Annotated in this window: 100 protein-coding genes, 1 pseudogene and 1 riboswitch (2 of these 102 running past the window's edge); of the genes and pseudogenes, 35 read left to right on the top strand and 66 right to left on the bottom strand. The window is 70.2% G+C overall.

Features of this window, described 5'->3' with window-relative positions; translation table 11 throughout:
- The 3 genes from ACWZJV_RS22960 to ACWZJV_RS22950 form a co-directional block, all read right to left on the bottom strand.
- Positions 1-388 carry the start of a branched-chain amino acid aminotransferase gene (locus ACWZJV_RS22960; protein ID WP_442940982.1) on the bottom strand. The gene continues 692 nt to the left of window position 1, outside the view, so 388 of the gene's 1,080 nt are visible here — the first part of the coding sequence; the start codon lies at positions 386-388; the stop codon falls past the left edge of the window.
- A gap of 118 nt (positions 389-506) precedes the next feature.
- Positions 507-1,562: a 3-isopropylmalate dehydrogenase gene (locus ACWZJV_RS22955; protein ID WP_008358399.1), complete on the bottom strand. Its 1,056-nt coding sequence runs from the start codon at positions 1,560-1,562 to the stop codon at positions 507-509.
- Between the two features lie 9 nt (positions 1,563-1,571).
- Positions 1,572-1,727, bottom strand: coding sequence for a hypothetical protein (locus ACWZJV_RS22950; RefSeq protein WP_008358400.1), 156 nt, complete (start codon positions 1,725-1,727; stop codon positions 1,572-1,574).
- A gap of 267 nt (positions 1,728-1,994) precedes the next feature.
- On the opposite strand from ACWZJV_RS22950, the gene ACWZJV_RS22945 reads away from it, so the two are divergent.
- Complete coding sequence (locus tag ACWZJV_RS22945; RefSeq protein ID WP_008358402.1) at positions 1,995-2,564, top strand: O-methyltransferase; 570 nt, start codon at positions 1,995-1,997, stop codon at positions 2,562-2,564.
- A gap of 50 nt (positions 2,565-2,614) precedes the next feature.
- On the opposite strand, the gene efeB is transcribed toward ACWZJV_RS22945, so the two are convergent.
- The 4 genes from efeB to ACWZJV_RS22925 form a co-directional block, all read right to left on the bottom strand.
- Positions 2,615-3,865, bottom strand: coding sequence for an iron uptake transporter deferrochelatase/peroxidase subunit (efeB, locus tag ACWZJV_RS22940; protein ID WP_457178915.1), 1,251 nt, complete (start codon positions 3,863-3,865; stop codon positions 2,615-2,617).
- Positions 3,865-5,070: an iron uptake system protein EfeO gene (gene efeO, locus ACWZJV_RS22935; protein WP_457178913.1), complete on the bottom strand. Its 1,206-nt coding sequence runs from the start codon at positions 5,068-5,070 to the stop codon at positions 3,865-3,867. Before efeO ends, efeB begins: the two co-directional genes overlap by 1 nt.
- Positions 5,060-6,604, bottom strand: a complete 1,545-nt coding sequence (gene efeU, locus ACWZJV_RS22930; protein WP_457178911.1) for an iron uptake transporter permease EfeU — start codon at positions 6,602-6,604, stop codon at positions 5,060-5,062. The genes efeO and efeU overlap by 11 nt, the downstream gene beginning before the upstream one ends.
- 93 nt (positions 6,605-6,697) lie before the next feature.
- Positions 6,698-7,393: a DsbA family oxidoreductase gene (locus tag ACWZJV_RS22925; RefSeq protein WP_196874879.1), complete on the bottom strand. Its 696-nt coding sequence runs from the start codon at positions 7,391-7,393 to the stop codon at positions 6,698-6,700.
- A 173-nt stretch (positions 7,394-7,566) separates the two neighbouring features.
- Between ACWZJV_RS22925 and ACWZJV_RS22920 the strand changes: the two genes are divergently transcribed.
- Both ACWZJV_RS22920 and ACWZJV_RS22915 read left to right on the top strand, forming a co-directional pair.
- On the top strand, positions 7,567-8,484 hold the full coding sequence (locus tag ACWZJV_RS22920; protein WP_457178909.1) for an ABC transporter ATP-binding protein: 918 nt from the start codon (positions 7,567-7,569) through the stop codon (positions 8,482-8,484).
- Positions 8,481-9,299 carry an ABC transporter permease gene (locus tag ACWZJV_RS22915; protein WP_008358411.1) on the top strand — a complete coding sequence of 273 codons (819 nt, stop codon included), beginning with the start codon at positions 8,481-8,483 and terminating at the stop codon, positions 9,297-9,299. The genes ACWZJV_RS22920 and ACWZJV_RS22915 overlap by 4 nt, the downstream gene beginning before the upstream one ends.
- Before the next feature lie 130 nt (positions 9,300-9,429).
- Here the strand turns inward: ACWZJV_RS22915 and ilvC are convergent, their stop codons facing one another.
- Genes ilvC through ACWZJV_RS22900 form a run of 3 tightly spaced genes read right to left on the bottom strand, consistent with a single transcriptional unit; the run spans position 9,430 to position 12,804 of the window.
- On the bottom strand, positions 9,430-10,455 hold the full coding sequence (gene ilvC, locus ACWZJV_RS22910; RefSeq protein WP_008358413.1) for a ketol-acid reductoisomerase: 1,026 nt from the start codon (positions 10,453-10,455) through the stop codon (positions 9,430-9,432).
- A 34-nt stretch (positions 10,456-10,489) separates the two neighbouring features.
- Positions 10,490-11,053, bottom strand: a complete 564-nt coding sequence (gene ilvN, locus ACWZJV_RS22905) for an acetolactate synthase small subunit (RefSeq protein ID WP_008358415.1) — start codon at positions 11,051-11,053, stop codon at positions 10,490-10,492.
- A complete protein-coding gene (locus ACWZJV_RS22900) occupies positions 11,053-12,804 on the bottom strand; it encodes an acetolactate synthase large subunit (protein WP_008358417.1) in 1,752 nt (583 codons plus the stop codon). The genes ilvN and ACWZJV_RS22900 overlap by 1 nt, the downstream gene beginning before the upstream one ends.
- 388 nt (positions 12,805-13,192) lie before the next feature.
- On the opposite strand from ACWZJV_RS22900, the gene ACWZJV_RS22895 reads away from it, so the two are divergent.
- Positions 13,193-13,675, top strand: coding sequence for a nitroreductase/quinone reductase family protein (locus tag ACWZJV_RS22895; RefSeq protein ID WP_457178906.1), 483 nt, complete (start codon positions 13,193-13,195; stop codon positions 13,673-13,675).
- Between the two features lie 4 nt (positions 13,676-13,679).
- Here ACWZJV_RS22895 and ACWZJV_RS22890 read toward each other — a convergent pair whose 3' ends face one another.
- Positions 13,680-15,812, bottom strand: a complete 2,133-nt coding sequence (locus ACWZJV_RS22890; RefSeq protein WP_457178904.1) for a prolyl oligopeptidase family serine peptidase — start codon at positions 15,810-15,812, stop codon at positions 13,680-13,682.
- 54 nt (positions 15,813-15,866) lie between these two features.
- On the opposite strand from ACWZJV_RS22890, the gene ACWZJV_RS22885 reads away from it, so the two are divergent.
- Complete coding sequence (locus ACWZJV_RS22885) at positions 15,867-17,204, top strand: ABC1 kinase family protein (RefSeq protein ID WP_008358422.1); 1,338 nt, start codon at positions 15,867-15,869, stop codon at positions 17,202-17,204.
- Between the two features lie 4 nt (positions 17,205-17,208).
- On the opposite strand, the gene ACWZJV_RS22880 is transcribed toward ACWZJV_RS22885, so the two are convergent.
- The 7 genes from ACWZJV_RS22880 to ACWZJV_RS22850 all read right to left on the bottom strand — a co-directional run bounded on the left by ACWZJV_RS22880 (position 17,209) and on the right by ACWZJV_RS22850 (position 23,804).
- A complete protein-coding gene (locus ACWZJV_RS22880; RefSeq protein ID WP_457178901.1) occupies positions 17,209-17,619 on the bottom strand; it encodes a VOC family protein in 411 nt (136 codons plus the stop codon).
- Positions 17,620-17,651: 32 nt separating this feature from the next.
- Complete coding sequence (locus tag ACWZJV_RS22875; RefSeq protein ID WP_008358426.1) at positions 17,652-17,966, bottom strand: SHOCT domain-containing protein; 315 nt, start codon at positions 17,964-17,966, stop codon at positions 17,652-17,654.
- 114 nt (positions 17,967-18,080) lie between these two features.
- Positions 18,081-18,797, bottom strand: a complete 717-nt coding sequence (locus ACWZJV_RS22870; protein ID WP_457178899.1) for a GNAT family N-acetyltransferase — start codon at positions 18,795-18,797, stop codon at positions 18,081-18,083.
- Between the two features lie 25 nt (positions 18,798-18,822).
- Positions 18,823-20,082, bottom strand: coding sequence for an MFS transporter (locus tag ACWZJV_RS22865; protein WP_457178897.1), 1,260 nt, complete (start codon positions 20,080-20,082; stop codon positions 18,823-18,825).
- 91 nt (positions 20,083-20,173) lie between these two features.
- On the bottom strand, positions 20,174-20,737 hold the full coding sequence (locus tag ACWZJV_RS22860; RefSeq protein ID WP_457178895.1) for a pyridoxamine 5'-phosphate oxidase family protein: 564 nt from the start codon (positions 20,735-20,737) through the stop codon (positions 20,174-20,176).
- 73 nt (positions 20,738-20,810) lie between these two features.
- Positions 20,811-22,658, bottom strand: coding sequence for a dihydroxy-acid dehydratase (gene ilvD / locus ACWZJV_RS22855; protein WP_457178893.1), 1,848 nt, complete (start codon positions 22,656-22,658; stop codon positions 20,811-20,813).
- Between the two features lie 90 nt (positions 22,659-22,748).
- Positions 22,749-23,804: a hypothetical protein gene (locus ACWZJV_RS22850; protein WP_457178892.1), complete on the bottom strand. Its 1,056-nt coding sequence runs from the start codon at positions 23,802-23,804 to the stop codon at positions 22,749-22,751.
- 82 nt (positions 23,805-23,886) lie between these two features.
- Here ACWZJV_RS22850 and ACWZJV_RS22845 point away from each other — a divergent pair, with 82 nt between their 5' ends.
- Both ACWZJV_RS22845 and ACWZJV_RS22840 read left to right on the top strand, forming a co-directional pair.
- Positions 23,887-24,171 (top strand): type II toxin-antitoxin system Phd/YefM family antitoxin, encoded by a 285-nt coding sequence (locus ACWZJV_RS22845; RefSeq protein WP_457178890.1) that lies wholly within the window; start codon positions 23,887-23,889, stop codon positions 24,169-24,171.
- Complete coding sequence (locus ACWZJV_RS22840) at positions 24,155-24,568, top strand: type II toxin-antitoxin system VapC family toxin (protein WP_457178888.1); 414 nt, start codon at positions 24,155-24,157, stop codon at positions 24,566-24,568. Before ACWZJV_RS22845 ends, ACWZJV_RS22840 begins: the two co-directional genes overlap by 17 nt.
- Here ACWZJV_RS22840 and ACWZJV_RS22835 read toward each other — a convergent pair whose 3' ends face one another.
- On the bottom strand, positions 24,569-25,636 hold the full coding sequence (locus tag ACWZJV_RS22835) for a WD40/YVTN/BNR-like repeat-containing protein (RefSeq protein WP_008358439.1): 1,068 nt from the start codon (positions 25,634-25,636) through the stop codon (positions 24,569-24,571).
- A 137-nt stretch (positions 25,637-25,773) separates the two neighbouring features.
- Here ACWZJV_RS22835 and ACWZJV_RS22830 point away from each other — a divergent pair, with 137 nt between their 5' ends.
- The 5 genes from ACWZJV_RS22830 (at position 25,774) to ACWZJV_RS22810 (ending at position 31,416) form a co-directional block, all read left to right on the top strand.
- Positions 25,774-26,535, top strand: a complete 762-nt coding sequence (locus ACWZJV_RS22830; protein ID WP_457178885.1) for an HAD family hydrolase — start codon at positions 25,774-25,776, stop codon at positions 26,533-26,535.
- 23 nt (positions 26,536-26,558) lie between these two features.
- Positions 26,559-29,177, top strand: a complete 2,619-nt coding sequence (locus tag ACWZJV_RS22825) for a glycoside hydrolase family 65 protein (RefSeq protein WP_457181981.1) — start codon at positions 26,559-26,561, stop codon at positions 29,175-29,177.
- Between the two features lie 32 nt (positions 29,178-29,209).
- Positions 29,210-30,091, top strand: coding sequence for an EamA family transporter (locus ACWZJV_RS22820; protein WP_457178883.1), 882 nt, complete (start codon positions 29,210-29,212; stop codon positions 30,089-30,091).
- 147 nt (positions 30,092-30,238) lie between these two features.
- The gene (locus tag ACWZJV_RS22815; RefSeq protein WP_008358445.1) at positions 30,239-30,496 is read left to right on the top strand and encodes a hypothetical protein; all 258 of its coding nucleotides are present in this window, start codon (positions 30,239-30,241) and stop codon (positions 30,494-30,496) included.
- Positions 30,493-31,416 carry an alpha/beta fold hydrolase gene (locus ACWZJV_RS22810; protein ID WP_457178881.1) on the top strand — a complete coding sequence of 308 codons (924 nt, stop codon included), beginning with the start codon at positions 30,493-30,495 and terminating at the stop codon, positions 31,414-31,416. Before ACWZJV_RS22815 ends, ACWZJV_RS22810 begins: the two co-directional genes overlap by 4 nt.
- A 40-nt stretch (positions 31,417-31,456) precedes the next feature.
- Here ACWZJV_RS22810 and ACWZJV_RS22805 read toward each other — a convergent pair whose 3' ends face one another.
- From ACWZJV_RS22805 to ACWZJV_RS22785, 5 genes are read right to left on the bottom strand one after another with little or no spacing between them, the layout of a single operon-like run.
- Positions 31,457-32,251: an ECF transporter S component gene (locus ACWZJV_RS22805; protein ID WP_457178879.1), complete on the bottom strand. Its 795-nt coding sequence runs from the start codon at positions 32,249-32,251 to the stop codon at positions 31,457-31,459.
- On the bottom strand, positions 32,248-33,852 hold the full coding sequence (locus ACWZJV_RS22800) for an ABC transporter ATP-binding protein (protein ID WP_457178877.1): 1,605 nt from the start codon (positions 33,850-33,852) through the stop codon (positions 32,248-32,250). Before ACWZJV_RS22800 ends, ACWZJV_RS22805 begins: the two co-directional genes overlap by 4 nt.
- Positions 33,849-34,961, bottom strand: a complete 1,113-nt coding sequence (locus ACWZJV_RS22795) for a CbiQ family ECF transporter T component (RefSeq protein WP_457178875.1) — start codon at positions 34,959-34,961, stop codon at positions 33,849-33,851. Before ACWZJV_RS22795 ends, ACWZJV_RS22800 begins: the two co-directional genes overlap by 4 nt.
- Positions 34,958-35,578 (bottom strand): hypothetical protein, encoded by a 621-nt coding sequence (locus ACWZJV_RS22790; protein ID WP_457178873.1) that lies wholly within the window; start codon positions 35,576-35,578, stop codon positions 34,958-34,960. The genes ACWZJV_RS22795 and ACWZJV_RS22790 overlap by 4 nt, the downstream gene beginning before the upstream one ends.
- Entirely contained in the window at positions 35,572-36,645 is a 1,074-nt protein-coding gene (locus ACWZJV_RS22785; RefSeq protein WP_457178871.1) for a prenyltransferase/squalene oxidase repeat-containing protein, read from the bottom strand. The genes ACWZJV_RS22790 and ACWZJV_RS22785 overlap by 7 nt, the downstream gene beginning before the upstream one ends.
- 66 nt (positions 36,646-36,711) lie before the next feature.
- Positions 36,712-36,833: riboswitch (cobalamin riboswitch) on the bottom strand.
- An 80-nt stretch (positions 36,834-36,913) separates the two neighbouring features.
- On the opposite strand from ACWZJV_RS22785, the gene ACWZJV_RS22780 reads away from it, so the two are divergent.
- On the top strand, positions 36,914-37,579 hold the full coding sequence (locus tag ACWZJV_RS22780) for a glycoside hydrolase family 19 protein (RefSeq protein ID WP_457178869.1): 666 nt from the start codon (positions 36,914-36,916) through the stop codon (positions 37,577-37,579).
- Positions 37,580-37,648: 69 nt separating this feature from the next.
- Here the strand turns inward: ACWZJV_RS22780 and ACWZJV_RS22775 are convergent, their stop codons facing one another.
- The 4 genes from ACWZJV_RS22775 to gatC all read right to left on the bottom strand — a co-directional run bounded on the left by ACWZJV_RS22775 (position 37,649) and on the right by gatC (position 41,830).
- Complete coding sequence (locus tag ACWZJV_RS22775) at positions 37,649-38,407, bottom strand: NYN domain-containing protein (RefSeq protein ID WP_008358458.1); 759 nt, start codon at positions 38,405-38,407, stop codon at positions 37,649-37,651.
- A gap of 140 nt (positions 38,408-38,547) precedes the next feature.
- Positions 38,548-40,041, bottom strand: a complete 1,494-nt coding sequence (gene gatB, locus ACWZJV_RS22770) for an Asp-tRNA(Asn)/Glu-tRNA(Gln) amidotransferase subunit GatB (RefSeq protein WP_457178867.1) — start codon at positions 40,039-40,041, stop codon at positions 38,548-38,550.
- On the bottom strand, positions 40,038-41,534 hold the full coding sequence (gene gatA, locus ACWZJV_RS22765; RefSeq protein WP_457178865.1) for an Asp-tRNA(Asn)/Glu-tRNA(Gln) amidotransferase subunit GatA: 1,497 nt from the start codon (positions 41,532-41,534) through the stop codon (positions 40,038-40,040). The genes gatB and gatA overlap by 4 nt, the downstream gene beginning before the upstream one ends.
- Positions 41,531-41,830 (bottom strand): Asp-tRNA(Asn)/Glu-tRNA(Gln) amidotransferase subunit GatC, encoded by a 300-nt coding sequence (gatC, locus tag ACWZJV_RS22760; RefSeq protein WP_008358461.1) that lies wholly within the window; start codon positions 41,828-41,830, stop codon positions 41,531-41,533. Before gatC ends, gatA begins: the two co-directional genes overlap by 4 nt.
- Positions 41,831-41,972: 142 nt before the next feature.
- Here gatC and ACWZJV_RS22755 point away from each other — a divergent pair, with 142 nt between their 5' ends.
- Both ACWZJV_RS22755 and ACWZJV_RS22750 read left to right on the top strand, forming a co-directional pair.
- Positions 41,973-42,482 (top strand): SigE family RNA polymerase sigma factor, encoded by a 510-nt coding sequence (locus ACWZJV_RS22755; RefSeq protein ID WP_008358463.1) that lies wholly within the window; start codon positions 41,973-41,975, stop codon positions 42,480-42,482.
- The gene (locus ACWZJV_RS22750) at positions 42,479-43,597 is read left to right on the top strand and encodes a hypothetical protein (protein ID WP_457178863.1); all 1,119 of its coding nucleotides are present in this window, start codon (positions 42,479-42,481) and stop codon (positions 43,595-43,597) included. Before ACWZJV_RS22755 ends, ACWZJV_RS22750 begins: the two co-directional genes overlap by 4 nt.
- A gap of 22 nt (positions 43,598-43,619) precedes the next feature.
- Here ACWZJV_RS22750 and ACWZJV_RS22745 read toward each other — a convergent pair whose 3' ends face one another.
- Complete coding sequence (locus ACWZJV_RS22745) at positions 43,620-45,893, bottom strand: glycosyltransferase (RefSeq protein ID WP_457178861.1); 2,274 nt, start codon at positions 45,891-45,893, stop codon at positions 43,620-43,622.
- A 26-nt stretch (positions 45,894-45,919) separates the two neighbouring features.
- On the bottom strand, positions 45,920-48,037 hold the full coding sequence (gene ligA / locus ACWZJV_RS22740) for an NAD-dependent DNA ligase LigA (protein WP_457181980.1): 2,118 nt from the start codon (positions 48,035-48,037) through the stop codon (positions 45,920-45,922).
- A gap of 239 nt (positions 48,038-48,276) precedes the next feature.
- On the opposite strand from ligA, the gene ACWZJV_RS22735 reads away from it, so the two are divergent.
- Positions 48,277-49,770, top strand: coding sequence for a hypothetical protein (locus tag ACWZJV_RS22735; protein ID WP_457178859.1), 1,494 nt, complete (start codon positions 48,277-48,279; stop codon positions 49,768-49,770).
- On the opposite strand, the gene ACWZJV_RS22730 is transcribed toward ACWZJV_RS22735, so the two are convergent.
- From ACWZJV_RS22730 to ACWZJV_RS22715, 4 genes are read right to left on the bottom strand one after another with little or no spacing between them, the layout of a single operon-like run.
- Positions 49,767-50,861 carry a hypothetical protein gene (locus tag ACWZJV_RS22730; RefSeq protein WP_457178857.1) on the bottom strand — a complete coding sequence of 365 codons (1,095 nt, stop codon included), beginning with the start codon at positions 50,859-50,861 and terminating at the stop codon, positions 49,767-49,769. The genes ACWZJV_RS22735 and ACWZJV_RS22730 overlap by 4 nt on opposite strands.
- A gap of 9 nt (positions 50,862-50,870) precedes the next feature.
- The gene (locus ACWZJV_RS22725; RefSeq protein WP_457178855.1) at positions 50,871-51,869 is read right to left on the bottom strand and encodes a methionine synthase; all 999 of its coding nucleotides are present in this window, start codon (positions 51,867-51,869) and stop codon (positions 50,871-50,873) included.
- Positions 51,866-52,984, bottom strand: a complete 1,119-nt coding sequence (gene mnmA, locus ACWZJV_RS22720) for a tRNA 2-thiouridine(34) synthase MnmA (protein ID WP_457181978.1) — start codon at positions 52,982-52,984, stop codon at positions 51,866-51,868. The genes ACWZJV_RS22725 and mnmA overlap by 4 nt, the downstream gene beginning before the upstream one ends.
- Before the next feature lie 5 nt (positions 52,985-52,989).
- Positions 52,990-54,183, bottom strand: a complete 1,194-nt coding sequence (locus ACWZJV_RS22715) for a cysteine desulfurase family protein (RefSeq protein WP_457178853.1) — start codon at positions 54,181-54,183, stop codon at positions 52,990-52,992.
- 81 nt (positions 54,184-54,264) lie between these two features.
- On the opposite strand from ACWZJV_RS22715, the gene ppk2 reads away from it, so the two are divergent.
- Positions 54,265-55,155 (top strand): polyphosphate kinase 2, encoded by an 891-nt coding sequence (ppk2, locus tag ACWZJV_RS22710; RefSeq protein ID WP_008358481.1) that lies wholly within the window; start codon positions 54,265-54,267, stop codon positions 55,153-55,155.
- Between the two features lie 4 nt (positions 55,156-55,159).
- Here ppk2 and ACWZJV_RS22705 read toward each other — a convergent pair whose 3' ends face one another.
- Together ACWZJV_RS22705 and ACWZJV_RS22700 are read right to left on the bottom strand one after the other, a co-directional pair.
- Complete coding sequence (locus ACWZJV_RS22705) at positions 55,160-55,978, bottom strand: phosphotransferase enzyme family protein (RefSeq protein WP_457178851.1); 819 nt, start codon at positions 55,976-55,978, stop codon at positions 55,160-55,162.
- A 114-nt stretch (positions 55,979-56,092) separates the two neighbouring features.
- On the bottom strand, positions 56,093-57,355 hold the full coding sequence (locus tag ACWZJV_RS22700) for a DUF222 domain-containing protein (RefSeq protein WP_457178850.1): 1,263 nt from the start codon (positions 57,353-57,355) through the stop codon (positions 56,093-56,095).
- A gap of 489 nt (positions 57,356-57,844) precedes the next feature.
- On the opposite strand from ACWZJV_RS22700, the gene ACWZJV_RS22695 reads away from it, so the two are divergent.
- Positions 57,845-58,384 (top strand): GNAT family N-acetyltransferase, encoded by a 540-nt coding sequence (locus ACWZJV_RS22695; protein ID WP_457178848.1) that lies wholly within the window; start codon positions 57,845-57,847, stop codon positions 58,382-58,384.
- 12 nt (positions 58,385-58,396) lie between these two features.
- Here the strand turns inward: ACWZJV_RS22695 and ACWZJV_RS22690 are convergent, their stop codons facing one another.
- The 3 genes from ACWZJV_RS22690 to obgE form a co-directional block, all read right to left on the bottom strand.
- Positions 58,397-59,371 (bottom strand): endonuclease/exonuclease/phosphatase family protein, encoded by a 975-nt coding sequence (locus tag ACWZJV_RS22690; RefSeq protein ID WP_457178846.1) that lies wholly within the window; start codon positions 59,369-59,371, stop codon positions 58,397-58,399.
- Complete coding sequence (gene proB, locus ACWZJV_RS22685; protein WP_196874915.1) at positions 59,368-60,480, bottom strand: glutamate 5-kinase; 1,113 nt, start codon at positions 60,478-60,480, stop codon at positions 59,368-59,370. The genes ACWZJV_RS22690 and proB overlap by 4 nt, the downstream gene beginning before the upstream one ends.
- Before the next feature lie 71 nt (positions 60,481-60,551).
- Positions 60,552-62,114 carry a GTPase ObgE gene (gene obgE / locus ACWZJV_RS22680; RefSeq protein WP_008358493.1) on the bottom strand — a complete coding sequence of 521 codons (1,563 nt, stop codon included), beginning with the start codon at positions 62,112-62,114 and terminating at the stop codon, positions 60,552-60,554.
- 77 nt (positions 62,115-62,191) lie between these two features.
- Between obgE and ACWZJV_RS22675 the strand changes: the two genes are divergently transcribed.
- A complete protein-coding gene (locus tag ACWZJV_RS22675; RefSeq protein WP_457178843.1) occupies positions 62,192-63,046 on the top strand; it encodes an LLM class flavin-dependent oxidoreductase in 855 nt (284 codons plus the stop codon).
- A gap of 153 nt (positions 63,047-63,199) precedes the next feature.
- Here ACWZJV_RS22675 and rpmA read toward each other — a convergent pair whose 3' ends face one another.
- A complete protein-coding gene (rpmA, locus tag ACWZJV_RS22670) occupies positions 63,200-63,457 on the bottom strand; it encodes a 50S ribosomal protein L27 (RefSeq protein ID WP_008358497.1) in 258 nt (85 codons plus the stop codon).
- A 36-nt stretch (positions 63,458-63,493) separates the two neighbouring features.
- Entirely contained in the window at positions 63,494-63,796 is a 303-nt protein-coding gene (rplU, locus tag ACWZJV_RS22665) for a 50S ribosomal protein L21 (RefSeq protein ID WP_008358499.1), read from the bottom strand.
- Between the two features lie 319 nt (positions 63,797-64,115).
- Between rplU and ACWZJV_RS22660 the strand changes: the two genes are divergently transcribed.
- The 5 genes from ACWZJV_RS22660 to ACWZJV_RS22640 all read left to right on the top strand — a co-directional run bounded on the left by ACWZJV_RS22660 (position 64,116) and on the right by ACWZJV_RS22640 (position 69,660).
- Positions 64,116-64,898: a DeoR/GlpR family DNA-binding transcription regulator gene (locus ACWZJV_RS22660; RefSeq protein WP_457178841.1), complete on the top strand. Its 783-nt coding sequence runs from the start codon at positions 64,116-64,118 to the stop codon at positions 64,896-64,898.
- A gap of 178 nt (positions 64,899-65,076) precedes the next feature.
- Positions 65,077-66,396 carry an ABC transporter substrate-binding protein gene (locus ACWZJV_RS22655; protein ID WP_457178839.1) on the top strand — a complete coding sequence of 440 codons (1,320 nt, stop codon included), beginning with the start codon at positions 65,077-65,079 and terminating at the stop codon, positions 66,394-66,396.
- Positions 66,396-67,355 carry a carbohydrate ABC transporter permease gene (locus tag ACWZJV_RS22650; protein ID WP_008358506.1) on the top strand — a complete coding sequence of 320 codons (960 nt, stop codon included), beginning with the start codon at positions 66,396-66,398 and terminating at the stop codon, positions 67,353-67,355. The genes ACWZJV_RS22655 and ACWZJV_RS22650 overlap by 1 nt, the downstream gene beginning before the upstream one ends.
- Positions 67,352-68,188, top strand: a complete 837-nt coding sequence (locus ACWZJV_RS22645; RefSeq protein ID WP_008358508.1) for a carbohydrate ABC transporter permease — start codon at positions 67,352-67,354, stop codon at positions 68,186-68,188. The genes ACWZJV_RS22650 and ACWZJV_RS22645 overlap by 4 nt, the downstream gene beginning before the upstream one ends.
- Complete coding sequence (locus ACWZJV_RS22640) at positions 68,185-69,660, top strand: mannitol dehydrogenase family protein (RefSeq protein ID WP_457178836.1); 1,476 nt, start codon at positions 68,185-68,187, stop codon at positions 69,658-69,660. The genes ACWZJV_RS22645 and ACWZJV_RS22640 overlap by 4 nt, the downstream gene beginning before the upstream one ends.
- 970 nt (positions 69,661-70,630) lie before the next feature.
- Here the strand turns inward: ACWZJV_RS22640 and ACWZJV_RS22635 are convergent.
- From ACWZJV_RS22635 to ACWZJV_RS22625, 3 genes and pseudogenes are all read right to left on the bottom strand, one after another.
- Positions 70,631-73,264, bottom strand: a pseudogene (locus tag ACWZJV_RS22635) (Rne/Rng family ribonuclease); the annotation flags it as partial.
- 413 nt (positions 73,265-73,677) lie between these two features.
- A complete protein-coding gene (locus ACWZJV_RS22630; protein WP_457178834.1) occupies positions 73,678-74,874 on the bottom strand; it encodes a winged helix DNA-binding domain-containing protein in 1,197 nt (398 codons plus the stop codon).
- A gap of 24 nt (positions 74,875-74,898) precedes the next feature.
- The gene (locus ACWZJV_RS22625; protein WP_374221701.1) at positions 74,899-75,639 is read right to left on the bottom strand and encodes a TIGR03936 family radical SAM-associated protein; all 741 of its coding nucleotides are present in this window, start codon (positions 75,637-75,639) and stop codon (positions 74,899-74,901) included.
- Positions 75,640-75,727: 88 nt separating this feature from the next.
- On the opposite strand from ACWZJV_RS22625, the gene ACWZJV_RS22620 reads away from it, so the two are divergent.
- A complete protein-coding gene (locus tag ACWZJV_RS22620; protein WP_457178832.1) occupies positions 75,728-76,726 on the top strand; it encodes an endonuclease/exonuclease/phosphatase family protein in 999 nt (332 codons plus the stop codon).
- A 1-nt stretch (position 76,727) separates the two neighbouring features.
- Here the strand turns inward: ACWZJV_RS22620 and ACWZJV_RS22615 are convergent, their stop codons facing one another.
- Positions 76,728-77,096, bottom strand: a complete 369-nt coding sequence (locus ACWZJV_RS22615; protein WP_457178830.1) for a nuclear transport factor 2 family protein — start codon at positions 77,094-77,096, stop codon at positions 76,728-76,730.
- 48 nt (positions 77,097-77,144) lie between these two features.
- Here ACWZJV_RS22615 and ACWZJV_RS22610 point away from each other — a divergent pair, with 48 nt between their 5' ends.
- The 3 genes from ACWZJV_RS22610 to ACWZJV_RS22600 all read left to right on the top strand — a co-directional run bounded on the left by ACWZJV_RS22610 (position 77,145) and on the right by ACWZJV_RS22600 (position 78,594).
- On the top strand, positions 77,145-77,567 hold the full coding sequence (locus tag ACWZJV_RS22610) for a GNAT family N-acetyltransferase (RefSeq protein ID WP_457178828.1): 423 nt from the start codon (positions 77,145-77,147) through the stop codon (positions 77,565-77,567).
- A 46-nt stretch (positions 77,568-77,613) separates the two neighbouring features.
- On the top strand, positions 77,614-77,997 hold the full coding sequence (locus tag ACWZJV_RS22605; RefSeq protein ID WP_457178826.1) for a RidA family protein: 384 nt from the start codon (positions 77,614-77,616) through the stop codon (positions 77,995-77,997).
- 225 nt (positions 77,998-78,222) lie between these two features.
- On the top strand, positions 78,223-78,594 hold the full coding sequence (locus ACWZJV_RS22600; protein WP_457181976.1) for a GNAT family N-acetyltransferase: 372 nt from the start codon (positions 78,223-78,225) through the stop codon (positions 78,592-78,594).
- A gap of 4 nt (positions 78,595-78,598) precedes the next feature.
- Here ACWZJV_RS22600 and ACWZJV_RS22595 read toward each other — a convergent pair whose 3' ends face one another.
- Positions 78,599-80,569 carry a TIGR03960 family B12-binding radical SAM protein gene (locus tag ACWZJV_RS22595; protein WP_008358531.1) on the bottom strand — a complete coding sequence of 657 codons (1,971 nt, stop codon included), beginning with the start codon at positions 80,567-80,569 and terminating at the stop codon, positions 78,599-78,601.
- A gap of 97 nt (positions 80,570-80,666) precedes the next feature.
- On the opposite strand from ACWZJV_RS22595, the gene ACWZJV_RS22590 reads away from it, so the two are divergent.
- Positions 80,667-81,350, top strand: a complete 684-nt coding sequence (locus ACWZJV_RS22590; protein WP_457178824.1) for a class I SAM-dependent methyltransferase — start codon at positions 80,667-80,669, stop codon at positions 81,348-81,350.
- An 81-nt stretch (positions 81,351-81,431) separates the two neighbouring features.
- On the opposite strand, the gene ACWZJV_RS22585 is transcribed toward ACWZJV_RS22590, so the two are convergent.
- From ACWZJV_RS22585 to ACWZJV_RS22550, 8 genes are all read right to left on the bottom strand, one after another.
- Positions 81,432-82,649: a S8 family peptidase gene (locus ACWZJV_RS22585; protein ID WP_457178822.1), complete on the bottom strand. Its 1,218-nt coding sequence runs from the start codon at positions 82,647-82,649 to the stop codon at positions 81,432-81,434.
- Positions 82,650-82,923: 274 nt separating this feature from the next.
- A complete protein-coding gene (locus tag ACWZJV_RS22580) occupies positions 82,924-84,615 on the bottom strand; it encodes a S8 family peptidase (RefSeq protein ID WP_457178820.1) in 1,692 nt (563 codons plus the stop codon).
- Positions 84,616-84,708: 93 nt separating this feature from the next.
- Positions 84,709-85,932, bottom strand: coding sequence for a rod shape-determining protein RodA (gene rodA / locus ACWZJV_RS22575; RefSeq protein ID WP_008358535.1), 1,224 nt, complete (start codon positions 85,930-85,932; stop codon positions 84,709-84,711).
- Positions 85,933-85,947: 15 nt separating this feature from the next.
- Positions 85,948-88,050, bottom strand: coding sequence for a penicillin-binding protein 2 (gene mrdA / locus ACWZJV_RS22570; RefSeq protein ID WP_008358537.1), 2,103 nt, complete (start codon positions 88,048-88,050; stop codon positions 85,948-85,950).
- Position 88,051: 1 nt separating this feature from the next.
- Positions 88,052-88,591, bottom strand: coding sequence for a rod shape-determining protein MreD (mreD, locus tag ACWZJV_RS22565; RefSeq protein ID WP_457178817.1), 540 nt, complete (start codon positions 88,589-88,591; stop codon positions 88,052-88,054).
- Positions 88,588-89,541, bottom strand: coding sequence for a rod shape-determining protein MreC (gene mreC / locus ACWZJV_RS22560; RefSeq protein WP_231380360.1), 954 nt, complete (start codon positions 89,539-89,541; stop codon positions 88,588-88,590). Before mreC ends, mreD begins: the two co-directional genes overlap by 4 nt.
- 73 nt (positions 89,542-89,614) lie before the next feature.
- Entirely contained in the window at positions 89,615-90,640 is a 1,026-nt protein-coding gene (gene mreB / locus ACWZJV_RS22555) for a rod shape-determining protein (RefSeq protein ID WP_008358540.1), read from the bottom strand.
- 277 nt (positions 90,641-90,917) lie between these two features.
- Positions 90,918-92,123 carry an FAD-dependent monooxygenase gene (locus ACWZJV_RS22550; RefSeq protein ID WP_457178815.1) on the bottom strand — a complete coding sequence of 402 codons (1,206 nt, stop codon included), beginning with the start codon at positions 92,121-92,123 and terminating at the stop codon, positions 90,918-90,920.
- 82 nt (positions 92,124-92,205) lie between these two features.
- On the opposite strand from ACWZJV_RS22550, the gene ACWZJV_RS22545 reads away from it, so the two are divergent.
- The gene (locus ACWZJV_RS22545; RefSeq protein WP_457178813.1) at positions 92,206-92,916 is read left to right on the top strand and encodes a TetR/AcrR family transcriptional regulator; all 711 of its coding nucleotides are present in this window, start codon (positions 92,206-92,208) and stop codon (positions 92,914-92,916) included.
- Between the two features lie 126 nt (positions 92,917-93,042).
- Here ACWZJV_RS22545 and ndk read toward each other — a convergent pair whose 3' ends face one another.
- On the bottom strand, positions 93,043-93,447 hold the full coding sequence (gene ndk, locus ACWZJV_RS22540; RefSeq protein ID WP_008358543.1) for a nucleoside-diphosphate kinase: 405 nt from the start codon (positions 93,445-93,447) through the stop codon (positions 93,043-93,045).
- Between the two features lie 112 nt (positions 93,448-93,559).
- On the opposite strand from ndk, the gene ACWZJV_RS22535 reads away from it, so the two are divergent.
- Entirely contained in the window at positions 93,560-95,986 is a 2,427-nt protein-coding gene (locus ACWZJV_RS22535) for a Tex family protein (protein ID WP_457178811.1), read from the top strand.
- Positions 95,987-96,069: 83 nt separating this feature from the next.
- Here the strand turns inward: ACWZJV_RS22535 and ACWZJV_RS22530 are convergent, their stop codons facing one another.
- Entirely contained in the window at positions 96,070-96,774 is a 705-nt protein-coding gene (locus ACWZJV_RS22530) for a pyridoxamine 5'-phosphate oxidase family protein (protein ID WP_457178809.1), read from the bottom strand.
- A 71-nt stretch (positions 96,775-96,845) separates the two neighbouring features.
- Here ACWZJV_RS22530 and pdxR point away from each other — a divergent pair, with 71 nt between their 5' ends.
- Positions 96,846-98,195 carry a MocR-like pyridoxine biosynthesis transcription factor PdxR gene (pdxR, locus tag ACWZJV_RS22525; RefSeq protein ID WP_457178807.1) on the top strand — a complete coding sequence of 450 codons (1,350 nt, stop codon included), beginning with the start codon at positions 96,846-96,848 and terminating at the stop codon, positions 98,193-98,195.
- A gap of 6 nt (positions 98,196-98,201) precedes the next feature.
- Here the strand turns inward: pdxR and ACWZJV_RS22520 are convergent, their stop codons facing one another.
- From ACWZJV_RS22520 to ACWZJV_RS22510, 3 genes are read right to left on the bottom strand one after another with little or no spacing between them, the layout of a single operon-like run.
- Positions 98,202-98,468: a competence protein CoiA family protein gene (locus ACWZJV_RS22520; RefSeq protein WP_040755268.1), complete on the bottom strand. Its 267-nt coding sequence runs from the start codon at positions 98,466-98,468 to the stop codon at positions 98,202-98,204.
- An 11-nt stretch (positions 98,469-98,479) separates the two neighbouring features.
- A complete protein-coding gene (locus ACWZJV_RS22515) occupies positions 98,480-98,878 on the bottom strand; it encodes a DUF4233 domain-containing protein (protein WP_231380361.1) in 399 nt (132 codons plus the stop codon).
- Positions 98,868-100,310, bottom strand: a complete 1,443-nt coding sequence (locus ACWZJV_RS22510; protein ID WP_457178804.1) for a bifunctional folylpolyglutamate synthase/dihydrofolate synthase — start codon at positions 100,308-100,310, stop codon at positions 98,868-98,870. The genes ACWZJV_RS22515 and ACWZJV_RS22510 overlap by 11 nt, the downstream gene beginning before the upstream one ends.
- 103 nt (positions 100,311-100,413) lie before the next feature.
- Here ACWZJV_RS22510 and ACWZJV_RS22505 point away from each other — a divergent pair, with 103 nt between their 5' ends.
- Positions 100,414-102,282 (top strand): M48 family metallopeptidase, encoded by a 1,869-nt coding sequence (locus ACWZJV_RS22505; protein WP_457178802.1) that lies wholly within the window; start codon positions 100,414-100,416, stop codon positions 102,280-102,282.
- Here the strand turns inward: ACWZJV_RS22505 and ACWZJV_RS22500 are convergent.
- Positions 102,269-103,159, bottom strand: a complete 891-nt coding sequence (locus ACWZJV_RS22500) for a GNAT family N-acetyltransferase (RefSeq protein ID WP_457178800.1) — start codon at positions 103,157-103,159, stop codon at positions 102,269-102,271. The genes ACWZJV_RS22505 and ACWZJV_RS22500 overlap by 14 nt on opposite strands.
- 80 nt (positions 103,160-103,239) lie before the next feature.
- On the opposite strand from ACWZJV_RS22500, the gene valS reads away from it, so the two are divergent.
- Positions 103,240-105,870 carry a valine--tRNA ligase gene (gene valS, locus ACWZJV_RS22495; RefSeq protein ID WP_457178798.1) on the top strand — a complete coding sequence of 877 codons (2,631 nt, stop codon included), beginning with the start codon at positions 103,240-103,242 and terminating at the stop codon, positions 105,868-105,870.
- Between the two features lie 147 nt (positions 105,871-106,017).
- Here valS and ACWZJV_RS22490 read toward each other — a convergent pair whose 3' ends face one another.
- From ACWZJV_RS22490 to ACWZJV_RS22470, 5 genes are all read right to left on the bottom strand, one after another.
- Positions 106,018-106,926: a hypothetical protein gene (locus tag ACWZJV_RS22490; RefSeq protein ID WP_457178796.1), complete on the bottom strand. Its 909-nt coding sequence runs from the start codon at positions 106,924-106,926 to the stop codon at positions 106,018-106,020.
- A 116-nt stretch (positions 106,927-107,042) separates the two neighbouring features.
- The gene (gene clpX, locus ACWZJV_RS22485) at positions 107,043-108,335 is read right to left on the bottom strand and encodes an ATP-dependent Clp protease ATP-binding subunit ClpX (RefSeq protein WP_008358566.1); all 1,293 of its coding nucleotides are present in this window, start codon (positions 108,333-108,335) and stop codon (positions 107,043-107,045) included.
- Between the two features lie 100 nt (positions 108,336-108,435).
- Positions 108,436-109,041: an ATP-dependent Clp protease proteolytic subunit gene (locus tag ACWZJV_RS22480; RefSeq protein WP_008358568.1), complete on the bottom strand. Its 606-nt coding sequence runs from the start codon at positions 109,039-109,041 to the stop codon at positions 108,436-108,438.
- 4 nt (positions 109,042-109,045) lie between these two features.
- Entirely contained in the window at positions 109,046-109,708 is a 663-nt protein-coding gene (locus ACWZJV_RS22475) for an ATP-dependent Clp protease proteolytic subunit (protein ID WP_143055042.1), read from the bottom strand.
- Positions 109,709-109,797: 89 nt separating this feature from the next.
- Complete coding sequence (locus ACWZJV_RS22470) at positions 109,798-110,784, bottom strand: hypothetical protein (RefSeq protein ID WP_040755271.1); 987 nt, start codon at positions 110,782-110,784, stop codon at positions 109,798-109,800.
- A 209-nt stretch (positions 110,785-110,993) separates the two neighbouring features.
- Between ACWZJV_RS22470 and ACWZJV_RS22465 the strand changes: the two genes are divergently transcribed.
- On the top strand, positions 110,994-111,749 hold the full coding sequence (locus tag ACWZJV_RS22465) for a hypothetical protein (RefSeq protein WP_457178793.1): 756 nt from the start codon (positions 110,994-110,996) through the stop codon (positions 111,747-111,749).
- Positions 111,750-111,808: 59 nt separating this feature from the next.
- Here ACWZJV_RS22465 and tig read toward each other — a convergent pair whose 3' ends face one another.
- A protein-coding gene (gene tig, locus ACWZJV_RS22460; RefSeq protein WP_008358575.1) for a trigger factor crosses the window boundary here: on the bottom strand, positions 111,809-112,327 show its end. 876 nt of this gene lie beyond the right edge of the window; the window shows 519 of its 1,395 coding nt (coding positions 877-1,395); its start codon lies off the right edge, out of view — the gene reads right to left on this strand; it ends in the stop codon at positions 111,809-111,811.

Below are 112,327 nucleotides of genomic sequence, written 5' to 3'. Positions count from 1 at the left end.
GCACCCAGCGCTGGTCGACCTTGACGAGGTCGAACACGGTCTGCACGAAGTCCTCGATCTCGAGGACGGGCAGCGCCAGCCGCTCGCTCGAGCGGGCCATCCGGGCGGCGTTCGCCTCGGGCCGGAAGGACCAGATCGAGCCGTCGGCATGCCGGTAGGCCTTCATGCCCTCGAAGATCTCCTGGGCGTAGTGCAGCACGGCTGCCGACGGGTCCAGGCTGATCGGCGCGTACGCCTCGATGCGACCGTTGTGCCAGCCCTGTTCGGGCGTCCACTCGACGGTCAGCATGTGGTCGGTGAAATGGTTGCCGAAGCCTGGGTTCGCCAGGACCTCCGCGAGCTGCTTGTCGGTGGCCGGTTGGGTCGACAATGTGGTGCTGATCTCCATGGGCATGAGATTAGTCCTGTTCTGCGAGAGCTGTGCTAATGCGGGCCGGGTAAGTGATGAGGACAGACGAAGGGCCGGGCGCAGCATCTCTGCGCCCGGCCCCGTCAGGGTTGAGCGTCTAGCTGGTTACGCGCGCGGCGATCGCGTCGCCGACCTCAGAGGTCGTACGCGGCTCGGAGCCGCGCTCGGAGAGGTCGGCGAGCACGGCGGCGTCGATGGCGGCGGCAGCCTCGGGGTGGCCGAGGTGCTCGAGCAGAAGGGCCCCGGACAGGATGGCCGCGGTGGGGTCCGCCTTCTGCTGGCCGGCGATGTCGGGGGCTGAGCCGTGGACGGGCTCGAACATCGAGGGGAACTCCCGGGTGGAGTTGATGTTGCCGGAGGCGGCCAGGCCGATGCCGCCGGTGATGGCAGCGGCGAGGTCGGTGATGATGTCGCCGAAGATGTTGTCGGTGACGATCACGTCGAAGCGGGCCGGGTCGGTGGCGAGGAAGATCATCACCGCGTCGATGTGGAGGTAGTCCACGGTGACGTCGGGGAACTCCTCGGCGACCTGCTGGGTGATCCGCCACCACAGCGAGCCGGCGTTGACGAGGACGTTGGTCTTGTGGACCAACGTCAGCTTCTTGCGCGGACGCGCCTGCGCGCGGGCGAAGGCGTCGCGTACGACCCGCTCCACGCCGTAGGCGGTGTTGACCGAGGTCTCGGTGGCGACCTCGTGCGGGGTTCCGACCCGCATCGCGCCACCGTTGCCGGTGTAGAGGCCCTCGGTGCCCTCGCGCACGACCACGAAGTCGATCTCGCCCTTGTTCAGCACCTCGGCCGACAGCGGGGAGGTCGCCCCCGGGAAGAGCCGGCTCGGACGGAGGTTGACGTAGTGGTCGAGCTCGAAGCGGAGCTTGAGCAGCAGCCCGCGCTCGAGGATGCCGGGAGGCAGGTTCGGGTCGTTGGGCTTGCCGCCGACCGCGCCGAGCAGGATCGCGTCCTGCTCCTTGATCTCGGCGAGAACGGACTCGGGAAGCACCTCACCGGTGGCGAGATAGCGCTCGGCGCCCAGGTCGTATCGGGTCTGCTCGAACTTCACCGGAGAAGCGACCTCGAGCACCTTCAGCGCCTCGGCGGTCACCTCCGGCCCGATGCCGTCGCCGGGGATCACTGCGAGGTTGGTCGTAGACATACGGCGAGACTAGTTGTCGTCGGGCTGCTGGCCGCCGTTGTCCCGCAGGTCGAGCGCCTGCTGGACCGCGGCGATCGTGTTCTCGACGCTGTGCGGGTTGTCCGGGTTGTGGCTCGCCGGACCCCACTCGCGGTACTCGGGGCTTTCGGGGTACATCGCGTACATGGCTTCTTCCTTCACACTTCGGGAAACAGAGGGGTGTGGGAGAGAAGCCAGGGTCTTTTAGAAGACGGAAGCCACCGCGACGAGGTGGCTTCTCCTGCGGTCGTTACCGCCGGGCCCCGTCGCGGCACTCGAGTACGAGAAAAATGCTCCGCATGGTGTTCTGACGTTAACCCGGGAGACGCCTCCAGGGAGCCGATCTGGACGAATGGTCCGCTATCCGAGACACCCGTGCGCGCGCTCACACGCGATATCGGGAAGACTGGTCCTGTGAGCGCACCTCCAGAGCTGCCAGACATCGTGACCCGCGCCTTCGACGTCTCCCGTCGCGCGGGCTATGTGTCGTTCTGCCGCAACGAGACCGGACGATTGCTGGCGACCCTGGCGGCCACCCGAAGCGGCACGATGGCGGAGTTCGGCACCGGGTGCGGCGTCGGCACCGCGTGGCTGCGCAGCGGCGTACGCGGCGCGGCCGCCCAGATCGTCTCCGCCGAGCTCGACGAGCATCTCGCCAAGGAGGCCTCCGAGATCTTCGCCGACGACCCGCAGGTCGAGGTGATCGCTGCCGACTGGGCGATCCTGCGCGACCGTGGCCCGTTCGCGCTGCTCTTCCTGGACGCCGAGACCCCCGGCGGGGTCTCCCCCGACCAGCTCGCCGACCTGGTCGAGGAGGGCGGCATCGTCGTCATCGACGACCTCATCCCCACCGACCTGTGGCCGCCGATCGTCTACGGCCGCGTCGACAGCCTGCGCGAGTCGTGGCTCACCGATGAGCGCTTCACCACCGTCGAGGTGATGGTCGCCCCCGACACGAGCGTCCTGCTCGCCACCAAGCGCTGAGGCTGCCGCGATGCTCACCGAGTCACCTCGGCGAGCATCCACGGGCCGACCTAGTCGAAGAGCTCTTGGGCCAGGAAGTGGCCTGACTTCGGCGCTCGCGGGACGGCGAAGATCGCCGACCCGACGTGGGCGATGTACTCGTTGAGCAGATCGACGCGGCCGAGCTTGCGCTGCAGGTCGACGAAGGTCGCGGGGTCCTTCATGAAGGCGATGAAGAACAGCCCGGCGTCGAGCTGACCGAGCGAGTTGAGCCCGTCGGTGAAGTTGTAGCCGCGGCGCAGGATCTTGGCTCCGCCGTTGTTCTCCGAGGCCGCCAGCGCGACGTGGGAGGTCGGGTCGATGACCGGCTTGCCGTCGCGTACGGCCTTGAAGTCCGGGGTGTCGAACTCCTTCTCGCCGCCCAGCGGCGCACCCTCGGCCTTGTCGCGACCGATGGTGACGTGCTGGGTGTCGATGGTCGTGCCGTCCCAGACCTCGATGTCCATGTTGATCTTGCGGGTGACCAGGTAGCTGCCGCCCTGCATCCACACCGGCTCGTCCTGATCGGCGACCCAGACGAACTCGTCGAGGTCTTCCTCGGACTTGATGTTGCGGGTGCCGTCCTTGAGGCCCATCAGGTTGCGCGGCGTCTTCTGCCCCTTGCCCGCGGAGGCGCGACCGAAGCCGAGCACGGTCCATCGGGTGGTGACCAGGCCGCGTCCGATCCGGATCAGGTCGCGGATCGCGTGGTAGGCGACCTGCGGGTCGTCGGCGCACGCCTGCAGCGCGAGATCGCCACCGCACAGCTCGGGCTTGAGCTCGTCGGAGGGCAGCCGCGGGATCTCGGCGAGCAGCTTCGGGCCCCGGCCCGCCAGGCCGAAGCGGTCGTCGAAGAGCTTGGGCCCGAGCCCGAGGGTGACGGTGAGCGAGGCCGGCGAGAGGTCGTACGCCTCCCCCGTGTCCTGCGGTACGCCGTTGCTCCGCGTCGGCTCGACGGAGCCGACCGGGTTGCCCTTCATCATCGTCGCCATCGCCGCCGACCAGCGTGCGAAGAGCACCTTCAGCTGCTCGGCCGTGGTGCCCTCGACGACGTCGAGGGACATGAAGACCAGGTGCCGCTGCGGCGGCGTGGCGATGCCGACCTGGTGGTCGCCGGTGTAGAAGTCGTACGCCTGGGAGAGGTCGAGCCCGTCGGAGGCTGCCGCTTCGGCGGGCGCGGCGACACGGCCACCGAGGAAGCCCGCCGCCGCGCCGGCCGCGACGCCACCCCCGGCGCCGGCGATGAGCCGGCGCCGGGAGAAGCCCTTGCCTTCGGTGGTCATCAGGCCGTCGCTGCCTTCTCCGCCAGCCGGCCGAGCACGTCCTGCAGCGACTGCACCGTGGCCGACAGCTTCTTGCCGTCGGAGGCCTTCAGCTCGGCGGTGTAGGGACGGTAGCCGCCCAGCGCCGTCGGGTCCTTGTAGCCCTCGAGGTCGTCGGTGACGGCGGTGAAGCGCCCGTCGATGGTCTTGACCAGCTCGGCGTCGATCTTCTCCAGACCCGGGCGGAGCGCGGCGTAGGCCTGCTGAGCACCCTCGACGTTGTTGGCGAAGTCGACCAGGTCGATGTGGCTGTAGGCCTCCTCCTCGCCGGTGATCTTGCCCGACTGGACCTCCTCGAGCAGCGCGGCGGCACCGTTGGCGAGGTCCTCGGGCTTGAACTCCAGGGTCTTGCCGACCTCGGCGAGCTTGGTGACGTTGATGACCAGGTCGGCGGCGTACTTCTTGGTCTGGTCGGTGATCTTCTTCGCCTCGAACAGGTCACGCTCGACGGCGTGGAAGCCGCTCCACCCGACCGCCTCGTCGAGGTTGGAGGCGCGCATGTCGATCAGGTAGTCGAGGTTGCCCTTGTTGTCGGTCGGGTCGAAGCCCTCCATCACGAAGCCCTCGACGTCGGACTCGATCTTCTCGTAGAAGGGGCGGGCGTCGGCGTAGGCCTTCTGCGCCGCGGCGACGTCGCCCGAGTCGACGGCCTTCTGCAGATCCTGGACACCGACGACCATCGCATCGAGCTGCGTGTTGACGTAGGTCGTGTAGTCCTTCGCGCCCGCGGCGAGCAGCTCGGCGGTGTCGCCGGTCGGCTCCGCCGCGGCCTCGCCGGTGACCTCGAAGGGGATCCGCTCCTCGGTGGCGCCCGGGCAGTAGACCTCGTAGTCACCACCGCCGAGGGTGAGGGTGAAGGACACCTCGGGCAGGCCCGGGGCGAGGTTCTCCTTCTCGCCGAGGATCTTCTGGCCGTCCATCAGCTCGACCTCGGTGACGCCGGCCGCCGACTCGTTGAGGACCGTGAAGGTCACCGGTCCGGCAGCGGCGGTGTCGGTGTCGAGCTCGCAGACGTCACCGTCCGAGCCGCTGACCAGCTTCACCGCGACCTGGCTCGCGCCCTTCTTCTTCGGCGCTGCCGAGTCGTCGGTGTCGCTGCCGCAGGCAGCGAGGCCGGTCAGGCACAGCGCGGTGAGTGCTGCAACGGAGATCGCCTTACGCGACATGGGTGGTTCCTTCCACTGATGACTCCCGGGGCCCTTCGTGGCCGGGGTCGTTGACGGCGCGCGGTTCGGTGGCGCGGCCGGGCCTGCGCAGGGACTGCCACAGCAGCAGCCCGGCGAGGACGATGAGGGCGACCGGCACCCAGTGCTTCCACAGCAGCCGGTCGTGGGCGGCGCGGTCCGCCTCGGCGATCGTCGCCGACAGGTCGGCCGCGTAGGTCTCCTCGACCTGCAGCGCGGCGCCGTCGACGGTGAAGGTGCGCGGCGAGGTCAGGCCGCCGCCCTCGATCGTGAGCAGGAGCTTGCCGGTGGTGCGTACGTCGACCAGGCCGTCGTCACGGCTCAGCACCGTGTGACGGGTGGTGTCGGTCCAGCGGGTCTCGTAGGGGCCCGGCGCGGTGGTGAGGTTGAGGCCGACCGGGACCCTGTTGCCGGTGTAGGTCAGCAGGTCCCCCGCGGTGAGAGTGGCCGGCAGGTCGCCGGAACCCTCCGCGTGCCAGGCGGTGTCGGCGTTGCCGGTGTGGTCGGTGGGGTTGCCGAGCTCGATCTTCTCGCCGTCGGCGGTCAGGGTCGCCCGGTCGCCCGAGACGGCCAGCACCGCCGTACGTCCGTCCGACAGCGGTGCCTCGCGGGGCACGTCGACGCCCGGCAGCGGCACGAGGACGAAGAGTGCGGCAGCGCCGGCCACGGCGGCGACGGCGCCGCCGATCCGCAGCCGTCGCGCGAGCGCGGCGCCCGGGCGCAGCCGGGCGGGCAGGAGCAGCATCGCGAGCATCGGCACCAGGTAGGCGAGCCAGCCGAGCACCTCGATCACGCGCGGGTCGGCGGGGACGCCGAGGATCCCGGTGATCACGGCCGAGCGCACCGAGCCGTTGGGGATGAGCCAGGACAGGTCGACCGTGCGGCCCTGGCCGACGGTCACCCAGCCCGCCTCGTGCCCGGTGCGCAGCGCGAACATCACCAGCCCGGCAGCGACGAAGACCAGGAAGACCCCGGTGACCTGGAAGAACATCTTCAGGTTGAGGCGCAGCCCGCCGGCGTAGATCCCCCAGCCTAGCCCGATGGCGATGGCCAGACCGAGGAGGGCGCCGAGGATCGCGGCCGGGGCGCTGGTGGCGTTCTGGATCGTGGCGAGCAGGAAGACGGAGGTCTCGAAACCCTCGCGCAGCACGGCCAGGAAGCCCATCAGCGCCATCGCGGTCAGCGTGCCGGCGCCCAGCGCCGCGGCCGCCGCCTTCTCGAGCTCGCCCTTGAGGCTGCGGGCGTGGGTGTGCATCCAGCGGATCATCCCGGTCACGAACACGATCGCGATCACGCCGATGACGCACTCGAGCATCTCCTGCTGCCGCTGCGGCAGCGCCTGCTCGAGGAGACGCAGCGCGACACCGACGGCGACGCTCAGCCCGATGCCGGCGCCGACCCCGATCCACAGCCCGCGCAGCGGGGCGCGGTTACGGCGCAGGAAGGTGGCGATGATCGACACGATCAGCGCCGCCTCGAGCCCCTCGCGCAGGCCGATGACGAACGTTGGAAGCATTCCCGCAGCCTAACGTTAGGTTAGGCTCACCTTGTAGGGCGGGACCCAGAATTTGCCTGGGCTTGCCGTTCGGTTCGGCTGTTCAGAGCCTCGTCAGATCGCGCAGCCGTCGGGTCCGCAGGCGTCGCCGTCACCGACGATCGTGAGCGCGGGCCTGGTCTCGGCGTGCACCTTCTCCAGCAGCTGGCTGAACAGGTCGGTCGGCTGGGCGCCGGAGACGCCGTACTTCCCCTCGACGACGTAGAACGGCACCCCGGTGGCGCCGTAGGCGCGGGCCTGCTCGATGTCGGCCTGGACGTCGCCGGCGAACTCCTCGCTCGCGAGCACCTCGTCCACCCGGCCGGCGTCGAGACCGACGTTCACGGCGGACTGCTTCAGCACGGCGTGGTCGCCCATCGACTCCCCGCGGGTGAAGTACGCAGCGAGCAACTCCTCCTTGAGCGCGGCCTGCTTGCCCTCGGCCTTGGCGAGGTGGAGCAGCCGGTGGGCGTCGATCGTCCGCGCGTGCGGGGTGTCCTCATGGCGGAACTCCAGGCCGGCCGCCGCGGCGGGCTCGTTGGCACGCTTCATCAGCTCGCGGGCCTGGTCGACCGAGGCGCCGAACTTCTTCGCGAGGGCCTCGACGGTGGTCTCCACCGGGACCTCGGGAGCGGTCGGGTCGAGCTCGAAGGAGTGGTAGACGATCTCGACGTCGTCGCTGTGCTCGAAGCGCTCGAGGGCTTCCTCGAGATGGCGCTTGCCGATGTAGCACCAGGGGCAGACGACGTCGGACCAGACATCAATACGCATGTGACGGGAACGTTTGGTTCGGTACGAAACATTCCGCAACGGACTGCTGTGCCAATGAGCAGGGCCCCTGAGATCGTCTCAGGGGAGATCAGGGGTAGGCCCAGGAGCCGTCCAGGGATCTGCCAGGGATCTGCCCGACGCGCGCGACGACGCCGGGGCGCGAGGCTCGGAGCATGATCCAGATCGATGCCCTCACCAAGAGGTACGGCAGGTTCACGGCCGTCGACAACGTGACCTTCAACGCCGAGCCCGGCCGGGTGACCGGCTTCCTCGGCCCCAACGGCGCCGGCAAGTCCACGACCATGCGCATCCTGGTCGGACTCACCGATCCGTCCTCCGGCAGCGCCCACCTCCTCGGCCGCCACTTCTCGCAGCTGCCCAACCCGGGCCGCGAGGTCGGCGTCCTGCTCGACGCCTCCGCCCAGCACGGCGGTCGCACCGGCCGCGAGATCCTGACGCTGGCCGCCCGCACCATGGGCCTGCCGAAGTCCCGCGTCGCCGAGACCCTCGCGCGGGTCAGCCTGACCGAGGACGAGGCCGGGCGCCGCGTACGCAACTACTCCCTCGGGATGCGGCAGCGGCTCGGGATCGCGACGGCCCTGATCGGAGACCCCGAGGTCCTGATCCTCGACGAGCCCGCCAACGGCCTCGACCCGGCCGGCATCCGCTGGATGCGCGACCTGCTGCGCGGCTTCGCCGACGACGGCGGCACCGTGCTGCTCTCCTCGCACCTGCTGCACGAGATCGAGGTGATCGCCGACGACATCGTGGTCATCGGGAACGGCCGGATCGTGGCGCAGGGCACCAAGCAGGAGCTGCTCGCCAGCGGCGAGACGTACGCCCGTTCCAGTGATCCCACCTCGCTCGGCCGGGCCCTCCAGCGGGCCGGACACACCGCCGAGATCACCTCCGAGGGCGCCGTCCGCAGCGACGCCGACCTCACCACCGTCGGCCAGATCGCCTTCGACGCCGGGCTGGTGCTGACCGAGCTCCGCGCCGCCGACGGCGCCGGGCTGGAGGAGATGTTCCTCCAGCTCACCGCAGAGACCCAGCGTGACCACCTCCAGACCCCGGAAGGGGAAGCAGCATGACCACCACGACCATCGCCCCGGAGCCGGCCGGCCCGGCTGCGGTACGCCGCCGCGAGCGGCCCGTGCCCGCCCCGATCCCCTTCGGCAGGATCGCCGGCATCGAGCTGCGCAAGATGTTCGACACCCGCTCGGGGTTCTGGCTGATGGCCAGCCTGGTCGTGCTCTCCCTGGCCGCGACCGCGGCCACGATCATCTTCGTGGACGCCGACAACCTCGACTACGAGGGCTTCGCGAGCGCCTGGGGCATCCCGATGTCCGTGATCCTGCCGATGATCGCGGTCCTCGCCGTCACGAGTGAGTGGAGCGCTCGCAGCGCGCTGACGACCTTCACCCTGGTGCCCGGACGCGGTCGCGTGATCAGTGCCAAGGCCGTGGTCACAGCCCTGGTCGGAGTCGTCGCCATCGCGGTCGCAGCACTCGTCGGCGCCCTGGGCTACCTCGGCGTGGCAACCGTCATGGATCTCGACCCCGTCTGGAACCTCTCCTTCGCCGAGCTCGCCCGGGTCACCCTGGCCAGCGAGATCGGGATGTTCATGGGCTTCATGCTCGGCACGCTCTTCCGCAGCTCGCCGGCCGCGATCGTGGCGTACTTCGTCTACGCCCTGGTCCTGCCCGGCGTCTCCTCGGCGCTCGCCTCGACCAACACCTGGTGGGCCGAGCACGCGACCTGGTTCGACCTCAACTGGGCGACGATGAACCTGTACTCCGAGATGACCGACAAGATGTGGGCCCAGCTCGGCGTCGCCGGCCTGATCTGGCTGGTGGTCCCGATGCTTGTCGGCCTCCGCCTGGTCCTCAAGTCCGAGGTCAAGTAAACCCGTCGAGTCGGCGCAACTGTCCCGCTCAAAACCGCCGAGTCGGCGCGTCTGTCCCAAGACTCTGGGACAGACGCGCCGACTCGGGCCCGTTTTCTGGGACAGTCGCGCCGACTCGGCGAACTTCGGGTCAGCGGGCGGCGCTTCCCTCGGTGTAGTCGTCGTCGGTCTGGCTCCACGAGAAGTGGGCGCGCAGGGCCTTGCCGGTGGCCTCGATCGGGTGACCGGCCTCCTCCTCGCGCAGCTTCTGGAACTCGACCGCACCGTTGTCCTGGTCGGCGATGAAGCGGGCGGCGAAGGAGCCGTCCTGGATCTCGGCGAGCACCTGCTGCATGGTCTCCTTGACCTGCGGGCCGATGACGCGCGGGCCGGAGACGTAGTCGCCGTACTCAGCGGTGTCGGAGATCGACCAGCGCTGCTTGGCGATGCCGCCCTCCCACATCAGGTCGACGATGAGCTTGAGCTCGTGGAGCACCTCGAAGTAGGCGATCTCGGGCTGGTAGCCGGCCTCGGTGAGCGTCTCGAACCCGGCCTGGACCAGGTGGGACACGCCGCCGCAGAGCACGGCCTGCTCGCCGAAGAGGTCGGTCTCGGTCTCCTCGGTGAAGGTCGTCTTGATGACGCCGGCGCGAGTGCCGCCGATGCCCTTGGCGTAGGACTTCGCGAGGTCCCAGGCGGAACCGGAGGCGTCCTGCTCGACGGCGATGATGTCCGGGATGCCGCGGCCGGCGACGTACTCACGACGGACCGTGTGGCCCGGGGCCTTCGGGGCCACCAGGATCACATCGACGCCCTCGGGCGCCTTGATGTAGCCGAAGCGCACGTTGAAGCCGTGGCCGAAGACGAGGGTCTTGCCGGCGGTCACGTGGGGCGCGAGCTGGTCGTTGTAGAGACCGCGCTGGTGCTGGTCGGGAGCGAGGATGACGATCACGTCGGCCTCGGCGGCCGCGTCGGCGGGGCTGAGGACCTTGAAGCCCTCCTCCTCGGCCTTCGGGGTCGACTTCGAGCCGGGCTGCAGGCCGATGCGCACGTCCACACCGGAGTCACGCAGGTTGAGCGCGTGGGCGTGGCCCTGGCTGCCGTAGCCGATGACGGCGACCTTCTTCGCCTGGATCAGCGCGAGGTCGGCGTCGTCGTCGTAGAAAATCTCAGCCACGAGGGCTTCTCCTTTAGTTGTGTTTGATAGGGGTTCAGACCGCGGAAGGCGGAGCGGGCACAGCCACGGATCGCAGGCTGCGCTCGGAGATCGACCGGGAGCCGCGGCCCATGCCGACCATGCCGGACTGGGAGAGCTCACGGATACCGAAGGGCTCGATGACCCGGAGGAAGTCATTGAGCTTGCCGGTGTTGCCGGCCAGCTGGACGATGACGGTGTCGGTGGACACGTCGACGACCTTGGCGCGGAAGAGCTGGATGGTGTCGAGCACCTGGCTGCGGGTCTCCGTGGTGGCGGTGATCTTGACCAGCATGAGCGCACGCTGGACGCGCGTCTCGGGCTCGAGCTCGACGATCTTGATCACCTCGACCAGCTTGTTGAGCTGCTTGGTGACCTGCTCGAGGGGGGTGTTCTCGAGGTTGACGACGACCGTCATGCGGGAGACCTCGTCGTGCTCGGTCGGTCCCACCGCGAGGGATTCGATGTTGAAGCCGCGGCGCGAGAAGAGCGCGGCCACACGGGCCAGGACGCCGGGCTTGTTCTCGACCAGGACGCTCAGCGTGTGCTTGCCGCCGGTCTTCACGGGCTGGATGCTCATCAGAGGTCGTCCTCGTCGAACTCGGGCGCGAGGTCGCGCGCGTACTGGATCTCGTCGTTGGAGGAGCCGGCGGCGACCATCGGCCACACCATGGCGTCCTTGTTGACCCGGAAGTCGACGACGACGGGCATGTCGTTGATCTCCATGGCCTTCTCGATGGTGGCATCGACGTCGTCGGCGGAGTCGCAGGCCAGGCCGACGCAGCCCATGGCCTCGGCCAGCTTGGGGAAGTCGGGGATGCGCTTGGGCTGGCCGTGGCCCTGCAGGTTGGTGTTGGAGTAGCGCTCGCCGTAGAAGAGCGTCTGCCACTGGCGCACCATGCCGAGGTTGTCGTTGTTGATGATGGCGACCTTGATCGGGATGCCCTCGATCGCGCAGGTGGCCAGCTCCTGGTTGGTCATCTGGAAGCAGCCGTCGCCGTCGATCGACCACACCGTGGAGTCCGGGCAGCCGACCTTGGCGCCCATGGCGGCCGGGACGGAGTAGCCCATGGTGCCGAGGCCACCGGAGTTGATCCAGGTGTTGGGGTGCTCGTAGCCGATGAACTGCGCGGCCCACATCTGGTGCTGGCCGACACCGGCGGTGAAGATCGTGTCCTCGCCGGAGATCTTGCCGAGCCGCTCGATGACGTACTGCGGGGAGAGGCCCTCGGCGGGGAGGTCGTAGCCGAGCGGGTACTGCTTCTTGATGCCGGCGACGAAGGCGATCCAGCCCTCGTAGTCGCCCTCCTTGCCGGCCTCCTTCTCGGCGGTGAGCACCGCGATCAGGTCGGTGAGGACCTCGCGCACGTCGCCCACGATCGGGACGTCGGCGTAGCGGTTCTTGCCGATCTCGGCCGGGTCGATGTCGGCGTGGATCACCTTGGCGTTGGGGGCGAAGGAGTCCAGGTTGCCGGTGACGCGGTCGTCGAAGCGGGCGCCCAGGCTGATGATCAGGTCGGACTTCTGCAGGCCGGCGACCGCGGCGACGGTGCCGTGCATGCCCGGCATGCCGAGGTGCTGCGGGTGGGAGTCGGGGAAGGCGCCCCGCGCCATCAGCGTGGTCACCACCGGGATGCCGGTGAGCGTGGCCAGCTGCAGCAGCTCGCGGTGGGCACCGGAGCGGATCGTGCCGCCACCGACGTACAGGACAGGCTTCTTGGCCTCCAGCATCAGGCGCGCAGCCTCGCGGATCTGCTTGGCGTGCGGCCTGGTCACCGGGCGGTAGCCCGGCAGGTGGAGCTCGGTCGGCCACCGGTAGGTGGTGGTGGCCTGCAACGCCGACTTGGTGACGTCGACGAGGACCGGACCCGGACGTCCGGAGGACGCCAGGTGGAAGGCCTCAGCGACCCGCAGCGGGATCTCCGCCGGGTCGGTGATGAGGAAGCTGTGCTTGGTGACCGGCATCGTGATGCCGCGGATGTCCGCCTCCTGGAAGGCGTCGGTGCCGATCATCGCCGCGCCGACCTGGCCGGTGATGGCCACCATCGGCACGGAGTCCATGTTGGCGTCGGCAAGCGGGGTGACGAGGTTGGTCGCGCCCGGACCGGAGGTCGCCATGCAGACCCCGACCTTGCCGGTCGCGGCGGCGTAGCCCTGGGCCGCGTGGCCGGCGCCCTGCTCGTGGCGTACGAGGATGTGGCGGATCTTCGAGTCCATCAGCGGGTCGTACGCCGGAAGGATCGCTCCTCCCGGAATGCCGAAGATGTTCTCGGCCCCCGCTGCTTCCAGCGACTTGATCAGGCTCTGTGCGCCTGTCATCTGCTCGCTCATGTCCGCCGTCCTACTCCTCGGAGCTTCTACTCATGGGATCTCGTGGGGTTGCTTGTGCAACAAAAAACCCTCCGGCCCGGCGGGCAACGGAGGGAGACGCGTCGTCTGGGGCCAGTGGCTCCTAGGCGACGCGCCTGATAAGTACGAGAATGCTGTGCAGCATGCCCACACGTTAACCCCATGTGTCGCGCCGTGTCACCTCACCCTATCGCGCGTCCCATGATCTGAGATCACCGTCCCAGTATCTGTCAGTCGTTCGGTCGGGCAGCTCGCCAGGGCGGATCCTCGGAGCAGATCTCAGGGATCTCACCGAGGCGACGGGACCGCCGGGATCGCTAGCCTGAGCGGACCAGTGGATCTCGGGTCCGTCCGCCCAGTGGAGGCAACGATGTCGACCGACGAGAAACACGGCTCCGCGTGGCTGCCGCCACGCTGGTTCATCCGCGCCGCGTGGTGGTTCCACCGCCGGCTGTACGCAGCGGGCGGCGCCCGCTTCCTGCGCCGTCCACGCCCGGACCGGGCCGGCATGCTCCGGCTGACCACGGTCGGGCGCCGCACCGGGCAGGAGCGCTCGGTCATCCTGTCCTACGTCCCCGACGGGTCGACGTACGTCACGCTGGCGATGAACGGCTGGGCCGACCCGCCACCCGCTTGGTGGCTCAACCTGAAGGCCCGGCCCGAAGCCCTCGCCGAGACCGTCGACGGGCCACGGCAGGTGCGCGCCCACGAGGCCACCGGACCCGAGCGCGAGCGGCTGTGGGCGATGCTCGCCGCCGCCGACGACGGGTGGGGCGACCTCGACGACTTCGCCGCCCGGCGCACGCACCAGACTCCGGTGGTGGTCCTGGAGGTCACCGAGCCCGCCTCGTGACGGCTCAGCCCAGGCCGAGCCGCTCGCGCAGGAACGTCCAGGCGAAGGCGGAGAGGTGGGCCGACTGCGCGTTGTTGGCCGCGCCGCCGTGGCCACCCTCGATGTTCTCGTAGTAGGTGACGTCCTTGCCGGTCGCGGCCAGCAGCGCGGCCATCTTGCGCGCGTGGCCGGGGTGAACCCGGTCGTCCTTGGTGGAGGTGGTGAGCAGGACCGGCGGGTAGGTCTTCGAGCCGTCGAGCAGGTGGTAGGGCGAGAACGTCCGGATGTACTCCCACTCCTCCGGCACGTCCGGGTCGCCGTACTCGGCCATCCACGACGCTCCGGCGAGGAGGTGGGAGTAGCGCTTCATGTCCAGCAGCGGCACCTGGATCACGACGGCGCCGAACAGCTCGGGGTAGAGCGTGAGCATGTTGCCGGTCAGCAGCCCGCCGTTGGAGCCGCCCTGGATCCCGAGGTGGTCGGCGTCGGTCACGCCGGTCTCGGCGAGGTGGCGGGCGACGGCGGCGAAGTCCTCGTAGGCCTTGTGCCGGTTCTCCTTCAGCGCCGCCTGGTGCCAGGCCGGGCCGTACTCCCCGCCCCCGCGGATGTTGGCGACCACGTAGACGCCGCCCTCGCTGAGCCAGGCCCGGCCGACACCGGCGGAGTAGCCCGGGGTCATCGGGATCTCGAAGCCGCCGTAGCCGTAGAGCAGCGTCGGGGCCGGGCCGGCGCTGCCGTCGAGGGCGGCTGCGGAGCCGACGATGAAGTAGGGGATCCGGGTGCCGTCGGCCGAGGTGGCGAAGCGCTGCTCGGCACGGAGCCCGTCGGTCTCGAACCAGGCCGGCGCCCACTTGAGCGGCTCGACGGTCTCGGCGCCGATCGTGGTCAGGCCGTACGTCGCCGGGGTCAGGTAGCCGCTGGTCACGACCCAGACCTCGTCGGACTCGACCGCGTCGACCGCGCGGGTGCCGACCGCGGCCACCGGGTCGGTCGCCGGGAACTCCGAGCGCACCCACTCCCCCGACGCCGACGCCGACGCCGGCGGGGTCAGCACGTGCAACCGGTTCTTGACGTCCTCGAACACGTTGAGGACGAGGTGGTTGCGGGTCCAGGTCGCCCCGGCGAGCGAGGTCTTCGCGGTGGGCTCGAAGAGGACGGTCAGGTCGCGCTCGCCGGCCAGGAACCGGTCGGCCTCGATCGCGAGCAGCGACCCCGCGGCGTACGTCGTCTCCGTCGGGGTCCACTCGTCGCGGAGCTCGATCACCAGCCACTCCCGGTGGAAACCGGCCTCGGCCGAGTCGGGGATGTCGAGCTTGGTGAGCGTCTGCTCGGGCGTGCCGGGGTCGGTGGCGACGTACGTCTCGGACTTGTAGAACGCGATCGACCGGCTGACCAGGTCGCGCTCGAAGCCGGGGGTGTGGATGCGGCGGGCGGAGATGTACATGTCCTCGTCGGTGCCCTCGTAGACCACCACCGCGTCCTCGAACGGGGTGCCGCGCCGCCACAGCTTCACGATCCGCGGGTAGCCGCTCGGGGTCAGCGAGCCGGGGCCGAAGTCGGTGTAGACGTAGACCGCGTCCGGGCCGCACCAGGAGAGCGCGCCCTTGGCGCCGCCCTGCTCGACGGCACGGGTGAAGCCACCGTCCTCGGGGGCCACGAACGCCTTCTCGACCAGGTCGAACTCCCGGGTCACGTCGGCGTCCGAGCCGCCCGGGGAGAGGTCGACGAGCACCTTGCGCCACGGCTCGCCGGGCTCGGGCCGGAGCACCGAGGCGCCGTGCCAGACCCAGCTCTCGCCCTCCTCGGCGGCGAGCGCGTCGAGGTCGAGCAGGATCTCCCACTCGGGGTCGTCGGTGCGGTAGGACTCCGGCGTGGTGCGTCGCCAGATGCCGCGCTCGTGGTCGGCGTCGCGCCAGAAGTTGTAGAGGTGCTCGCCGAGCCGGGAGACCTCGGGCACCCGGTCGTCGGAGTCGAGCACCTCGAGGATCTGGGCCTCGATCTTGGCGAACACGGGATCGGCGCCGACGCTCGCGTGGGCCTCCTCGTTGCGCGCCCGCACCCAGGCCAGCGCCTCGACCCCTTCGACCTCCTCCAGCCAGCCGAACGGGTCCTCCCCGGCAGGGTCGAGCGGGGTCACGATCGTCAGCTCAGAGGTCATGCGGGAAGGCTACTTCGCGGTGTGCAAGTTGCAGCCGACCGGCACAATTGCGGCATGAGTGAAGCGGAGGGGTCGTCGAAGGGTCTGCCGCGGCGAGCGGCGACACGGACGGCCAAGCTGGCCGCGCTGCCGATGGGATACGCCGGGCGCAAGGCGCTCGGGCTCGGGAAGCGGATCGGGGGCAAGCCGGCCGAGGCAGTGCTGGCCGACGTCCACCAGCGTACCGCCGACCAGCTGTTCCGCACCCTGGGTGAGCTCAAGGGCGGCGCGATGAAGTTCGGGCAGATGCTCTCGATCATGGAGGCGGCGCTGCCGGAGTCGCAGGCGGCCCACTACCGCGCCCAGCTCACCCGGCTCCAGGACTCCGCTCCCCCGATGCCGACCGGGATCGTACGCGGCCTGCTGGCCCGGGATCTCGGACCGGAATGGTCCGACCAGCTGGTCGAGCTGTCCGAGGAGCCCGCGGCCTCCGCCTCGATCGGGCAGGTGCATCGTGGCCGCTGGGCCGACGGGCGTGAGGTCGCGGTGAAGGTGCAGTACCCGGGCGCCGACGAGGCGCTGCGCGCCGACCTGCGCCAGATCGGCCGGGTCGCGGCGATCGGCAACGCCGTCGTGCCGGGGATGGACATCAAGGCGCTGGTGGCCGAGCTGCAGGAGCGGGTCGTCGAGGAGCTCGACTACCCGAAGGAGGCCGAGGCCCAGCGCGTCTTCGCCGAGGCGTACGCGGACCACCCCCTGATCGACGTCCCCGATGTCGTCGCCGTGGGGCCGAGCGTGCTCGTCACCGAGTGGGTGGAGTCGGAGGGGTCGATCGCGAAGGTGATCGCCGAGGGCACCCCCGAGGAGCGCGACCACTACGGCGAGCTCCTCGTCCGGTTCTGGTTCTCCGCACCGGAGCTGACCGGGATGCTCCACGCCGACCCGCACCCGGGCAACTTCCGGGTCCTGAGTGACGGCCGCCTGGCCGTGCTCGACTTCGGCCTCGCCGCTCGGCTCCCGGACCGGGGTTTCCCCGAGCCGATGGGTCGGCTGATCCGGATCGCCTCGACCGGCGACGCCGACGCGCTGGTCGCGGGCCTGCGTCACGAGGGGTTCATCCGGGAGGGCATCAAGGTCGAGCCGCAGCACGTGCTCGACTACCTGGCGCCGTTCGTGACGCCGGCGCTCGAGGAGCGTTTCCGGTTCACCCGCGAGTGGATGCGCGAGGAGTTCAAGCGGATCAACGATCCCAAGGATCCCGCCTACACGGTCGGGCTCAAGCTCAACCTGCCGCCGTCCTACCTCCTCATCCACCGGGTCTGGCTCGGCGGTCTCGGAGTGCTCGCGCAGCTCAACGCGGAGGCCCCGTTCCGCGAGATCCTCGAGGAGCACCTGCCCGGCTTCGCGGGCTGACGGCTCAGGGCAGCACGGTCTGCCCCACCGGACCGGGGTTGTAGGCGATCTCCCAGCGGACGCCGTCGGGGTCGGCGAAGTAGCCGGTGTAGCCGCCCCAGACCCGCTCCTCGGCGGCCGACGCCTCACGCCCGAGCGACCGAGCCAGCTCCAGCACGCCGTCGACCTCCTCGCGCGTGGCGACGTTGTGGGCGAGGGTGAACGGCGCGACGCCGTCGGCGACCGCGATCCTGCCGACCTCCTCCTCGAACTCGGCCCGGTCCCACAGCGAGAGGATGACGTGCTCGCCGACGCGGATCATGAGCACCCCGTCGGCCTCCATCTCCGGGGTCCAGCCGAGGCCGTCGACGTAGAACGAGCGGCTCGCCGCCACGTCGGCGACGGCCACGGTGATGAAGCTGATGCGCTGGTCCATGGCAGTCACACTGCCATGGACCAGCAAGGGTGTCAGGCCTCCTTGGCGCGGCCCGGCTTCTCGCGCAGGACGTCTCGGCGAGCGCGGTACTCGTTCTCGTCGATCTCGCCCGCGGCGTACCTCTCGGCCAACCGTGCCTCACCCGCGCGCCGCGGCCCCTCGGCCACCCGCTTGCGGTTGTAGAGGACGACCGCGGTGATGATCGCCGCGATCACCAGGAACCACAGGATCGGGAAGATAGGCCAGAACGCCGGCGGCCCTCCCCCGTCCTGCCACGGTCCGCCGTCTCGCCACGGACCCCAGTGGTCGTCGGCCACCACCGTGGCCACCGTCTCGTTGATGCTCATCGCTCGTGTCCTATCTGTCGGGCTTGGCTATGCCCTCCAGACTGCTGCGCGCGAGCCGCCGGCACATCGGCTCAGGAGCGGGGGCGGCGTACGCAATCGTGCGTACGCAGGCCCCTACTCGGGCCGGAGCCGGCTGAGCTGACGCCCCTGCTCGTCGAAGTTCGCGGGGTCGAGCCAGCGCTCGTGCGCGTCCTTCACGCCTCGCCACTCCTCCGCCGTCATCGAGAACCAGTCGGTGTCCCGGTTGCGACCCTTGACGACCATGTGGTTGCGGAACCGGCCCTCGTAGCTGAACCCGAGCCGCTCCGCGGCCCGCCGGGACGGCTCGTTGAGCGCGTCGAGCTTCCACTCGAAGCGCCGGTAGCCCAGCGTGTCGAAGGCGTGCCGCATGAGCAGGTGGATCGCCTCGGTCGCCGCCCGGGTGCGGGCCAGGGCGGGGCCGAAGAGCACACCGCCGACCTCGATGCTCCCGTTCCTCGGGTTGATCGCGTGGTAGCCCGCGATGCCGCTCGCCCGGCCGTCCCGCTCCCCCTCCTTCGGGACGAAGGCGAACGGGACCACGTCCTCGGCGTCGACCATGCCTGCCAGATGCATCCACAGGTCCTGCAGCGAGGTGGGCATGGCGATCGGCCGGTAGGTCCACAGGTCGGCATCGTCGGGGCCGCAGACCGCGGTGTAGAGGTCGGAGTACTGCGCCGAGGAGAGCGGCGCGACCCGGACGTAGCGCCCCTCGAGGGTCACCGGGTCCGGCCACGGCCGCGTCTCCCAGCCCTCGACGACGCCACCCACCGGAAAGTCAAACGGTCGGGAGAGATCGGTCACGGCGGTCATTGTCGCCGACCGCCGTGACCGCTGCTCAGGAGACCGCCGCATCCACCGCATCCGCCGCGTCCACCGTGGCGAGCGAGCGCCGGGCGCCGGCGAGGGCGAGCATCCCGATCAGGCATCCCAGCAGGAGCACCCCGGCCAGGACCATCACCGACTCCACCGCGAACCGGTCCGCGAGCGGTCCGAAGACGATCATCGAGACCGGCATCGCCACCGACATCACGATGCCGTAGAAGCCGAACACCCGGCCGCGCATCGAGTCCTCGACCTGCTCCTGCAGGACGGTCGCGGCCGGCACCAGCAGCGTCTGGAAGAGGACGCAGATCACCAGGCCGGCGACCGAGAACACCCAGAAGTCGGTCGAGACGCCCAGCCCGACGACGAGCAGGCCCACGCCGACCGAGGCGGCCACCATCAGCCACACCCGGCGCTTCACCTTCGGCCCGAAGACGGCCATCAGCGCGCCGCCGAGGACCATCCCGACGCTCCAGAACAGCTCGTTGACGCTCAGCATCCACACCTCGTCGCCGAAGCTGCGCGTGATCATCAGCGGTGTGAGGTGCGCCGGCGCCCCGGCCATGAACATGACGACGGCCACGAGGCCCATCACCCACCGCACCGAGGCGTTCCCCTTGACGTACCGGACACCGGCGGCGAGGTCGCCGAAGTAGCTCACCGGCCCCGAGGCGCCCGTCGGGCGAACCGTCCGCGCCACCGGCACCAGAAGCAGCAGGAGTACGCCGACCGCGGCCGTCACCACGTCGATGAAGAAGACCGCGACGATGCCGGTGCTCGCGTAGACCGCGGCAGCGACCGCCGGCGCGAACAGCATCATCCCCGACTGGATCGTCTGCTGGGCTCCGTTGACCCGCATCAGGTGCTCGGCCGGGACGATCTGCGGAAGCATCGCGTTCACCGCCGGCGCCTGCACCCCGGCCAGCGCCGAGCGCACCGCCATCGCGACGAAGATCATCCACAGGTCACCGACCCCGCTGAGCATCAGCAGGGCGAGGACCAGGGTGGCCACCGCGATCGTCGAGTCGGCCCCGATGATCAGCAGCTTGCGCGAGTGCCGGTCGGCCCATACACCGCCGAAGACCGACACCACCGCCTGCGGCAGCATCCCGGCCGCCACGCTCAGGGTCAGCACCGCGGCCGACCCGGTCTCGACGGTGAGGTGCCACATCACCGCGTACGCGACGATCATCGAGCCCAACGACGACACCGTCTGGCCGCCGAGGAAGACCAGCAGATTCCGCTTCCAACGATCCGGCTTCTGATCCGACATCGCAACCACTCCCGCATCCGGTGGGCCGCCGTGCCGGCCCCTCATTCATGCCACGAACGGTCGGCCCCGGTTTCGACAGTCGCGGCGACGGCTATTCGGATACCGGGTCGAAGTCGAAGGCCGGCAGACCGTCGAGACTGGCGAGGTTCTTCCGGCGCCGGTAGTCGGCCGAGCCCTCGACGCCCTTGCGGTCGAAGTAGGCCGGGAGCAGGTCGCGCTCACCGACGTACGACATCAGCGGGACCGCGAAGCCGCAGGAGTCGGAGACCCGCTCGATGTCCACGACGACGACCGCGCGGGCGCCGGGGAGGTCGGTGAAGCGGCCGGCCAGGTCGGCGTACTCCTCGTCGTAGCGGGTCACGACCCGGCCGCGGCCGTGGAAGCGGACGATGTTCGGCGCCCCGTCGAAGGCGCAGAACATGACCGTGATCCGGCCGTTCTCCCGCAGGTGCGCGATCGTCTCGCTGCCGCTCCCGGTGCCGTCGACCCACGCGAAGGTGAGCTCGTCGAGCATCCCGAAGGTGCCCGGGATGCCGCGGGGCGACAGGTTGACGTGACCCTCACCGGAGAGCGGCGCGGTGGCCACGAAGAAGACGACCTGACGCTCGACGAACTCCCGCAGACGACCCTCGACGCGCGCATGAACCTTTCCCATGCGGCCGATGCTGCCAGCACGTACGCCGGGTCCGCCCGCAATATCCAGCGGGCGGACCTCCGGGTCGTTCTGGTTACTCCGGCACGTTGCGGTAGGCGCCGTCGGAGGCCGAGGTGGCCATCGAGGCGTACGCCCGCAGAGCCGCGGAGACCTTCCGGTCGCGGTTGAGCGGGGTGTAGGGCTTCTCGCGCTTCTCCTGGGCCACGCGACGCTCGTCGAGGACGATGTCGTCGACGTCGAGGGAGATCGAGCGGTTCGGGATGTCGATGGAGATCTGGTCGCCGTCCTCGATGAGCGCGATCAGGCCGCCGCCGGCCGCCTCCGGGGAGACGTGGCCGATGGAGAGCCCCGAGGTGCCGCCGGAGAAGCGGCCGTCGGTGATCAGCGCGCACTTCTGACCCAGGCCTCGGCCCTTGAGGAACGAGGTCGGGTAGAGCATCTCCTGCATGCCCGGCCCGCCCTTGGGACCCTCGTAGCGGATCACCACGACGTGGCCGGCCTCGACCTTCTTGGCGAGGATGCCCTCGACCGCGTCGTCCTGGGACTCGAAGACGATCGCGGTGCCGGTGAAGGTGAGGCACTCCTCAGGAACGCCGGCGGTCTTCACGACACAGCCGTCGGGGGCGATGTTGCCCGACAGGATCGCCAGCCCGCCGTCCTCGGAGTAGGCGTGCTCGAAGTCGCGGATGCAGCCCTCGGCGGCGTCGGTGTCGAGGCTGGCCCAGAGGTTGTCGGTGGAGAACGCCTCGGTCGTACGCACCCCGCCCGGCGCGGCGAGGAAGAGGTCGAGCGCCTCCTGGCTGGGGTTCTCGGCGCGGATGTCCCAGGTGCCCAGCCACTCCTCGACGCTCGCGGAGTGGATGGTGTGGACGTCGGTGTTGAGGGCGCCGCCGCGGAGCAGCTCGCCGAGCAGGGCGGGGATGCCGCCGGCCCGGTGGACGTCCTCCATGTGGTACTTCGGGCTGTTGGGGGCCACCTTGCTCAGGCACGGCACCCGGCGCGAGATCGCGTCGATGTCGTGCACGTTGAAGTCGAGCTCGGCCTCGCGGGCCGCGGCGAGCAGGTGGAGCACGGTGTTGGTCGAGCCGCCCATGGCGACGTCGAGCGCGACGGCGTTCTCGAACGCGCTGCGGTTGGCGATGTTCCGCGGCAGGACGGACTCGTCGCCCTCCTCGTAGTAGCGGCGGCACAGCTCGACGATGGTGCGGCCCGCCTCCTCGAACAGCGCACGGCGCTTGGCGTGGGTGGCCAGGGTCGACCCGTTGCCGGGCAGGCTCAGGCCGATGGCCTCGGTGAGGCAGTTCATCGAGTTGGCGGTGAACATGCCGGAACAGGAGCCACAGGTCGGACAGGCGGAGCGCTCGATGACGTCGAGCTGCTCGTCGCTGACCGCCTCGTTGACCGAGAGCACCATCGCGTCGACCAGGTCGAGCTTGTCGTGGACGATCCCCTCGATGGCGGTCGTCTTGCCGGCCTCCATCGGACCACCGGAGACAAAGACGACCGGGATGTTGAGGCGCAGGCTCGCCAGCAGCATGCCGGGGGTGATCTTGTCGCAGTTGGAGATGCACACGATCGCGTCGGCGCGGTGCGCCTCGACCATGTATTCCACCGCGTCCGCGATCAGCTCGCGGCTCGGCAGCGAGTAGAGCATCCCGGCGTGGCCCATCGCGATCCCGTCGTCGACGGCGATCGTGTTGAACTCCTTGGCTACTCCGCCGGCCTCCTGGATCTTCTCGGCGACGATCTTGCCGAGGTCACGGAGGTGGACATGGCCGGGCACGAACTCGGTGAACGAGTTGGCGATCGCGATGATCGGCTTGCCGAAGTCGTCATCAGTCATGCCGGTCGCGCGCCACAGCGCGCGGGCACCCGCCATGTTGCGGCCCGAGGTCGAGGTTGCGGAGCGAAGAGTGGGCATACCACAAAGGCTAGACCCGCCGGCGTATGTCTTCGCACACAGCGCCACGCGGTGGACGCGTGCCGATCGCTCGGGACCGGCACGCGAGCGTCAGCGGAACGCCGGCGCCAAGCGCAGCGGGTGGTCGCCCCAACGACCGACGAGCTCGCGATGCAGCGCCTCCGCCCAGGTCACCAGGGGCTGAGGACCGGACAGGCCGGCGGCGAGTCCGAGGCGAGCGAGGGTCAAGGTACGCCGTCCGGGCATCCGGTCGTCGTCGGCGTTGTGAGCGGCGTCCGTGTCGAGGGATGCCGGAAGGAACCAGCTCACCGAGAGAAGGCACCACAGCAGGGTGGCCGCCTCCAGGTCGGCCTCGAAGGTCGACGGCGGCCCGACGGTGCCGTACGCCGCGTCGAGATAGGCCTGAAGAGCGAGGCTCGAGACACCGTCCGGCACCTGCCACGCACACCAGCACGACGGCCACGGCACGCGCAGATAGGCGGCCTCCCAGGCACGGTGCCGGATCTCCGCGTGCTCGAAGTCGAGCAGCATGAGTCCGTCCGGGCCGAGCAGATTGTTGTCGGGACAGGTGTCGCTGGGTGTCAGCGCCAGATCCGGCCCCGTACGCAGCGGCGTGAGTGCGTCCTGGATCGCGTCGGGGACGGCGTCGTCCCATGGAAGCCCGTTCGTCGCGCAGAGCGTCGCCAGAGCGGATCCGAGACCGTCCATCTGGCTGACGGTGAGGTCGGTGCGTACGCCGCTCGCCAGCGCCTCTCGAAAGACGTCCAACCGGTCGGCCGTGTGCGCCTGCAGCTCGCCGACCGCCCGCGCCCAGGCCAGGATCCGATCGCGGCCGAGAACGGCATCGGTGCCGAGCAGCGCATCGGCGACATCGGGTCCCGGACCGAGGTCCGACATCACGACGACGGCCGGGTCCTCGCGGACCCCGAGCAGCCGCGGCGCACGCACACCGTCCGCCGCCTTCAGTCCCGCGGCCTCCCGCGACCAGGTCTTCTCCTCGGGTTCGAGGTACTCCTTGACGATGGCCGTCCCGGTGCCGGCCCGGACCCGGCGTACGACGCTGCGACGGCTTCCGCCGAGCTCCGCCATCTGCTCGACCCGGTCCACCCCGAGGACCTCGGCCGCCACACGGAGCGCGTCAGTCATGCCGTGACCATATCCGGGCACGCTGCGACCCGGCGTTGTCAGACCTGCGAAATTTCTAGCATCTACATGCTAGATTTAGTTCATGAAGACGATCACGATGACCGAGCTGAACCAGCGGATCTCCGCGGTGACGCGAGCCGTCATCGAGGACGGCGAGTCGTTCCGGGTGACCAACAGAGGTCGCCCGGTGCTTCGCCTCGTGCCCGAGGTCCAGGGCTCGGCCAACCCGGTGGAGGCGCTGGTCGACGCTGGTCTGGCGACTCCTCCGAAACGGCCCCACAGGCCTCTCTCGGGCCGTGCCGCCGTCGCGCTCTCCGGCGACCTCGACGACATCCTCGATGAGGTCAACAGTGACGTCGACCTCTGAGCGGACGTGGTACCTGGACTCGTCCGTCGCGCTCCGTGCCCTGCTCGGGCACAGCCGAGCCGCCGCGGACTGGTACGACGAGCGCTGCGACAACGGCGACGTCTTCATCTCGTCCCGGCTGCTCCACCTCGAGATGACCCGCGTGCTTCGCCGCGATCAGCTCCCTGTCTCCATCGTGGATGACTTCGTCGACGAACTCACGTTGCTCGCCGTCGACGACGTTCTCATCGACGAGGCCAAAGAGATCGAGCACCACATCAAGTCGCTGGACGCGATCCACCTGGCATCGGCGCTGCGTGTCGGGACCGAGAACGTCACCGTCGCCACCCACGACAGCAACATGCGAAAGGTCGCCGAACTCCTCGGGTTCGCGGTCCACGACCCGGTGACCGACTGATCACACCTTCGCGGCCCTCACCACCATCACGTCGGGGATGTCGCGGAGGATCTCGCGCCAGGTCTCGCCGGCGTCGGCGGAGGCCCAGACGGAGCCGTTGCGGGCGCCGAAGTAGACCCCGGCGACGTCGTGGTCGTCGGCACACATCGCGTCGCGCATGACACCGACGTAGAAGTGGTCGGGCAGGCCCTTGTCGAGCGCCTCCCAGTGGTCGCCGGCGTCGCGGGAGCGCCACACGATCGGCTTGGCCTCCGGTGGGTAGCGGGACTCGCCGGCCCCGATCGGGAAGGTGTAGATCGTGTCGGGCTCCTGCGGGTGGACGACCATCGCGAAGCCGAAGTCGGTGGGCAGGCCGTCGGCGATGGACTTCCACGACAGGCCCTCGTCGTCGGAGCGGTAGACGCCGCCGTGGTTCTGCAGGTAGAGCCGCTCGGGGCGCGAGGCGTGGCGGGCGACCTTGTGGACGCACTGCCCGAACTCGGGATACTGCTGCCCCTCGGGCAGGAAGACCGCGATGATGCCGTTGTTGCGTGCCTCCCAGGTCTCCCCGCCGTCGCGGGTCTGGTAGACGCCGCCGGTCGAGATGGCCGCGGTCACCGAGTCGGGGTCGGTGGGGTGCGGCAGGATCGTGTGGAAGGCCTGTCCGCCGAACCCCTCGTTCCACTCGGTGCGGTGCGGGTGGTCCCACAGGCCGCGGACGAGCTCGAAGGAGGCGCCACCGTCACGCGAGCGGAAGATCGCGCCGGGCTCGACACCGGCCCAGATCGTGCCCTCCGGCAGCCCGGGCTGGAGCTGCCAGACCCGCGCCAGGCTGGCGTCGACGTCCTCGGGGAACGACATCGAGGTCTCGGTCCAGGTCTCGCCGCCGTCGGCGGAGGTGCGCACCAGCGCACCCAGCCACAGCGAGGAGCAACCGGCAAGGATCCGCCCGGTCCCGGGCTCGATCATGGCGGAGTAGATCTCCTCCATGTCATGGTGCGGACCGGTGAAGTCCCAGTCCTGCCGGGCGTCGTCAGAGCGCCCTATCCACAGACCCTTACGGGTCCCGACAAGCAGCTGCGTACCCATGTTTCCAGCATCCACCCGGTCGCCGTCTGTGGCCAGGAGATTTCGGCGAAAGAACACCGAGGGAAAACATCCCGAGTCAGCGGTACGGGGCCGTCCGGATTCTTCGGCATGGGCGGGCCAGCCCCTAGCCTGAAGGCATGACCAGACCTGTTGCCTGGGAGACGTTCACCGCGATCCTCTTCGACCTCGACGGCGTGATCACGCCGACCGCGGTCGTGCACATGCGTGCCTGGGAGGAGATGTTCAACGCCTACCTGCAGGAGAAGAGCCCCGGAGCGCCGGCCTACACCGACCAGGACTACTTCGCGTACGTCGACGGCAAGCCGCGCTACGACGGCGTGCGTGACTTCCTCGCCTCCCGTGACATCAAGCTTCCCGAGGGCACCTCGGACGACGCGCCGGAGCTGGAGACCGTCTGCGGCCTCGGCAACCGGAAGAACGTCGCCTTCAACCTGGTGCTCGAGCGCGACGGCGTCGAGGCCTACCCGGGGTCGGTGCGGTTCCTGGACTATCTCGCCACGCTCGACGTCCGGCTCGGTGTGGTGTCGTCGTCGGTCAACGCGCCGACCGTGCTGAAGGCGGCGGGGCTGCTGGACCGGTTCGAGACGGTCGTGTCGGGAGCCGTCGCAGATGAGCAGGGCTTGCCCGGCAAGCCTGCACCGGACACGTTTGTCTACGCCGGTAAGGTCCTCGGAGCCACCCCGAGCGAAGCCGTCGTCCTCGAGGACGCCGTCTCCGGGGTGCGCGCCGGCAAGGCAGGAGATTTCGCGCTCGTCGTCGGGGTGGACCGTGGCGCAGGCCACGACACCCTCACGGCCGCAGGCGCCGGCCTTGTCGTGTCCGACCTCGACGAACTTGTCCCTGACCAACACAGCCCTGCTCAAGGAGCACAGCAGTGAAGACCAACGTCGGCCCGAACCCCATGGACCGGGCCCGTTACCCCATCGACCCGTGGCGGCTGGTGGAGACCAGCTACTCCCCCGACGACCTCGGTCTGACCGAGACGCTCTTCAGCGTCGCCAACGGCTATCTCGGCATGCGCGGCACCCCCGAGGAGGGGCGGCCGACCTTCGCCCACGGCACCTTCATCAACGGGTTCCACGAGACCTGGCCGATCCGCCACGCCGAGAACGCCTACGGCTTCGCCAAGACCGGCCAGACGATCGTCAACGCCCCCGACGCGAAGATCATGAAGATCTACGTCGACGACGAGCCGCTGACCTTCGGCACCTCCGACCTGGAGGAGTACGAGCGGGTGCTCGACTTCCGCGAGGGTGTGCTGCGGCGGCACCTGGTGTGGCGTACGCCTTCGGGCAAGCGGGTCGCGATCAGGTCGACCCGGATGGTGTCGATGACGCAGCGCCACCTCTCGATCCAGACCCTCGAGATCACGATGCTGAGCGGCTCGGCGCCGATCGTGATCTCCTCCCAGCTGCTCAACCGGCAGGACGGCAAGGACGAGTACCACGTGCCGGCGGCGGCGCTCGGCGAGGGCATGGACCCCCGCAAGGCCTCCGCCTTCGACACCCGCGTCCTGCTCCCGCAGATGTCGGTCGCCGACGAGGAACAGATGACCCTCGGCTACCGGTGCGCCAACTCCGGGATGACGATCGCGGTCAGCGCGGCCCACCAGATCGACACCCCGGACCCGGTCGAGACCGTCGTCCGTGCCGAGGACGACCTGGCCAAGACGGTCTTCCGGGTCGACGCCACCGAGGGCAGCACGCTGCGGATGCAGAAGACCGTGGCGTACCACACCTCCCGCGGGGTGCCGGTGCGCGAGCTGGCGGACCGCTGCGGACGTACGCTCGACCGGGCGATCCGGCTGGGTGTCGGCCACTTCGAGCGCGACCAGCGCACCTGGTACGACGAGTTCTGGTCGGCCGCGGACGTCGAGATCTCCGCCGCCGTCGAGGCCGACACCGAGGACATCGCCGCGGCCCAGCAGGCGATCCGGTTCAACCTGTTCTCGCTGGCCCAGGCGACCGCCCGCACCGACGGGCTCGGTGTGCCCGCGAAGGGCGTCACCGGCTCCGGCTACGAGGGGCACTACTTCTGGGACACGGAGTGCTACGTCGTCCCGTTCCTCTGCTACACCCAGCCCGAGGTCGCCCGCAACGTGATGCACGCCCGCTCGGTGATGCTTCCCGCGGCCCGGCAGCGGGCGCTGGAGATGGCCGCGAAGGGCGCGCTGTTCGCGTGGCGCACCATCAACGGCCAGGAGGCCTCGGCCTACTACGCGGCCGGCACCGCGCAGGTGCACATCGACGCCGACATCGCCTTCGCGCTGATGAAGTACGTCTACGCGACCGGCGACACGGGCTACCTGATCCGCGAGGGCGTCGACATCCTGGTCGAGACCGCTCGGATGTGGGCCGACCTCGGCTTCTGGCGCCACAACGGCGAGCCGTCCTTCCACATCCACGGCGTGACCGGGCCGGACGAGTACACCACGGTGGTCAACAACAACCTGTTCACCAACGTGATGGCCCGCTACAACCTGGAGAAGGCCGTCGAGACCATCGAGATGCTCCGGGCGGACTACCCGCGCGAGTACGCGCAGGTCATGGGCCGGCTCGACGTCTCCCCCGACGAGGTCGAGGAGTGGGGTCGCTGCGCTGCCGCGATGCACATCCCCTACGACGAGGGGCTGGGGATCCACCCGCAGGACGACAACTTCCTCGACCGCGAGGTGTGGGACCTTCCCAACACCCCCGACGAGGTACGTCCCCTGCTGCTGCACTACCACCCGCTGGTCATCTACCGGTTCCAGGTGCTCAAGCAGACCGACGTGGTGCTCGCCCTCTTCCAGCAGGGCAACCGGTTCACCCCCGAGGAGAAGCGGGCCGACTTCGAGTACTACGACCCGATCACCACCGGCGACTCGACGCTCTCGGCGGTCGTGCAGTCGATCATGGCGGCCGAGGTCGGCTACCAGGACGACGCGCTGCGCTACTTCTACGACGCCCTCTACGTCGACCTGCACAACATGCACGGCAACACCGTCGACGGGATGCACATCGCCTCCACCGGCGGCGTGTGGGGCGGCCTCGCGTTCGGCTTCGGCGGGATGCGCGACTACGACGGCAGGCTCTCCTTCGACCCGCGTCTGCCGGTCGAGTGGGGCTCGCTGATCTTCCGGGTCCAGTGGCACTCGACCCGGATGCAGGTCGCGGTGACCACCGACCAGATCGTCTTCACCGTCGTGGACACCCCCGGCGAGGAGTTCGACATCCCGGTCAGCGTCCGTGGGGAGGAGTTCGTGGTCTCGAAGGGCTCGCCGGTCGTCGTGCCGCTCGCCGACCAGGGGCCGCGGATCGGCAAGCACCTCGACGAGGAGCCGCACGGCGGCGTACGGCAGGACGGGTCGCGGATCATCGCCACCGTGCCCACGCCGATCCCGCCGGAGATCTACGAGCAGGACCACATCGAGCACCCGATGGTCCCGCACGACTCCCCGCGCGGCTCCGAACGGCTCGCCGAGGAGGCCAACAAGGCCGCCAACCTGTCCAACATCTCGCAGACGGACTCGGCTCAGTAGCCGTCTTTACATGGCCCTAGACTGGCCGGGTGGTGCACGCTTCCTCTCTCCGGGCGAGGCTTGCCCACCCGGTCGTCCTGGTTCTGATCGGCATCGCGTCGGTGCAGGTCGGCGCGACGTTCGCGAAGTCGCTCTTCGACGAGGTCACCCCGACGGCCATGGTCTGGCTGCGGCTGTCGCTCTCCGCGCTGATCCTGCTGGCGATCACCCGGCCCCGGGTCCGCGGCCTGTCGCGACGTGACTGGCTGGTCGTGGTCGCCTTCGGGGCCTCGCTCGGGCTGATGAACTGGGCGATCTACCAGTCCTTCGCCCGGCTGCCGATCGGGATCGCGGTCACCATCGAGTTCATCGGCCCGCTCACGATCGCGCTGGTCACCTCGCGGCGGGCCCGCGACCTGGTCTGGGTGGCGCTGGCGGCGGCCGGGGTCGTGCTGCTCGGCGTCGAACCCGGCCGGATCTCGATCGTGGGCGTGCTGTTCGCGCTGCTCGCGGGCGCCTGCTGGGCTGCGTACATCGTGCTGTCGAAGGCGACCGGTGCGCGCTGGGAGGGCATCGACGGGCTCGCCCTGGCATCGACCGTCGCGGCCGTGGCGCTGACGCCTGCGGCGATGGCGTACGCCGACGGGCTGGGGTCTCCGCACGTGTGGCTGGTCGGGTTGATGGTGGGGCTGATGTCCTCGGTCATCCCCTACTCCCTGGATCTTGTTGCCCTGCGTTCGATCAAGCCGGGGCTCTACGCGATCCTGATGTCGCTGGAGCCGGCGGCCGGTGCGCTGGCCGCGATCCTGGTCCTCCACGAGGGGCTGTCGGTGCTGCAGTGGCTGGCCATCGCCTGTGTCGTGGTCGCCTCAGCAGGGGCGACGCGCACCGGCAAGCCCGAGCATCACGTGCCGGCGGAGTCGACCCCGGCGTGACGTACGTGGCTCGTTGCACGACGTAGTGGGGCGTTTCACACAAGCGACATCGGATCGTCACTGACTCCGAATGTTCGGGTCACTACAGTTTGGTGACAACTCCCCCGCCCTCCGCCCGGTCCCCCGCCTGTCTCTGGAGTTGCTCCGTTGTCGACCATCACCGCCCCCGCGCACACCACCGCCGTAGCCCAGATGGCCGCACTCTTCGCCGCACGCACCGCGGGGCGAATGGTGGGCCCGTTCCTCCGTCCGATCCAGCTGCTGCTCGCCTGGCCGGTGGCCTCTCAGCTCGTCGCCCGGCACAACGCCAAGGCCGCCGAGGAGGCGCTCCTGCTGCGGCGAGCCGAGCGTGAAGACGTCCAGCACTATCTCCAGCTGCTGGCATCGGAGAGAATGACCGCATGACGGTTCCCCGGGCGATGGCCGAGTCGACGGTCGCGTTCCGTGACGTGCTCTCCGACGACGGCACCCTGATCCGTGCCTGGACCAACGATCCCGAGGGCGAGATCGACGGGCCGACGGTGCTGCTGTGCAACGGCCTCGGCACCAGCCCGTGGAACTGGCCGGCGCTGCTGCACACCTCGTGCGGCGTACGCGTCGTGTCCTGGCAGCACCGCGGCACCTCCGGCTCTGCCCGACCGAAGGACCTCGAGCAGACGACATCGCGGCACTTCGCCGAGGACGCGCTGTCAGTGATGGACGCCTTCGCGCTCTCGCGACCGGTGGTGATGGGCTGGTCGATCGGCGTCAACACCGCGTTCGAGCTGGCGGCGGACCACCCCGAGCGGGTCTCCGGCATCTTCGGTGTCGCCGGGGTGCCCGGCGACACCTTCAAGTCCATGCTGGGGCCGCTGCCGCTGCCCGCCCCGGCGGCCGCGATCATGACGCGCACCGCCGCGAAGGTGCTGCGCCGCACCGGCTCCCTGATCACCCCAGTGGCGACCCGCCTCGAGCTCGGTCCCCGCGCGATCGAGATGTTCTCGAAGGCCGGCCTGATCGGCAAGGTCCCCGACCCCGAGCTGGCCGCGGCCGCCCTGGCCGAGTTCCTGACCACGCCGGTCGAGTGGTACTTCCACCTCGCGCTGCGCACCTCCCAGCGTCGCTCGGTCTCGCCGCGCCGGATCAAGGTGCCGGTCGTGCTGGTCGCAGGCACCCGGGACCTCATCGCCGGGGCGCGCCACATGTCCCGGGTCGCCGCCGATCTCAAGAACGGCACCTTCGTCGAGCTGGACGGCACCCACTTCGTGCAGATGGAGCAGCCCGACCGCGTCCACCAGCTGCTGCTCGGCTTCCTCGCCCGCGTCGCCGAGCACCAGCGCGTCTGACCAGCGCCGAGACGTCACGCCGGTCGGCCGACGGGAGCGACTACTCGACCGACCGGAGTGACGCCTCGGCGGGGGTGATCATGGCTCGGCGGGCGGCTCGGCGCAGAGTGGCGAGGACGGCGGGCCCGAGGAGGGCGATCGCGACGGCGGTGGTGATCGCGCGCACGGTGTCCCAGCTGCTGGTCGAGGTGACCAGGGTGTAGCGCAGGAACGTCGCCAGGTTCTCGGCGAGCGCGGCCCCGGGCTCGTAGGACAGGTTGCCGCTCGCGCCGGGCACCGTGACCCCGGTCAGCAGCGGCCAACCCTGCAGGTTGAGGAGGAGCCCGTAGGCGTAGGAGGCGAGGATGCCGTACGCCGCCAACAATGCGACCTCCGTGCGGCCGCTCGCCCGTGGCAGGAGCCCGGCTCCCATCGCGACCCAGGCGGCGCCGAGCATCTGGTAGGGCAGCCACGGCCCGACGCCGGCGGTGACGAGCGCGGCGACGAACAGGCTCGTACAGCCGAGCACGAAGCCGAAGGCGGGCCCGAAGACGCGGCCACCGAGGATGAGCATGAAGAAGACCAGCTCCACCCCGCCGGTGCCGGAGGAGATGGCGCGCAGGACGGCCTCGATCGCGCTGAGCACGCCGAGGATCGCGATCATGCGGGTGTCGATCCCGCCCGCCGCGAGCTCGCTGAGCAGCACCACCAGCATCAGCGGCAGCAGCGCGAGGAAGATGAACGGCGGCTGCACCCGCTCGTAGCCGTGGAGCAGCAGCGGCCAGGCGAACATCATCAGCCCGGCCACGGAGATGATCACGAGCAGGAGCGCCGTGCGGGGCGAGAACCTGATCATCGCTCCCTCACCGCGTCGACGACCTCGCGCACGTTCAGCCAGCCCGGGCCGAAGACCTTGCTCACCTGAGGCGCGAAGGCGGGCGACTCGGCGGTGACGCTGCGTACGTCGCCGGCGGAGACGACCTCGCCGTCGGCGAGCACCACGACGTCGTCGGCGGCCTCGGCGACGAACTCGACGTCGTGGGTCGCGACCAGGATCGCCTTGCCGGCGTCGGCGAGCTCGCGAAGGATCTCGGACAGGGCGTGCTTGGCGGCGTAGTCGAGGCCGCGGGTGGGCTCGTCGAGGAGCACGACCGGCGGGTCGGCGCTCAGGATCAGCGCCAGCGCCAGGGCGAGGCGCTGACCTTCGGAGAGGTCACGCGGGTGCTGATCGTCGGGGATGCCCGGGACGAGGCTGTCCAGGATCTCCCTGGTCCGCGGGCCGCCGGCGTCGCACTCCTCGGCCACGGTCTCCAGGTAGAGCAGGTCCGCCGCGGTCTGCGGCAGCAGCCCGACCAGGGTGCGCCGTGCGTCGGGGTCGAGGGTCGCCGGATCCTTGCCGCCGACGTCCACCGACCCGGTCAGGCGCTTCTGGGTGCCCTGCAGCGTCCACAGCAGCGTCGACTTGCCCGAGCCGTTGCGCCCCATCAGCGCCGTCACCCGCCCCGCGGGCAGCTCGATCGAGACGTCGTGCAGGACCGGCGTACGTCCTCGGGTGACGGTGAGGCCGGAACTGGACAGGCCCGAACCCGACTGGCACAGCGTGGACTTGTCGGCTGTTTCAGTGCCCGTCAAGCCGAGGGATACCCGGTCGACCGGGTATCCCACAACCCTCGCCCGCCGCCTAGCATCCCGCACCGTGAGCGGCAGCGGCGACCAGCCGAGCTCACGCCCGAGCTCGACGAGCGGCGGCACGACGGGCGAGTCCGCGAGGATGTCGGCGGGGTCGCCGACCGCCACGGAGCCGTCGCCGACGAGGAGGGCGATGCGGTCGGCGAACGGCACGACCCGCTCGAGGCGGTGCTCGGCGAGGACGACGGAGGTGCCGAGGTCGTGGACCAGCCGGGTGATGGTGGCGAGCACGTCCTCGGCGGCAGTGGGGTCGAGGGCGGAGGTGGGCTCGTCGAGCACGACGACCCGCGGGTGGGTGGTGAGCACCGAGCCGATCGCGACGCGCTGCTGCTGCCCACCCGAGAGCGTACGCAGCGACCGCTGCCGCAGCTCGGCGATGCCGAGCAGGTCGAGGGTCTCCTCGACGCGGCGCCGCATGGTCGCGGGCGGGAGGCCGAGCTGCTCCATCCCGTAGGCGAGCTCCTCCTCGACCGTGTCGGTGACGAAGCCGGCCACCGGGTCCTGCCCGACGTAGCCGATGATCCCGGCGCGCTCGCGCGGCGGCGTACGGATGATCGAGGCCCCGTCCAGCAGCAGGTCACCCTCGAGCGCGCCGCCGGAGAAGCGGGGCACCAGGCCCGCGATGACCCCCAGGAGGGTCGACTTCCCGGAGCCGGTCGGGCCGGAGACGAGCAGCAGCTCGCCCTCCTCGACGGTGAGGTCGACGTCCTTGAGCACGTGCTCGGAGGAGTCGGGCGGGGTGAACGTGATCCCTCGCAGCTCGATCATGCGGCGGTCTCCTCCTCGACGAGTGATGCCGGAACCGGCGCGGCGACGGCCGGGAGCAGCCCGACGAGCACGCCTGCCATCGCGGTCAGGGTGACCCCGGGCGCGGCGCTCACGCCGGGGAAGGCCACCGGGACCTGTGACCGGGCGACCCACCAGCCCGCGGTCGCGACGACGATCCCGCTCAGCCCCACCACGACCTCCGGCCAGCGCCACCGGTCCGGCCGGTAGACGGTCCGGGAAACCCGGCGACCGGCCAACCTCAGCCCGATGGCCGCGGCCCCGACGCCGAGCACCAGCATGCTGGTCGCCAGCCAGCCCGGCGTGGTCCCGTCCAGCACCGCGTAGACACCGGCACAGAGCCCGACGAGCGAGACCAGCATGAGCACCGAGGTGACCCGCCTGGTGGCGACGGGGACCCCGGCCGTACGTCCGTAGCCACGCGTGTCCATGCCGGCCGCGAGCGCCATCGACCGCTCCAGCGCGTCCTCGAGCACCGGGACCAGGAAGCGGCGCAGCCGCTTGACCCTCCCGGTCGCCCCTGCCCGCAGCCGCTGCGCGGCACGGACCCGCTGCACCGACTCGGCCAGCTGGGGCAGCACGGTCACCGCGACCACGACCGCGGTGCCGATCTCGTAGAGCGCCGGCGGCAGCGACCGCAGCAGTCGCTTCGGGTTGGCCAGCGCGTTGGCCGCACCGACGCAGATCACGATCACGCCGAGCCGCATGCCGTCGTAGAGGCCGGCCAGCAGCGCCTCGCGGGTGAGCGGCCCGAGCAGCCGGATCCCCAGCACCCATTCGGGAAGCGGGATCTCGGGCAGGTAGATGAGCACGTGACCCGGCACGGCGCCCAGGAGCACCCGGAAGAGCACCCGGGTCGCCACGATGAACAGGGCGAGGCCGACGTAGAGCCGGAACGCCTTCGCCCACGGTTGCTCCCCGCGGCGGGCCGCGACCACGACCGAGACCACCCCCACCAGCAGCAGGAGCAGCAGCAGGTTGGTGGTGAAGGAGGCGTACGCAGCCAGGCCGATCGCCCACACCCACCACGCGACGGGGTGCAGATCCCGGGGCAGGCGCGCGACCGCGGCTGTGCGGATCAGCGTGCTCATCGCCGACGCCACCACACGACACCGGCGACGGAGAAGAGGGCGAGGATCCCGGCGGGAGCGACCCAGACAGGCAGCTGCCGGGGCTCGGAGGGTGAGTTCTCCGGAGATAACTCCGGCGACGGGCTTGAGGGCGCCCCCACAGCATCCCCAAGCTCCGTCGCCGGAGCGGTAACGACATCGTCGTCTATCCACGTGAACGCAACACCCTGCCCGGAGGTCACGCTGATTTCGGTAACATTTCTGGAGGCATAGCTCCAGGCCCCGGATTCGTCGGTGACCCACAGCGACCAGTAGGCGTCGGCGGGCGGCATCTGGGCGCAGCCGGCGTTCTTCGGCCGGCCGTCGACGCGGCAGACGACGCTGGGCATCGAGGTCACGTAGGTGAGCGGATGTCCTGCCTTCTCGAAGAGGTCGGCGCCGGTGTCGCCCTCCTCGGGCCGGACGCAGGTGACCTCGGGGTCGCCGCCCAGCGCGTTGGGCTCGACGACGACGGTGACGCCGTCACACGCCTCGTCAGACCGCGAGACGGCGGCCGACGCGGAGGCGGGGGTGACGACGAGTGCGGTGGCCCCGGCGAGGGTCGCCAGGGCCACGCGAGCGGACCGCAGGATCAGCACGAGCTCTTCGCGGTCGCGTCCTTGGGCAGGTAGACCAGCGACGGCAGCGCCTGGGCGGCCGCGAGGCGGTACATCCCCTCGGACTCCTTGGTCAGCCCCTTGGTGTTGCCCTCGGTCAGGGCGGCGTCGTCGTAGGCCACCGCGCCGACGTCGTCGCCGCAGGTCACGACGTGCTCGGCGACCCAGGACGCCGCCTTCTCGGCGGCGTCGGTCTCCCCGGCGCGCCCGAACGCCCACCCGGCCAGGCCGGTGGTGTTGGAGTTGGCGATGTTGCCGGTGGCGGCCTTGAAGGACCCGTCCTCGGCCTGGGTCTCCTTCAGCCACTCGACGCCTGCCTCGACCGCCTTCTCGGCCTCGGGAGAGGCCACCGAGGACAGCGCGATCAGCGCGAACGCAGTGGCGTCGGCGTCCGGCGCGGCCTTCGGGTCGGCGTCGCAGGTCTGGTCGGCGGCCGCGGGGTCGGCGGTGAACGTGACCCGGAACCAGCCCTCCTCGCACTGCTGCCCGGCCAGGAACTCCGCGGCGGCCGTGGCCTCCTTGCTCTCCGCGTTGCTCAGCGCCCACACGGCGTACGACTGGCCGATGGTGTTGGAGTAGTCGGCCGCCTTCTTGTTCTTGGGGTCGAGCTCGTCGGCGATGCGGCCGTTCTCGGCGACGGTGCCCTCGAGCTGCTTCAGCAGACCGGGGTCGGAGGCGTCGACGTTCTGCTGGAGGACGAGCGCCTTGGCCGTGGCCCCGGCCGAGGTGACCGTGCCGAACCCCGGCGAGGTGTAGGCCTTCTTGTTCTTCATCACGGCCGCGACGATCGTGGCGATCTCCTCGTCGTAGCCGCCGACCTCGGCCAGCGCGATCCCGATGTCGGCGCTGAGGCCGAAGTCGTCGGTGCCGTACTGCGCGTTGTGGGCCACACCCTTCGGGGCCTGGGCGACGAGCCAGTCGGCCACCGAGGTGGACACCTTCGCGTCGTAGGCGGGCTTCTCCCCCTCCTCGACGGCCTTCTCGCCGCAGCCGGCGAGCGAGGTGAGGGCGAGGGCGGCGGCGATGCCACCGAGGACGGTCTTCTTCATGGTTCCTTCCGCGCTGTTCGTCGGGAAGGCCCAGGGCCGACCCGCTGCTTTCCACGACAGCGTCAGGTCAGTACGCGTCCGTCGGCAGGTGCTCCGGCTCGCTCAGGACCCTCGATGTCCTGGGCCTACGGTTGCGGGTCAGCGCCGGGATTCGACCGGCTTCCCCCACCACGGCGTGTGTTGATTGAGGCTCTGCTTTGATGCGGGGCAATCCTATGCCGCGCACGCCCTGCTTGCGGGATCGCCGTCGAGCAGTCACTCTGTCCCCATGCGCCACCGGATTCTCGGCCTTGTCGCAACCTCGATCTCGGCCACCCTTCTCGCTCTCTGCCCGACCACGACGGCTCTCGCGGCACCGGATCGGACCTCGGTCACGTACGACGACCTCGTCGCCATGTTCGGCGACAAGGTCGGGAACAAGAAGACCGTCGAGACCGGGCTGCCGACGCTCAACCGCGCCATGGACGACGCTCGGATCACGACCCCCTACCGGCAGGCGGCCTACCTGGCCACGCTCGCCAACGAGAGCTCCTTCCACCACGACGCCAAGGGCCCCCGCGACAAGCGGAAGTACGCCGGCCGCGGCTACATCCAGCTGACCGGCGAGGCCAACTACACCGACGCCGGCGCCTACTTCGGGATCGACCTGCGCCGCCGCCCCGAGCTGGCTCGGTCGCTGGACCACAGCGCGCCGATCTCGCGGTGGTACTGGACCGTCGCCCGCGACATCAACCCGCTCGCCGACGACCTCGAGATGGGCAAGGTCAACGCGGCGATCGGCTATCCCCACAACAAGGAGGAGGACGCCGAGCGCTGCCGCGACTTCAAGGCCGCGCTGAAGCACCTCAACGGCTCGGTGCCCAAGGGGATCGACTGCACCCGCCCGAAGCCGAAGAAGGCAGACGACCAGGACCGCACCGCGGACGCCTCCTAGCAGTACGACGTCGTACAGACATACGTCACGCCGCCGCGTTGATCTCGTGGGTCGCTCGCTGACGCTCGCTCACTTCTTGATGCGCTTGTCGCTGACCGCGATCGCCGAGGTGCCCTCGTCCTTGAGCTCGAAGAGGTCGATCGCCTTGATGAGCTTGGTCCAGGTGGCGTAGCCGTAGTTGCGGGGATCCTCGGAGGACTGGTTGCGGATGCGCGAGACGACCGTGCCGACCAGGGCCCAGCCGTCGTCGTCGGCGGCCGCGGCGATGGAGTTGCGCAGCAGCTGGATCAACCGGGCGTTGCGCTTCAGCACCTGCCCCGTGGTCGCCGAGGAGGACGGCTTGCGGGCGGGGGTGGCGCCGGCCTCGGCGTCGGCGTCGGTCTCCTCCTCGGAGCCGCCGAGCTTCTCCACCACGGTGAACCGGGTGCAGGCGCTCTTGAACGGCGCCGGCGTCTTCTCCCGGCCGTAGCCGTAGACCGCGCGTCCCTTCTCCCGCAGATAGTGCACCAGCGGGGTGAAGTCGGAGTCGGAGGAGACCAGCGCGAACGCGTCCGGGATCGCCGCATGCAGCAGCTCGACGGCGTCGATGGCGAGCGCCATGTCGGAGGCGTTCTTGTGGGCGGTCAGGTCGAACTGCTGCATCGGCCGGATCGCGGCGTCGTGCAGCTCCTCGATCCACCCCTTCAGCTCGGGCTTGGTCCAGTTCCCGTAGGCCCGGCGGATCGTCACCTCGCCGTACTCGGCCAGGTCGTTGAGGATCGCGTCGATCTTGGCCGCGGGGGCGTTGTCGGCGTCGATGAGCAGGGCGATGCGGAAGGGCTCGGTCACCGGATCAGTGTGGCAGGAAGAGGAATGTGTTGGTCTCGACACGCCTTCGCCTAGCGGCTCCGGCGGCTCGACCAGCGCACGCTGGTCGAGCCGGGAGGCCGGCTGCGGCCGAGCGTGTCGAGACCAACACAGTCGCTACATCAGGCGAGCTTCTCCAGGATCAGCTCGCGGACGCGCTTGGCGTCGGCCTTGCCGCCGGTCGCCTTCATGACCGCACCGATGAGGGCACCGGCCGCGGCCTGGTTGCCGCCTCGGATCTTCTCGGCGACAGCGGGCTGGGCGTCGATCGCCTCGTCGACGGCTGCGCCGAGCGCACCGTCGTCGGAGACCACGGCGAGGCCGCGGGCGTCGACGATCTCGGCGACCGTGCCCTCACCGGCCAGCAGGCCCTCGAAGACCTGGCGGGCGAGCTTGTCGGTCAGCGAGCCGCCGTCGACCAGCTTCTGCACCTCGGCGACCTGGGCGGGGGTGACCCCGACCTCGGCCAGCTCGACGCCGCGGTCGTTGGCGGCCCGGGAGAGCTCGGCCATCCACCACTTGCGCGCGGCCTGGGCGGAAGCCCCCTCGGCGACGGTCGACTCGATCAGCGTCAGTGCACCGGCGGCCCAGACGTCACGCATCTCCAGGTCGGAGTAGCCCCACTCGGCCTGCAGCCGCGCGCGCTTGTCGGCTGGCGGCTCGGGCAGCGTGCCGCGCAGCTCCTCGACCCACTCACGGCTCGGCGCGACCGGGACGAGATCCGGCTCGGGGAAGTAGCGGTAGTCGTCGGCGTCCGACTTCGGCCGCCCGGCCGAGGTGGTGCCGGTGTCCTCGTGGAAGTGGCGGGTCTCCTGGAAGATCGCCTCCCCCGCGTCGAGGATCCCGGCGTGGCGCGACATCTCGAAACGTACGGCCCGCTCGACCGAGCGCAGCGAGTTCACGTTCTTCGTCTCGGTGCGGGTGCCGAGCTTGTCGGAGCCCTTCGGGGACAGCGACAGGTTGACGTCGCAGCGCATCGAGCCCTGGTCCATGCGTACGTCGGAGACACCCAGACCGAGCAGGATCTCGCGCAGCGCGGCGACGTAGGCCTTGGCCACGAGCGGCGCCTTGGCGCCGGTGCCGAGGATCGGGCGGGTGACGATCTCGATCAGCGGGATGCCGGCGCGGTTGTAGTCGACCAGCGAGTAGTCGGCGCCGTGGATGCGGCCGGTGGCGCCACCGATGTGGGTGGTCTTGCCGGTGTCCTCCTCCATGTGGGCGCGCTCGATCTCGATGCGGAAGGTCTCCCCCTCGACCTCGACGTCGAGGTAGCCGTCGTAGACGATCGGCTCGTCATACTGCGAGGTCTGGAAGTTCTTCGGCATGTCCGGGTAGAAGTAGTTCTTCCGGGCGAACCGGCACCACTCCGCGATCGACCCGTTGAGCGCGAGCCCGATCCGGATCGCCGACTCCACGGCCTTGGCGTTCACGACCGGCATCGAGCCGGGCAGGCCGAGGCAGGTCGGGCAGACCTGGGAGTTGGGCTCGCCGCCGAAGGTCGCCGGGCAGCCGCAGAACATCTTGGTGTTGGTGTTGAGCTCGACGTGCACCTCGAGCCCGAAGGCCGGGTCGTAGCGCTCCAGCACCTCGTCGAACGGGACGAGAGTCTCCGTCATCGGGCCACCTCCAGCTTGTCGATCGAGAGCACCGGGCCGATGGCGCCCTCGAGCGCGGCACCGACGCGGTAGAGACGGGCGTCCTCCAGGACCGGCGCCAGGAACTGTACGCCGACGGGAAGCCCGTCCACGTCGGAGACCCCGGCCGGGACGGAGATGCCGGGCGTGCCGGCCAGGTTGGCCGGGATGGTGGCCAGGTCCTGCATGTACATCGCGAGCGGGTCGTCGAGCTTCGCGCCCAGCGGGAACGCCGTCGACGGGGACGTCGGCGAGACCAGTACGTCGACCTGCTCGAAGGCCTTCTTGAAGTCCTCGATGATCAGCGTGCGGATCTTCTGCGCCTGGCCGTAGTAGGCGTCGTAGTAGCCGCTGCTCAGCGCGTAGGTGCCGAGGATGATGCGGCGCTTGACCTCGTCGCCGAACCCGGCGTCGCGGCTGGCCTTCATCACGTCCTCGGCGCTGGGGTCGCCGTCGGGGGTGACCCGCAGGCCGTAGCGCATCGCGTCGAACTTGGCCAGGTTGGAGGAGCACTCCGCCGGCAGGATCAGGTAGTAGGCCGCCATCGCGTGCTTGAAGCTCGGGGTGGAGACCTCGACGACGTCGGCACCCAGCTTGGTGAGGATGTCGACCGACTCGTTGAACTTGGCCATCACGTCGGGCGCCCAGCCCTCGCCGGCCAGCTCCTTGATGACGCCGACCTTGACGCCCTTCAGGTCGCCGGTCGCGCCCGCGCGGGCCGCGTCGACGAGTCCGGTCACCGGGGTCGTGGTCGAGGTGGAGTCGAGCGGGTCGTGACCGCCGATGAGCTCGTGAAGGAGCGCCGAGTCGAGGACGGTGCGGGTCACCGGGCCGACCTGGTCCAGCGAGTTGGCCAGGGCGACCAGGCCGTAGCGGGAGACCGAGCCGTAGGTCGGCTTCACGCCGACGGTGCCGGTGACGGCACCCGGCTGGCGGATCGAGCCACCGGTGTCGGTGCCGAGCGCCAGCGGCGCCTCGAAGGCGGCGACGGCCGCGGCCGAGCCACCACCGGAGCCGCCGGGGATCCGGTCGAGCTTCCACGGGTTCTTCGTCGGGCCGTAGGCCGAGTGCTCGGTGGAGGAGCCCATCGCGAACTCGTCCATGTTGGTCTTGCCCAGGATCGGCAGACCGGCGGCCTTGATCTTCTTGACCACGGTCGCGTCGTAGGGCGGGATCCAGCCCTCGAGGATCTTGGAGCCGCAGGTCGTCGGCAGACCCGTGGTGGTCAGCACGTCCTTGACCGCGATCGGTACGCCGTCGAGAGCATGCAGCGCGTCGCCGTTGGCCCGGCGCGCGTCGGAGGCGGCGGCCTGGGACAGGGCACCCTCGGCGTCGATGTGCAGGAAGGCGTGGACGTCGCCGTCGACCGCGGCGATGCGGTCGAGGTGGGCCTGGGTCAGCTCGACCGAGGTCGTCTCGCCCGCGGCCAGGGCATCGGCCAACTGCGCGGCCGTCTTCAGGATCAGGTCGCTCACTGCTCGTCCCCCAGGATCCTCGGCACGGCGAAGCGCTGCTCCTCGACGCTCGGCGCACCGGAGAGCGCCTGCTCCGGCGTCAGGCCGGGCACGACGACGTCCTCACGGAAGACGTTGGTCAGCGGAAGCGGGTGGGAGGTGGCAGGCACGTCGTCGCCGGCAAGCCCCTGGATCGAGGCGACGGACTCGAGGATCACCTGCAGCTGCGGGGCAAGGTGATCGAGCTCGGCGTCGCTGAGGTCGATGCGGGCGAGGTCGGCCAGGTGCGCGACCTCGTCGCGGGTGATTTCTGGCATGCCGCACATCCTAGGCGGCGGAAGCCCCAACTCTCACCTCGGTAAGGCCCGCGCCGGATCGGAGTTCGACGCACATACAACCGATCGGTGGCCCCATCGCGTCCTCAACCCTGACAATCGGCTCGAGAGATCGGATGGATCGATGGCGAGACCCCCAACCCAGGAGCAGTTCGACGAGTTCGCCCAGGTCGCCTGGCCGCGGCTCTATCGTTCCGCCTACCTGCTCGTCGGGGACCACGCCAGTGCGGAGGACCTGGTCCAGACCGCACTGGCGAAGACCTACGGAAACTGGGGCCGGGTGCGCACGCTCGAAGCCGCCCCCGCCTATGCCCGACAGGTGCTGTTCAACACCGCGATGAGCTGGTTCCGGAAGGCATCGTGGAACCGCGAGCGGCCCACCGAGGTCCTCCCCGACCTCGGTCACGAGAACGATCCGACCACCCGCTCGGTGCTGCTCGACGCGGTCGCCGCGCTGCCCCCGCGGCAGCGCGCCGTCGTGGTCCTCCGCTTCTACGAGGACCTCGACGTACGCCGCACGGCCGACCTCCTCGGCTGCACGGAGGGCACGGTCAAGAGCCAGACCTCCTTCGCCCTCGACAAGCTCCGCACCATCCTCGGCGACCCGACTCTCACCCTGGAGGCGACCCAGTGACCGACAACGACCTGCGTACGCTGCTCCGCGACGCCGCCGACGAGGTCGCCGTGCCTCGTCTGGCCACCGATGAGCTCCACCTCCGCGCTCGGGCCGTCCGTCGGCGCCGGCGCGCCCGCTGGGTCGCCGGTGTGGCAGCCCTGGCGATGGCCGGCGCGCTGGGGACGTACGTCCTGGGCGGGACGCTCGGCGATGACGATCTGCACATCGCTGCGGCCGAGGGAGACCCCCGGGGCTGGGCGGTCGCGGAGGGCAACAGCGTCCACTTCGGCGACGGGAGCGTGGTGACGTACGGCGGCCGCGTGAACGACATGCGCTACACCTCCGTCGGCCTGCTCACCCGGAGCACGGACACGAACGCGCGCCTCTCGCTGATCACGACGGCCGGCGTCCAACCGCTCGACCTCGGTGACGTGAGCGACCGGCTCATCGGCACCGACCCCGACTCGCCCTACGTCTCCTGGACCGTCGAGCACGGTGACGGCTGGCTGGTACGCGTCGCCGACCTCGTCACCGGCGAGAAGGTCGCCGACGTCCCGATCTCCGGGAAGTACACCTGGGCCGGCTGGAAGACGCCCCCGGTCGCGGTCGACGGCGAGCACGCCTACGTCGCCCTCGACGACCGCACCCTCGACGTCGCCTGGCGTTTCGGGCAGGTCTCCACCTCGAAGGGTCTCCCGGGCGGCTACACCACCGAGGTGATCAACGGCCGCGCGGTGACCCAGGATGCGACCGGCGAGACCCAGAGGGTGGTCGAGGTGGCCACGGGCGAGGTGCTGCTGACCACTCGCTCCACCGACTTCCCCGACGACCTGATCAGACTCAAGCTCTCGCCCGACGGCACCCACGCCTTGGCGGCCCCCTACGCGATGTGCGACGAGAACGACAACTGCCGCTATGACACCCCGACCGCGCCGATCCACGACCTCGGCCAGGGCACCGAGACCGCCGTCGACCTCGGCGACCACATCGGCTGGACCCCTGGGGGGCAGCTGATCCGGGCGTCCGGGACGAAGGTGGAGCTATGCGACCAGGTCGGCAAGGAGTGCGCCGATACGCCGGTCACCTTGACGAAGCGCGCCGACACGATCAGCGGGACGATGAACCAGTCCTGACCTCTCGCGGGCCCACTGCGCCCTACTGCGCCTTGTTCGGACCACCGCCGTTGGAGGGCTTGTCGGTCGGCCTTCCCCCGGAGCCGGGCTGGGTGGGCGCCGCCTGGGTCGGGTCGGCCCCGCGGGTGGGGTCGGTGGCGGGCGTCGGGTCAGCGGCCTGGGTGGGCCGGGTGCTGGCGGTCGCAGCGGCCGGGGTGGGCGTGGTCTGCGGGGCCCGGGTGGGGTCGGCGGCCGGGTCCTCGGTCGCCTCCGGACTCGGGCTCGGCTCGCGCGACGGCTCCTCCTCGGCACGCGGCTTCTTCTCGAGGGCCCCGTGGACGTCGCCGACCTCGGGTACGTCCGGGCTGCCCACCGGCGCCGCGATGGCGACCAGCCCGGCGAGCAGTACCGAGCTGAAAGCCAGCACCAGTCCCCTGCGCCGGGCAGCGGGCGCGGCGGCGGCGCTCCACGCCCAGATCCGCTCCCGGCGGCGGCGCAGGTCGGCGGGCAGGTCGCTGCGGATCGCCGCCCAGCTGTTGATCGGGGCCAGCGCGTAGCCGAACCCCTGGAACGCGAGCAGCGCCGCGAGGGCGACGCCGGTCGCCCCACCGCTCACCCCGACCACGAGCGCCAGGACCACACAGACGGCGGCCGCAAGACTCTCGACCAGGTTGCCCCGCACCACGTCACGCACCCGCGGCTGCCCCTTGATCTTCGGCGTACGCAGGAACGTGCCCTCGCGCGAGACCAGCCCGAGCCAGGAGGCCCGGGCGACGGTCACCCCGAGCGCCAGCCACAGCCCGAAGGCGCCGAGCGCGTCGTGCCAGGACGCCCCGCCCCGGAGACGGACGAGCGCGATCGAGCGGGCCGCGCCGAAGAGCACGAGCGCGACGGTGGCGAACAGCAGGAGCCCGGAGAGGCGGCGTACGACCAGTCCCCCACCCAGCAACAGGTCGAGCGCGCCCGAGATGAGGAAGAAGGTGAACAGCGCGCCGGCGAGATCGCCGAACCACTGCAGCCCGCCCACGAGGTAGGCCCAGCGCTGGGCAAGGGTCATCTGGTTGACCTCGGTGCGACGGCCGGGCAGCAGCGAGCGCCAGTGCATCCGCAGGATCTGGATGCCGCCGAAGCACCACCGGAACCGCTGCTTCTTGAGCGTCTCGAAGGTCAGCGGCATCACGCCACGGCCGTAGGAGCGGTCGACGTGCATGCCGTTGTAGCCCATCTTCAGCAGCCGCAGCGACAGCTCGGCGTCCTCGGTGATGCACCACTCGTCCCAGCCGCCGGACCGGACCAGCGCGGAGGCCCGGATCAGGCCCATGGTGCCTCCGAAGATGGCGCCGTTGCGCTCGTTGCGCGAGACCTGGCTGACGTCGAAGAAGTAGCCGTAGGAGTGGTAGAGGCGGCGGAAGTAGGGCGAGACGTCCCAGTCCCGGTAGTCCTGCGGCGTCTGCACGAAGGCCACCGACTCGTCGGTGAACAGCGGGGCGTTGTGAGCCAGGAAGTCGGGGGCGACGTGGTAGTCGGCGTCGACGATCCCGACGACCTCGGTGAGCGGGTTCATCCGGGTCAGCGCATAGTTGAGCGCCCCGGACTTGAACCCCGGCCAGTTGGTCAGGTGGATGAAGGTGAGCCCGTCGTACTGCTCGCAGAAGTCCTGCACCGGCCGCCACAGCGCGGGATCGTCGGTGTTGTTGTCGATGACCAGGATCTCGTACGCGTCGTAGTCCAGCTCGAGCATCCGCTGGAGCGTCTCGATGACCATCTCCGGCGGCTCGTTGTGGGTGGGCACGTGCAGGCTCACGAACGGCCGGCGCCAGCCGGGGTGGTACTCACCCCGCACCGGCCAGCCACGCCAGCGTCGCCGGGCGAGCACGTCGACCATCTCCCACAGGTAGCCCACGCCGATCAGGAAGACGAAGACCTCCAACAGCCACAGCATGCCCGACAGCGTCGTGGTCCACGCTCCGGGGTGGACGGTGACCGTCCACAGGCCCACATAGGTCAGGTAGAGCAGCCCGACGTCGATCGTGAGCGCCCAGGCGACCAGACCGCGTACGTCCCAGTCCCGAACCGCGGGCAGCCAGGCCAGCAGCGAGGCACCGAGGACGATGCCCCCGATCGCCGCCCGGACGGCACCCTGGCCGAGCAGCAGCCCGACCGCCACCGCGGCCACCGCGGTGAGGGCCGCCGCGAGGACCACCGTGCCCGCGGAGAGCGAGCCGGCACGCGGCGTACGGATCAGGAACAGCAGCACGGTCGCCGGGACCAGGAGGACCGCGGCGACCGTGAGGAGTGGGGGAAGGGCGTCGAGCACGGCCCCACACTATGGGGGGGTATTTCCTAGCCGAGTCCAGTCGGCCCGTCCTCGAGCAGGACCTTGAACGCCGCCTCGTCGAGGATCGGCAGGCCCAGCTCCTCGGCCTTGGCCGCCTTGGAGCCGGCGTTGTCACCGACCACGACGTAGTCGGTCTTCTTGGAGACCGAGCCGGCCGCCTTGCCGCCGCGGCTGATGATCGCCTCCTTGGCGCCGTCGCGCGAGAAGTCCTCCAGCGAGCCGGTGACGACGACAGTCAGGCCCTCGAGGGTGCGGGCGACGGACTCGTCGCGCTCGTCGGCGAGGGAGACCCCGGCGGCGCGCCACTTGTCCACGATCTCCTGGTGCCAGTCGACCTGGCGCCACTCGACGATGGCCTCGGCGATGATCCCGCCGACGCCCTCGGTGGCGGCCAGCTCCTCCTGGGAGGCCGCCCAGATCGCGTCGAGGGAGCCGAACTCGGTGGCCAGCGCGCGAGCCGCGGACGGGCCGACGTGGCGGATGGACAGCGCAACCAGCACCCGCCACAGCGGGACCTGCTTGCGCTCCTCCAGGTTGCGCAGCAGACCGAGGGCGTTGGCGTTGAGGACCCGGTCGCCGGCGCCGGCCTCCTTCTCGGCCTTCTTCGCCGCGCGGGTGAAGAACGTCGTGGTGGCCAGGCCGGCCTCGTCGAGGTCGAAGATGTCGCCCTCGTTGGTGATCACCTCGGCGGCCAGCAGCGCGTCGGCCGCCTCGTAGCCCATCCCCTCGATGTCGAAGGCGCCGCGCCCGGAGGCGAAGAAGACCCGCTCCCGCACCTGTGCCGGGCAGCCCCGGTGGTTGGGGCAGCGCAGATCCTTGTCGCCCTCCTTCTGCTCGGCGAGCGTGGTGCCGCAGGCGGGGCACTCGGTCGGCATCACCCACTCGGGCAGCCCCTCGGGTCGCAGCGGCAGCACCGGGCCGAGGATCTCGGGGATGACGTCGCCGGCCTTGCGCAGGATGATCGTGTCGCCGGGGCGTACGTCCTTCCGCTTGACCTCGTGGGCGTTGTGCAGCGTCGCGCGCTCGACGGTCGAGCCGGCGACCTTGGTCGGCTCCATGACACCGAAGGGCGTGACCCGGCCGGTGCGGCCGACGCCGACGTCGATCGCGAGGAGCTTGGCGTTGACCTCCTCCGGCGGGTACTTGTAGGCGATCGCCCAGCGCGGCGCGCGGCTCGTGGAGCCGAGCCGGCGCTGCAGCGAGATGTCGTCGACCTTGATCACGACACCATCGATCTCGTGCTCGGTGACGTCGTGGCGGTGCTCGCCGAAGTAGCTGATGAACTCCTCGACCTCCTGGAGCGTCTTGAGCACCTTGACCCGGTTGGAGGTGGGCAGGCCCCACGCCTTCAGGGCGTCGTACGCATGCGACTGGGCGACCGGCTGGAAGCCCTCCCGGGCCCCGATGCCGTGGCAGACCATCCCGAGCTCACGGGTCGCGGTCACCCGCGGGTCCTTCTGGCGCAGCGACCCCGCCGCGGAGTTGCGCGGGTTGGCGAACATCGGCTTGCCCGCGTCGACCAGGGAGGCGTTGAGCTTGTCGAAGGCCTCGATGGAGAGGAAGACCTCGCCGCGCACCTCGACCAGGTCGGGCACCGGGAACTCGTCGGTGCCGGTGAGCCGGTGCGGGATCGACTTGATGGTGCGTACGTTCGGGGTGACGTCCTCACCCGTGCGGCCGTCGCCCCGGGTCAGCGCCCGGACCAGGCGGCCCTTCTCGTAGAGCAGGTTGATCGCGAGGCCGTCGACCTTGAGCTCGCACAGCAGCTCGGCCTGGCCGGCGCCGTCCTTGGCGATCCGGGCGTGCCAGCCGGCCAGCTCCTCGAATGAGAAGACGTTGTCGAGCGACTCCATCCGCTGCAGGTGGTCGACCGCGGTGAACTCCGTCGAGAACGTGCCACCGACCTTCTGGGTCGGCGAGTCGGGGGTGCGCAGCTCGGGGAACTGCTCCTCGAGCTCGTTGATCCGGCGCCACTTCTGGTCGAAGTCGGCGTCGGAGAGCGTCGGGTCGTCGAGCACGTAGTAGCGGTAGCGAGCGTCCTCGATCTGCTCGGCGAGCTCCTGGTGCTCGGACTTCTGCTCAGGGCCCGCCTCGGCGGTCAGGTCATCGTTCACGGGCACCATCTTGCCCGGTCGCGCCGACATTTTCTGTCGGCATACCCACCCGGGCGTTTTCGGCGTTTCATGGCCCCAAACGACACTCAACGCCCTCAATATCGACGCAGCCGATCAACACCTGGGTGACGGGGCTCACCACAAGAGGGTAAAGACCGCTACTTTCCTCCCGCGTCGGGAAGGCGGGCCGACACCAATCCCCCATAGACCGCCTTGTGAGGTCTGCAGTGGTTTCTCGGCTCGTGGTGATGCTGTTGACAGCGCTCGCGCTCACCCTGGCTCCGATCGGCGCCACGTACGCGCTCGGGTTGGGAAGCGTCTTCTCCGACGCCGAGGTCGAGGTCTCGATCGTCGAGCAGTCCAAGGACGGCGTGGTCCTCAGCGTCCACGGCACCGACTACAGCGCCAAGGATCCGGGCATCGAGATCGCGCTCAACCCGGTCGGCTACCGCGGATCGGGCACGCGGAGCACCTTCATCAAGTCGGTCGTCTTCAACCCCGACGATCCCGACGACTGGACCTACACGTTCACCCTCGACGCCGCGCAGGTCGCCCGGCTCGACCCCGGCACCGACTACCAGATCATGACCATGCGTGGCGGCGACCGCGACCTCTACGACTCGTCCGACTCGCGGGCGGTGCAGGTCCCCTTCGACTTCGACGCGCTCTCCGAGCCCAGCAGCTCACCGACCCCGGAGGAGCCCTCGGGCGACACCGGGTCCTCGGACGGGTCGGGGTCCGGCTCAGGTTCCGGCTCGGGCTCAGGCTCCGGTGACGGTACGTCCTCGGGCCGGCCCGCAGCCGGTGACTCCGACGAAGGTGCCGCTGCCGGCTCCGGCGACAAGCCGAGGAAGAGGGCGTCGAAGAAGCCCTGGACCGCTCCCGAGGAGCCGCCGACGGCCAAAGGCCTGACCCTCACCGGCCTCGACGACGTCTCGGTCGACGCCGACGAGGTGATCCACGCTCAAGCCTCCGGTTTCAGGCCCAACGAGCCCGGCATCCGGGTCGTCGTCTACTCGACCCCGCTGGTCCTCTCGACCAGCGTCCAGGCCAACGGCCGCGGCGTCGCGAAGTGGTCCGGGCGCCTTCCCAAGGACATCGGCCTCGGCAAGCACACCCTCACCTTCCAGGGATCGGTGAACCGCGGGATCAGGTTCGTGGTGACCGGTACGCCCAGCGACGGCGAGTGCGTTCAGAGCGGCTGCGCCCCGAGCACGAGCACCGTCAGGAAGGCGGCATCGGCCGAGGAGGGCGGGGTCGGCCCGCTCACCTGGATCATCGTCGCCACGATGATCGTGCTCGGCCTCGTGGCCGCCGCGGTCGCCATGCTCACCGGACGCCGCAGGCGCGACCCCGAGTGGGACGAGCCGAACTATGCGCAGGCGCCGCCACGCTATCCCTCGGACCCGCGACAGGCCTCGGGGCCCTACCCGGCTCATCCTCGCCAGCAGCCCCGCAACGAGACCCCGCTCCCCCGCAGGCTCCCTGCCGACCAGCAGCCGATCCGTCGCCAGCCGGGCCCGCGGCAGCCGAGCCACCGCCAGCCGCTTCCCCAGCACCTGCCGCAGCACCGGGAACCCCAGTACCGGGATCCCCAGCACGTGGAGCCTCAGCACCTGGAGCCACAGCACGCGGCTCCCCCGCAGCCCGGTGATCGCCGGCCGCGCCCGCCGGAGTCGTTCGCTCCGCCGAGCCAGCGAGCCGAGGTCTACCAAGGCCAGCGGATCGCCGGGCGCTCCTAGACAAGCGATTCGCCCCGGCGGGCGGTGTCGGCCGAGACCGTCGGCCACAGCGTCTCCAGGGCCGCCTCGAGGGCGGAGAGGACCGGGTCGAGATCGTCCCCCGGGAACGGGGCCGACGCCTGCTGGCGTACGACGGCGCAGAAGGCGCGGCTCTCCCCGTCTGCCTCGTGGCAGCGGACGGTCTCGGCGGACCCCTCGGTCCAGCCGTCGTAGCCGTCGGTGTCGCCCTTCGAGCAGGTGAGCCTCGTGGGGCACTTCCGCTGCCCGGCGGGCAGGTTCGGGGCGTGGACCGCGGTGACGGTGCTGCCGTCGGGGCGGGTGCCGACGACGCCGAAGGCGCCCTTGCCGTAGGCCGAGACATCGGCCTTCTCGAAGGAGTCGATGTCGGCGTACGCCTTGGTCTCGAGCAGCCCGGCCGCGATCGCCCCGGCGGTCAGCGCGACCTCGCCGACGCCGTTGGCGCCTTCGGACGGGAATCCCTCGACCTGCGCCTTCGTCATCTTCGTGGTCGTCCTCGTGCCGAGGCGCGGGTCGGTGACCAGGGCGACGAGGTCGTCCACGCTCACCTCGAGATCGAGCTCGCGCGGGTCCTCGGTGATCTTCTCGCCCACGTAGGCGGCCCGGCGCTCCTCTCGGCCGGACCGGTGGGAGACCATCAGCTGGCCGGGTGTGCCGTCGTCGGTGGCCAGGTCCCAGGCGACGGTGGCGGTGCCGGACGCGCCCTTCACCTCGACGCAGCCCGACATCCCGTCATGGCACCAGGTCGAGAGCAGGTCGTCGTCGACCGGGCCCGCCTTGACCTCCAGCGAGTGGTCGGCACCCCACCGCAGCACGGTGCCGACCTCGTCCTGCTCGAAGTAGAGGTCGCCGCCGTCGAAGGTCTCCGGCACGACGCGTACGTGCTGGAGCGTGATCGCCGCGAGCGCCTCCGGGGTCGCGGGCCGGTTGCCCGGCTTCAGGTCGGCCGGGTCGATGCTCGCCGAGGGTGCGGCCGTGGGCCTCTCGCTGGGCTCGTCCGCCTCGGTCGCGCTGCTGCCGCAGCCGGTGACCAGAAGAGCCGCAGCCAGCAGTGCCATCCCCCGTCGTCGCATGAGGGGAATCTACGCCAGGTGACGCGCGCTTTCGGTGAGGATTCGCAGCGCCGTGCGGGCCCATCGCCAGTCGGCACCGGCGAGACCGCAGGCAGGCGTCAGCACGATGTCGTACGCAGCATCCAGCCCGAGCATGTCGAGCCAGCGCTCCACGGTCTCGGTGACCATCTTGTCGGTGGGCGTGGCGCCCGCCGGCGCGATCGAGGGGACCACTCCGAGCGCGACCGTGTCGCCCGCCTCGAGGGCGGTGGCGAGGTCGTCGTGGTCGGCGGCGGTGAGCTGGGTCAGGTCGACGCCGATCCCCTTCGCCCCGGCCTTGCGGAGCAGGCCGAGCGGGGTCCCGGGCGCACACGAGTGCACCCACGGGATCGCGCCCTCCTCGGCGATCGCGCCGAGCACCCACTCCAGCGACTGGGAGGCCTCGGGGAGGTCGATGCTGCGGTGCTTGCCGAAGCCGGAGGCGGTCGGCACCTGGGCGTTGAGCACGGCGCTCAGCGCGGGCTCGTCGACCTGGACGACCAGGGTGTCCGCGCCGGGGAGGCGACGGCGTACGTCGCGGATGTGGGTGCGTACGCCCTCGGCGAGCGCCTGCGCGAGATCACGCCGGGCGCCGTGGTCGGCGAGCAGCTTGTCGCCGCGCGGCCGTTCGACGGTCGCGGCCAGGGTCCACGGCCCGGCGACCTGGATCTTGAAGGCGCCGCCGCCGGAGGTGAGCGCAGAGTCCTGGACCAGCTCCTCGACGGTGTCGAGGTCCTGGGCGAGCAGGCTCCGGGCCCGGCGGTGGTCGACGCCGGCGGAGCCGGAGGTGCCGGTGAGCCGCCAGCCCGCGGGCTGCAGGTCGGCGTCGAGCCCGTCGAGGACGGCCAGCGTACGGCCGGTCATGTTCGCAATCGCGCCGCGCGCGGGCAGCTCGGGCAGGTGGGGAAGGTCGGTCAGCTCACCGAGGACGATGCGGCAGGCCTCTGCGTAGTCCTCTCCCGGCAGCGACCCGACCCCGGTCGCCCTCACGCGAGAGCCACCCGGCGGGTCGTGGAGATGGTGGCCGACCCGACGACGCGGGTGCCGTCGTAGATGACCGCGGCCTGGCCCGGCGCGATCCCGTAGGCCGGGTCGAGCAGCTCGATCTCGACCTCCGCGTCGGTGGTCGAGCCTGTCGGGACCACGGTCACCCGCGCCCGGTGCTCGTCACCGTGCGCGCGCAGCTGGACGGTGCCCTCCAGGACACCCTCGGGCGCGCGCCCGGCCCAGCGCGGCCGGATCCCGGAGAGACCGTCGACGGCCAGGTGCTCCCTCGGGCCCACCGTGACGGTGCCCGAGACGGGCTCGATGTCGAGCACGAACCGAGGCTTCCCGTCAGGCGCGGGCTTGCCGAGGCGGAGTCCCTTGCGCTGCCCGATCGTGTAGGCGTACGTCCCCTGGTGCTCGCCCAGGACCTCACCGGCCTCGTCGACGATCGGCCCGGACTCGTTGGGTGCGCGGTCGCCCAGCTTCTCGCGCAGCCAGCCGGCGTTGTCGCCGTCGGCGACGAAGCAGATGTCGTGGGAGTCGGGCTTGTCGGCGACGAGCAGGCCGCGGCGGGCCGCCTCCTCGCGTACCAGCGGCTTCGGGGTGTCTCCGAGCGGGAACAGCGAGTGGCGCAGCTGGTCCTGGTCGAGCACCCCGAGCACGTAGGACTGGTCCTTGCCGCCGTCGACGGCGCGGTGCAGCTCGACCAGGCCGTCGGCGTCCTCGCGCAGGGTCGCGTAGTGGCCGGTCGCGACCGCGTCGAAGCCGAGCGCGAGCGCCCGGTCGAGCACGGCGGCGAACTTGATCTTCTCGTTGCAGCGCAGGCACGGGTTGGGGGTGCGGCCCTCGGCGTACTCCGACATGAAGTCCTCGACCACGTCCTCGTGGAAGCGGTCGGAGAGGTCCCAGACGTAGAACGGGATGCCGATCACGTCGGCCGCGCGCCGGGCGTCGTTGGCGTCCTCGATCGTGCAGCACCCGCGCGCCCCGGAGCGGTAGGACGCCGGGTTGCGGGAGAGGGCCAGGTGGACGCCGGTGACGTCGTGGCCCGCCTCCTTCGCGCGTGCGGCGGCGACGGCGGAGTCCACTCCCCCGGACATCGCGGCGACGACTCGCATGCCCATCAGCGGTTCAGTCCTGCCGCGCGGCCGCGCTCGACGGCCGGACCGATCGCCGCGACGAGCCGGTCCACGTCGTCGGCGGTGGTGGTGTGGCCGAGCGAGAAGCGCAGCGAGGAGCGCGCCTCCTCGTCGGACTGGCCCATGGCGAGAAGCACATGAGAGGCCTGGGGTACGCCGGCAGAGCACGCCGCACCGGTCGAGCACTCCACCCCGGCGGCGTCGAGCAGCATCAGCAGCGAGTCACCCTCGCAGCCCGGGAAGGCGATCTGGGCGTTGTTGGGCAGCCGGTGGCGACCCAGCGGCTCCAACGGCGGTCCGTTGAGGTGGGAGTCCGGCACGACCGCCAGCACCTGCTCGACGAGCCGGTCGCGCAGCGCACCGACCCGGGTCGCGTACGCCTCCTGCTCCTTGACCGCAAGCTCGACCGCCGCCGCGAAGCCGGCGATGGCCGCGGTCGCGTGGGTGCCGCTGCGTACGTCTCTCTCCTGGCCGCCGCCGTGGACCAGCGCGGTCAGCTCGAGCCCGCGGCGCACGACGAGGGCGCCGGCGCCCACCGGGCCGCCGAGCTTGTGGCCGGTCAGGGAGAGCGCGTCGACGCCGCTGGTGGCGAAGTCGACCGGCACCGCGCCGACCGCCTGGACGGCGTCGGTGTGGACCGGGATGCCGTGCCGGGCCGCCATCTCGGCGATCTCCGCGACGGGCTGCAGCGTGCCGACCTCGTTGTTGGCCCACATCACCGAGACGAGGGCGACCGAGGCGGGGTCCCGCTCGATGGCCTTCTTCATCGCGGCGAGGTCGACCCGGCCGGTCGCGTCGCACGGGATGAGCTCGACGTGGGCGCCCTCGGTCGCCTCGAGCCACTGCAGCGGGTCGAGCACGGCGTGGTGCTCGACGGTGGTGGTCAGGATCCGGGTGCGCGCCGGGTCCTGGCCGCGGCGTGCCCAGTAGGCACCCTTGAGCGCCAGGTTGTCGGCCTCGGTGCCGCCGGAGGTGAAGACGACCTCACCGGGCCGGGATCCGAGCACCGCGGCGATCCGTTCTCGGGACTCCTCGAGCACCCGGCGCGCACGGCGCCCTGATGCGTGCAGCGAGCTCGCGTTACCGACCAGCGCCAGCTCCGCGGTCATCGCCTCGATCGCCGCCGAGGCCATGGGTGTGGTGGCGGCGTGGTCCAGATAGACGGTCCGGGGGTTCATCGTCTACCAAGGTTACGGCCCGATGGGCGTGCTTGCTGAAACGTCGCCGCCCGTTCACCTCGCCTCCCTATGGTCTGGCCCATGTCCCAGGGATTCCGTGAATACATCGACAACCTGATCACCGAGGGTCACACGATCGGCGAGGATCACGATGACGACCCGGTGCTCCTGGACCCCGCCGGCCGCGCCGTCGACACCTGGCGCGAGAACTATCCCTACTCCGAGCGGATCCCCCGCGAGGTCTACGACGAGCAGAAGTACCTCCTCCAGGTCGAGCTGCTGAAGTTCCAGCGCTGGAACGACCGCGTCGGCGGGAAGCACGTGCTGCTCTTCGAGGGCCGGGACGCGGCCGGCAAGGGCGGCACGATCAAGCGGTTCATGGAGCATCTCAACCCCCGCTACGCCCGCACCGTCGCACTGTCGAAGCCGTCGGACCGCGAGTCGCAGCAGTGGTTCTTCCAGCGCTACGTCCAGCACCTGCCCACCGCCGGGGAGATGGTCCTGTTCGACCGGTCCTGGTACAACCGCGCCGGCGTCGAGCGCGTCATGGGCTTCGCCACCGACGACCAGTACGAGCAGTTCATGGACCAGGTGCCGCTCTTCGAGCAGATGCTCGTCGACTCCGGGATCACGCTCACGAAGTTCTGGTTCTCGGTGGGCCGCTCCGAGCAGCGCACCCGTTTCATCATCCGCCAGATCGACCCGGTACGGCAGTGGAAGCTCTCCCCGATCGACGTCCAGTCGCTGGACAAGTGGGACTCCTACACCGCCGCCAAGGAGGAGATGTTCCGCCGCACCGACACCGACTGGGCACCGTGGACCACGATCCGCTCCAACGACAAGAAGCGCGCCCGCCTCAACGCGATGCGCTACTTCCTCGCCAACCACGACTACGACGAGAAGGACCCCGACGTCGTCGGCAGCCCCGACCCCCTCATCGTGCAGCGCGGCATCGACGCCGTCGGCGACTGACGGATCACGCCGGCCAGGGAATGCGCCTCAGGCACGCCTCGACGGCCTCCTCGACCGTGCCGACGTCGTTCTTTCCCAACGGAACAACCGACGCGTACGCAGCGACGAACGCCTCACGCACGTCAGCCCGGGTCGGGCGCCAGTCGTGATACCGCGTCCCGAGGAGGACGGCAGCCTGAGCGAGGTCGTCCACCCGACGACGGTAGGTCGCCTCCTCCAGATCCAGGACCGCCACGATCCTTCCGTCCGCCCAGAGGATGTTGGCCGACCTGAAGTCGTTGCCAACCAGCTGAGTGCCCGGTGCGGCTGGCTCGTCGGTGGGAATCGTCTCCGGGTAGTCAGCCATCGCGCTGTGCATCCGCGCGAGCATCTCGCCCGCAGCCCGAACCTGGACCGGGTCGGTGACGTCCAACAGCTCGCCCGCGACAACACCCTGAAGCCCGAGCGAGAACCCGTCGACCTCGACCTGGAGGCTGCCGTCCCGAGCCGCCCGCGGTGCCGAGACAGGTATCCCCCGCTCCTCCAGCCAGACCGTCAGCCGTGCGATCTCCGCCAGCCGCGCGAACAGGCGAGGCCGCATCGACCACTTAACGATCATCCGGCAACCGTCGACCGTGATCCACGCCGGGCAGTTGGCATCGCTGATCACCAGCCGTTCACACGCGGCCACTCGCAGCCCCCAGTGCTCATCCAGCACGCCGTCCAACCAGCCGATGGCATCGGCGGTGGATGCGAACCCGAACCGCTCGGTCAGCGCCGCGCCTGGATCGGCAGACTCCCAGAGCATGCTGATCGACGTACTCATCTCTTCGGCTGCGGTCACGGGGTGCAGCCAAGCATGTGGCCTGTGGGATCTCGAAGTGTCGCGTGCTGATCGAGTCGGAGCAGCAATGGTGAAACCACGTCCCGGTGCCGACGGCCTGCCCGAGGAGCTGGTTCAGATACGCCGAGCGAACCGGATCCGCCCATCCGGAAGCCGCTCATGGGCATAGTCCGGGTCGTGGATTCGGCGATGGTCACTGGCACAGAGCAGGACCAGGTTGGCCATGCCGGTCTTGCCGCCTTGGGACCAGGGTTTGAGGTGGTGGGCTTCGGTCCAGGCGGCGGGTGTGTCGCAGTCTTCGGCTTGGCAGCGCTTGTCGCGTAGGCGGAGTGCCCGGTGCTGGACGGGGTGGGCGAGGCGGGTGGTGCGGCCCAGGTCGAGGATTTCAGAGTCGGTGCCCAGGACGACGGGGATGAGGTCGGCGTTGCAGGCCATCCGGCGGGCTTCAGCGGCGGTGATCTGGTCCCCGTCGAACCCGAGGGCTGCGATGCCAAGGTCGGCACGGAGCTGATCGACGCTCATCGTGATGAACACCGTGGTTGCATGGCCACCGTGGCGGGGGAGCTGGTCGACGTCGTAGGTCTCGATCACCCGGGCGAAGGCCTGGCCGAGCAGCCGGTCGTAGGGCGCTTTGATGCCCTTGTCCTGAGCCGACAGCTTCCTCGGCTGGGCCAGCGAGTCCAGGATCGTACGCAACCGCATCCCGACGGCTCGGGAGACCCGGGCGTGGATGTCGATGGTGCCGTCGCCGTTGTCACGGGCCTGGAAGATGGTGCGCCGCTGGGCGTGTTCCTCCTCGCGGTGGAGGACTTTGGCCTCAGCCTGCTCGAACCGTGCTGGGTCGATCTCGGCGAGGATCCGTTTCCCGACGATCGCCAACTCGTTCGCAGTCAACCGGCTGGCGTAGTCCACCAGGAGCTTCTCCGCGAGGACCAGGTCCTCGGCACTGGCAGCGGGGTCGGCCTCGATCGCGTCGAGGGCCTTCGTGATCACCCGGGCCTTGTCTTGGGACACCTCACCTGCAGCGAGACCGGCCGCGACGCGCTCGTACTTCGCGACACTGGCCGCGAGTTTGATCTGGGACCGGGCCACAGCTTTGTCGACCAGCAGTTCGGTCTGCAGCCACCCGGAGGCGTCCTTGGCACCGGTCTCCTCGGCGATATCACCAGCCGAGGCGAGCACGCGTAGCTTCAACGCGGCCTGCTGGGCCTGGAGTTTCTCCAGCCGCTCGAGGAGGTCTTTCTTCTGTCCGGTGCGCCAGTAGACAGGGTCACTGGCCAGCAGGTCGTGAAGGGAGGACTCGATGGCACTCAGCGCGGCGTCGATCGCGTCGCCGGGGTTGGCACCCCAGTGGTCGATCGCGCGGCCGAGACTCATCGCGTCCCTCCCTTCAGAGGTGTGCTGTGATGGGTCTGATTCTACGCCTCGCGCACCGCTTTGGCCACCTATTAGTGCAGGTCAAACTGCTTTTCCGCGGCTAGCGAACGGCCTCGCTCCTGTGGATGGTAAGTGGCCGAACGGCCACCATCCCTCCCCCGGAACACCCCGGTCCAGTACAAGAATCTCGCTGCGCCACACCCGGGCCGCCGCCCCGATAGCCAGCCAAATCTTTTCTCGATCTGGTCCGGAGTCCAGGACCGCCGAAGGCGGCCGGCGAAGCCGGCGCCCGAAGGGCGTCCTTGACGCCGGTCCAGATCGAGAAGACCCTCAGGAAAGGGTCGGCGGCCCACACCGGCCCCGAGGAACGGTTACGCACGGGGTGGTCTCGACAAGCTCGACCACCGGGGCATCACCACCGACAACCGCTCCCGACGTACGCCCAAAAGCCCGAGCCCAACCCCAAAAAACGAGTTACCGTCCACACCCATGAAACCCCTCGGCGACGTCCCCTGGCCCCCAGACCCGATCGTCACCGAGCGCCTGATCCTCCGCCACACCAAGCCCGAGGACAGGAAGGGCCTGGCAGTCCTGCTGTCCGACGCGACCGTGCAGGCCTACCTCGGCGGCCCGCAGCACACCCGGGAGGAGTTGGAAGAGCTCATCCCACCCGATCCGAACACCAGGCCCGGCATCTTCGCCGTGGAGCACGCCGGTGAGTTCATCGGCAGGATCACGGTCCAGCGCCGTGACAGAGCCTGGGCCCACCACGTACGCGAGGAGGGCGACGAGGTCGAGATCGGCTACGAGTTCCTCCCGACAACCTGGGGCCAGGGCATCGCGACCGAAGCCACCCGGGCCGCGCTCGGCTGGATCGAGCGGACGCTCCCGAGCGAGCCGGTGGTCCTCACCACGCAGGTGGCCAACGAACGCTCCCTGCGCCTGGCGCAGAAGCTCGGGTTCGTCGAGGTCGAACGGTTCGAAGCCTACGGAGCGGAGCAGTGGTTCGGGGTGCTCAAGACCGACTAGGCCGACGAGCGCTCACTCCTCGGGAGTGCCGAGATAGGCGACCAGGGCGAGGTGGTCGGATCCGGACACCTCGACGGTCTCGGTCGCCAGCGCGACCAGGTCATCCCCGATCAGGACGTGGTCGATGGCGGCCGAAGGCGGAAGAGGTACACCGGCGAACCCCTCGGTCGGCCAGGTCGGCTGCCATCCGGCGTTGCTGGCGCGGGCGGCGTCCGACAGGTCGGCGTCGTCGAGGAGGCGCCGGACGGTGTGGTGGTCGAGGGAGGCGTTGAGATCGCCCAGGACGAGATCGGGCTTCTCGGCGGCCGCCTCCTTGATGATCAGCTCCTGCTCGGCCGGCCAGGATGCGAGCGTCGGCGGGGCCGGATGCGCGACGACGACCCGCCGCTCCCCCACGTCGGCGACCCACGATCCCATCGGCGTGTCGAGACGGCGGGCCTTGGTGATCGGCTGGTCGGCGAAGAGCATCGTCCCGTCGGTGCCGGGCGCGGCCTCGCCGATCCGGTAGGGCAGCTGGTCGCGCAGCGTGCTCGACAGCTTCGCGAACGCCTCGGGGGTGATCTCCTGGACGGCGAGCACGTCGACCTTGTGCTTACGCACGGTCTCGGCGACGGTGTCGACGTCACCCTTGCCCTCGAAGAGGTTGGTGGTCATCACCGTGAGCGGCTCCCCGGCGCTGGTCTCGCGCGACCCGGCGTAGAGCGGCGCCTGCCAGGCGAGATGCACCGCGAGCAGCATGGCGACGACCCCGGCGCCGACCGCGAGCCGGATCCTCCCCGGTCCGGCGGCCAGCCACACCAGCACGAGGAGCGCGACCAGGCACAGCGCGTACAAGCCGATGCCGAACGGCGCGAACGCGGCCAGCCGCACCGCCCGCAGGTCCGTGCTCGCGAGCGCCCGGGAGAGCGTGATCGCCAAGGCGGGCAGCCCACACACGACCAGCACTCCCCACGCCAGCGCCAGCGGCACCCACCTAGCCCGGTTCACAGCACGACCAGATCGTCGCGGTGGATGACCTCCCGAGCGTACGCAGCCCCCAGGTTGGCCTCGAGATAGCCGGAGGAGCGTCCGGCCAGCCGCGGGATCTCGTCGGCGTCGTAGTTCACCAGCCCGCGCGCGACGGCCACGCCGGACGGGCCGACCACATCGACCGGGTCACCGGCGTGGAACGCGCCGGAGGAACCGGTGACGCCCGCGGCGAGCAGCGAGGCCCCGCGGCGACTGATCGCCGCGACCGCCCCGGCGTCGATGGTGATCGAGCCGACCGGCTCGGTGGCGTGCTGGAGCCACAGCAGCCGCGCCGGGCGCCGCTTGCCGACGGCATGGAACAGGGTGCCGACCGCCTCGCCCGCGAGCGCGGCTTCAGCCTGGGCGGCCGAGGTCAGCACGACCGGGACGCCGTCGTCCACCGCGATCCGGGCAGCCTCCAGCTTGGTCACCATCCCGCCGGTGCCCACGCCCGCGGCGCCGGCCTTGCCGATCGTCACCCCGGCGAGGTCGGCCAGCGAGACGACCTCGTCGATCCGCCGCGAGCCGGGCTGGGAGGGCGGGGCGTCGTAGAGCGCGTCGACGTCGCTGAGCAGCACCAGCAGGTCGGCCTTGACCAGGTGGGCCACCAGCGCCGCGAGCCGGTCGTTGTCGCCGAACCGGATCTCGGAGGTGGCCACGGTGTCGTTCTCGTTGACGATCGGGAGCACACCCAGGTCGAGCAGCTTCGACAGCGTCGCGTCGGCGTTGCGGTAGTGCGCGCGCCGGTTCAGGTCGTCGACCGTGAGCAGCACCTGGCCGGCGATGATGCCGTGCCGCGCCAGCTCGTCGGTGTAGCGGTGCACCAGCAGCCCCTGGCCCACGCTCGCCGCTGCCTGCTGCTTGGCCAGCGCCCGGGGACGCTTGGCCAGCCCCAGCGGCGAGAGCCCGGCCGCGATCGCCCCGGAGGAGACCAGGACGACCTCCTGCCCGGCTGCCCGCGTCTTGGCGAGCACGTCCACCAGACCGCTCACCCGGGCCGGATCGATGCCCCCGGCGGCCGTCGTCAGCGACGACGACCCGACCTTGACCACGACCCGGCGTGCCCCGGTCACGACCTCGCGCTGCACCGATCCCCCTCGTACGTCAGCTGTGCTCTCCGCTGCGCCGGATCCTACCGGCGCCCGAGCCGGCCGAGCCGTCAGTTTCCGCTGGTCGAGCGGGACGACTCGCCCGGGTCGTCCTCGGCCCAGTCGCTGTCCGGGTCGTCCTCGCCACCGATCTCGTACGCCACGGGGCCGGCCCCGTCACGCAGCCGGCGGGCGACGTCGGCCCGGGCCTCGTACTCCGCCTTGGTCTCCATCCCGGCGTCGATCTCGCGCCGCCGGGCGGCGGCGGGCCGCTCCTCGTAGAACCGCTGGTCCTCGCCGCGGCGGCCGAGCATCTCGGCACCGGTCTCGATCGAGGGGCGGAAGTCGAAGACGACCGCGTTGGCCGGGTCGCCGATGATGACGGTGTCGCCCTCCTGGGCCCCGAGCTCGACCAGGCGCTCCTCGACGCCGAGCCGGTTGAGGCGGTCGGCGAGGTAGCCCACGGCCTCCTCGTTCTCGAAGTCGGTCTGCCGCACCCAGCGCTCGGGCTGCGGGCCACGGACGAGGTATTCGCCGTGCTTCGAGACCTTGACGGTGAAGCCGTTCTTGCCCTCGGCGCCTTCGGGACGCAGCACGATCCGGGTCGGCGGCACGACCGGGACCTCCTTGCGGGAGGCGGCCACCAGCTCGGCCATCGCATAGATCAGCTGCTGGGTGCCCTCACCCGAGGCGGCCGAGATCTCGAAGACCTTCAGGCCGCGCTTCTCGAACTCGCCGATCGTCATCTCGGCGATCTCCCGGCCGTCGGGGACGTCGACCTTGTTGAGCGCGACCAGCCGGGGCCGGTCCTCGAGGCCGCCGTGACGGGAGAGCTCGTTCTCGATGACGTCGAGGTCGTCGATCGGGTTGCGGCCCGGCTCGATGCTCGCGGTGTCGATCACGTGCACCAGCGCGGCGCAGCGCTCGATGTGGCGCAGGAACTCGTGGCCGAGGCCGCGGCCGTCGGCGGCGCCCTCGATCAGGCCGGGCACGTCGGCGACGGTGAAGGTGATCTCGCCGCCCTTGACGACTCCGAGGTTCGGCACCAGGGTCGTGAACGGGTAGTCGGCGATCTTCGGCCGGGCCCGCGAGATGGCCGCGATCAGCGAGGACTTGCCCGCGCTCGGGAAGCCGACCAGGCCGATGTCGGCGACGACCTTGAGCTCGAGGCCGATCTCCCGCGACTCGCCCGGCTCACCGAGGAGCGCGAAGCCGGGGGCCTTGCGCTTGGAGGAGGCCAGCGCGGCGTTGCCGAGCCCGCCACGGCCACCCTCGGCCACGACCAGCTCGGAGCCGGGGCCGACCAGGTCGGCCAGCACGTTGCCGCGCATGTCGGTCACGACGGTGCCGTCGGGGACGGGCAGCACCATGTCCTCGCCGTGGGCGCCGTTCTTGTGGTCACCGGCACCCTGGCCGCCGTTGGGGGCCTTGCGCTTGGGACTGTGGTGGTAGTCGATCAGCGTGGTCACGTCGGGGTCGACACGAAGGATGATCGATCCGCCCGGGCCGCCGTTGCCGCCGTCGGGGCCGCCCAGCGGCTTGAACTTCTCGCGGTGCACCGACGCCACCCCGTGTCCGCCGCGACCGGCCTCGACGTGGAGGGTGACGCGGTCGACGAAGGTGGGTACAGCCATGGGTCCAGCCTACCGACGGCATGCCCCACACCTGCTATCCGCGCGACGTCCCGCGGTCCCCGGTGCAGACTGTGCGCATGCGAGTAGGAACAGTGATGTGGCCGATCGAGGACTGGCCGGCGATGGGCGAGCGTTGGGCCCAGGCCGAGCAGCTCGGGTTCGAGACGGCATGGGTCTATGACCACCTGGCCTGGCGTGGCCACAGCCCCTGGGAGGAGGCGTTCACGTCGATGGCGGCCGCAGCCGCCCTCACCTCCACGATCCGGCTCGGCACGCTGGTGACCACCCCCAACTTCCGTACGCCGATCCCGACCGCCGCCGCGATCCGCAGCCTCGACCGCATCTCCGGCGGGCGCATCACGATCGGCATCGGCGCCGGCGGCGACGACCACACCTCCGACGGCGACGTGCTCGGGCGCGAGTTCACACCCCGCGAGCGCGCCGACCGGTTCGCGGAGTGGACCCGCACCGTCGACCGGCTGCTGCGGGAGTCACCGGTCACGATCGACGGCGAGCACTGGCAGACCCGCGAGGTCACGGTCTCCCCCGGTCAGGTGCAGCAGCCGCGTACGCCGCTCTGGCTGGCCGGCAACGGCCCGCGCGGGATCCGGCTCACCGCCGAGGTCGGCGACGGCTGGATCGCCAACCCGCAGGGCGACGACCCGAAGGGCTTCGTCGCCCAGCGGCTCGAGATGCTCCGCGAGGCGTGCGAGAAGAACGGTCGCGACTACGACAGCATGCCCAAGCTGTTCATGTCCGGCTTCACCGACGAGCCGTGGACCGAGTCGGCCGACGCGTTCGAGGACCTGGCCGGCTCCTACGCCGAGATCGGGATCACCGACATCGCGCTCCACTGGCCGCGCGCCGGGACCCGCTGGGAGGTCTCGTGGGACACCTTCGAGGCGATCGCGGCTCGCGCGGCGTACGTCTGAATGTTTGTCTGGGTATGTAGCCCAACCGCCACTTCCCGGTTGGAGTTCCACGTGGGAAGTGAGTGTTCGGCTGCATACCTAGACGAACCGCCACCCCACCCGACGACGCCAAAGGGCCCCCTCCTTGCGGAGAGGGCCCTTCGAAAGTCTTGCTCAGGCGTCGCCCGGGACGATGTTGATCACCCGGCGGCCGCGGCGCTTGCCGAACTCGACCGCGCCCGGCTGCAGGGCGAAGAGGGTGTCGTCGCCGCCACGACCGACGTTGGTGCCGGGGTGGAAGTGCGTGCCGCGCTGGCGGACGATGATCTCACCGGCGTTGACGAGCTGGCCGCCGAAGCGCTTCACGCCGAGGCGCTGAGCGTTGGAGTCGCGACCGTTCTTGGTGCTTGCCGCACCCTTCTTGTGTGCCATCTTCTCAGTCCTTCAAGTATCTCTGGAACGCCGGAATCAGGCGTTGATCGCGGTGACCTTGACCTGGGTGTACTTCTGACGGTGACCCTGGCGCTTCTTGTAGCCGGTCTTGTTCTTGTACTTCTGGATGATGATCTTCGGGCCCTTGGAGGCACCGACGATCTCAGCCGCAACCGAAGCCTTGTCGAGGCCGGTCGTGGTGACGTTCTCACCGTCGACGAGCATGACGACCGGCAGCGTGACCGCAGCACCGGCCTCGCCGTCGAGGCGGTCGATCTCGATGACGTCGCCGACAACGACCTTCTGCTGCTTGCTGCCAGCCTTCACGATCGCGTACACCGCGGTCTCCTTCATGCTCCGAACTCAAAGTCTTGTGTCTACCCGCGGCAGCTGTGCACATAAGTGATCACTGGACCCCGAAGCGATAGGTGCCAGCGGTTGCCTGCAGGAACGGCGCACTGCGCACGCCGAGGGTCAATATTACGTACGCGACCAGGTAGCCGCAAAACGCCGCGACACCACTCCCCCGGACGCTGTCAGGACACCGTCGGGTCGCCGCCGGGACATTGTGCACCCGAAGCCTCGATTCGGGCGATCGGGCGCCCGGTTCGGCCACGTACGCTGCGAACCGGGCACGATTCCGGGCATGATGGCGCCCATGACGTCGACCGAACCGTCGCACGCGAGCGAGACCCGGCAGGAGGAGATCCTGGCGCGCGCACGTACGACCGGACGGGTCTCCGTCACCGACCTGGCGCCCGATCTCGGGGTGAGCGTCGAGACGATCCGGCGCGACCTCAAGGTCCTGGCCGACCGCGGCGTCGTGGAACGCGTCTACGGCGGCGCGGTCGCGCTGGAGAGCGGCAGCTTCGAGACCTCGCTCGAGTTCCGCGCCGGGCGCGATGTCGACGAGAAGCACCGGATCGCCCGCGCCGCCCTCCAGCACCGGCACGGTGCGGAGACGATCTACATCGACGAGGGCACGATGCCGCAGTTCCTGGCCGAGGAGCTCTTCGGCCAGGGGCCGGCGACGGTCATCACCCCCTCGCTCCCGGTGGCCACCCGGCTCTCCTCGGACCCCGACCTCACCGTGATCGTCCTGGGCGGGCGCGTACGCACGATCACCCGCGGCGTCGTGGACCAGTGGGCGACCCGGATGCTGAACGACCTGGTGATCGACCTGGCCTACATCGGCGCCAACGGGATCTCCCGCGAGCAGGGCCTGACCACGCAGGACCCGTCGGTCGCCGCGGTCAAGCGCACCGCGATCGAACGCTCCCGGCGCCGGATCTTCTTCGGCGCCCACACCAAGTTCGGGGCCTCCAGCCTGTGCCGCTTCGCGGGCGTACGCGACTTCGAGCTGCTCATCACCGGCATCGAGCTCCCGGCCTCCGAGGCCCGCCGGTTCGCGGCGCTCGGGCCCCGGGTCGTCCGCGCCTGAGGAGCGCCCGGAGAACGGGCAGCAACCGGGCAACTCGGGCGCCGCGACCGGGCTAGGGGGTCCAGCCCGAATTACGCCATCGTGGTCGTGACGACAGTCACACTGCGAGGAGGCAGATCGAATGCGGGTACGGAGACGGACCTCCGCAGCGCTGACAGCGCTATCACTGGCGACGGTGATGTTGACGGCATGCGGCACCGGCGGCCTGGGCGCCGGCGGGACGAGCGCGGGCGAGCACAGCATCACGGTGCTGATGGTCAACAACCCCCAGATGCTCGAGCTCCAGGAGCTCACCGCGGAGCACTTCACCGAGAAGACCGGGATCGAGGTGAACTTCGTGGTCAAGGTCGAGCAGGACATGCGCGACACCGCGAGCACCGAGTTCGCCAACCAGTCCGGGATCTATGACGTGGCGACGCTGTCCAACTTCGAGATCCCCTACTACGCCAAGGCCGGCTGGATCTCGGACATGGAGAGCATCGCGAACGACCCCGAGTTCGACCAGGACGACATCCTGCCGCCGATGACCGAGGCCCTCTCGGCCAACGGCAAGGTCTACGGCCAGCCGTTCTACGGCGAGTCCTCGTTCCTGATGTACCGCAAGGATCTCTTCGAGAAGCACGGCATCGAGATGCCGGCCGAGCCGACCTGGGACCAGGTCGCCGACTTCGCCGCCCGGATCGACGAGGCCGAGCCCGACATGCGTGGCATCTGCCTGCGCGGCCTGGCCGGCTGGGGCGACAACCTCGCCTCGATCACGACCGTGGTCAACACGATGGGCGGCACCTGGTTCGACGAGGACTGGAACGCCCAGGTCAACAAGGGCGGCTTCAAGAAGGCGGCCAACTTCTACGTCGACCTGGTCCGCGAGCACGGCGAGGCGGGTGCCGCGACCTTCAGCTTCCCGCAGTGCCTCAACGCCATGCAGCAGGGCAAGGTCGCGATGTGGTACGACGCCACCTCCGGCGCCGGGTCGCTGGAAGCGGGCGAGTCGCCGGTCAAGGGCAAGGTCGGCTACGTCGCCGCCCCGCACGACCAGACCCAGAACGCCGGCTGGCTCTACACCTGGGCCTGGGCGATCCAGAAGGCCTCGCGCCACCAGGAGGACGCCAAGGAGTTCGTCGCCTGGGCCTCCAGCAAGGAGTACGAGGAGCTCGTGATGGCCGACACCGAGCACGACACCGGCGGGCCGACCAACGTCCCCGCGGGCAAGCGGGCCTCGACCTACGAGAACCCCGAGTACCTCGAGGTGGCCGGCTCCTTCGCCACCCCGACCATGAACGCGATCAAGAACGCCCAGGCCGACAACCCCGGCGTCCAGAAGCGGCCCTACAACGGCATCCAGTTCGTCGGGGTCCCGAGCTTCACCGACTTCGGCACCGAGTGCGCCAAGCAGCTCTCCAGCGCGATCTCGGGCTCGAAGACCACCGACGCGGCGCTCGACCGCTGTCAGTCGCTCGCCCAGGAGTACGGCGACGTCCAGAAGGAGAAGCAGTGATGGCCTCCGTGACCGCACCTCTACCCACGACAGTGGAGCCGACGGCGACCCGGCCGCCCGCGGCGTACAGGAAATGGGGCCGGGAGTCGTGGAAGCTGCGCGCGCCGCTGCTGCCCGCGCTGGTCTTCCTGATCGTGGTGACGCAGCTGCCGTTCGTGGCGACGCTGGTGATGTCGTTCATGAGCTGGAGCGCCCAGCCCGACGCGCCGGGGCGCAGCTTCGCCGGCCTCGACAACTTCAAGACCGTGTTCACGACGCCGGCCTACCGGACGGCGGTTCTCAACACGATCGAGATGACCGTGGTCGTCGTCGGGGTCAGCGCCCTGCTGGCCCTCGGGATCGCACTGCTGCTCAACCACGCGTTCATCGGCCGCGGCTTCGTACGCACGATGATGATCGCACCGTTCCTGATCGTGCCGATCGCGGCCGCGGTCTTCTGGGGCAACGGCATCCTGATGACCGGCTTCGGTCTGGTCGACGGCGTGCTGGGGCAGCTCGGGGTGCCCGGCGCCCAGGACATCGCGTTCCTGACCGACCATCCCAAGCTCGCCATCGAGATCGAGCTGATCTGGCAGTGGACGCCGTTCATGATGCTGATCCTGCTCGCCGGCCTGCAGTCGCAGGATCCCGAGGTGCTGGAGGCGGCGAGCATCGACGGCTGCAACGGCTGGCAGACGTTCGTGCACATGACGCTCCCCCACGTACGCCGCTATCTCGAGCTCTCGATCGTGCTCGGCACGATCTTCATCGTCCAGAACTTCGACTCGGTCCTGGGCATGACCGGCGGGCTGAACTCCACCAACATCCCGTTCGCCGTGTACGAGACGTTCTACTCCGCCAAGGACTACGGGGTCGCCTCAGCGCTGGGCGTCGTCGTGGTCATCGGCTCCCTAATCATCGCGACCTTCGCGCTCCGCGTCGTGTCGTCCCTGCTGACCGACGAGGAGGCTGCCCGATGAACACCTGGAACCGGCAACGGGTGGCGAAGATCGCCATCCCGATCGCAGCATGGCTGGTCGGCATCATCTTCGTGATCCCGATCCTCTACATGGTCCTGACCTCGCTGCACGCACCGCAGGACGCCCAGACCTACCCGCCCAGCTGGGGTGCCCCGCTGACGCTGGACAACTACAGCGGCCTGTTCACCTCGGCGAACCCGATCACCCCGGCGCTGATCAACTCGGTGATCACCAGCGTGATCTCGACGCTGCTCGTGCTCGCCCTGGCCATCCCCGCCGCGTACTCCCTCTCGATCCGGCCGGTGAAGAAGTGGTCGGACGCGATGTTCTTCTTCCTGTCGACGAAGATGCTGCCGATGGTCGCGGGGATCCTGCCGATCTACCTGTTCACGACCCAGGTGATCAAGATGCCCGACAACGTGATCATCCTGATCCTGCTCTACACCGCCATGAACCTGCCGATCGCGGTCTGGATGATGCGCTCGTTCCTGGCCGAGGTGCCGCCCGCGATCATCGAGGCGGCCTCGATCGACGGCGCCAGCACGTTCCGGATCCTGACTCGCATCGTCGCGCCGATCTCGATGCCGGGTGTCGCGGCCACGTCGCTGATCTGCTTCATCTTCGCCTGGAACGAGCAGCTCTACGCCAAGGTGCTGACCTCGGTCGCCGCACAGACGGGTCCGGTCTTCGTGAACACGCTGATCCAGACCGAGCACGCCTACCTCGCCGAGCTGGCCGCCGGGGCGACGCTGATCTCGCTGCCCGTGCTCATCGCCGGCTTCGCCGCCCAGGACAAGTTGGTCCAGGGCCTCTCCCTCGGGGCGGTCAAATGACCTACGCACCACTCACGTCAGCTCGGCTCGGCGAGCTGTCTGCGGCCATCGCCGTCCCCGCCTACGACCGCTCCGCCGTCACCCCCGGGATCGTGCATCTCGGGGTCGGCGGCTTCCACCGCGCCCACCAGGCGCGGTATGTCGACGACCTGCTCGCCTCGGGCATCACCGACTGGGGCATCGTCGGGGTGGGGCTGATGCCCCAGGACGTACGCATGCGGGATGCTCTCGCCGCGCAGGACCATCTCTACACGCTCGTCGAGCGTGCCCCGGACGGCGGCGTGCACGGGCGGGTGATCGGCTCGATCATCGACTACCTCTTCGCCCCCGACTCCCCCGAGGACGTGCTGGCACTGCTCACCGACCCGCGGATCCGGATCGTGTCGCTGACCATCACCGAGGGCGGCTACCACGTCAACCAGGCGACCGGCGGCTTCGACGCCTCCGACCCCGACATCCAGGCGGACCTGGAGCCGGGGGCGGTGCCGTCGACGGCCTTCGGGTACGTCGTGGAGGCGCTGGCTCGACGACGGGCCGCGGGCGTGGCGCCGTTCACGGTGATGTCGTGCGACAACATCGCCGGCAACGGCGACGTCGCCCGGGGGATGATGTCGGCGTTCGCCTCCCTGCGCGACCCGGACTTGGGAGCCTGGATCGCCTCCGACGTCGCCTTCCCGAGCTCGATGGTGGACCGGATCACCCCGGCCACCACGGACACCGACCTCGAAGAGGTGGGCTGGCGCTTCGGGATCGAGGACGCCTGGCCGGTGGTCAGCGAGCCGTTCTCGCAGTGGGTGCTCGAAGACCACTTCCCACAGGGACGGCCGCCGTTCGAGCTGGCCGGGGTCGAGATGGTGCCCGACGTCGAGCCCTACGAGCTGATGAAGCTGCGACTCCTCAACGCCAGCCACCAGGCGCTGTGCTACCTCGGCTACCTCTCCGGCTACCGCTACGCCCACGAGGTCTGCGCCGACCCGCTCTTCGTCGACTTCCTGCTGGGCTACATGACCCAGGAGGGAACCCCGACGCTGCCGCAGGTGCCCGGGGTGGACCTGGACGGCTACCGGCGCGAGCTCATCTCCCGCTTCGCCAACCCCCACATCCGCGACACCCTGGCCCGGCTGTGCGCGGAGAGCTCCGACCGGATCCCGAAGTGGCTCGTACCCGTCATCTCGGCGCAGCTCGCCTCCGGAGGCTCGGTGCGCCGTTCGGCGCTCGTCGTCGCCTCCTGGGCCCGCTACGCCGAGGGCGTCGACGAGCAGGGCGCGCCGATCGACATCGTCGACCGGCGCCGGGCCGAGGTGATGGCCCGGGCGATCGCCCAGCGCGACGACCCGCTCGCCTTCCTCCGCGACCCCGACCTCTTCGGCGACCTCGTCGACTCCCCCGAGTTCACCGAGCCGTACGCCGAGGCCCTGGCGTCCCTGCACGCCATCGGGGCACGTAAGACCCTCGAGAGCTGGGAGGGCTGAGAGCGCGCTCGGAGACAGCACGACGCCCCGGTGACCACGAGGGGGGTCACCGGGGCGTCGTGGTCTGTCAGCTGTCCTGGGTCGGCGTGGTGTCGCGGCTGGCGCCACCACGGGTGCGGGTCACGACCTTCGGCGCCGGGGTGGACGCGGTGCCGTTGCTGACGACCGGCGCCTCGTGCTTGGTCGCGGTCATCACCGCGCCCTCGCCCGTGCTCACCACCTCGCGGCGGGCGCCGCGGCGCTGCCGGGTGACCACCTTCGGCTTGGAGTCGACCGGCTCGGCCGCGACCGGCGCGGCGACGGCGGGCTCGGTGGTCTCGGGCTCGGTGGTCTCGGGCTCGGTGGTCTCCGGCTCGGTCGCCTCGGGCTCAGCCGCCTCGGGCTCGGCCGGCGGGGCCACCGGGGCGGGCTTCTCCGCGGCCGGCTTCGGCTCGGAGGTCGAGCTCCCGACGACCGCGGCCAGGACCGGACGGCCGGTCGTGGCGGCACGACGGGTGCGGGTGCGGGTGGTGACCTTCGGAGCCTCCGGCTCGGCGGGTGCAGCCGCGGGCGCCTCGGCGACCGGCTCGGCGGGGGTCTCGGCCTCGACCGGCTCGGGCGCCGGGGTCGACGCCTTGGACCGGCGCGAACGCGTACGCGTCGTCACCTTCGGTGCCTCGACCTGCTCGGGAGCGGTCTCGACGGGCTGGACGTTCTCGGCCGGCTCGGTGGACTCGGCCACCGTGGGCTCCTCGGTGGTCACAGCCTTCGACCGGCGAGAGCGCGTGCGGGTCGTGACCTTCGGGGCCTCGGCGGTCTCGGGCTCGCTCGGAACCGTCTCCGCGGGGGTCTCGACGGACTCGGCCACCGCGGCCGGCTCGTCGACCTTCTCCGTCTGTCCGGCCATCGCGGCGAACTCGGCCGGGGACGGCGTCCTGGCGGACTCCTCGACGGGCTCGGTGCGCTGCTCGCCACCGATCTCGTCGCGGCCCTTGCCGCGGCCGCCGCGACCGCCACGACGACGCGAGCGCGGCTCGTCGGGGGCGACACCGGAGGACTTGCCGGGCTCGACCGGGTGCTCGTGGATCACCAGACCGCGGCCGCCGCAGGCGTCGCAGTTCTCCGAGAACGCCTCGAGCAGGCCGGTGCCGATCCGCTTACGCGTCATCTGCACCAGACCCAGCGAGGTGACCTCGGCGACCTGGTGACGGGTGCGGTCACGGCCCAGGCACTCGACCAGGCGACGGAGCACCAGGTCACGGTTGGACTCGAGGACCATGTCGATGAAGTCGACGACGATGATGCCGCCGATGTCGCGCAGCCGGAGTTGGCGCACGATCTCCTCGGCCGCCTCGAGGTTGTTCTTGGTGACCGTCTCCTCCAGGTTGCCGCCGGAGCCGGTGAACTTGCCGGTGTTGACGTCGACGACGGTCATCGCCTCGGTGCGGTCGATGATCAGCGAGCCGCCGGAGGGCAGCCAGACCTTGCGGTCCAGGCCCTTGGCGATCTGCTCGTCGATCCGGTACGCAGCGAAGGCGTCGGCCTCGCCGTCGTACTTCTCCACGCGCTCCTCGAGGTCGGGGGCCACCGACTGGACGTAGTCCTTGACGGTCTCCCACGACGAGTCGCCGGAGATGACCAGCTTGGCGAAGTCCTCGGTGAACAGGTCGCGGACGACCTTCAGGGTCAGGTCGGGCTCGCCGTAGAGCAGCTGCGGGGCGTTGCCGCCCGCACGCTTCTCGATGTCCTCCCAGCGGGCCTTGAGCCGCTCGACGTCGCGGGTCAGCTCCTCCTCGGCGGCGCCCTCCGCGGCGGTGCGTACGATCACGCCGGCCGTGTCGGGGACGATCTCCTTCAGGAGGGTCTTGAGGCGGTTGCGCTCGGTGTCGGGGAGCTTGCGGGAGATGCCGGAGGTGGTGCCGTCGGGCACGTAGACCAGGAATCGGCCGGCCAGCGAGATCTGCGAGGTCAGGCGGGCGCCCTTGTGGCCGATCGGGTCCTTCGTCACCTGGACGAGCACCTTCTGGCCCGAGGTCAGCACCGACTCGATCTTGCGGGGCTGGCCCTCCTTCCAGCCGAGCGAGGCCCAGTTGACCTCACCGGCGTAGAGGACCGCGTTGCGGCCCTTGCCGATGTCGATGAACGCGGCCTCCATCGAGGGGAGCACGTTCTGGACGCGGCCGAGGTAGACGTTGCCGATCAGGCTGGTCTGGCTCTCGCGGGCGACGTAGTGCTCCACGAGGACCTTGTCCTCGAGCACCGCGATCTGGGTGAGGTCCTCGCGCTCGCGGATCACCATGACGCGCTCGACGGACTCGCGGCGGGCCAGGAACTCGGCCTCGCTCACGATCGGGGCGCGACGGCGACCGGCCTCGCGGCCCTCGCGGCGGCGCTGCTTCTTGGCCTCCAGGCGGGTCGAGCCCGACAGCGCGGTGATCTGGTCCTCGCCGGTGCGGCTCTGGCGGACCTTGGTGACGGTGTTCTCCGGGTCGTCGCCGGCCTCGCCCGAGGCCTCGCCGGCACGGCGGCGACGACGGCGACGGCGCGAGGAGCTGCCGCCCTCGCCCTGCTGGTCGGCGTCGGCGTCCTTCTCGTCGCTCTCGCCCTCGGAGTCGTCGGACCCCTCGGCGTCGGTCGTGTCGGAGCCCTCGGCGTCGCCGTTGGCACCCTTGCGGCGACGACGGCCGCCACGGCGGCGACGACGACGGCCGTTGCCGCCACCCTCGCCGTCGTCGGCCGAGCTCTCGTCGGAGTCGGTCTCGGACTCGGCGTCGGTGACCTCAGCCTCGACCTCGGTCGGCTCCTCCTCGGCGGCCGTCTCCTCGGCCGGCTCGGCGCGGCGCGCGTTGCGCCTGCGGCCCCGGGCGGGAGCCTCCTCGGCAGCCGGCTCCACGACCGGCTCGGCGGCGGGCGCCACCTCCTCGGCGGGCGTCTCGACGGCGGCCTCGGCGGGCTCCTCGACGGGCTTCGGCTCGGCGGCCTTCCGCGTACGCCGACGGGTGGTCGTCTTGGTCGGCGCCTGGAACAGCACCGCGGGGGCCACCGGGCCGGCCTGCTCGGTCTCGGTCTCCTCGACGTCCTCGTCGGCGACCTCGTCGGCCACCTCTTCGGCGGGGGCCTCGACGGGCTCGACGACCGGGGCGACGGCCTTCTTGGCGGCCGCCTTCTTCGTCGTCCGCTTGGCAGCGGTCTTCTTCGCCGCCGTCTTCTTCGCCGGGACCTCGACGGTCTCGGCGGCTTCGGTGGTCTCGGTGGTCTCGGTGGGGGCCTCGGCGGCCTCACCCTCCGGCGCAGCGGGGATCTCGGTGGTCTCGACCTCGGCCGGCGCCGCAGCGGCAGCCTTCTTGGTCGTACGCTTCCGGGTCGTCTTCTTCGCGCCCGTCTTCTTGGCGGGGGCCTCGGCGGCCTCACCCGTCTCGGCGGACTCCTCGGCGGGGGCCTCGGTGCCCTCCGTCGGGGCCGCAACAGCCTTCTTGGTCGTACGCTTGCGCGTGGTCTTCTTCGCCGCGGTCTTCTTCGCGGGAGCGGATTCCGCGGTGGTCTCCGCGTCGTTCGTGTCGGTCACCGGGGTCTGCGGCGTTTCAGCGCCGTTCTCGGTGTTCTCGACAGTGGTCTCGTCGGCCATGCCGTTCTCCTCATCCAGGACCTTCACAGGTGCCGGATAGTCAGGTGCCGGGAAACGGGCGCTGCGCAGTATCGAGCTATTTTCCACGTAGCAGCCGCGTCGCGGCGCAAAGCTTGTCAGGGCGGCGGCATCCTCCGCAGTGGTGCGTCACAGGCTGCGGTTCGTCACCTGCCGCGGTCGCTCGGCCGTCCGGGACCTTCCCGGGCGAGTCGCTCTCACTGACCTGCTAGGCCTGCGTCGCGGTCTGGTGACGACCTACCTCCTGTGTGCCGGAGCGAGGCCCCGGAGGGACCCACGCCGGCGAGGCGTCGTCGGACTGTCCATTCCTCGGGTCGGGCCCGATTGTTTGAGCAGTCGTCTCGGAGTATCGCATACACCCTGTCAACAGACCGATATCCGGACGCCAACGAAACTCAGGGAAGGGTCGCTTCTTTCATCTGGCGCGACTTGTAGACGTTCACGATCACGACCCCGTCGAGCCACTCGGTGAGCCGCGCGGCCTCGGTCGCCAGCGCCGCCCGCCCGGCGGCGCCGATGTCGTGGCGCACGATCGGGTGCACCCGGCCGTCGTCGTCCTGCGCCCAGGCGCCCACGATCCGGCCGTCCCACCAGGCGGTGTTGCCGGCGTTGCCGTTGGAGTCGAAGAGGTACGCCACGTCCTCCGCGTCGAGATAGAACCCGCGTTCCCTCCAGCCCATGACGGTGGGGTCGAGGGTGGGCAGCAGAGCGGCCCAGGGCTCGATCTCGGGCTCGGGAGAGGTGGCGATCGGGTCGTCCGGCAGCACCCAGCCGGTGCCGCCGCTCTCCAGCCCGACCTCGACGGCCTCCACCGCGGCGAGCGCCGCTCGCACCGCCGACTTCGTGGACCCGAGCCACCAGACCAGGTCGGCCTCGGTGCCGGGACCGAACGTCCACAGCCAGCGGCGGACGAGCTCGGCGTAGCCATCCGCCGGGGCGAGCGGGACCGGCATCGCGTCGAGCCACGACTCGGTGAGCGTCCATGTCGGCTTGTTCAGCCGCCAGTGGCCGAGGTTGGTCGCCCGCATCAGCCGCCCCTGCGCGGCGAGGGTGCCGATCACCCACCGCCCGATCGCGAACTCGCCGCCCCACTTCTTGCCGGGAGCGCCCATCCGGAAGCGGACGTCGAGCTCCGGGACCAGCTCGCGCAGCTGCGTCGTGGTCCGCGGCTCACCGTCGGCCAAGGCCGCGAGCGTCGCTGCGTACGCCTTCTCGATCCAGCCGTCCTGGTCCTCGACGATGCCGCCCGCGGTCAGCCATTTGTGGAGGTTCTTCTCCTCCTGGGCGGCGACCCGGGCCGACGCGCTCCCCCACGCAGCCGCGACCAGGTCGCGCGGGAAGGCGAAGAGGGTGCGCCGCATCGCCAGCTGCTTGACCAGCGACCGCTCCTCGTAGAGCGCCCGCTCGACGTCCTCGACCCGGAGGTCGCGGACCCGCGCGCGCAGTGCGAGATGGACCGTCGCCGCCTCGGTCGCGTGCCAGACGGTCATCGCCTGCGTCGCGGCGGCCATGTCGGCGTACCGGTGGTCGGGGGCGAGCCCGTGTCGCCGGCCCAGCCTCGCCCGCCGCTCGCGGTCGGTGACCATTCTCATCGGCAGCGCCTCACCACTCGAACACTAGTGCAGCGGGTCGCCGATCGTGCCGGATTCCTCGTCGAAGATGCCCTGGGTGAGCCGGGTGAGCAGCGGCAGCCCGCCGTGCTCGGGGCCGACCTTCAGCCCGCCGATGCGCTCCAGTCCGGTGACGACGTCGTCGGGACGTACGGAGGGGGTGCCGTGCTTGAGCAGCAACTCCAGGCGCGAGCCGCCCTCGCGGGGCGCCGAGCTGAGACGTACGACCGCGCCTCGGGCGTCGAACTCGCGCATCCCCTTCTTGGTCATCCGCTCCACGATGACCTCCTCGGCGCCGAGGAACGCCGCGACCGCCGCGGCCGCGTCCTCCGGCGCCGTCGGCAGGTCGATGATCCATTCGCTGCCGGTGAGCAGGTCGGCGAGCGCGCCCTTGGGCGAGGTGGCGGTGTCGACGACGTCGAGCAGGTCGAGGCCGTCGGGCATGACCTCGTCCAGGGCACCCTTGGTCGCGGCCGGGTCGACGATCTCGCGCAGCGCGAGCTCGACGTACTCGGCCTCGCTCGCGGCCCCCGTCGGAGCCGCGCCGGCGTAGGAGATCCGCGGGTGCGGGTTGAAGCCCGAGGAGTAGGCCACCGGGATCCGGGCCCGTGCGACCGCGCGCTCGAAGGCGCGGCTGAAGTCGCGGTGGCTGGTGAACCGGAGCCTGCCGCGCTTGGCGTAGCGGATGCGGAGACGCTGGACCGGCGGGGCCTGCTGTTCGGGCTGTTGACGCACGGAGTCGATTATGTCGGTCCTCGGGGGCGATCACCCACCCGGCGAATGGGGGACGAACTGGATGTAACGGTTTGCATACGAAAAATGGGAGACTCGCGCGGTGAGCCACCACAGACGACGAACGATCTCGGTACGCCTCGAGGAGCTGTTGCCGATCCTCGCGGTCGTTCTCACCGTCGGTGCCATCGCCGCCCTGACCGTCCTCGCGCCCCGGCTGGGCGACGCGCGACAGGCCTCCGCGGACGCCTCCTCGTCGCCGAGCGCCGAGACCCTCGAGGCCTCTCCGTCGGCCCCGGCGTCGGCCTCGGCGTCGTCGGAGCCGCTGCCGAAGTTCACGACGCTGGAGGCGCCTCCGGCGATCGCCAAGGCCCCGAAGAAGCCGAAGATCGACCCCTGCGCCGTCCCGCGCAAGCTGACCGTGATGACCTTCAACATCAAGGGCGGCCGGGTCTCCCCCGGTGAGCTCGACGGGATCGCCGGCGTGATCCGCGGGTCGGGCGCCGACGTCGTACTCCTCCAGGAGGTCGACCGGAACCGCCGCCGCTCGGGCAACGTCGACCAGCCCGCGATCATCGCCTCCCACCTGGGGATGCAGGCGGTCTTCGGCGCCAACGACTACATCACCGACCGCGGCGGCTACGGCAACGCGATCCTGTCGCGCTTCCCCATCGCGGAGTCCGGCAACACCCACCTGCCCAACAGCGACGGCAAGGAGCAGCGCGGGGTGCTGCGGGCCAACATCATCATCGAGGGCCAGCGCCTGGTCGTCTTCAACACCCATCTCGACCACACCTCCGACTCGCTGCGGCAGGCGCAGATCGGTGCGGTCATGTCCAGGGTGAACGCCTACGACGGCGCCAAGCTTCTCGGCGGCGACCTCAACGCCAGCTCCGGCTCCGGCGTCCTCGGCACCGCCCTGGCCTCGTTGACCGACGCCGGCGCCTCGTTGGGTGCCAGCCACGACGGCGGCGGCCGCGTCGACTACCTCCTCCCCAACTCCTGGCTCGAGGCCGGCGCCGGCAGGGTCACCCCCACCGGCCTCTCCGACCACCACGCGGTCAGCATCGACTTCGCCATGCGTGGCGCCGAGGACTGCTGAGTCAGTAGCGCTCGACCGACACGGCCCTCGCGGGCGGCTCGTACGCCTCCGGCCAGAAGTCCGTCACCCGCGTGATCCGCCCTGCGCCGATCTCGAGAAACGTCTGCGACTCGCCCGATTCGTCGCCCATCGTCCAGTCGAACCAGACCACGGCACGCTCGTCGTCGGCGATCACCACCTTCGGGGTGAGGTGCCACTCCCCGGGGTAGGTCTGGTTGAACTCGAGGAACGACGCGCGCCCGACGATCAGCTCGCGGGTCTGCGGCATGTCGTAGACGACGCCCTCGTCCAGCAGAGCCACCCAGGCATCCCAGTCCCTCCCCTCGAGGAGCTCGAGATACCGGCGTCCCAGCGCGTTGTTGTCCGTCATGGCCGCAAACTATCGGTGGCCGAGTGCCCGCGTGGGACACTTCCGGCCGTGATCGAGCTGCGCCCTGCCACTGTTGCCGACGTACCCGCTCTCATGGCCTTGTGGGAGGTGGCTGCCGAGAACGACGCGCGCCCGACCGACTCCCCCGCGAAGATCGAGGCGCTGATCGCGCGCGACCCCGACGCCTGCGCGGTCGCAGTGACCCCGGACGGCCGGATCGTCGGCTCCCTGATCTCCGGCTGGGACGGCTGGCGCGCCCATCTCTACCGCCTGGCGGTCCACCCCGACGTACGCCGCCAGGGGCTCGCCCGCCGTCTGCTGGCCCACGCCGAGGACCGCCTCGTGGCCCTGGGCGCGAGCCGGATCGACGCGATGGTCCTGGAGGGCAACGACCTGGGGCAGTCGCTGTGGAAGAGCTCGGGCTACGAGGCGCAGTCGGAGTGGCGGCGCTGGGTCCGCCCCGTGGGCTGACCGGTAATCAGTCGCCCGGATCGCGCGGCCGGTCTACCGTCGGCGAGTGGACTTCCTGACCCCCGAAGACCTTCCCGCCCCCGCCGGCTACAGCCACGCGGTGATCACCGACCCCGGCGCCCGGCTGGTCGTCACCTCGGGACAGGTCGGCATCACCGCCGACGGCACCGTGGCCGACGGCTGGGAGGCGCAGACCCGGCAGACCTTCGTGAACCTCGGCATCGCCCTGACCGCCGCCGGCGCGACCTGGGCGGATGTCGTGAAGCTGACCTACTTCGTGGTCGCCACCGACGAGCTGCCGATGATCCGCTCGGTCCGCGACGAGTTCGTCGACGTCACCCACCCGCCCGCCAGCTCGTTGGTGCAGGTCGCAGGCCTGTTCCGCCCCGACGTACTGATCGAGATCGAGGCGACCGCAGCGATCCGCTGAGCGGTCATTCGCCCAGGAGGAAGCTGCCCAGACCGGTTCCGACCATTCGCACTCGCAGTCGCACGTCACCCATGTTGGAAGCTTGCGGACTGATCGGACCGAACGACGACTACGCTCGCCGATGTGGTCCCTCAACCATCATTCGCGGTTCGTCGCGCGGTGGATTCCGATGCCGCCATTCTGCGCGCGATCGCCGTCGAAGCGTACGAGGGCTATCTCCCGCGGATGCGGGATCAACGGCCGGGGCCGATGGATGCCGACTATGACGAGCTTGTGACGTCCGCCGAGGTGTGGGTCGTGACCGACGGAACTGCCGACATCAAGGGATTCGTCGTGCTACTGCCGTCGCCTGACGACTTCGTGCTGGACAACGTCGCGGTCCGCCCCGAGAACCACGGTCAGGGATATGGCCGACACCTGCTCGCGCTCGCCGAGAAGCGAGCGATCGCCGTGGGCGCCAAGGTCATCCGCCTCTACACCCACGAGACGATGGTGGAGAACCAGCGTCTCTACGAGCGCATCGGCTATGTCGAGACGTCCCGGCGCGACGATCGCGGATTCGGTCGCGTCTTCTTCGAGAAGCGGATCGAGCCCTGACCGATCAGACGACGGACAGCGGGAGCAGCTTCTGACCCGTGGGGCCGATCTGGATCTCGGTGTTCATCTCCGGGCAGACGCCGCAGTCGTAGCACGGGGTCCAGCGGCAGTCCTCGACCTCGATGTCCTCGCCGTCGGCTGCGGCGAGGGCGTCCTCCCAGTCGGCCCAGAGCCAGTCCTTGTCGAGGCCAGAGTCGAGGTGGTCCCAGGGAAGGATCTCGTCGTACTCACGCTCGCGGGTGGTGTACCAGTCGAGGTCGACGCCGGTGCCGGCGAGGCCGGTCTCGGCGGCGGCGACCCAGCGGTCGTAGGAGAAGTGCTCCGACCAGCCGTCGAAGCGACCGCCGTCGCGCCAGACCTGCTCGATGATCGCACCCACGCGGCGGTCGCCGCGGGACAGCAGGCCCTCGACGATTCCAGGCTTGCCGTCGTGGTAGCGGAACCCGATCGCGCGGCCGAACTTCTTGTCGGAGCGGACCACGTCGCGCAACTTCTGCAGGCGCTCGTCGGTGGTCTCGTGGTCGAGCTGGGAGGCCCACTGGAAGGGGGTGTGGGGCTTGGGTACGAAGCCACCGATCGACACGGTGCAGCGGATGTCGTTGCGGCCGGAGACCTCGCGGCCCTTCGCGATCACCTTCTTCGCCAGCTCGGCGATCTGCAGGACGTCCTCGTCGGTCTCGGTGGGCAGACCGCACATGAAGTAGAGCTTCACCTGGCGCCAGCCGTGGCTGTAGGCGGCACCGACGGTGCGGATCAGGTCCTCCTCGGTCACCATCTTGTTGATGACCTTCCGCATCCGCTCGGAGCCGCCCTCGGGGGCGAAGGTGAGCCCGGAGCGACGGCCGTTGCGGGAGAACTCGTTGGCCAGGGTGATGTTGAAGGCGTCGACGCGGGTCGAGGGCAGCGAGAGCGACACGTTGGTGCCCTCGTAGCGGTCGGCGAGGCCGGTCGCGACGTCACCGATCTCGGTGTGGTCGGCAGAGGACAGGGACAACAGCCCGACCTCCTCGAAGCCGGACTTCCGGATGCCGTTCTCGACCATGTCGCCGATGGTGGTGATGGAACGCTCGCGCACCGGGCGGGTGATCATCCCGGCCTGGCAGAAGCGGCAGCCGCGGGTGCACCCACGGAAGATCTCCACGGAGAACCGCTCGTGGACGGTCTCGGCCAGGGGCACCAGCGGATTGCGCGGGTAGGGCCACGCGTCGAGGTCCATCAGGGTGTGCTTGCGGACCCGCCACGGGATGTCGGGGCGGTTGGGCACCACGGCCTCGATCTGGCCGTCGGCGGCGTAGTTCACGTCGTAGAACTTCGGGACGTAGACCGCCCCGGACACGGCCAGGCGCCGCAGCAGCTCGTCGCGGCCGCCGGGGCGACCGTCCTGCTTCCACTCGCGCACGACCTCGGAGATCTTGAGCACGACCTCCTCGCCGTCACCGAGCACGGCGGCGTCGAGGAAGTCGGCGATCGGCTCGGGGTTGAACGCGGCGTGGCCGCCGGCGAGCACGATCGGGTCGTCGTCACCACGGTCGACCGCGTGCAACGGGATCTGGGCCAGCGAGAGTGCGTTGAGCATGTTGGTGTAGCCGAGCTCGGTCGAGAAGCTGAGCCCGAAGACGTCGAACGCCTTCACCGGACGGTGCGCGTCGACGGTGAACTGCGGGATCGGACCCTGCTCGTCGCCCTCACGCATGATCTTCTCGAGGTCGGGCCAGACCGCGTAGGTGCGCTCCGCCGCGATCCAGTCGCGCTCGTTGAGCACCTCGTAGAGGATCTGGACACCCTGGTTGGGCAGACCGACCTCGTAGGCGTCGGGGTACATCAGCGCCCACCGCACCTCGACGTCGTTCCACTCCTTGACGGTCGAGTTGAGCTCCCCACCGACGTACTGGATCGGCTTGGACACCAGCGCCAGGCGCGGCTCCAGCCGAGGGAAGACGGACTCAGGAACGAGGTCGCTCTGGGCGACGGTCACGATGGGCACCTCAAAGCTCGGGAACGATCAACCCCAAGCGTACGCCGCACCGCGACCGCCCGGCCAAACCTCGCGTCGTGGGGGCAGAATGCCGGGCATGGCATTGCGTACGTGGGCGGGAGAGTTTGCCGGCGGGACCGTGGTGAAGGCCATGGCCGAGCTCAACGCCCGGCACCCGTGGAGCCACAACGACCACTTCCACAGCTGGATACTCGCGAACCTGCCGGAACGGCGCCGAGCGGCGCTGGACGTCGGCTGCGGGCGGGGTGATCTCGTGGCCGCGCTGTCGCCGAGATTCACCACGGTGCACGGAAACGACCGCGACGAGGAGATGCGGCAGCACGCCGCCGCACGCTGCGCGGGCCTTCCCAACGTGACGATCGACGGCGGCTCCTGGATCGACGCCACCGGGCCGTTCGACCTGGTCACGATGGTCGCCGTCCTGCATCATCTCGACGTCGCCGACGCACTCGCACAGGTGCGCCGCCTCCTCCGGCCGGGCGGACGGTTCCTCGCGGTCGGGCTCGCGCCTCCGCGGAGCGCGGCGGACCACCTGTGGGATCTCGCCTCCGCCGCGACCAACCCGGTGATCGGCTTCGTCAAGCATCCGTGGCCGGCGGCCGAGGCGCCGCCCACTCCGTTCCCCGTCAAGGATCCGACCATGCCACTCGACGAGCTGCGGGAGGTCGTCCTGGAGACCATGCCGGGGGCCACCATCCGGCGTCACCTCGGCTTCCGGCACACGATCGCCTGGACCAAGCCGGCCGTCGAACAGAGATAGCCGTTGGGGCCGCCCCTCCCGGACGGCCCCAACGACGTCGGCGCAGAGCTTCAGCTCAGACCTTCAGCACAGAGCTTCAGCTCAGAACACGGTGGTGAGCAGCAGATTCGGCGAACCGGTGCCCGGGTTGGTGACCACGTCGGGGATGGCGGCACCGGTCAGACCCGTGGCGACGTCGGCCGGGGTGGCCGAGGGGTTCGCCTCGAGGAAGAGCGCGGCGGCACCGGCGACGTGAGGAGTCGCCATCGACGTACCGGAGATGGTGTTGGTCGAGCCGTCGTTCCAGGCCGAGGTGATGTCGACGCCCGGAGCGAACAGGTCGAGGCACTCACCGGTGTTGGAGAAGTCCGCGGCGGCGTCGGCGTTGTCGGTGGCACCGACGGTGATCGCCTCCGGAACGGCGGCCGGCGAGGAACCGCAGGCGTCGGAGCTCTCGTTGCCGGCGGCGACGGCGTAGGTCACGCCGTCGGCGATCGAGGCCTGGACGGCCGCGTCGAGAGCGGCGTCGTTGCCACCACCGAGCGACATGTTGGCGACCGCCGGGCCGTCGGTGTGGTTCTCGGTGACCCACTCGATGCCGGCGACGACACCCTCGGTCGTGCCGGAGCCCTGGTCGTCGAGGACGCGGACCGGAACGATCGTGGCCTCCTTGGCGACGCCGTAGGTGGTGCCCGCGACGGTGCCGGCGACGTGGGTGCCGTGGCCGTTGCCGTCGCTCGGGTCGGTGTCGCCGTCGACGGCGTCGAAGCCCTCACCGATCCGGCCGCTGAACTCCGAGTGGTCGGTCGCGACGCCGGTGTCGATGATGTAGGCGGTCACGCCGGCACCGGTCTGCTCGTAGTGGTAGTTCTTGTCGAGCGGCAGCGCGGCCTGGTCGATGCGGTCGAGGCCCCAGGTCGGGTCCGCCTGGTCGCCCTGGGTGGTGTAGCGGTGGTTAGCCTGCACGTAGGCGACGTCCGGGTTGTCCCGGACCTCGGCGAGCGCGTCCTTGTCGAGCGAGGCGGAGAAGCCGTTGAACGCGGTGTTGTAGACCTCGCGTACGTCGCCACCGGCGTCTCGAGCGTCGCTGCGGACCGACTTGGCCTCGGACCTCGCGAGGTCGCTGCCGCCCTGCTTCTTCATCACGACGATGTACTGGCCCTCGATCGCGGTCGAGGCGTCGGCGCCGCGCAGCGGCGCCGGACCGTCCGCGGCACCGGCCGGCACGGTGAAGGCGATCGCCGAGGCTGCTGCTCCGACAGCCACGGCGGAGATGACTGCCGGCGCCTTGATGGCACGGTTCTTCATGGTTCGGTTCACGAACTGACTCCCGTCATCGTACGGCCCTGTAGGACCGAGACGAACGCCCTGCGCCCTCCCTGTGGCCGCAGCCCGAAGCGTTCGGCCAACCACGTAATCACGTTACGTAGAACGCGTAACGACCCAACTCTTCGCATTGCAGCAACGTGCAGACAGCGAAGGTGAACACCTATAAACAGTCCATAAACAAGGCGGGAAAGGGGCCCTTTCAACAGCACACCGGGCCGCCCGCGTTACGCGAGCGGCCCGGCGGAGCCGATGACGGTCGGTCAGATCAGGCGATGGAGGTGTCGTCGATCAGGAAGCTGGTCCCGAGCGAGGAGTCCTCGGTCCCGGTGAACGTCAGCGTGACGGTGCTGCCGGCGTAGGCACCCAGGGAGAACGACTTCAACGAGTACGAGGAGCTCGCGTTCAGGTTGGAGTACGTCGCCAGGGTCGTCGAGCCGATCTTGACGGTCAGCTTGTCGTAGGCCGTCGAGGTGGTCGTCTCGTTGGTGATCACCCGCAGGTAGAACGACAGCGTCTTGCCGGTCGTGGGCAGGGTCACCGACTGCGAGAGCGTGTCGGTGTGGGTCGAGCCGTAGCCGTTCAGCCACGCCTTGTAGGAGCCCGTACGCGCCGGCGCGGAGCTCGAGTTGTCGATCACACCCGAGGAGGAGCTCCAGCCGGTTGCGCCCGACTCGAAGCCCGGGTTGACCAGCAGGTTGCCCGCCGGCGGCGTGGTCGGCGGGTCCGTCGGGTCGGTGCCACCGCTCCACAGGGAGTAGAGGAGGCGGTTGGGCGAGCCGGAGCCCGGCGAGGTGACCACGCCGGTGGTGGCGTTGGAGACGATCGCCGAGGAGACCGAGGAGGGAGAGGCCGTCGGGTTCGCCTGCAGGTAGAGCGCGGCCACACCGGCGACGTGCGGGGTCGCCATCGACGTACCGGAGATCGTGTTGGTCGCGGTGTTGGAGGTGTGCCACGCCGAGGTGATCGAGGAGCCGGGGGCGAACAGGTCGAGGCACGAGCCGATGTTGGAGAAGCTCGACCGGGCGTCGGTGTTGGTGGTCGAGCCGACGGTCAGAGCACCCGAGACGCGGGCGGGCGAGCCGTTGCACGCGTCGGCACCGGAGTCGTTGCCCGCCGCCACGGCGTAGGTGACGCCGTCGGCGATCGAGTTCGAGACCGCGGAGTCGAGGGTCGAGGAGACCCCACCACCGAGCGACATGTTGGCGACCGCGGGACCGGACGTGTGGTTGGAGGTCACCCAGTTCACACCGGCGATCACCCCGGCGGTCGTGCCGGAGCCGGAGGCGTCGAGCACACGGACGGGCACGAGCGTGACGTTCTTGGCCACGCCGTACGTCGATCCGCCGACGGTGCCGGCCACGTGGGTGCCGTGACCGTTCTCGTCCTCGGTGCTGGACCCGATCGCGGTGTAGCCGGAGGTCACCCGGCCACCGAAGTCGGTGTGCGCGGAGCGGATGCCGGTGTCGATGATGTAGGCCTTCACCCCCGAGCCGGTGTAGTCGTAGTGGTAGTTCGAGTTCAGCGGCAGGTTGCGCTGGTCGATCCGGTTCAGGCCCCAGGTGGGGTTGGCCTGGTCGCCGGTGGCCTTCACGACCTGGTTCGCCTCGATGTAGTCGACATCGGGGTCGTTGCGGAGAGCCTCGAGCGCGTCGGCGTCGAGCGTGGCGGAGAATCCGGTGATCGCCTTGTCGTAGGCGTACTTCACCGAGCCGCCCTTCTCCTTGGCGAGTGCGCGGGCGTCGGCGGCGTTGGCCTTGGCCTCCGAGCCGCTGCCCTTCATCACGACGATGTAGGAGTTGTCGATGGCCGTCGACTTCTGGGCACCGATCAGCGGTGCCGGGTTGTCGGCTGCGCCGGCGGGACCGGACATGGCCAGGATGGTGCCGGCGGCGCCGACGGCGGTCACGGTCGCTGCCGCGAGTGCGCCGAGGCGCTGCATTTTGTGGGGTCGGTTCACGATTACTGCTCCCGTCGTCAAGCAGCCTCAGGATGAGGGCTGCAAGGGGTCACAGATGCCCTGTGGGGCAACCGGGACGGAACGTAATCGAGTTTACTGACGATGAAACGCGACATCTTTTCGCACTGCAGCAACCTGCAGGCGGTCGCGCGAGCGGAGGTCCTGAAGTGGTCCGGACCGGTCCAGACCGGTGCGCCGCGAGCGGCCCGAGATGCCGAGCAGCAGACCCACCGCCAGCAGGGCCGCGATCATCGAGGAGCCGCCGTAGGAGATCAACGGCAGCGGCACGCCGGTGACCGGCATGATGCCCAGGCACATGCCGATGTTCTGGAAGCTCTGGATGCCCAGCCAGCACACGATCCCGGCGGCGGCCACCCGTCCGAAGAGGTCGTCGGTGCGGGCCGCGATCCGCAGCCCGCGCCACAGCACGACGCCGATCAGGCCGATCACCAGCAGCGAGCCGACGAGCCCGAGCTCCTCCCCCACGACCGTGAAGATGAAGTCGGTGTGCTGCTCGGGGACGAAGCCCGCGCGGGCCTGCGAGCCCTGGAACAGACCCTGGCCGAAGATGCCGCCGTCACCGATCGCGATCCGCGCCTGCTGCACGTTGTAGCCGGCGCCGCGCGGGTCCAGCGACGGGTCGGTGAACGCCATGAACCGGTTGATCTGGTACTGCTTCAGCACCCCGGTCGCGACCACGGTCGTGGCACCTGCCACGCCGGTCAGCGCCAGCAGGGCGAGCCATCGTCGTGGTGTGCCCGCGGCGGCCAGCACGCAGAAGACCGTCACCCCGAGCACCAGCGTGGTGCCGAGGTCGGGCTGCAGCAGGACCAGCACGATCGGCACCGCCGCGACGAGGATCATCGCGACCACGTCGCCCAGGGAGACGCGTGCCCGCCAGCGGCCCTCGCTGCGCTCGGCGAGCACCAGCGCCATCGCGATGACCACGGCCAGCTTGGCCAGCTCGGAGGGCTGGACCTGCACCGGCCCGAGGTTCACCCAGGACTTCGAACCGTTGATCGTCGAGCCCATCACCAGCACGAGCACCAGCCCGATCACCGCGGCCACGTAGACCACCGGCGTCAGCAGCCGGACCCAGCGGTGGTTGGTGGCGACCACGCCCACCATCAGCACCAGCCCCGCGGCCACGTTGATCGCCTGTTTGCGCAGGTAGGCGGTGGTGTCCCCGCCGGTGATCGCGTCCCGGTGGATGGTCGCGGACCAGACCAGCAGCACCGACAGCGACACCAGGACCAGCACCGCGCCGAGAAGGACCAGGTCGATGCGGCGTACGAAGGCCATCACGTCGTTCTTCATGACTCAGTCCTCCGTTCAGCCCTTGGGAGCGACGATCGAGCCGTCGGCGCCGAACGCCGGCAGGTTCCTCGGCGGGTCGATGCCCTTGATCGCGGCCTTGTCGGGCCGGACCTCGGCACCACCCTCCTCGATCCCGTAGAGCGACTCCCACAGCTTGCGTACGGAATCACCCACCGCGCCGGAGCCGGTGCCACCTTGGGAGATCGTCATGATGACGACGTACTTCTTGTTGTACGTCGCCACCCAGCCGGTCGTCTGCTTGCCGGTGACCTCGGCGGTGCCGGTCTTGCCGCGCACCTTCACCTCGTCGAGCGGGAACCCGCCGAACTTCCAGGCCAGGGTGCCGGTGCGTGGGGTGCCGAGGAGGGCCTCGTTGACGTAGTCGATGCTCTTGGCCGACATCTTGACCTTGCCCGCGACCTTGGGGTCGATCTTCTCGACCACGGTGCCGTCGCCGCTGACGACCGCCTTGCCGATCCTGGGCTCGAACAGGGTGCCGCCGTTGGCCAGCGCCGCGTAGGCGCGGGCGAGCTGGATCGGGGTGACCATCGTGTCGCCCTGGCCGATGGAGAAGTTCACCGCGTCGCCGGTCCGGTAGTAGTTGCCCTCGATGCAGAACTCGTGGGCGAACAGCTGCAGGAACGCGGTCGGTGCGTTCTTCTTCTCGTCCATCCGGCAGTAGTAGCCCTTCATGGCCTCGTAGTACTCGGCCTTCCACTTCCGGTCGGCGATCCGGCCCGAGGACTCCCCGGGCAGGTCGATGCCGGTGCGCTTGCCGAAGCCGAAGGCCTTGGCGGTGTCGACCAGCGGGTCCTTGGCGTTGACGTCGGCCGGGTTGGAGCCGTACTTCTGCCAGTAGTTGACCGCGATCCGGTAGAAGAACGTGTCGCAGGAGAGCTCGAGCGCCTGGGCGAAGTCGATGAAGCCGTAGGAGGCCGACTCGTAGTTCTTGAACCAGCGGTTGCCCACCTGGAGACCGCTGGAGCAGTCGAGCCGGGTGTCGCGGCTGTAGCCGTTGTTGAGCGCGCCGACCGTCATGAACGGCTTCCACGTCGAACCGGGTGCGAACTGCCCCTGGGTAGCCCGCGGCAGCAGCGGGTAGCCCGCCTTCTCGGAGTAGAGCCGGTCGAGCTGCTTCTGGGTGATGCCGCCGACCCACTCCTCCGGGTCGTACGTCGGCTGGCTGGCCATCGCCACCAGCCGGCCGGTCTGTGCCTCCATGACCACGACCGAGCCGGAGTCGGCCTCGTAGTTGCGGCCGGTGATCTTGTCGAAGGTGCCGCGGGCGGTCTGGATCGACTCGGCCAGCAGCTTCTCGGCGCGGCCCTGCACCTTGGCGTCGATGCTGGTCACCAGCGTGTCGCCGGGCTGGGAGGCGACCGAGTCACCACGGCCGATCTCACGACCGAGCGAGTCGACGGTGACCGTGTCGTAGCCGGGCATCCCGCGCAGCCACTGGTCGTACTCCTTCTCGACCCCGGAGCGCCCCACCATCGAGGTGTTGTTGAGCGACTCGTCGCCGCGCTCGCGGGCGTCGTCGTTCTCGTCCTCGGTGATCGGCGACAGATAGCCGAGCACACCGGCGGCGTTGATGCCGTAGGGGCTCGGGTAGGAGCGCAGCGTCTGCTTCTCGGCGACCACCCCGGGGAAGTCCTCGGGCTGCTCGAGGATGCGCAGCGCGGTCGACTCGGAGACGTCGGTCGCGATCGGCACCGGCTGGTAGCGGGTGCCGGACCAGCTGCCGATCGCCTCGTTCTGCTTCTTCGGGGACACGTCGACGGCCTTGGCGACGCGCTCCATCAGCGTCTTGCGGTCGTTCTCCGCGAGCCCGTCGAGCACGCTCTGGTCGAGGCTGACCACCCAGGCCGAGCGGTTGGTCACCATCGGGCGGCCCTGGGCGTCGACGATGATGCCGCGCACCGGCTGGCGCACGATCTCCCGCTTGGACTGCGAGGCCGCGGCCGCCTGGTAGGCGTCGCCGTGGCGCACCTGCAGGTAGAAGAGCCTGACCCCGAGCGTGGCCAGCAGCGAGAAGACGAGCGCCTGGATCACGATCAGCCGCAGGCGGCTCACCTGGGCGGTGGAGAGGCGCGCACCCGAAGACCTGCCCAACGCCATCTCAGAGGTCCCCCTTGCCCAGCAGCCACAGCATCGCCGGGATGACCAGCGGTGCCAGCAGGAGGTCGTAGGCCACGCTGATCGCCACCGTCGGCAGCAGCGTCAGCGGCGCCTCACCGAGGATCAGACCGCTGACCGCGAAGATGCTGACGCCGATGAACGCGCAGGTGGCCACCGTGGCCATCACGGTCAGCACGTTGGGGCGGCCGTGGCCGTTCTCGATGCTGCTCTCGCGTACGCGACCGGCGACGTAGCCGACGATGAGCAGCGCGAGCGCCCACCGGCCGGCGGTGTGGTCGGCGGGAGGCGCCAGATCGAGGAGTACGCCGGCCGCGAACCCGGTCACCAGCGCAGCCTGCCCGCCCCGGGTGAGCGCGACCGCGAGGACGACCAGCAGAGCCAGGTCGGGGGTGATGCCGCGGATCGCGAAGGCCGGCGCGACGCTCAGCTGGAGGACGATGGCGATGATGATCAGCAGGCCGACCAGGACGTTGCGCAGCAGCGGGCCGGTGCCCGATGCCCGGGCTTCCATGTCACTCATCGCAGCTCCCCTTCCGGCGTGACCACGGCGCGGTCGCTCATCGTGTCGCCCGGCACCACCACGCCGACGACGTCGAGCGAGCCGAAGTCGACGTAGGGCTTGATCCGGACCGTCCGCGAGGAGTCCCGGACGCTCGCGAAGGTGTCGGTGACCTCGCCGATCGGCAGCCCGGAGACGTACGGAGCCGCCCGGCCGTCACCCCAGGTGATCACCGTCTCGCCCTTGAGCGGGGCGGCGGTCTGGTCGACGAGCTCGAGGGTCAGCAGACCGGAGTCGGAGCCACCGGCGACCACGCCGGAGCCCCGGACCATGCCGACCTGACCCGACTTCTGGCCGCTGCGGTCGGCACCGCCGACGCGGCCGCCGACGACCGAGGCGGCGTCGACGATGAGCAGGACGGTGGCGCTGGTCTTGGTCACGCGCAGCACCCGGCCGACCAGGCCGTCGCCGGTCACGACCGACATGTCGGACCGGATCCCGGCGGCGCTGCCGGCGTCGATGGTGACGGTGCGGTTGAAGGTCTGGGCGGGGCCGTAGGCGGTGACCCGCGCCGGCACCAGGGCGTAGCCGAGATCCTCGGCGGCGCGGGTGATCGACTCGTACTCGGCGAGCTTGGCCCGGCCGTAGTCGGTGACCTCGACCTGGCGGCGGAGCGTGGAGTTCTCCGCCTCCAGCTTCGCGATCCGCTCGCGGAAGTCGTCACGGCTGTCGAACCACTCCGGGATCCCGGTGAAGGGGCGGGCCACCATCGCGGCTCCGGTCTCCAGCGGGGAGAGCACCTCGCCGACCGCGGTGCGGGCCGGCTCCAGGACGGGGGTCTGGTCGAGCGTGGCCAGGGTCGCGCAGCACAGGACCAGCGCGATCAGCCAGGAGCGCTTCGGGCCACCGCCGCCGGCGCTCGTCTCGAGGCTGCCGCGGCGGTTGAGCCTCTCCCGCGGCGTACGGACCATGGGTTTGGGGCCTTTGCGTTGTTCCAGCCCTTTGCGCAGACGTTCGCTGGGGCGGGGGCTCAGCAACGACACGTCACCATCTCCTGTTCTCGTTCACCAGGACGGGGCGGAGCACGTCGTAGTCCTCGACGCAGCGGCCGGCGCCCATCGCGACCGAGGTCAGCGGGGACTCGGCAACATGGACGGGCATACCGGTCTCGTGGCGCAGCCGTTCGTCGAGGCCGCGGAGGAGGGCACCGCCGCCGGTGAGCACGATGCCACGGTCCATGATGTCGCCGGCCAGCTCGGGCGGGGTCTGGTCGAGGGTGGAGCGGACCGCGTCGAAGATGTCGTGCAGCGGCTCCTCGATCGCCTTGCGCACCTCCGCGCTCGAGACCGTCACCGTGCGCGGCAGCCCGCTGACCAGATCCCTCCCGCGGATCTCGGCCTCGGGCTCGTTGGGCAGCGGCCAGACCGAGCCGAGGGTCATCTTGACCTCCTCGGCGGTGCGCTCGCCCAGCAGCAGCGCGTGCTCCTTCTTCAGCCAGGTCATGATCGCGTTGTCGAGCTGGTGGCCGGCGGTCCGGATCGACTGGCTCGTCACGATGCCGCCGAGGCTGATCACCGCGACCTCGGTGGTGCCGCCGCCGATGTCGACGACCATGTTGCCGGTCGGCATGTGCACCGGGAGCCCGGCGCCGATCGCGGCCGCCATCGGTTCCTCGATGATGTTCACCATCCGGGCGCCGGACTGGTAGCCGGCCTCCTTCACCGCGCGGATCTCGACCGCGGTGATCCCCGACGGGACGCAGATGACCATCCGCGGCTTGGCGAAGTAGCGGCGGCGGTGGACCTGCTGGATGAAGTAGCGAAGCATCTGCTCGGTCGCCTCGAAGTCGGCGATCACGCCGTCCTTCAGCGGTCGCAGCGCGACGATGTCGTCGGGCGTACGTCCCAGCATCTTCTTGGCCTCATGGCCGACGGCGACCATCTCGCCGGTGTTCTTGTTGAGCGCGACCACACTCGGCTCATCGACAAGGACGCCCTTGCCGCGGACGTAGACGAGTGTGTTTGCGGTGCCGAGGTCCACCGCCATGTCACGTCCAATGATGCTCGCCATACGTCCTCGCGTTCCCGGGGCGCCGCGTCGGGGATCCGTGGTGCTGGATACGGGCCCTGCCGACGAGGCTACGAAGGTCCGAGCCTCAATCCCGAGAGGCTCGCCGAAGCCGCAACGATACGGGGTGCACCCAGGCCGCCGAAGCAGGGGATGCCTGTGTTCACGCGGTGTTGCGGAACGGCTCACGGAGGTCCGAGAGGTGTCGTCTCGGCGGTCCTGGTCGCCCCGGCCGGCCGGGTGGGTGCTCGTGGGTTTCTCGTGCGGTGGGCGCGAGCGATCAGGCGGCCATTCGCCGTCCGTGGTCGGGTCCGTGGTCGGGTCCGTAGTCCGGCAGCCCGGCGTCGGTCGCGAACGCCTCGGTGAGGCGCATCATGGCGCGGAAGAGCGGGCCGCTGGCGAAGACGAGGTCGCGCATCCGGATCCGGAACGCCGTGGGTGGAGCCAGGAACGGGCCCGCATTGGCGCGGCGGGCGACCTTGGACAAGGCGCCCATCCTCCGGTCGTACGCAGCGAAGGCGGCACCGTGGTCGCCGCGAGCGGCCTCCAGCTCGCCGGCGAGGACGTAGGCGCCGACGACCGCCAGCCCGGTGCCGAAGCCGCCGAGCGTGTTGGCGTAGCCGGCGTCGCCCAGCAGCGCGACCCGGCCACGCGTGAACGCCGTCATCCGGGTCCGGGCGAGCTCGTCGAGGTAGAACTCCGGAGCGTTCATCGCCGCCGTCACCATCTCCGGCACGCGCCACCCCATGCCGGCGAGGTTCTCCGCCAGGAACGCCTTCTGGGAATCCGTGTCACGACGGTCGTACCTCGCCTCGTCGGCGCGGAAGACGAAGAAGAGCGGCGCCTTGGAACCGCCCAGGACGGCGTAGCGGCCGGGCTCGTTGTAGCCGTACTGGACCGCGCGCCCGTCCGCCAGCTCGGCCACCTCGCCGTTCGTGGGGAGCTCGGCGTCGGCCACGGCGTAGTAGTGGCCGAGCCGCTCCAGGTGGGTCTCCTCGGGGCCGAACGCCAGGGTCCTGACCGCCGAGTGGATGCCGTCGGCGCCGACGACGAGGTCGAAACGCTCGGTCGGGCGCCGGGCGAAGGAGGCCGTGATCCCGTCGGCGGTCTCGGTGAGGCCGACGATCTCGTCGCCGAAGACGAAGTCGGCGTGCGGCGCGGCGTGCTGGTGCACGATCCGGGCCAGGTCGCCGCGGCGGATCTCCAGATCGCCGCCGAGGAACTCCCCCGGCATCACGGCCTTGACCCGGTGGGCTGCGTCGATGAGGCGGATGTCGGACTTCGCGGTCTGTGCGGCGGCGAGGTCGTCCCAGACGCCCATCCGCTCGAGCACCGTGCGGTGGGTCGGGCCCTTGAAGTCGACCGCCTGGCCGCCGGGCCGGATCCCCGGCGCCTTCTCGACGACGGTGACGTCGGCGCCGTTGCGGCCGAGCCACATGGCCAGCGCCGGGCCGGCGATGCTCGCGCCGGAGATGAGTACCTTCATTGCTTCCCCTTAATTAGCGTCCCTCGGACGCAATTAAATTAGCGTACGTTGGACGCAGAGACAACCCGGAAAGGACACTGCGATGAGTGACGGCGTCGCCGATGCCCTCTGGCCAGCCCCTGCCCCCGCCCGCAGACGCGGCCCGCGACCCAAGCTGTCGGTCGAGGACGTCGTGGCCGCGGGGATCGCGGTCGCCGACGCCGAAGGGGTCGCCGCAGTGACCATGCAGCGGGTCGCCGACGAGCTCGGCGCCGCGAAGATGGCGCTCTACCGCCACGTGCGGGGAAAGACAGAGCTCATCGCGCTCATGCTCGACAGCGCCCTGGGCGAGGCACCGGAGACCGATGGCGAGAACTGGCGCGAGCACATCGGCGTCTGGGCGCGCACGCTTCACGAGCGGATGTCGCGCCATCCCTGGACGACCGAGCTCCTCGTGACGCGCACCGTGCCCGGGCCGCAGGAGATGGGGTGGTTCGAGGCCGGCCTCGCCGCGTTGGCGAGGACGCCGCTCACCGGCGCCGAGCGCCTCGACACGCTCGCCCTGCTGAGCAACCAGGTGACCGCCAGCGTGCGTCAGGCCACGGCGTCGGCGAATCCGGAGGCGTCGCTCGCGGCTGCGATCGCGCCGATCCTGGAGACGTACGCCTCGAGGTTTCCGCACACCGTGGCGGCCTTCTCCGAGACCGAGGAGTCAGGAGACCAGGACAACGCGCTCGGCTACGGGATCGAGCGGATCCTCGACGGGGTCGCCTCGCTGATGTCGTGGCGGCACTGGCCGTCGGATCGGAAATGAGAGATCGCGCCGGGAGAAACCACCGGCGCGATCTTCGGGGTCAGGCGCTCCGCGCTTCGCGCGGTCACTCCCTCGCTCGGCGCGACCGGACGAGCAAGCTCGCCGGTCGACCTCACTCCGGTCGTCTCAGGCGCCGAACCAGAGCTTGATCTCGCGGTCGGCCGACTCGGGCGAGTCGGAGCCGTGGACGAGGTTCTCGCGGTTGGAGAGGGAGAAGTCGCCACGGATGGTGCCCGGCGCGGCCTTGCGGCCGTCGGTGGCACCGTTGAGCGCACGGACGACCTCGATCGCCTCGTCGCCCTCGAGGACGGCGGCCACGAGCGGGCCGGAGGTGACGAAGTCGCGCAGGGGCGGGTACCACGGCTGCTCGACGTGCTCGGCGTAGTGCTCGTCGGCCATCCCCGCGTCGATGGTGCGGTGCTCCAGTTTCACGATCGAGAGGCCCTTGGCCTCGTAGCGGGACAGGATCTCCCCCACCAGGCCCCGGCGGACGGCGTCGGGCTTCAGGATCACGAACGTGCGCTGCGTCATGGGGCTGAGCGTATCGGGGAGAGCAGACCCGGGCACCTTCGGGCCCGTCGAGGAAGCGCCTTCTCGGCCTGGTCTGAAACCATGTCGGTGGCATGCGGCAGGATGGCGCCCCGTGACAGCAACTCCACCAGCACCGACCCTCGCAGACTCGATGGCCAGCATCCCGGCCCGCATCGCCGAAGATCTCGGAGTGCGCCCCGCGCAGGTGACCGCCGCGGTCGCCCTGCTCGACGAAGGCTCGACGGTGCCGTTCATCGCGCGCTACCGCAAGGAGGTCACCGGCGGCCTCGACGACGCCCAGCTGCGTACGTTGGAGGAGCGCCTCGGTTACCTGCGCGACCTGGAGGAACGGCGTGCCGCCGTGCTCGCCGAGATCGCGAAGCAGGACAAGCTCACCCCCGAGCTACAGGCCTCGATCCTCGCCGCCGACACCAAGGCGCGGCTCGAGGACATCTACCTGCCGTTCAAGCCGAAGCGGCGTACGAAGGCGATGATCGCCCGCGAGAACGGGCTCGAGCCGCTGGCCGACGGGCTGCTGGCGGACCCGACGCTGGACCCCGCCGTCGAGGCGGAGAAGTATCTCGGGGAGCAGGTCGCCGACGCCAAGGCCGCGCTCGATGGCGCTCGCGCGATCCTGGTCGAGCGGTTCGGTGAGGACGCCGACCTGATCGGCACGCTCCGCGAGCGGATGTGGAAGCAGGGTCGTCTGGTGACCCGCGTCCGCGAGGGCCGTGAGAACGACCCCGCCGCGGCGAAGTTCTCCGACTACTTCGACTTCTCGGAGTCCTACGCGTCGTTGCCGTCGCACCGCACCCTCGCCGTGCTGCGCGCGGAGAAGGAGGAGGTGCTCGACGTCACCCTGTCGCCCTACGCCGAGGAGCCCGAGCCCGGCGAGGTGACCGACTACGAGCGCTCGATCGCGGCGCGCTTCGGGATCGTCGACTCCGGCCGCCCGGCCGACAAGTGGCTGGCCGAGACGGTGCGGTGGGCGTGGCGTACGCGGATCCTCTTCCGCCTCGAGCTCGACATGCGCACCCGGATCCGCACCGCGGCCGAGGAGGCCGCGATCGCGGTCTTCGCCGACAACCTGCGCGACCTGCTGCTGGCCGCGCCGGCCGGCACGCGGGCGACGATGGGTCTCGACCCGGGCATCCGGACGGGCGTGAAGGTGGCCGTCGTCGATGCCACCGGGAAGGTCGTCGACACCTCGACGGTCTACCCGCACGAGCCACGGCGCGACTGGGACGGCTCGCTGGCGACGCTGGCCAAGCTCGCCAAGAAGCACTCGGTCGACCTGATCGCGATCGGCAACGGCACCGCCTCGCGCGAGACCGACAAGCTCGCCGCCGACCTGCTGAAGCTGCTCCCGGACCTGAAGATGACCAAGGTGATGGTCTCCGAGGCCGGCGCCTCGGTCTACTCCGCCTCGGCCTACGCCTCCTCCGAGCTGCCGGATCTCGACGTGTCCCTGCGCGGAGCGGTCTCGATCGCCCGCCGTCTGCAGGACCCGCTGGCCGAGCTGGTGAAGATCGAGCCGAAGTCGATCGGCGTCGGGCAGTACCAGCACGACCTGCCCGAATACGGTCTCTCCAAGTCGCTCGACGCCGTCGTCGAGGACTGTGTGAACGGCGTCGGGGTCGACCTCAACACGGCGTCGGCTCCCCTGCTGCGCCGGGTCTCGGGGATCACCGAGTCGCTCGCCTCGGCGATCGTCGCCCACCGCGACGCCAACGGCCCGTTCCGCACCCGACGTGAGCTCACCAAGGTGGCACGGCTCGGCCCGAAGGCGTTCGAGCAGGCGGCCGGCTTCCTCCGGATCCGTGGCGGCGACGACCCGCTCGACCTCTCCGGCGTGCACCCGGAGTCCTACCCGGTCGTCAACCGGATCCTGGAGTCGACCTCGACCGACATCGGGTCGCTGATCGGCAACACCTCGGTGCTGAAGTCGTTGAAGCCGGCGTCGTTCGTCGACGACACCTTCGGTCTGCCGACGGTCACCGACATCCTCGCCGAGCTCGAGAAGCCCGGCCGCGACCCGCGCCCCGAGTTCCGGACGGCCACGTTCTCCGACTCGGTGCACGTGATCGCCGACCTGCGTCCCGGCATGGTGCTGGAGGGCACCGTCACCAACGTCGCCGCCTTCGGCGCCTTCATCGACATCGGCGTCCACCAGGACGGCCTGGTCCACATCTCCGCGATGTCGGACAAGTTCGTCGAGGACCCGCGCGACGTCGTCCGCTCCGGCGACGTGGTCCGCGTGAAGGTCCTGGAGGTCGACGAGGCCCGCAAGCGGATCTCGCTCACCCTCCGGCTCAACGACGAGGCGCCGTCCGGTGCGCCCGCGAAGGGCGAGTCCGGCGACCGCTCGGGTCGCCCCGGCGGAGGCCAGCGCGGCCAGGGCAAGGGCGGACCCAAGGGCGGCGGCAAGAGTGGCGGGCGGCCCGGTGGCAACCGTGGCGGCCAGGGCGGCGGCCGCGGCTCGTCCGCCCCCGCCAACAGCGCCATGGCCGACGCACTGCGGCGCGCCGGGCTCAGCTGAGCCGATCGTCTGTCCACCGAGTCACCTCGGCGAAGCGACGCCTCCTTCGTGGAACTCCACGAAGGAGGCGTGCGCTGACCGAGCTAGATCGGTGAGCGTTCCGCCGCCCCGAGCGCTGCGGCGCGACGTACCACGTCCTCCGGCACCGGCCCGGTCGCATCCTCGGAGGTGACCGGGGCGCCGGCGACCCGGTGGATCGGGATCACGCCGGCCCAGATCCCGGCCTCGACGTCCTCGGGATCGTCGATCGGCCCCTCGGCGCGCGCCTTCATCGACGCCTCCGCGAGCGGGAGGGCGAGCACGGCGGTCGCGGCGAGCTCCTTGCGGGTCGCCGGACGTAGCGTGTCCCAGCGTCCGGGGATCATCTGGTCGACGACAAGCGCGAGGGCGCGCTCGCGCTCGTCCGGCTCCTCGACCAGGCGGGCGCGGCCGATGACCACGGCCGAGCGGTAGTTCATCGAGTGGTGGAACCCGCTGCGCGCCGCGACCAGGCCGTCGAGCTCGGTGATCGTCACGCACACGTCGCGCTCCAGCGCCCGCCCGAGCCAGCCGGCGGCGACCGACCCGTGCAGGTAGAGCGAGCCGCCCTCGTCGGGGCCGTCCAGGTCGAAGCCGTACGCCGTGGGCAGGACGACAGGGTGGGCTTCCTCCCCCACTCCGACGGTGACGCCCAGGTGGGCGACGAGGGCGTCGCCGAGGAAGGCGTGGAGACGCTCGCGGTCGGTGACGGCGCGGTTCTTCCCGCGGCTGACGCGGGTGCGTGGGGTGGGTGACAACGTCGTGCTCATGGCACCATCGTGCTGGCGAAGTGGCCTGCATGCACGGGCCAATTCCGATCGACTCCGACAGGCCATTTCGTATGCTCCCCGTGACCCTCGACCGCACCTCCGGCGAACCGCTGCCCGCCCAGCTCGCCGGCCAGGTCCGCTCCCTGGTGCTGTCCGGCACCCTCGCGACCGGTGACCGGCTGCCCTCGAGCCGCGCCCTCGCGGCCGATCTGGGCGTCTCCCGCGCGGTGACCGAGCAGGCCTACGACCAGCTCGCCGCCGAGGGCTGGCTCGAGGCGCGTCGGGGGTCCGGGACGTACGTCACCACGACCCGCCCCTCAGGCGTGACCTCTCGGCCGACAGAGCCGACGCCTCGGCCGACGCGGGTGACGTCTCGGCCGGCGCAGCCGACGTCTCGGCTGGATACCGGCACCCCGTTCTTCGACCCGCGGCTGGAGCCGGGATGGCGGCGGGCGTGGCGGGAGGTCTCGGTGGCCGCTCCCCCGCGCGGCTACGACGACCCACGCGGGCTGGCGGAGCTGCGCGAGGCGCTGGCGGCACGACTCGGCCGCACCCGCGGTCTGGACCTCCATCCGGACGAGATCATCGTGACCGCGGGCACCACCGACGGGCTCCGCGCGCTCCTTCCCGAGCTGCGGCCGGGGCCGGTCGCGGTGGAGGATCCGGGATACCGCGCGGCGGCCGAGACGGTGCTCACCTACGGGCGCGAGGTCATCGACCTGCCCACCGTGGAGACGGTGCGCGACCTGGGGGCGGCGGTCGCGGCGTACGTCACTCCGGCGCACCAGCACCCTCTCGGGCGGGTCATGCCGGCCGCCGACCGGCTGAGCCTGCTGGAGGCCGCCCGGCGGGCGGACGCGGTGGTGATCGAGGACGACTACGACTCCGAGTTCCGCTACGACGTAGCACCGGTGCCGGCGATGGCGACGCTGGACCGCGGCCGGGTCGTCTATCTCGGCACCGCCGCGAAGTCGGTGGTGCCGACCTTGCGGCTGGGCTGGCTGGTCGCGCCGCCCGACCTGCACGAGCTGATCCTGCGCCGCCGCACCATCACCCACGCGGGAGCGGCATGGCCCTCGCAGCGCGCACTGCTCACGCTGCTGCGCGACGGCTGGCTCGACAAGGCCGTACGCTCCGCCCGACGGGTCTACGCCGAGCGCGCCCCGAGGGTGGCCGAGGCGATGACGCCGTATGCGACCCTCGCCGGCCCCCTGGCGGGCATGTATTCGACCTGGCTGCTCCCGGAGCCGGATGCCCGGCGCGCCCGCGACGCCGCCAGAGCGGCCGGGTTCGAGATCAACCTGCTCTCGACGTACGCCCGCAGCACCGGCCTCACCGGCCTGGTGATCGGCTTCGGCGGGGTCACCGACGCCGAGCTCGACCAGGCGCTCACCGCGCTCACCGGCGCCCTCGCGCGCTAGTGACCGCTAGCGACCCGGTTCGTCGTCCTCGATCAGGTCGAAGAGGTTCTCGAGGCTGTCCGGGTCATCCTCGCCGCCACCGACGGCCCACCCGGAGCTGGTACGCCGCAGCTGCGCGCCCACGAGCCGGCACGACTCACCGGCCTTGTGCGCGTAGTGCGCCGTACGCGTCCGCGGCCGGCGCAGCACCAGCGCGTTGCCGCACGCCGGACACAGCGCCCAGTCGGTCGCCGCCTCGTCCGTCGCCATCTGCAGCTCGTCAGGCTCCTCCACGGAAGCCAACGCTAGACCTCTTCCTCGGCGTCTTCCTCGGCGACGAGCCGGTCGAACGCCTCGAAGGCGGCGGCCCGCTCACGCTCGATCTTGCGGCCGAGGATGTCGGCCATGCCCCACAGCACCGCGAAGATCACGCCGACCACGAACATGATGGAGATCAGGAAGCCCATCCCGATCGCGACCACCTGCAGCGCCCAGCCGAGCCAGTAGGCCCACGGGCGGCGCAGCAGTCCGGCGACCAGGATGCAGGCCACGAAGAAGCCGAGACCCAGCGGGAGCGCGAGGCCGGCGGAGACCCCGCCGATCGAGATCATCACCGGCGCGGCCAGCGCGACGGCGAGCCCCTCCATCGACACGATCGCGGCACACATCCCACGCCGCGGCGACTTCTCCCGCTCAGTCGCCATCGGCGTCCTCCTCCAGATAGGCGGCGAGCTCGGGGTCGGCGGTCGGCACGACCCGCGCGGTCGCTGCCGACCCGGCGGCAGAGCCACGGCCGCCCAGCAGCGTACGCGCCTCTCCGGCGGTCACCACCGAGCCGGTCACGAGCACCGCGCCCTCGGAGATGGAACCGCCCTCGGCGGACTCGGACAGGGCGAGGGCCGCGTCGATCGCGTCGGCGAGGCGGGGCACCACGGAGACCCGCTCCTCGCCGTAGAGGTCGATGGCGATCTTGGCGAGCTCGACGGCGGGCAGGGCACGCTCGGTGGAGTTCTGGGTGACGACGAGATGCTCGAGCGCGGGCTCGAAGGCGGCGAGCAGGCCTTCGACGTCCTTGTCCCCCATCACGCCGATGACACCGACGACCGCGGAGAACGAGAACGAGTCCTCCAGGGCGGCGACCGTCGCCTCGGCACCGGCCGGATTGTGGGCGGCGTCGATCAGGATCGTCGGGGAGGCGCGCACGATCTCCAGCCGCGCCGGCGAGTCGACCTTCGCGAACGCGTCGCGCACGACCTCGTCGGAGAGCACGGTCTCACCGAGGAACGCCTCGACCGCGGCCAGTGCCGCGGCCGCGTTCTGCGCCTGGTGGGCGCCGTAGAGGGGCAGGAAGAGATCCTCGTAGGTCCCGTGCAGACCACGCAGCGTGACGATCTGACCGCCCACGGCCGGGGTGCGGGAGACGACCGCGTAGTCGGTGCCCTCCCACAGCAGCCGGGCGCCGACCTCGGCCGCGTGCTGGTCGAGCACCGCGGCGACCTCGACGGACTGCTCCGCGATCACGGCGACGGCACCCGGCTTGATGATCCCGGCCTTCTCGCGCGCGATGGCGACGGGAGTGTCACCGAGGTACTTCGCGTGGTCGACCGCGATCGGGGTCACCACCGCCACGTCGGCGTCGGCCACGTTGGTCGCGTCCCAGCCACCGCCGAGCCCGACCTCGACCACGGCCACGTCGACCGGGGCCTCGGCGAACTTGGCGTAGGCCATCCCGACCATCGTCTCGAAGAACGACAGCGGGTGCGGCTGGTCGTCGTCGACCATGCCGAGGTAGTGGGCGACGTCGTTGAACGCGGCCACGAACTCGTCGTCCGACAGCGGCTCGCCGTCGATCGAGATCCGCTCGTTGATCCGCTCCACGTGCGGCGAGGTGAACCGCCCGACCCGCAGGTCCAGCGACCGCAGCAGCGTGTCGATCATCCGCGAGGTGGAGGTCTTGCCGTTGGTGCCGGTCAGCTGGACGATCCGGAAGGCGTCCTGCGGGTCGCCGAGGATCTCGAGCAGGGCACGGATGCGGTCCAGGGAGGGTTCGAGCCGGGTCTCGGGCCAGCGCGACTGCAGCGCTTCCCAGACCTCCTCGATCGTGGCCGCCAGGCGCGGCGCGGGAGTCTCACTCATCGGGTCGAGTCTATGCGCCCGCCGCTTCCCAGCGAATCGCCGGACCGGCTACCCTCCCACTGATCTCGGACTCAACCCCATCCCCCCACAAGGTCCACCATTCATGCGTACGCTCCGGGCTGCTCTCGCGGTCTCGCTCCTGGCCGGTGCCTACGTCCTGGCTGCCTTCGTCCTGGTCGGCCAGCAGGTGGCGCCTCGGCAGCCCCGCACCAGGACCTCGACCGATCCCGGCGGGCTCCTCCTCACCGAGCACGAGCAGCCGGGGCTGTGGGCGGAGGTCCGCCAGCTGGCCGCCGCCGCCGGGACCCGCGCACCCGACGAGATCCGCCTGGTCCCGGACGTCAACGCGGCGGTCAGCGAGGAGACCAGCCTCCTCGGGCTCAGGACTGGGACCCGGCGGATGTTCCTCGGCGTACCTCTCCTCCAGGGCCTCTCCCGCAACCAGCTCCACGCGGTGCTCGCCCACGAGCTGGGCCACCACAGCACCACCCACACCCGGCTCGGCGCCCTCATCCACCGCAGCCGCCTGGCGATCGCCGAGGTCGCCGCCGGCCTGTCGAACCCGCTGGTGAAGCGGCCCTTCCGGACGTACGCCCGGATCTTCTTCGCCCTCACCCGCCCGCTCGCGCACGCCCACGAGATCGACGCCGACCGGCTCAGCGCGCAGGTGGCCGGGCCGCGGACCGCGGCCGTCACGCTGCGCACCCTGCCGGCGCTGGATGCCGCCTGGCACATCTACCTGGAGCAGTACGTCGAGGCCGGCACCCACTACGGCCTGCGCCCGACGCGCTTCTTCGACAACTTCACCAACCTGATGAGCGACCCTGAGCGCCTCCAGGAGCTGTCCCGGATCAGTGCGGCACCGCCCGAGGCCAAGCTGTCGGCCTACGACTCGCACCCGCCGCTGACGGAGCGGATCGAGCGGCTGGAGGCGATGGCCGCCGCGAACGAAGGCGACCCCACCATCGCTGACGGCACGGACAAGTCGGGCAACGCCACCAGCATCCTGCGCTACCCGCAGCAGTCCTTCCTCGCGCTCGAGGACAAGACCTTCGCCGGCTCTGGCCTGACGCCGGCCCCGATGGCCGAGATCGTCACCGTCGCCGGCGCCCGCGCCGCGGCGTACGACGCCGAGACCCTCCTCAACGCCATGCAGGAGAACCAGATCGAGCCGGCCACCGTCCGCGGCGCCCTCGACCTGATCGCCGCCGGCGACCTCGACCGCCTGCTGGACCTGGTCGAGGTCGAGCCCACGGGTGCCGAGCAGACCGGCGGCCCGGCCGGCCCGGCCGGCGAGGCGAAGCGGAGGGTCATCGCCCGCCTTCTCGGCGCCGCGATCGCCCACGAGCTCGTCGACGAGGACAAGGCCCGTTACGAGCTCAGCTGGGCGGGCCCGTGGCGCCTGGTCGACATCGCGGGCCAGGAGGTCGACCCCGAGGAGCTCGCCTACGAGGCCCTCGGCTCCCCCGGCTACGCCGCCGCGCTGCGCGCCTGGGTGCACCAGCTCGACGCGACGGCCGAGACCGAGGCCCAGGCGCAGCCCGACGACTCCCCCGCCCAGGCGCCGGCGCCCGACGGCTGGATCGGCGCCCTGGCACCGGTCTCCGGCGACGGCTTCCGTACGCTGCTGGTGACCGACTCCGGCCTGATGCTGGTCAAGCCCTCGAGCTCCGACCGCCTCGCCACCGGCCTGGCCTCGGTGACGTCCGGCTCACCCGGCAGGAAGCTGATCCAGCGGGCGCTGGACCGGCCGCCCGCCGAGCTCGCCGCCACCGCCAACGCCTCGTTCGTGCCCTGGGACCAGATCCGTGCCCTGCACCTCAAGCACGGCAGCAGCGGCCGCCGCTCGGCCGACATCACCATCGCCGGCGGCACCGGCTGGTCGCTGCGCTGGACCGACGCCGCTGAGGCGGAGGGCCACATCTGGCCCGCCGTCGACCACTACCTCGGGCGCCGCTTCACCGTCGACTGAGCGTGTGGTTGGCCGAGTCGACGAGCGGGCGGAAGCCGATCTTGGCGTAGACGTGGTTGGAGACCGGGTTGTCCTTGTCCGTGTAGAGCGCGACCCGCGCGCCGGCGGCCAGCAGCTGCCGGCTCACCTCGGCCACCGCGGCGCTGGCGTAGCCATGCCCCTGGTGCGCCTTCGGGGTGTAGACAGGGCCGATCCTGGCGACCCCGAACGCAGGAGCGTTGAAACCGGTGAGGTGCACGACCTCGCCGTCGAGCTCCCACAGCAGGATCCGGCCCTCGTCGATCCGCTTGCGGATGTCGTCGGCGTCGTGGTGCTCCTCGGCCTGCGCCCGGTCGGCGTTGCCGGCCTGCTCACGCGCGGCCCGCCCGAAGTCGTTGAACCACTCCAGGCACACCTCCACGTCGGCGTACGTCGCCTTCCGCGGCCTCCCCAGGACACCGGACGGCACCGCCAGCTCGGCGAGCTCCCACAGCCTCGCCTCCAGCGCGCCCTCGACCGTGCCGCCCCACAGTCTGGCCGACTCCTCGGCGACGATGCGGGACGCCGGCAGCGAGCCGTTGGCACCGCCCGGGTGCTCACCGCGCGCGTGCAGCGCCCGGGCCAGCTCGACCGCGGCCTCGTCCGGCATCGGGCAGACGAAGAGCGGGTAGGGCGCGAACGGAGCCGTACGCATCGCGACCCCGACGACCCGGCCATCCAGGCTCGCGGTCGCCCACCACTCGTACGGATGCCCCTCCGGTCCTCGCCGCGCGGCGCGCTCGGCCACGGTCGCGACCACGCTCACGACCACCGGGTCGGCGGCCAGGTAGCCGCCCGCGGCGTCCAGGAAGGCAGCAGGATCCTCGTAGAAGTCGATACGTGGCACGGCCGGGCTCATGACCGAAGCATGGCGAGTGCGCGACACCGGCCTCAACCGGGTTTCGCGCCACGAACCGTGCGCCCATAGGATTTGGTCCCATGACTGAGACCACGCCCACGAAGACCGCACCGGAGACGAATACGCCCGCTGAGCAGCGCGTAGTCGCCGTACCGGACAAGCCGGTCCTCGAGGGCCTGGAGGCCAAGTGGGCCGAGCGGTGGAAGAACGAGAAGACCTACGCCTTCGACCGCACGCAGCCGCGGGAGAACGTCTACTCGATCGACACCCCGCCGCCGACCGTCTCCGGCAGCCTGCACGTCGGCCACGTCTTCTCCTACACCCACCCCGACCTGATCGCCCGCTTCCAGCGGATGAACGGCAAGTCGGTCTTCTACCCGATTGGCTGGGACGACAACGGCCTGCCGACCGAGCGCCGGGTCCAGAACTACTTCGGCGTCCGCTGCGACCCGAGCCTGCCGTACGACCCCGACTTCACCCCGCCTACGAGGCCGGACCCGAAGCGGCAGATCTCCATCAGCCGGCCCAACTTCGTCGAGCTGTGCAACCAGCTGGTCGTCGAGGACGAGAAGGTCTTCGAGGACCTGTGGCGCACGTTGGGTCTCTCCTTCGACTGGGACCAGCAGTACACGACCATCGGCAAGGTCTCCCAGACCGCCTCGCAGAAGGCGTTCCTGCGCAACCTGGCCCGCGGCGAGGCCTACCTGCAGGAGGCGCCGACCCTGTGGGACGTCACCTTCCAGACCGCGGTCGCCCAGGCCGAGCTGGAGGCCAAGGACTACCCCGGCTTCTTCCACCGCGTCGCCTTCCACAAGGCCGACGGCACCCCCGTCCACATCGAGACGACCCGCCCCGAGCTGATCCCGAGCGTCGTCGCGCTGATCGCGCACCCCGACGACGACCGCTACAAGGACCTCTTCGGGAGCACCGTCACCAGCCCGATCTTCGGCGTCGAGATCCCCGTCCTGGCCCACGAGGCCGCGGAGATGGACAAGGGCGCCGGCATCGCGATGTGCTGCACCTGGGGTGACCTCACCGACGTCCAGTGGTGGCGCGAGCTCAACCTCCCCGCCCGTGCGCTGATCGGCCGCGACGGCCGCTTCGCCCGCGAGACCCCCGAGTGGATCACCACCGAGGCCGGGATCGCGGCGTACGAGGACCTGAAGGGCAAGACCGTCCACTCGGCTCGCGAGGCCGTCGTCGCGATGATCCGCGAGTCCGGTGACCTCGACGGTGAGCCGAAGAAGACCCAGCGGATGGCCAACTTCTACGAGCGCGGCGACAAGCCCCTCGAGATCGTCGCCAGCCGGCAGTGGTACATCACCAACGGTGGCCGCAACCCCGAGCTGCGCGAGCAGCTGCTGGCCCGCGGCGGCGAGCTCTCCTGGCTGCCCGAGCACATGCGCCACCGCTACGACAACTGGGTCGGCGGCCTCAACGGCGACTGGCTGATCTCGCGCCAGCGCTTCTTCGGCATCCCGTTCCCGGTCTGGTACGCGCTCGACGACGAGGGCAACCCCGACTACGACAAGCCGCTGCTGCCGAGCGAGGACCAGCTGCCGATCGACCCGTCCACGGACGTCCCGGCCGGCTATGAGGAGGCGCAGCGCGGCAAGCCCGGCGGCTTCCAGGGTGACCCGGACGTGATGGACACCTGGGCGACCTCGTCGCTGACCCCGCAGATCGCCGGCGGCTGGGAGGCCGACCCCGACCTGTTCAGCCGGGTCTACCCGATGGACCTGTGCACCCAGAGCCACGAGATCATCCGCACCTGGCTCTTCGGCCGCATCGTCCGCGCCCACCTCGAGGACGGCACCGTCCCGTGGAGCCACGCGATGATCGCCGGCTGGATCCTCGACCCCGACCGCAAGAAGATGTCGAAGTCGAAGGGCAACGTCGTCGTCCCGACCGAGATCCTCGACAAGTTCGGCGCCGACGCGGTTCGCTGGCGCGCCGCGCTGACCCGCCCGGGAATGGACTCGCCCTTCGACGAGACCCAGATGAAGGTCGGCCGCCGGCTGGCGATGAAGATCCTCAACGCCTCCAAGTTCGTCCTCGGCAACGTCGGCGCGGCCACGCTCAACCCGGTCGCGATCACCCAGCCGGTCGACTGCGCGCTGATGGCGCGCCTCAAGGAGACGATCACCAAGGCGACCGACGCGTTCACGGCCTACGACTACTCCACGGCCCTGGAGACCTCGGAGAAGTTCTTCTGGGAGTTCTGCGACGACTACCTCGAGCTGGTCAAGGAGCGGGCCTACGACGAGAACGGCGGCCTCGCCACCGAGTCGGCCCGCGCGACCCTGGCCACGGCTCTCCACGTCCAGCTGCGCCTGCTCGCCCCGTTCCTCCCGTACGTCACCGAGGAGGTCTGGTCGTGGTGGCAGACCGGTTCGATCCACACGTCCTCGTGGCCGCGTGAGCTCGAGCTCGGCACCGCTGCCGCCGCCGACCCGGCGGCGCTCGACGCGGTCGCGGCGACCCTGACCGGGATCCGCGGCGCGAAGTCGACCGCCAAGGTCAAGATGCGCCACCCGCTGGCCAAGGCCGAGGTCACCGGCCCCGCCAAGCTGGTCAAGGACGCGGAGGCCGCCGCCGCGGACCTCAAGCGCGTCGGCAACATCGTCGGCGACCTGTTCTTCACCGTCGACGAGAACGCCACCGAGATCACCGTCACCGCCGAGCTGGCCGAGGTTTCCGAGGAGGCCTGAGCCTCAGCGCGGCGCCCGAACGACGGAGCAGGCCCCGGACCGCGATGCGGTCCGGGGCCTGCTCCGTCCCTCACTCCAGCCCAGCGTCCGGGGGGACTCGCTCGGCCGGTCACTCCGGCGTGGTGCGGGTCGCCATCGGAGTGATCCCTACAGCACCGACTTCTCGGCGCAAGCCTTGTCGTCGTTGCTGCCTTCCTTCGGCTCGTGCTCCGGCTCCGGTGCCTCCGTCGTCGCTGCGTCGGACGGCTCGGTGGAGTCGGTGCTGGCCTCGGGGTCGGCTGCGGGCGACGACCCTACCGGGCTCTTCGGCTCAGCGCACGCCTCACCGCACTCCGGCGTGGCCTCCGGCTCCGGACCCTCGCTCGCTCCCGGGAGCGTCTTCACGTCCTCGGCGATCGCGGCGGTGAGCTCACAGGCGTCTTCGGCGATCTGCTCGACCTCCGACTTGCGCGTCTCCGGCTCCTTGGCGGGATCCTTCGTCTCCTCGGTCGCCTCGTCGCGCTCCTGGTCCTTCTTGGGCTCTTCCAGCGGAAGGTCCTCGACCGGGACGCCGGCGTCGGCCGCGATCAGCTGGCGCAGGAACATCGGCACGGCCTCGTCGACGGGCCTGGCGTCCTCCTCGGCCACGAACGGCCACAGCAGCGGAGCCATGATGCCCGGGATCGGGCCCACGGACGGCACCAGCGTGGGGGGCGTCGCATCGCCCTCGTCCTCGCCGGGGTCGGCGGGTGCTGTCGGCTCCTCGGAGGACGGTGCGTCGGGCTGTTCAGCGGGCGCGGACGGCTTGTCGTCCGGCTTCTGGTCACCCTGCTGGTCCGGCTCGGCGGAGTCCTGGTCACCGCGGTCCGCCTCCGCCGCCGTGCTCGGGATCGTCGAGACCCCGGAGACGTCGGGGTCCGGGGCGGGCGAGATCACGGTGAAGTCGGCCTGGCCCGAGAGCGTACGCGGCACCCGGTGCAGCGCCGAGATGTCCGGGCTGAGGGTCTGGACGACCACGAGCAGGCCGATGAGCACCACGGCGGCGTAGGCCATCACCGGGCCCCTCTGGAACCTCACGTGCCCACTTCCCTACCGAGTGACGGAGCTGGAAAGGTACAGACGATCATCAGTGCGTATTGTGTCCGACCGTCCGGGCCGATACCGACCCGGACGGGGAAAATGACCCAAACGGACTAGGCCGACTTCTTCTTGGTCTCCTTCTCGCGCGGCACGAGAGTCGGCATCTCGCCGTCCTCGACCACCTCGCGGGTGACGATCACCTTGCCGACGTCGCCGCGGGAGGGCACGTCGTACATCACGTAGAGGAGGACCTCCTCGATGATCGCCCGCAGGCCTCGGGCACCGGTGCCGCGCTCGAGGGCCTTGTCGGCGATCGCGGTGACCGCGTCGTCGGTGAACTCGAGGTCGACGCCGTCGAGGTCGAAGAGCTTCTGGTACTGCTTCACCAGCGCGTTGCGCGGCTCGGTCAGGATCTTCACCAGCGCCGCCTGGTCGAGCTTCTCGACACTCGCGATCAGCGGCAGCCGGCCGATGAACTCGGGGATCAGACCGAACTTGGTGAGGTCCTCGGGGCGGACGAGCTTCAGGAGGTCCTCGGACTCCTTCTCGGCCTTGCCGCGCACCTCGGCGGTGAAGCCGAGGGTCTTCTTGCCGACCCGCTGCTCGATGATGTGCTCCAGACCGGCGAAGGCGCCACCCACCACGAAGAGGATGTTGGTGGTGTCGATCTGGATGAACTCCTGGTGCGGGTGCTTGCGGCCACCCTGCGGCGGTACCGAGGCGGTGGTGCCCTCGATGATCTTCAGCAGCGCCTGCTGCACGCCCTCACCGGAGACGTCGCGCGTGATCGAGGGGTTCTCCGCCTTGCGGGCCACCTTGTCGATCTCGTCGATGTAGATGATGCCGGTCTCGGCCTTCTTGACGTCGTAGTCGGCGGCCTGGATCAGCTTGAGGAGGATGTTCTCGACGTCCTCACCGACGTAGCCCGCCTCGGTCAGCGCGGTGGCGTCCGCGATCGCGAACGGGACGTTGAGCATCCGCGCCAGCGTCTGCGCCAGGTAGGTCTTGCCGCATCCGGTCGGGCCGATCACCAAGATGTTGGACTTGGCGACCTCGACCTGCTCCTCCTTGGCGTGCTTGCCGGGGCCCTGCGGGCCACCGGGCTGCAGGCCGGCCTGGACGCGCTTGTAGTGGTTGTAGACCGCCACCGCGAGCGACTTCTTGGCCTGCTCCTGGCCGATGACGTAGGAGTTGAGGAAGTCGAAGATCTCCTTCGGCTTGGGGAGGTCGGCGATCTCCACCTCGGAGCCCTCGTTGAGCTCCTCCTCGATGATCTCGTTGCAGAGGTCGATGCACTCGTCGCAGATGTAGACGCCGGGACCCGCGATGAGCTTCTTGACCTGCTTCTGGCTCTTCCCGCAGAAGGAGCACTTCAGCAGGTCACCTCCGTCGCCGATGCGTGCCACGAGTGGCCTTCCTTCCCCGACTTGTGCTGCTAGGTCCGAATAGTTACTGACGGTACCCCGCGCCGCGCCTTCGATGTGGGAGCGGCGCGGGGCCCGAGGGTCAAACGAGCGCCGGCGTCTTGAGCGACTCGAGCACCGAGTCGATCAGGCCGTACTCCACCGCCTGCGCGGCGGTGAGGATCTTGTCGCGCTCGATGTCGTGGCTGACCTCGTCCATCGACTTGCCGCTGTGGTCGGCGATCATCTTCTCGAGCAGCTCACGCATCCGCAGGATCTCGTTGGCCTGGATCTCGATGTCGGAGGTCTGGCCGAAGGTGCCCTCGGTGTAGGGCTGGTGGATCAGGATGCGGCTGTTGGGCAGCGCCATCCGCTTCCCCTTGGCGCCCGCGCCGAGCAGGATCGCGGCGGCCGAGGCGGCCTGACCGATGCAGACGGTCTGCACGTCCGGCTTGATGAACTGCATCGTGTCGTAGATCGCGGTGCAGGCCGTGAACGAGCCACCCGGGCTGTTGATGTAGATCGAGATGTCCTGGTCCGGGTTCATCGACTGCAGGCAGAGCAGCTGGGCGATGACCGCGTTGGCGACGTCGTCGCTGATCGGCGTGCCCAGGTAGATGATCCGGTCCTCGAAGAGCTTGGCGTAGGGGTCGATCCGGCGGACGCCGTACGACGTACGCTCCTCCCACTGCGGGATGTAGTAGTTCATGTCCTCAGTCCTTCTTGTGGGCGGGGCGGCCCTCGTCGGAGGCTTCCTTCGCGCTCTTGATGACCTGGTCGACCAGGCCGTAGTCGAGCGCCTCGGCCGCGGTGAACCAGCGGTCACGGTCGGCGTCGACCGTGACCTGCTCGACGCTCTGGCCGGTGTGCTCGCTGATCAGCTCCAGCAGCACCTTCTTGATGTGCAGGGACTGCTGGGCCTGGATCTTGATGTCGGAGGCCGAACCGCCCATGCCCGAGGAGGGCTGGTGCATCATGATCCGCGCGTGGGGCAGCGCGTAGCGCTTGCCCTTCGCACCGGCGCAGAGCAGGAACTGGCCCATCGAGGCGGCCAGACCCATGCCGACGGTGGCCACGTCGTTGGGGATGTAGTTCATCGTGTCGTAGATGGCCATACCGGCATCCACGGAGCCACCGGGCGAGTTGATGTGAAGGAAGATGTCGGCCTCGGGGTCCTCCGCGGAGAGCAGCAGGAGCTGCGCGCAGATCGCGTTGGCGTTCTGGTCGCGGACCTCGGAGCCGAGGAAGACGATGCGCTCCCGCAGCAGTCGGTTGTAGATGTTGTCGTCGAGAAGGCTCAGACCGCCGCCGTTGCCGCCCAGGCTCGGGGAGAGCCCTGGGGCACCGGCGTGAGCGTCAGCCGCGCTGGAGTCGATGTTCACAGGATCGACACTAGCCGCCACAGCCAGTTGTTCCACGGCTGGTGTGCCAATGTTCGCCGACGGCGTATTCGCTCGACCTGGGCTCAGGCCAGCCAGCGCAGCAGGGCGTCGTGGACCGCCGGGTGGTTCGACAACGGCGTCTCCGCGGTCGAGAGCGTGAAGCGCTCCGCGGTCGGGAACAGGTCGCGCACCCGTCGCGACCGCAGCGGCGTCTTGTGCCGCCACCACAGCATCTCCCCGAAGAGACGCCCCACCCGGTTGGGCCGCGAGGTGGCGTTGTCGGTGACCAGCAGATAGTCGACGTCAGGTCGCGGCGGCAGCATCGCCTCGTCGGCCCCGACGACGGCGATCCCGGCGAGGTGCTCGTCGATCTGCTTGCCGACGCCACCCGAGATCGGGGCGGAGGTGACTGCGTAGGGGGTCGTGCCGAGGGCGATCAGCTCGGAGACGTACGTCGTCCACGGCCGGGCCCCGGAGGTGGCCACCCCGAGCGCGTTGCGGGCGATCAGCCCGCCGCCCGCGTAGCCGACCAGGACGATGCGCGGTGTGCCGGGGAGGGCGTCGACGCACTCCTGGATCCGGCTGCTGAGCGCCACCGCGGCGGGCACCGACGTGCTGCCGGCCGTGACGTGCATGTGCAGCGGCATCCAGCCGAGCAGCTCGGCGAGCCGCTCGGCGTACGTCGCGCCGGTGGACCGGGAGCCCTCGACCCAGACGCTCTCGTCCTTGCCCGCCGGCGGGACCAGGACGAGGACACGAGGATTCGTCCCGGTCTGCCGCTGAGCGGCCGCCCACTCCTGCGGGCTGACCATCCGGCCCTCGTGACGGACGGAGACGGCGGGCCCGGAGTCGGTGTTGACGACGCCACGGACGATCGGCGCCGCCAGCGCGAAGGGCGCCGCGAACGGGCGCCGGGCGAAGGCGGTGATGCGCCAGGCGAGCTTGGCCAGGCCGACGAGGCCGGCCACCTTGCCCTGGCCACGGTCGAGCTGCTCCGCGGCTTCGGGGTCCACCGGAACGTCCTCGACGTTGAGGACCACGGCTCGGACGGTCTCGGGACTGGAGGTCACCCTGGAAGCGTAGGGCTTCCACACCGGCGATGCGTCCAGCTGTGCCATCCGAACGTCGTCCCTGTGTCTCAGATCACATGCCCGTACCCGCATCCCGTACGTTTGCGTTCACTCGCGCGTATGGTGTCCGTGATGCTGTTGTTACTGGTGTTGCGTGACGATGGCGGTCTTCGCGGGTTACCGTCGGATGGGGAAGGGGGTGTCGGTCCGTGAGCGAGGAGAACGAGTCACGCTGCCCGTCGTGCGCCGATCCGGTGCTGCCCGGGGCCATCTACTGCATCGCCTGCGGTGCCCCGCTCCTGGCTCCTCCGGAGCAGCACCGTCCGCTCTTCGTGGACGAGATCGGCGACGAGACGGCCGTCCCCCGCAGCACGCGCATGTTCTTCTTCGGTGAGGATCCGCCACCGGCTCCGACCCGAGGCAACGGTCGCACCGCGCCGATCCTGCTGATGATCGCCGTGCTGGTGATCGTCGCCGGCGTCCTCGGCTTCGTCTTCGGCAAGGACGGGCCGGGCGCGACCCTGTCCGAGGCGGACCCGTCTCCCAGCCCGACCGGCACCACCCCGTCGACCGAGCCCTCCGTGGACCCGGACGCGCCCCCGGAGGACCAGCTGCTCCGCATCTCCCGGCTCGACACCGAGGCCGCCAGCAAGCTCATCGGCACCTGGATCCCGCAGCTCGCTGCCGTCGGCGCCGGCGACGGCGGCGACCCCGACTGGCACAGGGCGCTGAGCCGCTACCAGGAGATCAAGGCCGACCACCCCGACGTGCTGCTCCTCGACACCGGCGAGTGGCCGAGCTCGTACGTGAAGCCGGGGATGTACGCCGTCGTCGTGCCCTCTCCCAGCGACACCTCCGCGCCCGCGCTGGAGTGGTGTGTCGAGCAGGGGCTGTCGAGGACCGACTGTGCGGCCAAGCACCTGGAGGTCTCCGGCGATCCGACCGACAACTTCGACGCGCAGTAGCGCAACAACGAAACCGCCCCTGCCCGGTTCGGGCAGGGGCGGCGTACGTCTGGGGCTGATCAGGCGTCGGCCTTCTCGGTCTCCTCGGAGACCTCGTCGGTCGCCTCGGCCTCGGGCTCGTCCTCGCCGATGGTGCCGTCGGGACGGAGGTTCTTCAGCTCGACGTGGTTGCCGGACTCGTCGGTGACCTTGGCGGCCTCGACCAGCTGGGCCAGCGCCTTGCCGCGCAGGATCTCCTGGACCAGCTCGGGCACGTGGTTGTGCTCGAGCATGTGGTTGACGAACTCCTGCGGGTCCTGGCCGGACTGCTGCGCGCGGCGCATCATGTGCTCGGTCAGCTCCTGCTGCTCGACCCCGATCTCCTTCTCCTTGGCGATCTGGTCGAGGATCAGCTGAGCGGCGACGGCGTCACGGACGCGGCGCTCGAGGTCGGCCTCGAACTCCTCGATCGTCTGACCCTCGTCCTCGAGGTACTTGTCGAAGGTCAGGCCGGCGAAGCCGAGCTGCTGCTCGATGCCCTGGCGGCGGGCGTTGAGCTCCTCGGTCACGATGGTCTCGGGCAGCGGCACCTCGACCTT

This window comes from Nocardioides sp. WG-D5 (assembly GCF_054031175.1).
The sequence above is the reverse complement of the archived record's forward strand: the minus strand, read 5'-3'. Positions and strand labels throughout refer to the sequence as shown.

What these genes read in the sequence shown, in the direction of transcription:
- ACWZJV_RS22955 (WP_008358399.1), bottom strand. Translation starts at nt 1,562, where the DNA reads ATGTCTACGACCAACCTCGCAGTGATCCCCGGCGACGGCATCGGGCCG.
- ACWZJV_RS22950 (WP_008358400.1), bottom strand. Translation starts at nt 1,727, where the DNA reads ATGTACGCGATGTACCCCGAAAGCCCCGAGTACCGCGAGTGGGGTCCG.
- efeB (WP_457178915.1), bottom strand. Translation starts at nt 3,865, where the DNA reads ATGACCACCGAAGGCAAGGGCTTCTCCCGGCGCCGGCTCATCGCCGGC.
- efeO (WP_457178913.1), bottom strand. Translation starts at nt 5,070, where the DNA reads ATGTCGCGTAAGGCGATCTCCGTTGCAGCACTCACCGCGCTGTGCCTG.
- efeU (WP_457178911.1), bottom strand. Translation starts at nt 6,604, where the DNA reads ATGCTTCCAACGTTCGTCATCGGCCTGCGCGAGGGGCTCGAGGCGGCG.
- ACWZJV_RS22925 (WP_196874879.1), bottom strand. Translation starts at nt 7,393, where the DNA reads ATGCGTATTGATGTCTGGTCCGACGTCGTCTGCCCCTGGTGCTACATC.
- ACWZJV_RS22920 (WP_457178909.1), top strand. Translation starts at nt 7,567, where the DNA reads ATGATCCAGATCGATGCCCTCACCAAGAGGTACGGCAGGTTCACGGCC.
- ACWZJV_RS22915 (WP_008358411.1), top strand. Translation starts at nt 8,481, where the DNA reads ATGACCACCACGACCATCGCCCCGGAGCCGGCCGGCCCGGCTGCGGTA.
- ilvN (WP_008358415.1), bottom strand. Translation starts at nt 11,053, where the DNA reads ATGAGCATCCAGCCCGTGAAGACCGGCGGCAAGCACACGCTGAGCGTC.
- ACWZJV_RS22900 (WP_008358417.1), bottom strand. Translation starts at nt 12,804, where the DNA reads ATGAGCGAGCAGATGACAGGCGCACAGAGCCTGATCAAGTCGCTGGAA.
- ACWZJV_RS22895 (WP_457178906.1), top strand. Translation starts at nt 13,193, where the DNA reads ATGTCGACCGACGAGAAACACGGCTCCGCGTGGCTGCCGCCACGCTGG.
- ACWZJV_RS22890 (WP_457178904.1), bottom strand. Translation starts at nt 15,812, where the DNA reads ATGACCTCTGAGCTGACGATCGTGACCCCGCTCGACCCTGCCGGGGAG.
- ACWZJV_RS22885 (WP_008358422.1), top strand. Translation starts at nt 15,867, where the DNA reads ATGAGTGAAGCGGAGGGGTCGTCGAAGGGTCTGCCGCGGCGAGCGGCG.
- ACWZJV_RS22880 (WP_457178901.1), bottom strand. Translation starts at nt 17,619, where the DNA reads ATGGACCAGCGCATCAGCTTCATCACCGTGGCCGTCGCCGACGTGGCG.
- ACWZJV_RS22875 (WP_008358426.1), bottom strand. Translation starts at nt 17,966, where the DNA reads ATGAGCATCAACGAGACGGTGGCCACGGTGGTGGCCGACGACCACTGG.
- ACWZJV_RS22870 (WP_457178899.1), bottom strand. Translation starts at nt 18,797, where the DNA reads ATGACCGCCGTGACCGATCTCTCCCGACCGTTTGACTTTCCGGTGGGT.
- ACWZJV_RS22865 (WP_457178897.1), bottom strand. Translation starts at nt 20,082, where the DNA reads ATGTCGGATCAGAAGCCGGATCGTTGGAAGCGGAATCTGCTGGTCTTC.
- ACWZJV_RS22860 (WP_457178895.1), bottom strand. Translation starts at nt 20,737, where the DNA reads ATGGGAAAGGTTCATGCGCGCGTCGAGGGTCGTCTGCGGGAGTTCGTC.
- ilvD (WP_457178893.1), bottom strand. Translation starts at nt 22,658, where the DNA reads ATGCCCACTCTTCGCTCCGCAACCTCGACCTCGGGCCGCAACATGGCG.
- ACWZJV_RS22850 (WP_457178892.1), bottom strand. Translation starts at nt 23,804, where the DNA reads ATGACTGACGCGCTCCGTGTGGCGGCCGAGGTCCTCGGGGTGGACCGG.
- ACWZJV_RS22845 (WP_457178890.1), top strand. Translation starts at nt 23,887, where the DNA reads ATGAAGACGATCACGATGACCGAGCTGAACCAGCGGATCTCCGCGGTG.
- ACWZJV_RS22835 (WP_008358439.1), bottom strand. Translation starts at nt 25,636, where the DNA reads ATGGGTACGCAGCTGCTTGTCGGGACCCGTAAGGGTCTGTGGATAGGG.
- ACWZJV_RS22830 (WP_457178885.1), top strand. Translation starts at nt 25,774, where the DNA reads ATGACCAGACCTGTTGCCTGGGAGACGTTCACCGCGATCCTCTTCGAC.
- ACWZJV_RS22825 (WP_457181981.1), top strand. Translation starts at nt 26,559, where the DNA reads ATGGACCGGGCCCGTTACCCCATCGACCCGTGGCGGCTGGTGGAGACC.
- ACWZJV_RS22810 (WP_457178881.1), top strand. Translation starts at nt 30,493, where the DNA reads ATGACGGTTCCCCGGGCGATGGCCGAGTCGACGGTCGCGTTCCGTGAC.
- ACWZJV_RS22805 (WP_457178879.1), bottom strand. Translation starts at nt 32,251, where the DNA reads ATGATCAGGTTCTCGCCCCGCACGGCGCTCCTGCTCGTGATCATCTCC.
- ACWZJV_RS22800 (WP_457178877.1), bottom strand. Translation starts at nt 33,852, where the DNA reads ATGATCGAGCTGCGAGGGATCACGTTCACCCCGCCCGACTCCTCCGAG.
- ACWZJV_RS22795 (WP_457178875.1), bottom strand. Translation starts at nt 34,961, where the DNA reads ATGAGCACGCTGATCCGCACAGCCGCGGTCGCGCGCCTGCCCCGGGAT.
- ACWZJV_RS22785 (WP_457178871.1), bottom strand. Translation starts at nt 36,645, where the DNA reads ATGAAGAAGACCGTCCTCGGTGGCATCGCCGCCGCCCTCGCCCTCACC.
- ACWZJV_RS22780 (WP_457178869.1), top strand. Translation starts at nt 36,914, where the DNA reads ATGCGCCACCGGATTCTCGGCCTTGTCGCAACCTCGATCTCGGCCACC.
- gatB (WP_457178867.1), bottom strand. Translation starts at nt 40,041, where the DNA reads ATGACGGAGACTCTCGTCCCGTTCGACGAGGTGCTGGAGCGCTACGAC.
- gatC (WP_008358461.1), bottom strand. Translation starts at nt 41,830, where the DNA reads ATGCCAGAAATCACCCGCGACGAGGTCGCGCACCTGGCCGACCTCGCC.
- ACWZJV_RS22755 (WP_008358463.1), top strand. Translation starts at nt 41,973, where the DNA reads ATGGCGAGACCCCCAACCCAGGAGCAGTTCGACGAGTTCGCCCAGGTC.
- ligA (WP_457181980.1), bottom strand. Translation starts at nt 48,037, where the DNA reads ATGGTGCCCGTGAACGATGACCTGACCGCCGAGGCGGGCCCTGAGCAG.
- ACWZJV_RS22735 (WP_457178859.1), top strand. Translation starts at nt 48,277, where the DNA reads ATGCTGTTGACAGCGCTCGCGCTCACCCTGGCTCCGATCGGCGCCACG.
- ACWZJV_RS22730 (WP_457178857.1), bottom strand. Translation starts at nt 50,861, where the DNA reads ATGCGACGACGGGGGATGGCACTGCTGGCTGCGGCTCTTCTGGTCACC.
- mnmA (WP_457181978.1), bottom strand. Translation starts at nt 52,984, where the DNA reads ATGCGAGTCGTCGCCGCGATGTCCGGGGGAGTGGACTCCGCCGTCGCC.
- ACWZJV_RS22715 (WP_457178853.1), bottom strand. Translation starts at nt 54,183, where the DNA reads ATGAACCCCCGGACCGTCTATCTGGACCACGCCGCCACCACACCCATG.
- ppk2 (WP_008358481.1), top strand. Translation starts at nt 54,265, where the DNA reads ATGTCCCAGGGATTCCGTGAATACATCGACAACCTGATCACCGAGGGT.
- ACWZJV_RS22700 (WP_457178850.1), bottom strand. Translation starts at nt 57,355, where the DNA reads ATGAGTCTCGGCCGCGCGATCGACCACTGGGGTGCCAACCCCGGCGAC.
- ACWZJV_RS22695 (WP_457178848.1), top strand. Translation starts at nt 57,845, where the DNA reads ATGAAACCCCTCGGCGACGTCCCCTGGCCCCCAGACCCGATCGTCACC.
- obgE (WP_008358493.1), bottom strand. Translation starts at nt 62,114, where the DNA reads ATGGCTGTACCCACCTTCGTCGACCGCGTCACCCTCCACGTCGAGGCC.
- ACWZJV_RS22675 (WP_457178843.1), top strand. Translation starts at nt 62,192, where the DNA reads ATGCGAGTAGGAACAGTGATGTGGCCGATCGAGGACTGGCCGGCGATG.
- rpmA (WP_008358497.1), bottom strand. Translation starts at nt 63,457, where the DNA reads ATGGCACACAAGAAGGGTGCGGCAAGCACCAAGAACGGTCGCGACTCC.
- ACWZJV_RS22660 (WP_457178841.1), top strand. Translation starts at nt 64,116, where the DNA reads ATGACGTCGACCGAACCGTCGCACGCGAGCGAGACCCGGCAGGAGGAG.
- ACWZJV_RS22655 (WP_457178839.1), top strand. Translation starts at nt 65,077, where the DNA reads ATGTTGACGGCATGCGGCACCGGCGGCCTGGGCGCCGGCGGGACGAGC.
- ACWZJV_RS22650 (WP_008358506.1), top strand. Translation starts at nt 66,396, where the DNA reads ATGGCCTCCGTGACCGCACCTCTACCCACGACAGTGGAGCCGACGGCG.
- ACWZJV_RS22645 (WP_008358508.1), top strand. Translation starts at nt 67,352, where the DNA reads ATGAACACCTGGAACCGGCAACGGGTGGCGAAGATCGCCATCCCGATC.
- ACWZJV_RS22640 (WP_457178836.1), top strand. Translation starts at nt 68,185, where the DNA reads ATGACCTACGCACCACTCACGTCAGCTCGGCTCGGCGAGCTGTCTGCG.
- ACWZJV_RS22630 (WP_457178834.1), bottom strand. Translation starts at nt 74,874, where the DNA reads ATGAGAATGGTCACCGACCGCGAGCGGCGGGCGAGGCTGGGCCGGCGA.
- ACWZJV_RS22615 (WP_457178830.1), bottom strand. Translation starts at nt 77,096, where the DNA reads ATGACGGACAACAACGCGCTGGGACGCCGGTATCTCGAGCTCCTCGAG.
- ACWZJV_RS22600 (WP_457181976.1), top strand. Translation starts at nt 78,223, where the DNA reads ATGCGGGATCAACGGCCGGGGCCGATGGATGCCGACTATGACGAGCTT.
- ACWZJV_RS22590 (WP_457178824.1), top strand. Translation starts at nt 80,667, where the DNA reads ATGGCATTGCGTACGTGGGCGGGAGAGTTTGCCGGCGGGACCGTGGTG.
- rodA (WP_008358535.1), bottom strand. Translation starts at nt 85,932, where the DNA reads ATGAAGAACGACGTGATGGCCTTCGTACGCCGCATCGACCTGGTCCTT.
- mrdA (WP_008358537.1), bottom strand. Translation starts at nt 88,050, where the DNA reads ATGGCGTTGGGCAGGTCTTCGGGTGCGCGCCTCTCCACCGCCCAGGTG.
- mreD (WP_457178817.1), bottom strand. Translation starts at nt 88,591, where the DNA reads ATGAGTGACATGGAAGCCCGGGCATCGGGCACCGGCCCGCTGCTGCGC.
- mreC (WP_231380360.1), bottom strand. Translation starts at nt 89,541, where the DNA reads ATGGTCCGTACGCCGCGGGAGAGGCTCAACCGCCGCGGCAGCCTCGAG.
- mreB (WP_008358540.1), bottom strand. Translation starts at nt 90,640, where the DNA reads ATGGCGAGCATCATTGGACGTGACATGGCGGTGGACCTCGGCACCGCA.
- ACWZJV_RS22550 (WP_457178815.1), bottom strand. Translation starts at nt 92,123, where the DNA reads ATGAAGGTACTCATCTCCGGCGCGAGCATCGCCGGCCCGGCGCTGGCC.
- ACWZJV_RS22545 (WP_457178813.1), top strand. Translation starts at nt 92,206, where the DNA reads ATGAGTGACGGCGTCGCCGATGCCCTCTGGCCAGCCCCTGCCCCCGCC.
- ndk (WP_008358543.1), bottom strand. Translation starts at nt 93,447, where the DNA reads ATGACGCAGCGCACGTTCGTGATCCTGAAGCCCGACGCCGTCCGCCGG.
- ACWZJV_RS22530 (WP_457178809.1), bottom strand. Translation starts at nt 96,774, where the DNA reads ATGAGCACGACGTTGTCACCCACCCCACGCACCCGCGTCAGCCGCGGG.
- pdxR (WP_457178807.1), top strand. Translation starts at nt 96,846, where the DNA reads ATGCTCCCCGTGACCCTCGACCGCACCTCCGGCGAACCGCTGCCCGCC.
- ACWZJV_RS22515 (WP_231380361.1), bottom strand. Translation starts at nt 98,878, where the DNA reads ATGGCGACTGAGCGGGAGAAGTCGCCGCGGCGTGGGATGTGTGCCGCG.
- ACWZJV_RS22510 (WP_457178804.1), bottom strand. Translation starts at nt 100,310, where the DNA reads ATGAGTGAGACTCCCGCGCCGCGCCTGGCGGCCACGATCGAGGAGGTC.
- ACWZJV_RS22505 (WP_457178802.1), top strand. Translation starts at nt 100,414, where the DNA reads ATGCGTACGCTCCGGGCTGCTCTCGCGGTCTCGCTCCTGGCCGGTGCC.
- ACWZJV_RS22500 (WP_457178800.1), bottom strand. Translation starts at nt 103,159, where the DNA reads ATGAGCCCGGCCGTGCCACGTATCGACTTCTACGAGGATCCTGCTGCC.
- valS (WP_457178798.1), top strand. Translation starts at nt 103,240, where the DNA reads ATGACTGAGACCACGCCCACGAAGACCGCACCGGAGACGAATACGCCC.
- ACWZJV_RS22480 (WP_008358568.1), bottom strand. Translation starts at nt 109,041, where the DNA reads ATGAACTACTACATCCCGCAGTGGGAGGAGCGTACGTCGTACGGCGTC.